Raw genomic sequence first — 114,258 nt, 5'->3', positions numbered from 1 at the left:
GAATAAGAATTTCAGATTCTGAAGAATAGAACATCTCTATTTATTACCTAATTTCGGGCCATCAAGTGAACTCATGGAGATGACCAATGATACAGCAGCCCATTCTTGTACTTGGCGCAACAGGCAAAACCGGATCGCGGATCGCGACACGTCTGGAAGAAAAAGGGCAGGCAGTCCGGCGCGCATCGCGGAACAGTGAAACGCCATTTGACTGGGACCAACCACAGAGCTGGCCCGCAATCCTAGAAGGCGTCTCGTCTGCTTATATTTCTTACTTTCCTGACATCGCTTTTCCAGGCGCGGTTGAGCAGGTCGAAGCGTTCACAGCATTGGCTCGTGAAAAGGGACTACGGCGTCTTGTGCTGCTAACCGGGCGTGGTGAGTTTCATGCGGAACGAGCGGAAGCAGTCGTACGCAATTCCGGAGTTCCGTTCACTATCGTTCGTGCTGCATGGTTTGCGCAAAACTTCTCTGAAGGGGCATTGCTTGGTCCGGTCATGGCAGGTGTCTTGCCGATGCCCGCCGGCGATGTACGCGAACCAATCATCGACGTGAACGACATCGCCGATGTTGCCGTAGCTGCTTTGACAGAAGAAGGACACGATGGCGAACTGTACGAGGTCACGGGACCACGTCTCATGACGTTTGCCGACATGGCCGCAGAGATTTCGCGCGCCATGGGCAGCACTGTGCAATACCTGCCAATTTCATTCGAAGACTTCCACGCGGAAATCGCGCATGCGAATGGCGAGATGATTGCTGATGTGATTACGGACATCGCGCGTGAAACGCTGGACGGGCGCAATGCGAACCTCGCGGACGGGGTCCAGCGTGCGCTTGGACGCGCGCCACGCGACTTCGCCGACTTCGCAAACAAAGCTGAATTGTCTGGCGCGTGGACCAAAGCCGCATAAGCCAGGCCAAGGGATATTGGAGACAAACATGAAACTTGAAATTAGAGGCAGACTTATCTTGGGCATGTCCGGATTAACTGCATTCGCCATAGGTCTGGCCATCACTCTGGACCCACAGTCTTTCTACGCCAACTACGGCATCGTACTCTCGCCGCAGCCAAACCTGATGAGTGAGTTGCGTGCACCTGCTGCCAACCTCTCGGTACTTGGCCTGATCATTTTGTGCGGAGCATTTTACCAAAAGTTGGTCCAGGCCTCAGCCTTGCTTGGGGCTACGGTTTTCTCAGCTTTCGCCGTGGGCAGAACAATCAGTTTCCTCCTCGATGGTTGGCCATCCGATAACATTCTTGCCGCATTTGCGATAGAGGTTTTGCTTGCGGTGTTGTGTTTGTGGGTTGTCGGTGGAAATGCGAAATCTGCAGCGCCAGCCTAAGACGGCTTTGTCCGCAAAGCAGACATTGAGTGAAACTCACTGAACGTCAACATCGAGCCCACAGCAGAAAGGCTTGAAGGGTAGCGCGCCAACGGTCTGCTTTTCAGTTCACTTGCAGATCGGCAATTCCAGTGGTGGCTGTTTAGGCAAGGATGCTCTCCAACTATTTATGATCGGTTGGAGGCTGCTTTTGGGCCAAAACTTTGGTGCGCCAATCGCTTTTAGGCAAGCTGCGTTCCAATAAACTCCAGCTCGAGAAAGTGATTTTCCCTTTTTTAACGCTTTGGCGACAGCGTTTATGTCTTTGGATTCTGGGTAGATGTAGAGGGTCGTCGGGTTCCCTTCTACAATTGCCAATATCTCTTTTGAGGCGGATTGTGACCAGGTTGTGCAACCATTGCTACGACCACCAGTGTAGTTCACAAGTTTTCCGTAGGGGACATAACCGTCGTTGTCTGCATGAGTGCTTCTAGGTTTTTTGAACCTACACTGCCACTTCAGGAAGACAGCTGGATGGCCTCCGATGGCGCGCTCGCGAGCATTGCTCGTTTCTCCTTCACCATCAAACAAAAGAAACGTGCGGTAGAACGGCTGAGTTTTGCCGGAATGACTGTGGTAACCTTTGAAGGACGTGCGGGTTTCAGCCGTCACATAGGCACCTCCGGTGGTTAGTTTAGAGCCCTCTGCATTGCTGAAGTTCTTCGCACATTGTCGGCCATTCGAAAAATTGGCGCGCAGGAGTTTTCTGCCGTTGCCATAGCCGGACGAAACCGCTCGGAAGGACTTTTGTGACTCGCAGATGACAAAAAAACGCTTGCCCGGATTGCCGTTACTTGCAGTGCTGGGGCGGGTCGCATCCTTGGCAAGGTAGCAAGGGTTCCTGACTTCGCCTCGGCGTAGTTTCTTGATGTAAAGCGCTCGTGCCCTTTCCAAAACGATTGGCGCGATTTGCCCTTCACCTGTACCGACGTGCTTTTGTAGCCACGCTGGAACATCTTGCGTTATCGCATTGGCGCGGTCCGGTAGGGTGCCCACCGACATGGCGATTGTTATGACCGAGAGTGCGAGACGGAGTGAATTCGTTAGCAACGGGAGATCTCCTGCTAGAATGTCCTCGGGGTCAGTCTAACACAATTCGTAAACGCAAGGATGCTGGTCAATTGTACGAACGAAGCCTTCCGTTGCCTCAAATCCCATTTTTTGTTTGCGGAGGCTTTCTTACATCTTGGACAATAAATCTTGGGATGTTGCGTAGGTGTCTGGACATTCCGAGATTTGCTTCCAAATGAAGGCCATGATCACACGTCGAAAGCTCCTGTTGGTTACCGCAACCGCAATTTGTGCTCCGTATATTGCGCGGGGACGAACGGTGGCGCTGAATGATGCAATCAGCGGTCTTCCGCAGTTGCATTCACTTCAAATTCAACGCGGCGACGATGTCATTTTCGCGCAGGCCTATCAGGGTGCAGGCCTGGATAGGCCGGCCAATATTAAGTCTTGTTCGAAAAGCATCGTGGCTTTGTTGTTGGGGACAGCGATTGACCGGCAGGAAATTCCATCTGTAGAATCCACCTTGCAGGAGGTCGCTCCACGGCTTTTGCCCGCTAATACGACAGCCGGTTCCGAAAGCATTACGATGGAGGATCTGGTGACGCTGCGCGCAGGGCTCGAAAGAACTTCGGGCAGCAACTACGGAGAATGGATCAACTCTCCCAACTGGATCGCAGACGCGTTGACACGACCGATGGTTGCTGAGCCCGGACAGCAGATGCTCTATTCTACCGGATCGACCCATGTGCTTGGTGCAGCATTGACCGTTGCAACCGGACAAAGTCTATTGAGACTGACGCGTGAAAGGCTGGGTGCACCGCTTGGTATCGAGATACCTGCTTGGACGAGGGATCCACAGGGCTACTACTTGGGTGGAAATGAGATGGCGATTACGCCAAGATCGATGTTGAAAATCGCGGTCCTGCTTCGGGACCGCGGGGCTTTTGCCAATAGGCAAATCATTCCTGAGCGTTGGGTCTTGGAATCGACCAAGCCACACGGCCGTTCGCCTTTCTCCGGTTTGGATTACGGCTATGGCTGGTTTCTGTCCCCTTCAGGCTATGAGTTGGCACGTGGATATGGGGGCCAAATCATAGCGGCGCATCCTGATCGAAACCTTGCTGTCGCAATTACATCTGATCCTACGCGTCCGGCGCGTTCTGGAGGCTATTTTGGAGAATTGGTCAGATTGTTAGATGGTCCGATTTTGAATGCTACCTAGACGTTTCATAAACACTGCTTAGAGTTGGTCACGCTTGGCCTGGACAGCGCTGAACTATCAAACAGCCTTCGTCTTCCGTGGGCGGTGGAGCAACAGGAGCGCCGATTAAATTGCTATTTTGAAAGGTGAAAGAGGCGGTGGCCAGCTTTACTATGTTTCCAAAATCTCGCTTTGCCGGTCCAGTCATGTCGGTCAAAGATCCCGTTCAGATTTGGCTTGCTTGAGTGGCGCGATCCGTGCGCGGCATTGAGGACACTCCCAACTGGCGCAACTGAGACCGCTTCGAATCTGTCTTAGAGCAACACTCATTTGTTTCAAACGAGTTTGTAGGCAGCCTAGTTTGGCGGCATAGGCTCTCAACTCAGAGCTCACGAAGCTTGGTATTTAAGGTGTGTCTCGAATCGCGACCTGCCACCGGCACGAGTTGCCTAAAACAACGACGTTGAGCCCACAGACGCTTGATGAATACTGCTTTGTTTTCCTGTATTGTTCGGTTGCCAAATTTGGCCAAACGCCTTTTGGTTTTCTCGATCAGTTTTGAAAATGAAGCGAAGAAATACCTCAAGAGTTCGGCTTAGCTAATTGATTAAATAAGGATACAGGCCCGTGACCAGTCTGAAAGCAATCCACCATGCTGCAGTCATTTGTTCGGACTATGAACGGTCCAAGGCGTTTTATTCAGAGACGCTTGGTTTGAGGATTGTTGCTGAGAATTTCAGGGCTGAGCGGCAATCTTGGAAGCTGGATTTGGCGTTGCCGGACGGTTCTCAGATTGAACTGTTTTCTTTTCCCAACCCGCCCAAACGCACGTCTCGCCCCGAAGCGCGAGGTCTGCGGCATCTTGCGTTTGTTGTGGATGATATCGAGGCGCTGAAAGACAGTCTGGAACAGAAAGGTGTCCTCGTCGAAGACATCCGTGTCGATGAATATACCGGCCATCGGTTCACTTTCTTCAGCGATCCGGACAATCTTCCATTGGAGTTGTATGAAGCCAAGCCGATTGCATTGAAGTGATATGTCTCGTCTTCTAGGCTGAGCGAAGCAGGGAGGAGGGCGCATGGAAGTAAAACCTCTCACAGGTGGATTGGGTGCGGAAATCGTCGGGGCGGACATCCGGTGTGAAGATCAATTCGACGCAATTAAGTCAGCCTTCGCAGAGTATTCCGTTATCGCACTGAGGGGCCAAAGCGTTAGTCCACAAGAGCATCTGACCTTTGCGAGAAAGTTCGGCCCAATCAACGTGAACCGATTTTTCAAACCGGTTGACGGCCACCCAGAGATTGCCATGGTATTGAAAGAGAAGGATCAGAAAGAAGCTGTGGGAGAGGGGTGGCATACTGACCACTCTTATGATCAGGAGCCTGCTATGGGCTCGATCCTGCACGCCCTAGAGGTTCCGCCCCAGGGTGGCGACACGCTGTTTGTGTCGATGGCTGCTGCCTACGAAGCTTTGTCGCCCACGATGCGTGGTTTCTTAGATGGTTTGTGGGCGGTGCATTCCTCTCGCCATGTCTTTGGCGCCAGCATCATGGAAACAGAAGCCGCAAAAAGCGGCCGTTTGGGTAACGCCGAAGCTGCCACGCAAGACGCTTTGCACCCCGTTGTCATCACGCACCCTCTCAGCGGTAGGCGAGGGTTGTTCGTCAATCCCGTGTTCACGACCGAAATCAGAGGCTTGAGCGCGGATGAGTCTGCCGCGGTGCTGGGTATGATTTACGATCACTGCAAGCAGCCTGAATTCCAATGTCGTCTGCGTTGGCAGGAAGGGGATATCGCCATTTGGGATAACAGAGCGACGTGGCACAAGGCGATCAACGACTACCATGGGTTTCGACGTCTTATGCACAGGGTGACCGTGGAAGGGGTCGCTCTGACGCATTGATGCAAGTGGCGCTCGGCGAATTGCTGCGACTCAGTCAGAGTGTCGGCACGCCGTGAATCTCTTCGGTTCCCTATGATCGTTTTGGATGAGGCATCTAACGTCTCGTTTTTAGACATGTTTTCTGAACTTTAAGGCGCGCATAGAGTTTTTTCTTGCCAAATTTGGAACGTTCCACTAATTTTTTTGGAACGTTCCAATTTTTGGGGAGGTCAGATGAATTGGGTATTTGTCGGAGCGAGCACTATAGCTTCGCAATATATGTTGGACGCGGTGCGTCAGCAGGCAAGCAACGACGTGACCTGGGTCGTCAGCAATTCCCCTGACCGGGTGCAAACATGGGCTAAGGAGCACGGAATTCCCAATGCAACCACAGACCTGAACGCGGCGCTGTCTGACGACGGCGTGAAAGCCGTCTACATTTCCTCCACAAATGAGAAGCACCATGGTCAGGCGATGGCTGCCATCGCGGTTGGTAAGCATGTTCTATGTGAAAAGCCGCTCGGGATGACGCAAGCGGAAGCTGTCGAAATGGTGCGCGCAGCCGAAGCGGCTGGCGTGACTTTTGGTACAAATCACCACCTGCGATGCTCTGGCAGCCATCGTGCCATTCGTGATCTCATTGCAGACGGTCGCGTCGGCGACGTTCTTTCGCTGCGTATACATCACGCGGTACATTTGCCCGGGGACCTACAGGGGTGGCGCATTAACTCAGCAGGTGCCGGCGGCGGCGTGATCCCCGACATCGTCGTTCATGATGCGGATGTCACGCGGTTCCTGCTCAATGAGGACCCGATTTCCGTCGTCGCGCAAATGGCCAGCTCTGGGATGGGGCAGGGGGTCGAAGACTCGTGCATGTCCGTGTGGACGATGCCATCGGGGGCGATGGTCACGACGCACGAAAGCTTTACGCACCCCTTTGCCGGGTCGGGCCTGCAAGTGCACGGGACCAAGGGCTCGATTTTTGCGGATGGCGTCATGACGCAGCGCCCTGTTGGGGCAATAAAACTGGTGACTGAAGCCGGAAGCGAAGAGATTCCGTTTTCGGACCACTCTCTCTATGTTCAAGGCGTTTCGGAATTTGTCTCCGCAGCGGCGGGACAAGGCCGTCCTGCTGCCGACGGACCTGACGGAGTGAAATCGCTGTCAATCGCGCTGAGCGTTCGTGAGGCCGCAGCGTCGGGTGAACGTATCAACATAGATTATGGCGGTTTCTGATGACCAAGCTTGTTTCCGTTTCCGAGGCCGTTTCTCGTATCCCAGACAATGCGGTTGTCACCGTGTCGTCGTCCTCTGCGCTCGGGTGCCCTGACCTCGTGCTGAAGGCACTTGGAGAACGGTTTCGCTCTGAAGGGCATCCGCGCAACATTACAGCGCTGCACCCTATAGCCGCCGGTGATATGTATGGCGTGAAGGGCATGGATTATCTGGCGCAGGATGGATTGCTAAGCCGCGTTCTTGCCGGATCGTACCCGTCGGGCCCTTCCAGCCTTGAGATGCCGGAAATCTGGAAAATGATCGTCGAGGATCGGGTCGCCGCATATAACGTGCCGTCGGGAATTCTGTTCGACATGCATCGCGAGGCCGCAGCGCATCGGCCTGGTGTTCTGACGCAAGTCGGGCTTGAAACCTTCGTGGACCCTGTCCGCGAAGGATGCGCGATGAACGAGCGTGGTGCGGCGGCTCCAATCGTTAATCGAAAGGAATTCGACGGTCAGACTTGGTTGCACTTTCCAAATATCAACCCGAACGTTTGCGTTTTGCGCGCAACCACGGCGGATGAGTTTGGCAACCTGACTTATGAACATGAAGGTGCTTATCTGGGCGGATTGGAGCAAGCGATTTGCGTACGCAACCACGGTGGGCTCGTGATCGCACAGGTTCAACGTGTGACTGCTGCAGGTAGCTTGCGCCCCCATGACGTGCGCGTGCCGGGGCATCTGGTCGATCTGATCGTTGAAGACCCAGAGCAGATGCAAACGACAGAGACGACCTATGACCCGGCGATCTCTGGCCAGATTATGCGCCCTTGGGACAGTTTTTCGCGGGCCGAGCACGGTGTCGAGAAGGTCATCGCGCGACGGGCCGCCCAAGAACTGCGCAGCGGCATGAGCGCCAACTTGGGCTTTGGCATCAGCGCAATGGTTCCGCGTGTCTTGTTGGAGGAGGGCCATCCTCAGGCGGTGACATGGGCGATTGAACAGGGGGCCGTCGGTGGTGTCCCACTAACCGGCTTTGCCTTTGGGTGCGCATCCAACGCGCATGCCTATGTGCCGTCACCACAGCAATTCATCTATTTCCAGGGCGGCGGGTTCGATATGTCGTTCCTCTCGTTCCTCGAGGTCGATGTCGAAGGCAATGTGAACGTCTCCAAACTTGGGAAGAAGCCCTACCTGACTGCAGGGTGCGGCGGTTTTGTCGATATCACCGCGCGGGCCAAAAAGATCGTGTTCTCGGGCTGGTTCGAAGCTGGCGCAAAGATTGATCTGGCGGATGATGGTATCCGTGTGAATGCCCCCGGAAAATTCACCAAGATGGTGGATCAGGTCGAACATGTCACATTCTCGGGCCGCCGTGCCCGGGAAACCGGTCAGGATGTGCTCTATGTAACCGAGCGTTGTGTTATTCGCCTGACGGATCAGGGGCTAGTCGCGACAGAAATCATGCCCGGCATCGAGGCGCAGCGCGACATTGTCGAAGCTTCGGGCGGTCGCGTCAAAGTCGCGGAAAATGCGGCTCAGATGCCCAAGTCACTGTTCGCAGTCGGCCCGATGGGGATGATCCTGTGAGCAAGCTTGGGTTTCATATCGAGGGTGCAACCGCCGTCCTCACTTTGGACAACGTGTCCAAGCTCAATGCTCTGACCGTAGACATGCTGGACGCGCTGGAGGCTCGCTTGCAAGAGGTCGGGCGTGACGCGTCCATTCGTGCGCTTGTTCTGACCGGCGCAGGAGAAAAAGCGTTCTGTTGCGGAGCCGATATTGGAGCATGGGGTGGTCTGAGCCCCGCCGAGTTTGCACGTCACTGGGTCCGGGACGGGCATCGCATCTTTGACCGTCTGGCGCGGATCGGCAAACCAACGATTGCAGCGATCAACGGTCACGCCTTCGGCGGCGGGCTGGAGTTGGCCAGTTGCTGCGATTTGCGCCTGATGACCCCGCGGTCCACGCTGGCTTTGCCGGAAGCTCGGGTTGGGATCGTGCCGGGTTGGTCCGGGACGCAACGGTTAACCCGGCTGATCCCCGAGGCTGCGGTGAAGGAGATGGCACTCTTCGGGCGCCGTATTGGTGCCGACCGCGCGCTGGCTTTAGGCTATGCGACCGAGGTGACTGAAGATGTTCTGGCGCGCGCGCTTGAGATCACCACCGAACTTAGCGACCTTTCGCCTCGCGCCACCGAAATCTCAAAAAACATGATCCATGCAGCGGTTGGTGAAGACGCCCATGCCGCTGTCGAAGCCCTCGGCAGCGCAGCAATCGCCGCCTCGGCGGACCGCGAAGAAGGCGTTGCTGCGTTCATGGAAAAACGAAACCCCACATTTTCGGGCCTTTGACGATATGAAAGACATCACCATCAACCCAGCTATCCCGTTCGAGCTGCCGCCTCTGTTTGAAGGTCGGCACCTTATTGATGGCACGTGGCAGGACAGCACCTCGGGCGAGACGTTCGAGCGCTGCTCACCGTCGCACGGCCACATCGTTAGCCGGTCGGCCATGGGGGGAGAGGCTGAGACCGAGGCTGCGATCCAGGCGGCGCGCAAGGCGTTCGACAGCGGTGTCTGGAATCGCGCATCGGGCAAGGAACGCGCGGCGGTCCTGCTGAAAGTCGCGGACCTGATTGAACAGAATGTCGACCGGATCGCCCTGATCGAAACGCTGGAAAGCGGGAAGCCGATCAGCCAATCCAAGGGCGAGGTTGGCGGTGCTGCGGATCTGTGGCGCTACGCGGCATCATTGGCGCGCAGTACCCATGGCGACAGCCACAACACGCTTGGCGCTGACATGATGGGCGTCGTGCTGAAGGAACCCATCGGTGTCGTGTCCATCATTACGCCGTGGAACTTCCCCTTCTGGATTCTCAGTCAGAAGTTGCCCTTCGCGTTGGCGGCTGGTTGCACCGTTGTTGTGAAGCCGTCTGAGATGACACCGTCGACAACCTTGATGCTGGGCGAGTTGCTGGTCGAAGCTGGATTGCCCGCCGGTGTATGCAATATCGTTCTGGGCTACGGAGTTCCCGTTGGCAGTGTGATGTCGAGCCATGACAGCGTGGACATGATCAGCTTTACGGGCTCAACGGCTGTGGGCAAGACGATCAGCGCAGTAGCATCGGATACACTCAAGAAAGTCGCGCTTGAGCTAGGGGGCAAAAATCCGCAGGTCATTTTTCCCGATGCCGATCTGGATGCGGCGGCGGATGCCGTTGTGTTCGGCGTTTATTTCAATGTTGGTCAGTGCTGCAATTCAAGCAGTCGCATCATCGTGTATGAGGACATTGCCGATGAATTCCGCGAACGTGTCATCGCCCTTTCGCGCAAAGTCAAATTCGGCGATCCTCTGGACCCGACGACGCAGGTTGGGGCTATCGTAACGTCCGCGCACAACTCAAAAATCGACGCGTATGTTAAACAGGCGCAAGCTTCCGGTGCGACTATTGATCTGGGTGGTGAGCCGCTGGAAGTTGAAGGCCTCGGCGCTCAGTTCTATCAGCCGACGGTGATTTCCGACGTCTCGCCCGATATGCCCATTGCCCGCGATGAAGTATTCGGGCCTGTTCTGTCTGTTTTGACTTTCAAAACACTAGACGAAGCCATCGCGCTCACCAATGATAGCGCTTACGGTCTGTCGGCAGGGGTCTGGAGCGAAAACGTTCACACCTGCCTAGAGTTTGCCCGCCGAGCAGAAGCGGGAACGGTCTGGACCAATACCTGGATGGACGGGTTCCCCGAGGTCGCTTTCGGTGGGGTCAAACAATCCGGGCAGGGGCGGGAAATCGGACGATATGGGTTCGAGGAATTCTTCGAAGTGAAATCAGTGGTCATGCGCGTCGGCAACAGCCGGGCGCAATGGGTTCCGCACGACTAAGACCGGGCACCAGATTGGTCCCGAGTGAGAATAACGCATTAAGGGAGGAAACAAGAATGCGTAAATTTTTGAAGACAAAATCGCTGTTTGTGGCAGGTCTACTGTGCACGACCAGCCTTGCGCACGCTGAAGACGTGGAAGTTCTGCACTGGTGGACTTCTGGCGGTGAGGCTGCAGCATTGAACGTTCTCAAGGACGACCTGTCCGGACAGGGCATCGGCTGGACCGACATGCCTGTTGCAGGTGGCGGTGGTGAGCAGGCGATGACCGTTCTGCGCGCACGCGTCACCGCAGGAAACGCTCCAACAGCCGTTCAGGCTCTGGGCTTTGACATTCTGGACTGGGCCGATCAGGGCGCGCTGGCCGATCTGAACGAAGTGGCAGCCCAGGAAGGTTGGGATGACGTCGTCCCAGATGCGCTGAAAGCCTTCGCCAAGCATGACGGCAAATGGGTCTCGGCCCCTGTGAACGTGCATTCGACCAACTGGGTCTGGGCGAACAAGGCGGTGCTGGACGCCAACGGCATTGCACAGCCCACCAACTGGGACGAATTCGTCGCCGCAGTTGAGGCGTTGAAAGCTGCTGGTGTCACTCCGATCGCGCATGGTGGTCAGGCATGGCAGGACGCGACCGTGTTCGATGCTATCGCGATGTCGACGCTGGGGCCTGACGGCTACAAAGCGGCCTTCATCGACTTGGACGAGGAAACGCTGGGTGGCGACGCGATGAAAGAAGCATTCGACCGTATGGCCTTTATCCGCGACAACGTGGATGAGAACTTCTCGGGTCGAGACTGGAACCTGGCGACAGCGATGGTCATCAACGGCGAAGCGGGCTTCCAGATGATGGGTGATTGGGCCAAAGGCGAATTCCTGAACGCGGGCAAAGTGCCGGGCGAAGACTTTTTGTGCTTCCGCTTCCCGGGTACTCAGGATCAGGTCACCTTCAACGCTGACCAGTTCATGATGTTTGATCAGGGCGGTTCGGTATCGGCCGAGCAAGCCGCGCTGGCCAGCGCGATCCTGTCGCCATCCTTCCAGATTGCCTTTAACAAGGTGAAGGGCTCTGTCCCGGCTCGTACTGACGTGGATGGCAGCGATCTGGATGCGTGTGGTCAGCAGGGCATGAAAGATTTGGCCGCCGCGGCTTCGTCAGGCAACCTGTTCGGCTCGATGGCACACGGACATGCCGCGCCCGCGTCAGTCAAGAACGCCGTCTATGACGTGGTGACCGCCCACTTTAACGGCGAGTACGGCAGCGAAGATGCCGTGACCGAACTGGTTGACGCCGTTTCGATCGCCAAGTGATCCACAAGTGATCCTCCTGATGGGGCGGCGGTCTGGCCGCCCTGTCGCCAAACGGGCGCAAAAGCTCCGATCTAACACGACTCGAACGAGGAGGGCGCGCCATGGCTGCTTCAGCCGACGCGGATTTTAAGACACGCCTTCAGAACTGGATACCCAAGCTGGTCCTGTCACCGTCGCTGGCGATGATGCTGGTCTTTGTCTACGGGTTCATTCTGTTTTCGGTCTACCTGTCATTCACCGACAGTCGCATCCTGCCGTCCTTTGGATGGGTCGGATGGGAAAACTACGACAAACTGTGGCGGCTGAGCCATTGGGAAACCTCGTTGATCAATATGGGGATTTTCGCGAGCCTATACATCGTGATCTGCACCTGTATCGGCCTGGGTCTGGCGATCTTCCTTGATCAGAAAATCCGGGGGGAAGGGCTGCTGCGTCCCATCTACCTCTATCCGATGGCTCTGAGCTTCATTGTCACCGGTACAGCCTGGAAGTGGTTCCTTGACCCTGGCATCGGGTTGGAAAACGTTATGCACACATGGGGCTGGACCAGCTTCGAGTTCGACTGGATAAAAAACCGTGATTACGCCATCTACACAGTTGTTCTAGCAGCCGTCTGGCAGACGAGCGGCTTCGTGATGGCAATGTTTCTGGCTGGCCTGCGTGGGATCGACAATGAAATTCTGCGGGCTGCGCAGATGGACGGCGCGTCGAACTGGAACCTCTATCGCCGGATCATTATCCCGCAACTACGACCAGCCTTCTTGTCGGCCTTCGTGATCCTCAGCCATCTGGCGATCAAGACCTTTGACCTTGTCATCGCCCTGACCGGGGGTGGCCCCGGTCGCGCCACAGAACTACCCGCGACCTTCATGTATTCTTACACGTTCACGCGAAACCAGATGGGGATCGGTGCGGCCTCGGCCACGATCATGCTGATGACCATTGCCGCGATCATGATCCCGTATCTTTACGCCGAATTGCGGGAGAAACGCTGATGTCTCAAGCTACTCAGGATACCGCAATCCGAACGGGCCGCGTTACGCGCACGTTGATATATCTGGTGCTGCTTCTGTTCGGTCTGTTCTACCTGCTGCCGCTTTATGTCATGCTGGTGAACTCGGTGAAGCCATTGGAAGAGATCACCGGCGGCGGCATGATGAACCTGCCGCAGGTATTCACGATTGAGCCGTGGCTCAAGGCGTGGTCTTCGGCGCAGATCGGCGTCGATCCGACAGGGCTGAAGCCCTACTTCTGGAACTCGATCAAGATGGTGGTTCCGGCGGTGATCGTCTCGACCATTCTTGGGGCGTTGAACGGCTATGTGCTGACCAAATGGCGCTTCAAGTACGACACCATCTTATTCGGTCTGATGCTGTTCGCCTGCTTCATCCCGTTCCAGATTGTTCTTATCCCGATGGCACGGATGTTGGGCATAATCGGGCTGGCAGGCACCACCTGGGGTCTTGCACTTGTCCACGTTGTCTACGGGATTGGCTTTACCACGCTGTACTTCCGCAACTACTACGCTGTGTTCCCGACCGAGCTGATCCGCGCGGCGCAGATTGATGGCGCCGGGTTCTTCCAGATTTTCTGGCGCATTCTTCTGCCCAGTTCCGGGCCGATCGCCGTGGTTTCGATCATCTGGCAGTTCACTAACATCTGGAATGACTTTCTGTTCGGCGCGTCCTTTGCCGATGCCAACAGCCAACCGATGACGGTGGCACTGAACAATCTGGTGCAGTCATCAACCGGTGTGAAGGAATACAACGTTCATTTTGCAGGCGCCATTCTGGCGGCCATGCCAACTCTGCTCGTCTACATCGTGGCCGGTCGATACTTCGTCCGCGGCCTGATGGCGGGTTCGGTGAAAGGATAAGACCTCATGGGTTTTCTAGACATAGACAACGCGACCAAATCCTACGGGGCGGTCGAGGTTCTGCACAAAGTCGACATCTCGGTGCAGGAAGGAGAGTTCCTGGTTCTGGTCGGCCCCTCGGGCTGTGGCAAATCCACTCTGCTGAACATGATCGCGGGGCTGGAAGAGATCACCAGCGGCGAAATCCGCATCAAGGATCAGGTGATGAACGGGGTGCACCCGTCCAACCGCAACATTGCCATGGTTTTCCAAAGCTATGCTTTGTATCCTAATATGACGGTCGGGCAGAACATCACTTTCGGTCTTGAGATGCATGGTGTGCCCAAGCCTGAACGCGACAAAGCGATGCAAGAAGTTGCCAAGCTCTTACAAATCGAGCAGTTGCTGGATCGTAAGCCCGGTCAGTTGTCGGGCGGTCAGCGCCAGCGGGTTGCAATGGGTCGCGCGCTAGTACGTAACCCTGATGTCTTTCTGTTCGATGAACCGCTCTCGAACCTCGATGCCAAGCTTCGCGTCGACATGCGAACCGAGATCAAGAAGCTGCATCAAAACCTCGGGACCACCATCGTCTATGTGACGCATGACCAGATCGAGGCGATGACGCTTTCAAGCCGGATCGCCGTGATGAACGGCGGTTATGTCCAACAGCTGGGTACGCCGCAGGAAATCTATGACACGCCTGCGAATATCTTCGTTGCAACATTCATGGGTTCGCCTGCGATGAACGTGGTACCGGCCAAGGTTACGGTTTTGAATGGCCACCCTCATGCAGAGGTCGCCGTTCATGACGGATCTATGGCGCAACTTCCGTTCAGCCAGGACAACTTGGCCGCATGGGATGGGCGCGAGATCTTGTTGGGAATCCGCCCAGAGACTATCACCGATATGGATGGCGCGGATCGAAAGTCGTCGAACATCGCGCAGATGGCCAACCGTATCGTGGTGACGGAGCCCGCTGGATCGGACACCTTCGTCTCGATGCAATTGGGCGGACGAGATGTGATCGCGCGTATGCGTTCGGATGCCGAAGTGGCACCGGGTCAGGATTTCAACTTTGCAGTGAACATGGAAAAGGCCGTGGCTTTTGATCCCGAAAGCGAGATGCGGATTCTTCCATGAATCGAGCTGACGTCATAATCATTGGGACGGGTATCGGGGGGGCAACGCTGGCTGCGGCGTTGGCTCCGTCCGGTCGTCGCATTCTGATCCTTGAACGAGGAAAGCGGTTGCAGCCCTCACCGCAAGATCGAGACCCAAAAGCGATCTTTGCCAATGGGCACTTTCGCCCCGATGAAACATGGCTAGATGGAGCAGGCAAACCTTTTAACCCCGGAAACTACTACTGCGTTGGTGGAAATTCTAAGTTCTACGGCGCAGCTTTGATACGCTATCGGAAAGAGGATTTTGAGCCGCGTCAGCATATTGGTGGCTACTCGCACGGCTGGCCCATGCCCTATGAAGAGCTGGAGGCGGATTACACCACCGCGGAACAGCTTTACGACGCACGTGGGACCACCAAAGAGGACCCCACCGAACCGCCGCACAGTAGGGGTTACCCGCACCCACCTGTGCCGGATGAGGTTGATATTGCAGACCTGAGGAACCGGCTAAGCCACGCAGGCCTGACGCCATCCTCAGTGCCTTTGGGTGTGGATATCGAAACCTGGTTGCGGGCTGGGCAAACAACTTGGGATGCGTTTCCCAATACATGCGGCGGCAAAATGGACGCCGAAACCTGTGCCCTCGCCGAGGCATTGAAGCATGGGAATGTCGAGCTGTTAACTGACGCGCGTGTCCGAAAATTGAAGGCTGATGCCGTTGGTCGTGTCACAAGTGTCGAAGTTGATGGCCACGGTACCCTGCGTGCGCCGGTCATCGTGCTTGCAGCAGGTGCGGTACAGTCCTCGGTACTATTGCTGCAGTCCGCGGACGACAATTGTCCAACCGGTCTTGCCAATCGGTCCGATCAGGTCGGACGAAACTTCATGAACCACAATTGTTCGGCGGTGTTGGCCCTTCATCCGCTGCGCCGAAACAGGGCGGTCTATCAAAAGACATTGATGTTCAACGACTATTACAACAGCGACGGACAGGGTGGCTTGCCTTTGGGCAACATTCAGATGTTGGGAAAGATCACTGGGCCGATCCTTGCGTCGCAAACCCATCTACCGGGTCCAATCGCAGCACTGATCGCAAATCGCAGTTTTGATTTCTATGTTATGTCCGAGGATCTGCCGAACCCAGAAAGCCGGGTGACGGTCGAAGGTGACCAGATCAAGCTGGATTGGAAACGCTCGAATTGGGCTGCGCACGAGGCCCTGGTTGCACGGCTAAAGGCGCATCTGAAGCAGGCCGGGTTTCCTGTTGTATTGTCGCGACCATTTGATCGGCGCACTCCGTCGCATCAATGCGGCACGGCGCGGATGGGTAATGACCCGGCAAGCAGTGTCGTCGACACGTTCTGCCGCAGCCACGACCACAAGAACCTGTTCATCGCCGACGCGTCAGTTCTTCCGACATCTGCGGCAGTGAATCCGGCTCTTACTATAGCCGCACTCGCACTCCGGGCAGGTCGTCACATTATTGAAACGGAGTTTGCCGCATGACCGGAACAGCATTGGTGACCGGAGGACAACAGGGCATTGGACTCGGGGTGGCGCGCGCCTTGATCGCCGCAGGGTACAAGGTCGCAATAGCCTCTCGCTCGGCGCCCTACAAACCGGTCGTTGAGGCGACTTTGGCAGAGCTTGGCCCAAGCGCAATTTATGTGCAGCACGACGTGTCCGACATTGATCACATTCCGGCGCTACTGGATCAAATCGAAGCCGATTTGGGCCCGATCACCGCGTTTATAAACAACGCAGGCGTAGGGGCGCCAGTGCGTGGTGACATGCTGGACCTGAAGCCCGAGAATTGGGATTTCGTGCAGAACATCAACCTGCGTGGCGCGTTTTTTCTGGCGCAAGAGGTGGCCCGGCGCATGTTGGAGCAGCCGCAAGATACCTATCGTTCGATCACCTTTGTCACCTCTGTCAGCGCGACAATGGTATCGATCGAACGCGCCGAGTACTGCGTGTCCAAGGCGGCCGCAGCTATGATGGCTCAGTTGTTCGCAGTACGCTTGGCCCCCGAAGGCATCGGTGTCTTTGAGCTGCGACCGGGCATCATCGCGACCGAGATGACGGCGGGCGTGCGCGACAAGTATACCGACCGTATCGAGGGCGGTCTTGTTCCCGCGGCACGCTGGGGTGAGCCCGAGGATATTGGGTCCGTTGTCGTCCCACTGGTTCAGGGGCACATGCACTTTGCGAACGGCGCCGCCATCCCGGTGGATGGCGGCTTGTCGATTTCACGTCTGTAAGTCAGGGCACACGAGAATGTCTGAAGGATATGATTTCATTATCATTGGTGGCGGCTCGGCAGGCTCGGTGATCGCTGCGCGTCTTTCCGAGGAACCGTCGACGCGTGTGCTATTGCTAGAGGCTGGCTCCACCGACCGTCACCCGTTCTTTCACCTGCCAGCCGGGTTCGCGAAGATGACCAAGGGTATCGGCAGCTGGGGCTGGTCCACGGTTCCGCAAAAGCACATGCAGAACAAGGTCTTCAACTACACCCAGGCCAAGGTGATTGGCGGGGGCTCTGCTATCAACGCGCAGATCTATACCCGTGGCGCGGCGCAGGATTACGACGCTTGGCGGCAGATGGGTTGCGAGGGGTGGAGCTATGCCGACGTGCTGCCCTATTTCAAAAAGTCCGAGGACAACGATACTTATGAAGATGAATTCCACGGCAAGGGCGGGCCCATGGGGGTGTCCATGCCCACAGCGCCTTTGCCAATCTGCGATGCCTATATCAAGGCTGCCGGGCAGGTGGGCATTCCCGAAACGCGCGATGTGAATGGCGCGAAACAGGACGGCGCGGGGTATTATCAACTGACCCAACGCAACGCGCGGCGCTCATCCGCAGCCATGGCGTTTATCGCGCCGAACCGTAGCCGCCCGAACCTGACGGTGCGCACCGGCGCACAGGTTCGCCGCATCATGGTGGACAAGGGCAGGGCGACTGGAGTTGAGATGATGAACGGGGACAAGATCTCCGCCGCGAAAGAAGTCATTCTTTCCTCAGGTGCCATCGGTTCACCGCGTTTGTTGCAACTGTCTGGTATAGGTCCGGCGGATCAATTGGACAGTGTCGGCATCGATGCGGTTTATCACCAGCCTCAGGTGGGCGCAAATCTGCAAGACCATCTGGACTTGTACTCGATCTGCGAAGTGACAGGTCCGCACACCTACGACCGTTTCGCCAAGCTGCACCTTTCTGCCTTCGCAGGCCTACAGTACCTTTTCACCCGCAAGGGACCGGTCGCGTCCAGCCTCTTCGAAACGGGTGGGTTCTGGTACGCTGATCCGGATGCGCGCTCGCCTGACATTCAAATGCATCTGGGGCTTGGTACCGGTATCGAGGCAGGGGTCGAGGCGATGCCCAATGGTGGTGTCACCCTGAACGCCTGCTTCCTACGGCCAAGGTCGCGCGGGACCGTTCGGTTGCAAAGCTCAGACCCTGCGGTCATGCCACTGATCGATCCCAACTATCTGGCGGATCCCTACGATCGCGAGATGTCCATTCGAGGGCTGAAGCTGGTGCAGAACATCCTCGCGCAGGATGCACTGAAGCCGTACGTCCTTGCCGAACGATTGCCCGGCCCGGACGTGCGGACCGAGCAGGAGTATTTCGATTATATCTGTGTACACTCCAAAACATCGCACCACTGCGCTGGTACCTGTCGGATGGGCAGCGATGCCGAAGCCGTTCTGGACCCGCGCCTGCGGTTCAATGGGATCGAAGGGCTTCGCGTCGCGGATGCGTCGATTATGCCAACAGTGAATTCATCGAACACCAATGCACCTACAATCATGATCGGGGAAAAAGCTTCCGACATGATCAAACAAGATCAGGGTTTCTAAAAATGATCCGCCATATCGTACTGACCAAATTCCGCGCCGACGTGACCGAGGAGACAATCGGAGCCATCTACAAAGGTCTCGAGGACGTGTCCAAGGCCCTTCCCGGGGCCAGCGGGTTTACCGGGGGCCGCAGTGAGAGCCCCGAGCAGATCGAACGCGGATACATGCATGGGTTCGTGATCGACTTCAACGATTGGGGCGTGCTGGAGGCCTATCAGAACAACGAAACGCACAAGGCGCTGGGCGCGCAACTGGTCGAGAACGCCTTGGGTGGCATCGACGGCATTCTGGTTCTGGATTTGGAGGTTTGAGACAATGAAATTGATTTTGCCAAATCCTGAGGGGCAGCTGGAACCCTATGCGCTGACCGGAACGCCGTTAGTGCCACGCAAGCCGCAGGTGCCTCTGACGCGCACGGCCTTTGCGGCGGCTCATGTGGTTTCAGACCCGCTGGCGGAACGTAATCCCTGGGATGGGCGTCCCGCAGTTGATTGGGAAGCGACCCTGCGATTTCGTCAGGGACTCTGGGATCAGGGGCTGGGTCTGGCCGAAGCCATGGATACCGCACAACGGGGTATGGGCGTCGATTGGGAGACCGCGCTGGAGCTGATCCAGCGCACAATGAAGGCTGCGCAGGCGCATCCGTTGTCGCCTCGGGTGGCTTGTGGGGCAGGGACTGATCACCTGCCTCTAAGCGCGTTGAACACAGCAGGTGAAATCCTGTCAGCCTACGAGCATCAGGCCGAGGCGATCGAAGCCGCCGGAGGGCAATTGATCCTCATGGCGTCACGCGCCTTCCCATCGATCAAGGCAGGTCCGGACACCTACCATGATGTATACCGCGCGCTGATCGATGGGGCTGCGGAGCCTGTAATCCTGCACTGGCTGGGCGATATGTTCGATCCTGCATTGACGGGCTATTGGGGTAGCACGGATATCGACGCGGCCAGCGACTTTGTACTGTCCCTGATCAACGAATATCCCGCCAAGGTTGATGGGATAAAAATATCCTTGCTGGATCAGCCACATGAAGAATACTTCCGCGCGCGGTTGCCGGACGGCGTGCGCCTCTACACTGGTGACGATTTCAACTATGCCGATCTTATTGCCGGGGATGGAGCGCATTTTTCCCACGCTCTGCTCGGCATTTTCGCTGCTATCGCCCCCGCCGCCAGCCAGGCGCTTGAGGCGTTGGCTATGGGCGACATGGATCGCTACAACGCGCTGTTCGCACCGACTATTCCCCTCAGTCGAGAGATTTTTAAGGCTCCGACGCGGTTCTACAAAGCCGGGATTGCCTATCTGGCATGGCTGAACGGAGCCCAGTCCCATTTCATCATGCCGAGTGGGTTCCAATCCAGCCGTGACATCTGCCACTACGCGCAAGTATTCAGATTGGCGGATCAGGCCGGTTTACTCTCAGACCCTGAACTGGCTAAAGCACGGATGACCACGCTTCTCAGCTTGCATGGAGTTGAACAATAGCCTGAATGCGAAGACCCACGATCATAGATGTCGCCAACTCGGCAGGCGTTTCCAAGTCGACGGTAAGCCTTGTGTTGCAGGGCAGTCCGCAGGTGAAGCCGGAGACACGCAAGCTCGTCCATACCGCGATGAAAGAGATCGGGTATGTCTATAACCGATCGGCGGCAAATCTGCGATCCACGGGAACGGCGCTAATAGGTTTGGTGATAAACGACCTGACCAACCCGTTTTTCACCGAGTTTGCGACTTCGTTGCAGATGGCGCTGGCGTCCCGAGGCTATGCGGTCGTATTGGCGAACACAAACGAAGACCCCGAACTTCAGGATCAAGTGGTGGGCGCGATGCTTGAGCACGGTGTTTCTGCTTTGATCCTATCGCCTGCTTATGGCGATGTCACAAACACCCTCTCCGCGGTAGAGCGAGCTGGCATTCCGTTGATGCAAGTCTTGCGACAGGTTGAAAGCGAAACAGGCAGATTTCCCTTTATCGCCCCTGATTACGCAGAGGGCGGACGCGCGGCAACGCAGTATCTGATCGAAACGGGCGCGCGGAACATCGCCTTTGTCGGTGGTCTGGATGGTGCCGAAGTCACTCAGGAAAGACTGTCCGGCTATATCAGTACGATGAAAGACAACCACTTGCAGCCTATTGTAAAAACAGGGGAATCCAGCCGATCATTTGGACATGAAACAACGGTCAACCTCTTCAAAGAGCATCCTGCGTGCGATGCCGCAGTCTGTTTCAATGATCTTGTTGCTTTTGGGATGATTAATGCCTGCCATGAAACTCAGGTAAAGATTGGCACGGAGTTTCAGATTGTCGGTTTCGACGACATCAAGGAAGCATCAGAATGTTGGCCAGCTTTGTCTACCGTACATTGCGGCGTCTCTGAGTTTGGAGAACAAGTTGCGGACACTGTTTTGCAGTGGTTGCAGGATGGTGCCACGCCAGCACAACCCACGCGGACTTCAACGCGCTTGGTATTGAGGCAAACTACAAAAGACACGGTGTAGCAAAAGACTATACCAGCCTTTGTCGAGAGGTCTTGTCAGAAGAGCTTTTGTTGAGCGGGACATAGCGGTCGCGTGCTTTTGCCATGACCAGACCTGCCTCTTTCAAAATCTTTGAAATTAGTCCCGTGATCATCCGCATTGCGGTGACGCTATACAATCGATTGCCGCTCTCGCTTCGAAATCTCGAAGATCTGCTGCAAAAGTTTGGCATCGAAGTGAGTTCCGAAACTTTCCACCAATGTGCTTATTGGTCTTGTCAGAAGAACTTTGATTGAGCGGGGTAGGGTTGTTGTGTAGCTTTTGCCCATGACCAGGCCTGCCTCATTCAAATACTTTAAAACCAGCCCCGAGATCATCCGCCTTGCGATGATGCTGAACATCCGTTTCCCGCTCTCGCTTCGGAATGTCGAAGACTTGTTGCACGAGCGAAGCATCGACGTGAGCCACGAAACCGTCCGATACTGGTGGAACAAGTTCGGCCCGATGTATGCATCAGAGATCCGAATATAACGGGTTCAGCAACTCCGTGCCTTTTCAAGATGGAAGTGGCACGTAGACGAAGTATTCGTGAAAGTGAACGGCAAACGCCACTACTTCTGGCGTGCCGTCGATCACTAAGGTGAAGTGCTTGAGGCCGTCGTCACCAAACGCCGAATCAAAGCTGCAGCACTGAAATTTCTCAAGAAATTGATGAAGCGGCACGGTTGCGCCGAAGAGATCGTCACAGATCGCTTCGCTTTCTACAAGGCTGCGCTCAAAGAAATGGGCGCGCTCAAAAAACAGCAGACGGGCAGGTGGCTCAATAAGCGCGTCGAGAATTCGCACCTGCCGTTTCGACGACGCGAACGCGCGATGCAGCGTTTCAGGCGCATGAGAAGTTTGCAGAAATTCGCCTCCATCCATTCCTACGTCTACAACCACTTCAACCAGGAAAGATCGCTTGCCAGCAGAGACACCTTCAAGCTGACACGCAGCGCTGCTCTCGCCGAGTGGCGTCGACTTTGTTCCGGATAGGTTCGCGGTTTCCGCGGCAAACTGAGACTGGTTCGAATTCGTCTGACAGCACCTCCAGAACTGGAAACCCTGATATAGGAGATCAGAAATGCTGAATTGTCAGTCCTCGATGCTTCGCGCGGCAGGCGCAGTAGCCCCTTAAAGCGGTCTGACAGATTACCGATCTAAAGGCCGCCTCGTGAGCGGCCTTTTTTGTGTTTTCTTCACGTGGCGGCTTTCCATCATTAATAGAGAGAACAATGCCAACCTTATCACTATACATCCCCTTCAAACGGTCGCGTGGCCTCTTGCTGCGGCTGGATGCTGTACTTGCCTTGCAATCCAGCAAAGAACGGCCTCTTCTGCGCAAGCTAGCTGAACTGCCGGATTACCATAGGGAGGACGTCGGCCTCCCGCCACAGATTGAACGCCCACCGCCTTCACACCATCGGGTTCCTTTCTGAACAGCAAATCAAGCAAGGGCAGCTTGCTGCCCTTGCGCTCAACTATGTCACAATGCCCGGTTTGCGAAATGAGGCTGTCTTTCCTATCGTGCAAGCTCGTCCGCACGCGAACCAAACCGTCCCTTCGCACCAACGATAACCAGTTGCCAATCGTTCTACACAGGCCAACGGCAAGTAAGTGCTTCGCGAATAGGGCTTGCGCCGGTGTCCAGAAGCCCGCGAAGCTGTTCAACTTTGAGTTTTTGTCTAGGAGGCAGCTCGCCGGTTAGGATCATTTCGCGTAACTTGACACCGCAGGTCATTCACTACTAAATTTGACAAAAGTTATCGCGCGATAGGTTGTAATTTGGTGTGAGGTAAAATTTGCAACGTAAAATCCGAAATATGGAAGAGTTTGCAGCTATCAGTGGGATTTCTCGACCTACCGTCTCGAAGTATTTCAACGATCCTGAAAGCGTGCGTGCTTCCACAAGAAAAAAGATCGAAGCAGCGCTGGAAGAGTATGATTATCATCCGAATGTTTTCGCGATGAACCAAAACAGACGCACCACCAAGAACATTGGCGTTATAGTACCTAACTTAGCTGACCCGTTCTTTTCCGAGATCGGCAGACGTGTGGAGCTTGCATGCATTGAGGCCGGTTACAGCCCGATTTTACTCAGTTCACACGGTAATCCCGAAATGGAGCGAGATAACCTTAACTCGCTTAAATCCTTGAAACCAGCGGGTGTATTATTGGCACCATTCGGCAGGCTGTCTGATACAGACGCCGTAAAGGCATTTGATGCGGATATTCCGGTCGTCTTGTTTGACGCCAATATGCATAATGTCGGACGGGCATTTGTTGGTACCGATCATTTTCAAAGTGTTGACTTGATGGTTGAGTACCTCTGCCGCAGTGGCGAGCCGCCTTGCTTTTTCGAAATGAAGAAACCTCTGAACCCGAACGCCAACAAACACCGACAAGCCTATATCGAAAGCATGGAGCGGCACGGTAAAACGCCGAGCATTTTTCGAGTAAACGGAGAAGGCTGGGACTTCGAGGAAATTGGAAAAGTTGAAGGGGGTCGGCTTTTATCCGAGGGAGCATTCAGCACTAACACGATCCTGTGCAGCAATGATCGCTTTGCAATTGGTCTTTTGTCAGCCGCCTATGGCCTTGGCTTTAAGGTTGGTCATGGTCACGAATGTAACCTCAGGATTGCAGGCCACGATGATCACCCTTTTTCCAGATTTACTTGCCCCCCTCTGACGACAATCGCGCAAGATTACGAAGCTATCGCGAATTGGTCGGTGTCCACCCTGTTTGCATTGTTCGAGACGGGAGAAGCCCCGACCGAAAGGCAGGAAAAACTGTTTGAGGGCCGTTTGATCATGCGGGAGTCGGCCTGAGGCATTATTGGTCGCGCAACCATCCAAAATTTTACGCGCGTAAATTTCTAATTGACTTCGCGTTGTGGTTTTGACTAAAGTCAAAGTCATCATCCAACGAGGAGGAGAATTAGGATGTCATTCAAACAAGCTCTATATGCGGCGACGGCAATGACACTCGTCACTGCAAGTGGCGCACTAGCAGAGAATCTTGTCATCGCCACCGTGAACAATGGCGACATGATTCGCATGCAGGGGTTGACTCAGGACTTCACTGATAAGACCGGCCACACGGTCGAGTGGGTCACATTGGAAGAAAACGTATTGCGCCAGCGTGTCACAACGGACATCGCCGCAAAGGGCGGTTCTTTCGACATCATGACCATTGGCATGTACGAAACACCGATTTGGGGCGCCAATGGATGGTTGGTATCGCTTGACGATCTTTCTGCTGAGTACGATGCGGATGATATTCTGCCAGCCATGCGAGCCGGTCTGAGCCACGACGGTACTCTCTATGCCGCGCCATTTTACGGCGAAAGCTCGATGATCATGTACCGGACTGACCTTATGGAGAAGGCCGGTCTGGAAATGCCTGAGGCGCCAACCTGGCAATTCATCCGCGAAGCTGCTGCAGCGATGACAGACCGTGACAATGACATCAACGGAATCTGCCTGCGCGGAAAAGCAGGCTGGGGTGAAGGCGGTGCCTTTATCACCGTAACCGGCAATTCCTTCGGTGCGCGCTGGTTTGACGAAGACTGGAATGCCCAGTTCGATCAGCCAGAGTGGAAAGAGGCGCTGACCTTCTTTGTCGACATGATGCAGGAATCCGGCCCAACCGGCTACGCGACCAACGGATTCAATGAAAACCTGAACCTGTTCCAGCAGGGCAAGTGTGGCATGTGGATTGACGCCACCGTCGCGGCTTCGTTTGTGACCAATCCTGATGACTCAACTGTTGCCGACAAGGTTGGTTTCGCGCTAGCACCGAACAGTGAAGGTGTCGACAAGAAAGCAAACTGGCTTTGGGCATGGGCGCTGGCAGTTCCCGCCGGAACGCAAAAGGAAACTGCAGCAAAAGCGTTCATCGAATGGGCAACGTCAAAAGACTATATTGAACTTGTCGCCGAAAACGAAGGTTGGGCGAACGTACCTCCGGGTGCGCGTACATCGCTTTATGAAAACCCCAACTATCAGGCGGTTCCCTTTGCCCAGAAGACGCTGGATTCAATTCTAGCTGCGGACCCGACAAACCCGACTGTGAAGCCGGTTCCGTATGTTGGCGTCCAGTTCGTGGCAATCCCGGAATTTGCGGGCATCGCGACGGAAGTGAGCCAGGAATTCTCTGCTGTCTATGCAGGTCAGCAGACCGTTGATGAGGCGCTTGCCAAAGCTCAGGCGCTGACAAACGACGCCATGGAAGCCGCTGGCTACCGCTAAGCGCTCCACCGGTCTCGGGCAACACTCTTCTCCCAAGTGTTTCCCGAGGCACCATAAATTTTCAATAACTATGCACTGTTTAAGATAGCCTCATGGCAATCAACAGAGGAGGTATGCCCGATGGCTACTAAACACTCCCGATCAGCGGCGCGGCTTATGATGGCCCCAGCAGTCATCTTGCTCCTCGGCTGGATGCTCGTGCCTCTGATCATGACGCTCATTTTCTCATTCAAGCAATACCTTCCACTGCGTGGCGGAGATCTTGGGTGGGTAGGCTTCGACAACTACGTTCGCTTTGTCAGCTCCAGCGCCTTCTGGCCGTCGGTGATCGCCACATTGACCATCGTTGGCGGTGTCCTTTTGATCACGGTAATCTTTGGCGTATTGCTGGCAATATTGCTGAACCAGCCGATGTGGGGCCAAGGTGTCGTCCGTATTCTGGTCATCGCTCCGTTCTTTGTAATGCCGACGGTTTCAGCCCTGGTATGGAAGAATATGTTCATGGATCCTGTGAACGGCCTGTTCGCGCATCTGTGGCGCTTTTTCGGAGCCGAACCAATCGCTTGGTTGTCAGAGGCTTCGCTACCTTCGATCGTCATGATCGTTTCCTGGCAATGGTTGCCGTTTGCCACATTGATCCTTTTGACAGCAATCCAATCTCTGGACGGAGAACAATTGGAAGCGGCCGAAATGGATGGTGCCCCGCCGCTTAAGCGGTTTGGCTACATCACTCTGCCGCATCTTAGCCGGGCAATTACGATCGTGGTTCTCATTCAGACGATTTTCCTGCTGGCAATCTTCGCAGAAATATTTGTCACGACCGGAGGTGCCTTTGGTACCCGCACACTGACCTACCTGATTTTCCAACGTGTTCTTGAAAGTCAGAATGTTGGCCTCGGTTCTGCTGGTGGTGTCTATGCAATCATTCTCGCCAATATCGTTGCGATCTTCCTGATGCGCATCGTTGGCAAGAACCTGGACGCGTGAGGAGGACAAAATGGCCCGCGCAGTAACTCAACAACGTAAGATCATCAACACAGCCGCCGCTTGGGGTGTTGGACTGCTGATCTTTTTCCCGATCCTCTGGACTGTCCTGACCAGCTTCAAAACCGAAGCCACCGCAATCGCAGACCCTCCGGTGTTCCTGGCATTTGACTGGACGCTTGAAAACTACTCTGCGGTGATGGAGCGGTCCAACTACGCCCGGTTCCTTTGGAACTCGATCATCATCGCTGGTGGCTCGACAATATTGGGTATCATCGTGGCAGTCCCCGCGGCGTGGTCGATGGCTTTTGTTCCATCCAATCGCACCAAGGACATCCTCCTCTGGATGCTGTCCACTAAAATGCTACCGGCGGTAGGTGTTCTGTACCCGATCTACCTGATCTGCATCAAACTTGGCATCCTCGACAGCCGAGGCGCGCTGGTCATCATCCTCATGCTGATGAACCTGCCGATCATCGTCTGGATGCTGTACACATACTTCAAGGAAATCCCTGGTGAGATCCTTGAAGCGGCCCGAATGGACGGTGCGACGTTGAAAGAGGAAATCCTTCACGTTCTCACGCCAATGGCAATTCCCGGCATAGCTTCAACCTTACTGCTGAACTTCATTCTGGCCTGGAACGAGGCGTTTTGGACACTGAACCTTACAGCAGCCAATGCGGCTCCGCTAACGGCCTTCATTGCTAGCTACTCCAGCCCCGAAGGCCTGTTCTTTGCCAAGCTTAGTGCAGCATCAACCATGGCCATTGCGCCAATCCTCATCCTTGGCTGGTTCAGCCAGAAACAACTTGTCAGCGGCCTGACCTTCGGCGCCGTCAAATAAGGAACTTGACCAATGGGACAAATAAAACTCAACCAAGTGACCAAAAGCTTCGGCGACGTTCAAGTCATTCCGCCTCTGGATCTGACAATTGGAGACGGCGAGTTCACGGTTTTTGTCGGGCCATCGGGCTGCGGTAAATCCACACTGTTGCGCCTGATCGCGGGACTCGAAGACATCACTACGGGCCACATAGAAATCGACGGCTCGGATGCGACTGACGTGCCCCCCGCAAAGCGCGGTTTGGCAATGGTCTTTCAGTCCTACGCCCTCTACCCGCATATGTCGGTGCGCAAAAACATCGCGTTCCCGATGAAAATGGCAGGGATCGATGAGGACGAGCAAAATCGCCGGATCGAAGGAGCCGCAAAGGCGCTGAATCTTACCGATTATCTGGATCGGCGTCCGGGGCAATTGTCAGGCGGGCAGCGTCAGCGTGTTGCAATCGGTCGCGCAATTGTACGGGAACCTGCAGCGTTTCTCTTCGATGAACCGCTGTCTAACCTCGACGCGGCCCTGCGGGTCGGAATGCGGCTTGAAATCAGTGAACTTCACGAACGGCTCAAAACGACGATGATCTACGTGACCCACGATCAGGTCGAAGCCATGACCATGGCGGACAAGATCGTTGTCCTGCGCGCCGGTGTGATCGAACAGGTGGGTTCACCGCTGGAGCTCTATCACAGCCCACGCAATGAATTTGTTGCAGGCTTCATCGGGTCTCCGAAAATGAATCTGATCAAGGGTGCTGAGGCCGAGAAGAGCGGCGCAGCCACAATTGGCATTCGCCCAGAGCACACCGATGTCAGCACAACCGACGGAATGTGGAAAGGCGTCGTTGGTGTGGCGGAGCACCTGGGATCGGACACCTTCATTCACGTCCATGACACGGGTCTTGCTGACATGGTCACCGTGCGGATTACAGGTGACATTCAGGCCAAGCATGGCGACACGATCTACCTGACACCGCAAATGGACAAGTTGCACAAGTTCGACGCTCAAGGTCTAAGGATCGAATAATGCAATTGGCTGGAAAAACAGCCCTGATCACAGGTGCCGCCCGAGGAATCGGGCGGGCCTTTGCCGAAGCTTATGTCAGTGAAGGCGCCCGAGTCGCCATCGCCGACATCAATATTGATGGCGCTCGCCAAAGCGCTGCCGCACTTGGAGAAAATGCAATCGCGGTGGCTATGGATGTGACCGACCAGGCCAGCATCGACAACGCTGTGGGCAATACAATAGCGGAGTTCGGGCATATAGACATTCTGGTCAACAACGCAGCACTTTTCACAGCAGCCCCGATTGTTGAAATCGAACGCGCCGACTATCAGCGCGCTTTTGACATCAATGTAGCGGGTACTCTCTTTACGACGCAGGCCGTAGCGCGGTGCATGATTGAGCGCGGGAAAGGTGGCAAGATCATCAACATGGCAAGTCAAGCCGGACGGCGCGGTGAGCCGTTGGTTGCAGTCTATTGCGCGACAAAAGCGGCGGTCATCAGCCTGACTCAGTCGGCGGGGCTGAACCTGATCAAGCACGGCATAAACGTGAACGCGATTTCTCCGGGTGTCGTCGACGGCGAGCACTGGGACGGCGTGGATGCGTTCTTTGCCAAGTATGAAGACAAGGCACCCGGACAAAAGAAACAGGAAGTTGATGCCGCCGTGCCCTACGGACGCATGGGCACACCGGACGATTTGACCGGAATGGCTGTTTTTCTGGCAGGTGATGCGGCGAACTACATCGTCGCACAAACTTATAACGTGGATGGTGGGCAATGGATGAGCTGATCTCCCTTTCGAATGCGACACTCGACCAGCTCACCGTCGAGCGCCCAAGATATGACCGTACCACCCTGAAACCAGGTATTATTCATGTGGGCGTCGGCAATTTCCACCGCGCGCATCAAGCATGGTACTTGCACCGATTAATGCAGCAAGGAAAAGCTGAAGATTGGGCCATCATCGGCGCGGGCGTACGACCCTATGATGCGACTATGCGGGAGAAACTGCTTGCACAGGATTGCCTCACGACCCTGATCGAGCTCGATCCTGAAAAAATCTCAGCTGAAGTCATAGGCTCGATGATCAACTACCTGCCTATTGAAGACGGCAACGGAGCGCTAATTCGCACGATGTCGAATCCGGCCATTCGCATCGTTTCTATGACTGTAACCGAAAGTGGCTACTACGTTGATCCAGTCACGAACGGGTTTGACGCCAACCACCCTGACGTTCAGCACGACGCCAAAAATCCTTTGGCGCCCCGAACAGTCTTTGGTGCCATAGTGGCCGCCCTTCGCGTGAGACGAGACGCAGGGCATGCGCCCTTCACCGGGCTAAGTTGCGACAATCTGCAAAGCAACGGTGACGTCCTTAGGCAAACCGTTGTTTCGATGGCTCGCATGTCCGACCCTGAACTGGCCGATTGGATTGACACCAACGCCACATTTCCGAATTCGATGGTGGATTGCATCGCCCCTTCGACCGGTCCAAGCGAACTTGCACTTGCCATAGATTTTGGCATTGACGATGCTGCTGTGGTCACGCACGAAGCGTATCGCCAATGGGTGATTGAAGACAATTTCTGCGCTGGGCGTCCGGACTGGGGTGAGGTTGGCGCAATCTTCACTGACGACGTTCATGCGTTTGAAGCTATGAAAATTCGAGTCCTCAATGCCGGGCATCAGGTGCTCGCAAATGTGGGTGAGATATTAGGGCTCCAGACGATTTCCGAATGCATGAGACACCCGGTTGTTTCGCAGTTTTTTGGTAAAGTTCAGAGAATAGAGATTGCGCCAACGGTTTCATCGGTTTCCGGAAAAAGTCCGGAAGAGTATGTAGGCCTCGTTGAAAGCAGGTTTTCAAATCCAAGGATTGTGGACACGACCAGACGCGTGGCTTTCGACGGTTCAGCGCGCCATACAGGTTTCGTTTTGCCGATATTGCGAGACCAGTTGAAGGCTGGGCGTTCCGTTACCGGTTTAGCGCTCGTCGAGGCGCTATGGGCACGTATGTGCGCAGGCACACGCGAAGATGGTAGTGTGATCGAGGCGAATGATCCGATTTGGGATAGACTGAGTGAGGCAGCCCTTGCCGCCAAGTCAAACCCGGCGGTCTGGCTTGAACAAAGTCGGATTTACGGTGACTTGAAGGACGCCAAACCGTTTTCCAGTTCGTTTTCCAAGTGGCTCGACATAGTTTGGCAGAATGGTTGCGAAGCTGCTCTTATCGCGTACGTTGATGAGGCTTGAGGCAAATCTGTGGGTGATGTCACTCGTGCTTTTGGTAGGAAACACTGGTTGACCGATCAGGAGTGTAAATCGCGTAGATCGCGGATGTGTTGGACCCGTTATGAAGAAAGTCAGATAGGGCAGGCTTGCTCATCTGTGATCCCCCAAAGATTCTGGAGAAAAACGTGAAACCAGAACAGCTTAGAATGGCCCGCAACGCGCCTGGATTGTCTATGAAGGGATTTGCCGATTTGTCGCGGGTTTCTCATATGACCGTACACCGGTTTGAAGCCGGAAAAAGCGGCGTGAAGCACGCTATTATCGAAGCGATGCGCACAACTCTTGAAGCCGAAGGTGTTCAATTCCTCAATTATGGAAGTGTGTCTGACGGCATAGGCGTCGCAATCAAACCAACCCGACCAAAACTATTGGCCCTGTTTAATCATGCACTCACAAATCCTCAGACATCTCAACTATTCGCTCGGCAAAGACGCAGTACATGCGTCGACCTATGATTGGCGAATGGCGGTTTCGCTAACGTTGCGCGACCGCATAGTTGACCCTAGGTTCGAAAGCACACGCGAGACGTATCAGTCAGGTGCAAAACGTGTTTACTACCTTTCAATGGAGTTTTTGATTGGCCGACTTGTCGAAGACATGACCGCGAATCTGGGGCTGGTGGAAGAGGTTATGGAAGCTCTCGCGTAACTCGGCCAAGATGCGTCGGTCGTATTCAACGACGAACCTGATGCCGCCTTGGGGAATGGCGGCCTCGGACGGCTGGCGGCCTGTTTCATGGGCTCACTCGCTACTCTTGGCTTCCGGCTTATGGTTACGACATCCGCTATGAGCATGGCTTTTTTCGAGCAGAGTTTTGTCGAAGGTCAGCAGGTCGAAAAAGCGGAAACCTGGTTAAACCAGCGCTTCGCCTGAGAGTTTGAGCGTCCCGAAGTCCGATACCGGATCGCCTTTGGCGGCTATGTTTCCCATCACGATGGGAAGGCGGAATGGCATCCCGCCGATACGGTTCTGGCCCAAGCATTTGATACGCCGGTCGTTGGTTGGAAGGGCGCGTGGGGTGACACTCTGCGCCTATGGTCAGCCCGGTCTTGTCAGAAGAACTTGTCTTGAGGCGGGCAGGGGTGTTGCATAGCTTTTGCCCATGACCAGACCTGCCTCTTTCAAATACTTCAAAACCAGTCCCGATATCATCCGTCTTGCGGTAGTGCTGTACATCCGTTTCCCGCTCTCGCTTCGGAATGTCGAAGACTTGTTGCACGAGCGAGGCATCGACGTGAGGCACGAAACTGTCCGATATTGGTGGAACAGGTTTGGCCCGATGTTTGCTGCTGAGATCCAAAGAAAGCGTGCTCAGCAATTGAGAGCATACTCCAAATGGAAGTGGCACGCGGACGAGGTTTTCGTGAAGGTGAATGGTAAGCGGCTTTGTCTTTGGCGGGCCGTCGATCATGAGGGCGAAGTGCTGGAAGCAATCGTTACCAAACGTCGAAACAAGCAAGCAGCATTGAAATTCCTCAGGAAATCGATGAGGCGGCGCGGTAAAGCTGAAGAAGTAGTCACCGATCGCTTCGCGTCGTATCGAGCTGCTCTCAGAGAGCTCGGCGCTACCGAAAAACAGCAGACGGGCAGGTGGCTCAATAACCGTGTCGAGAATTCGCACCTTCCTTTCCGACGGCGTGAACGCGCCATGCAACGTTTCAGGCGCATGCGAAGTTTGCAGAAATTCGCCTCCGTCCATTCCTCTGTCTACAACCACTTCAACCAGGAAAGATCGCTGACCAGCCGAGACACCTTCAAGTTGGCACGAAGCGCCGCTCTTAGCGAGTGGCGTCAACTTGGTGCTGGATAAAGGACAGCGTCACTGGCCTAATAGAGACTGGTTCGAATTCGTCTGACAGCACCCTTTTCATGGCGCTGGTCGCGAAAAGCTTTACGACATTGCCGACAGAAACCGATCCGAAAAGGATCAGGGATTGTACGCATGATCGACGCGTGCTGGTGTTCCTCGACATCGCAAAAAGCGGACGTCGCCGTTGATGCAGCATGGAAACCTGTGGCAATTGCAGCAAGGCTGCCGCATTCCGAGCAGACTTACACGAGTAAGGTTTTAGCGTAGGAACTGCTCAATCACGGCTGCTTGTTGCTTTTTTCCATCCGGGTCTGCTTCGGTTTTCAGGCGAGTAAACGCCTCACCCCAGTTTGAAGTGCGAACGCGGATCGGCGGGTCAGAGGCTTCAACCACGCCCATGACAACTGATGCCACTTGTTCCGAAGTTTGATAGATATCGCTGCCATCCATTCGCGCCTGAGCGCCGCCGATATACTTCTGGAGAATAGGTAGATACTCATCCTCAAGCATCCCGCCCGTGGCCTCGACATGTTTAAGCACATTGGTCGCAAACTCGGATTGAATACCGCCCGGTTCGACTGTCGAGAAATGGATACCGAAATTGGGCGTGACATAGCTGGCCAGAGCCTCAGTGTATCCCTCAACGGCGAACTTTGCGGCGCAGTAGATCTCGTTGAACGGCTGACCCACAAGGCCGCCTACGGATGAGATTGTGATGACGTGGCCCGAGCGTGCTGCGCGCATGTGTGGCATCACCGCTTTTGTGCAGCGCACGACTCCCATGAAATTCACATCCATGACCCAGGCGACGTCTTCTTCGCTGGCTTGTTCGGTTGTGCGAACAAATCCAGCACCCGCATTGTTGATCAGCTTATCGATCCGCCCCTCTTTCGCGATGATCTGATCGACTGCGGCGTTTACGCTGGCGCTGTCTTGCACGTCCAGCTCAAGCACGTTGAAATTGACGCCAGCGTCAGAGGCGGCCGCATCCAAGATGCCGCGCTTGGCGAGGTTTCGCATAGTAGCGTAGACAGTATGGCCCGCATGGGCCGCTTGTACGGCGATTTGAACACCAAGGCCGGTTGACGTGCCGGTGATCAGAATGACTTTGGGCATAATGGAAGCTCCGAATATCAAATGAATTGCTTGCGGCAACGATCCGATGTGTCGGGGCGAAGGTCAACAGCGGGACTTTAAAACGCCCAAAGCCTCATCGAAGGTATTCACATTCTCTTCTGCGCGCGCGGTCAGATGCGCGCCTTCCAAAAGGGCCAGTATCGCGCGGGACTCCGAGATCGGATCGGTGATACCGGTGATTGATTTGTCCTCTTGGCCAAGCTTCAGGATCTCTTCGATTTGGGTAACCATCATGGCGCGGAATTTTCTGATCTTTTGGATCACGTCATCCGAAAGGCTTTCACGGCTGCTGATGAGCGACACGCAGAGACACAAGGTTTTCCCGTCATTGAGTGCATCCCGGTAGAGGTCGATCAGGGCCAGCATTTGCTCGGCCCCGGTTTTGTGTCCTACCCGGATGCGGTTGCACTCTGCCTGCAGGGTCTCATGATAGCGATCCATGAGTGCCGCCGACAGCGCTGCTTTGGTCGGGAAATGATAGTGGATTGACGCCTTGCGAATACCCACCGCCTCTGCCAGATCGGCATAGCTGAACCCGTCAAACCCCCTCGCGCGCGCAGCGTGTTCGGCAACATCCAGAAGGGCAGTCTTGGTATCACTCGTCATACGTGCTCAAACCTTTTCCGTCATGATCAGGGCCAGCGCGTTTTCCGCAGACTCCAGGGCGCCTTCGATATAGCCCCCGAACTGTGGTGCAACTTCGGTCCCGCCAAAGATTAGTCGGCCATCCCACAGACGGGTCATCGCATGGGGCAGCCCGTATTGCGGATGAGCGTATAACGGCTGTTGATCCGCTTCGATAGAGGTGAACGGGTCAAAGGCCCAATCTTTAACATAGAGTGTCTTTGGCTCCGCAGCTTCGGTGCCGAAAAGCCGGGCCAATTGCTCTTTAAGCACCTGCCGCAGCCGTTCTTCGTTGCTGCGGGCGCCCGGGGGTAAACCAATAAAGCCGAACAACGCGTAAGGTCCGCCCTCGGCAGGGGATGCGTCGTGTATTTCCACCATCGGCCCCCTGCGGCTCATCGCGTCACCGGACAGCCCGGCCGTGCGCCAGAACGGGGTATCATAGACAGCGATGGCTTTGGCCTGTCCGGCCATCCAAGTCGCGATCCCGGTCATTGCCGCTAAAGCTTCATCTGGTAAAGCAGGTGAGAACGCGATCTTGCTCGCCACGCGAGGAGGGAGGGCCAGTACGACTTCCTGAGCATGGATGACTTGCCCAGTTTGAGCGGTCGTGGTGATCCCAGACGCAGACTTCTCTAACCCGACGATTGGCGCGGATAAGATGAGCCGCTTCGACGGTATCTCAGCGGCAAGCGCATCAGTGAGGGCGCCCAGACCACCTTTCAAGCGATAAGATCCTTGCATCGAGGCAAACCCGCGATCGCGCTCGACCTGGCCGATCTCGTTTTCAAAGCTGAGAGCGCCTGTTGAATATTGCTCGAACCACTCCAGTCCGAGCCGCTTTATTAACGCTGCAATACGCGGCTGCCCGGGCCAGAACCAGGCGGGACCCATGTCGAAGTACCCACCCTCCAGCCTTTCCGTCAAGATACGTCCGCCCGGACGACCCCGCGCTTCGACCAGCAGGTAGTCATGGTTTCGTGCCTGTAGCTGTCGCGCAAGGCAGAGGCCAGAAAGGCCTGCGCCAATGATCAGAGTTTGCGTCTGCATCGCTCAGAACCCCTCAGATGCCGGGCGCAGGTCCAGCTCATGGGTCCAGGTGGATTGCGGTTGGTGAGCCAACTGCCAGTAGGCCTCGGCAATCTCGTCCGGTTTCATCATCTTCGACGGATCCAGCGAGTGCAAATCCCGCGAGCGGGGTGTATCGATGATCCCGTCCAGAACGACGTGCGAGATATGTACGCCAGCCGGTTGATATTCACGTGCCAGCGATTGTGTCAACCCGCGCACGGCGAACTTAGCCGACGCAAAAGCGGAAAACCGTGGGCCGCCGCGCCGCGACGCTGTGGCCCCCGAAACGATCAGCGCGCCACCACCGCCGCGCACCATCGGTTGCAGAACACATTGCCCCAGCAGGACCAAAGATTGCACCATTGAAGTCCACGTTCTCTTATAGTCTTCCAATGCGGTTTCGGGGAATGGCGCGATCACCAGCTCAGCCGTATTGTGTACCACGATCTTCGGCGGGCCATGCGTAGCGATCAATTCAGAAATCACTGGCGCAACCGCACTCGGATCGGACAGATCGACCTGATGAAACGGCGCGATCGTTTCCTGCGGCTGCGTCCGTCCAAGACCAATGGCCGTCATGCCACCTGCCTGAAACCGCGCGAGAAGGGACTGGCCAAGGCCAGCCCCCGCACCGGCGACAATCGCCAGAGGTTTCTTGCTACTCATGAATTAAACCACCGGTGGCTGTGCAAAGGGCAGGTGGCCAGTCTTCATCCAGACCTTCGCCCCGTCTGGGCCAGCCATAGCCGACAGCGCTTCACCCTCAGGCAGGCGTAGCCAGTCGTTCTTTTTCAGAACGTCACCGCCTGAGGTCAGCGATCCGCCAATCATTAACAGCTCGATACCACCCGGCGCATTCGAAGTAATCTCGGTGCCTGCATCAACATGGCTGTAAGTGACAACCTCGCGGTCATCCTTGTGCAGGGTCGCAGTGGCGACCCCGTTCACGGGTGCGGCCAGTTCGTCGGCCATGGTTTTGCGGAACTGATTGCGATCATCCATGTCAAACTGCCAGAGTTTGACGAAGATCGTGCAGCCGGGTTCTGAGCCGGGCGTATGCTCGGTCGTTGGGGGATTGCGCACATAAGTGCCTTCGGGAAAATCGCCATGCTCATCCTGAAAGACGCCGTCCAAAACTATGAACTCTTCACCACCCGTATGGGTGTGGGCCGAGAATTTGCTGCCTGGTGCATAGCGCACAATGGTGGTGGCGCGGGCGACTTCGCCACCAATTCGGTCCAGCATGCGCCGGTCCACACCCTTCATGGGCGAGGCCTGCCACTCAAGCTGATCAGAGTGAACAACGACACGCGAAGAGAAGTCCGAGTTGAGTTCCATGGGAGGGGTCCTTTCAACTTAAATGGCAGTTCTCGCTTAGCCGGCGATAGATGGACGGGCCGCCATCTTAGCACGCCAAGCTTGCAGGTTGGTCAGGGTTTCAGGAATTTCAACTTTAGCAAAATCGGCGAACGCCAATCCTGCAAAGGCGGTGATATCAGCCACCGAGAATGTGTCTCCAGCCAAGTATTCGTTTTCGGCCAATACCGCATCCAGATAGGCCATGGTGTTTCCGGCAACCTCTTTCTGTTTGTTGCCCCATTCGGCGCATTGATAGGTTTCCAGGTCCGGGCCGAGGCCAGGTGTGGCATGGTGGAAGTAGGTGCCGACCGCATTCAACAGACCGTTTTCCGCGCGCAGATTCATCATCGAGATTCGGGCGCGCTCTTGCGCAGTCACGCCGGTCAATGATGGGCCATCGAAGGTTGCGTCGATATATTCAGTGATCGCGTTGCATTGAGCGATGTGCGATCCATCTTCCAGTTCCAAACAAGGCACCGCGGCATCGGGGTTTTTGGCTTTGAACTCAGGCGTACGATGTTCGCCGCCCATCACATCCACAGGGATGAATTCAACTTTGTCTGACGCGCCTTTTTCAGCCAGCGCAATACGAACACGGGCAGGGTTCGGGAACCCTTCGACATCATAAATCTTCATCTGAGTACCTCCGTCGGGGTTTGTGCTTCATGTAATCTACCTATCAATAGGTAGATAATATTACAAGCCTTTTTTACGTCTTGTCAGATTGAATTGCTCTGATGGTCTTTTAAGAAGAACTTTGCTTGAGCGGGGTAGGGGTGTTGCGTAGCTTTTGCGCATGACCAGACCTGCCTCTTTCAAATACTTTAAAACCAGTCCCGAGATCATCTGCCTTTCGGTCATGCTGTACAACCGTTTCTCGCTCTCGCTTCGGAATGTCGAAGATCTGCTGCACGAGCGAGGTATCGATGTCAGCCGCGAAACTGTCCGATATTGGTGGAACAGGTTTGGCCCGATGTTTGTTGCTGAGATAAGGCAGAAGCGTGTTCAGCAACTCCGAGCCTTTTCAAAATGGAAGTGGCACGTTGACGAGATTTTCGTGAATGTGAATGGCAAGCGGCATTACCTCTGGCGGGCCGTAGATCATGAGGGCGAAGTACTGGAGGCCGTTGTCACCAAACGCCGAAACAAAGCTGCAGCGCTGAAATTCCTCTAGAAATTGATGAAGCGATATGGTTGCGCCGATGAGATCGTGACCGACTGTTTTGCATTCTATAAGGCTGCACTCAGACACTAGGGCGTGTTAAAAAACAAAGGACGGGCAGGTGGCTCAATAACCCCGTCGAGAACTCGCACCTTCCTTTCCGACGGCATGAACGCGCCATGCAGCGTTTCAGGCGCATGCGAAGTCTACAGAAATTCGCCTCCGTCCGTTCCTCCGTTTACGACCACTTCAACAAGGAAAGATCGCTAGCCAGTCGAGACACCTTGAAGCTAACCCGCGCCGCCACACTTAGCGAGTGGCGTCAACTTTGTTCCGGATAGGTTCGCGGTTTCTGCGGTAAACTGAGACTGATTCGAATTCGCCTGACTGCACCGTTGCAGTTAAAAAACTGTTCCCCGGGTCGGGCGGTCGTTTTCGATATTGAACTTCATTCCGTCTAGCAATTCTTCAAGATCCGGGCGCGCGGCAGGGCCATTCGAAATGTCGACCAACATCAAACTGCCATCTGGCCGAATTCCGAATGCGCCGGGCTCTGCAAACAGTGTCGTTGTCTCAGCCTCTGAAAGAGGGGCCGACACGTAGAGGCCAAGTGATCGCATCTGCGTTTCGGTCAATCCAAAGCCCAAATTAAATGTCCAACCGAACTCTTCCTTGTCGGCCAAAGCCTTTTCTTTAGAGTCGGCAGAAACGACCACCACATCCATGACGCTGCTCCAATCAGCCAGCATGGCGTTCAATTTACTGAGAAATCGCTTGCATCTGGGACAGTGACGCCCGCGATAGACGAAAAGCATCGTCCATCGATCTTTGGGCCGACCAATCTCTATTTCGCCACCGCAGACATCAAAAACACTGATGTGCTCGACGGGAGCATTCACTTTGGGTTTTTGCGACATGTCAGCTTCCTTTTTCATTAAGAGCGAAACTCGAACACAAGCTTAGCTTCAAGTGTCTGCCTTTTAACTTGAATGTACTTTATTCACCCAACCAAGCTTGGCAGTGTTAGTGAAATCGCGGGTACAAAAGTGATAAGCATTAATGCGAAGAGAATTGCCAAGTAGAAGGGCCATATTGTTCGCACGGCTTTCTCCATTGGCAATTTACCCACGGCGCAACCGACAAACAGGCACGATCCGACCGGTGGTGTGCACAATCCTAATCCCAAATTCACGAGCAAGATCATCCCGAATTGCAGCGGATCAATCCCAAGGCTGTTGGCAACGGGTAGAAAAATGGGTGTGCAGATCAGAATAAGCGCTGCCATATCCATAATCATTCCAAGCAACAACAAAACCGCATTTACCATCAGCAAGATGAGTATCGGATTTTCTGTCAACCCAGTAAGCAGATCTACGGTTCTGTCCGGAACTCTGTAAAAGGTCAGCATGTAGGCAAACGCACCAGCGCATGCGATTAATATCATTACCATCGCCGTCGTGCGCACAGCAGAAGAGACGGCAATACAAAAGTTTTCCCACGTTATGCTTCTGTAGACGATCAGAGTGACCACAAATGCGTAAATGGCCCCAAAAGCTCCGGACTCCGTAACGGTGAAAATACCCGACAACACACCGCCGACGATAATCACAGCCGTCAAAAGTCCTGGAATTGCACTGAAGAAGCTCACTACGAGCGCTGGCCAACCCGGGAAAGTCTCAGCTTGATAACCTCTGCGCACCGCTACAAGGTACGCCGCCACAGCAAGGCAAAGGCACATTAAAACTCCTGGAACAACGCCTGCAAGAAACAGCTTCGAGATCGATATTCCACCCCCGGCTGCGATCGCGAAAATGATCATATTGTGACTGGGTGGAATAATTATACCGGCAATCGAGGACGTGACGGTCACGTTTACGGCGTAATCTGCATCGTAACCTTTCTCTTTCATCACAGGAACCAAGATAGACCCTAGTGCGGAAATGTCTGCGATGGCCGATCCTGAAATCCCCCCAAAAAGCATCGAAGAAAACACGTTCACAATTCCCAAGCCGCCGCGCACGGCCCCGACAGCGGCTGAAGCAAACCTGACGAGACGCATGGCTATCCCGCCGTGGAACATCAGTTCACCCGCAAAAATGAAGAACGGGATCGCCATCAACGAGAATACATTGATCCCGGAGACGATCCGCTGAAATCCGATCATCAAGGGTAAGCCTTCGAACCAAAATGCCGAAATGGCCGCTATTCCAAGCGCGAATGCTACAGGCGTTCCGATCAGAACGCAGAGGGCGAACACGCCAAGCAACAGAAGTATTCCCATCATTCGCCTCTATTCGATGCTGTCATTGCGCTCGTCAAAACCGACATAGAGGCGGATTAGATGACCAACGGAAAAGAGTAATATGAGTCCTCCGCCAATTGTGAGAGGCAATGAACGCAAGCCTTCGGGGACTTGAATCAATGGGATTAGCGATCCCCACTTAAAGATCGTAAGTCGAGCTCCGAACCACAGCATCAAAGCGCCGAACCCTGCCATAAGCACGTCTGTGCAGATAACCAAAATGGTCCTCACACGTGGAGGAACCGCAGAACGCACGAGAGACACGGACAAGTGCGTGTTATCGTGTACACCTACTGCCGCACCGAGAAACGCAATTGTCATGACGAGAAGCAAGGCGACTTGCTCGACCCAGGTCGGCGTCGCATTCAGAACATAGCGACCAAATACTAGCCATCCGAATATGACCGTGATGACAACCAGTGCGACACCGGTCAAAACCCGGCACACGTCGGCGATCCAATCCAGGATCTGGATCATCTTGCGCACAGATGTCGGGGGCAGGGAAGTATAACTCATTGGCTCACAACTCTTGATCAGGCGTCCGGACCCGCATGTGCGGGACCGGACAATATCAGACCCAATGTAGCTAAATCAGTCCGTCGCCTGGATAGTCTCGACAAGCGGGCGTAAATCGGGGTTCGTAGCAAAGTAGGCTTCGTAAACCGGGCCCATAGCCGCTTGGAACGGGGCTTTGTCTGCCACTTCATTCACGACCACACCAGCTTCTTCGACGGCTATACGGCTGGCTGCTTCGCGCTCGGCCCACAATTGCCGCTGAAGTTCTGCAGATTCCTGAGCTGCCTCTCGAACCGCGGCCTGCATCTCAGGTGACAGTGCGTTGAACGTGTCGGTATTAATGCAGATACATTCGGGTATGATCAGGTGCTGAGACAGCGAATAGAAACCGGCAACTTCGAAGTGGCCAGTTGACTCGTACGATGGCCAGTTGTTTTCGGCACCATCGACGACACCGGTTTTCAGCGCCTGATAAACTTCGGCAAACGCCATTGGCGATGGGTTGCCACCAAGCTCAGAAATCATGCCTGTAAACAGGTCATTATTCATGACCCGAACTTTCATTCCCTCAACATCGGCAGGTGCGTTGATTGCCTTTGTTCCGTTGTAGAAGGAGCGAGCGCCAGCGTCATACCACGCAAGAGGTGTCAAGCCTTTGGCTGCCATGCCCGCCGCAATTGCCTCGCCACCCTCACTGTCCAAGACGCGGAACATGTGCGGGACGTCTTTGAATATAAAGGGCAACGATACAACATTGGCCTCGGCGACAATCGGGCCAATTGGGCCCAGGTTAAAGTTGCCGACTTCCAATGCGCCTGCGCGGACCTGTTCAACAGCGTCGGGCTGACTGCCCAGCGTGCCCCCATGGAACATTTGAAGGCTGATTTCACCGCCAGTTTTTTCCGTAATGAGTTCTGCGAATTTGTCCATCGCGATGGTGTTTGGGTAACCATCCACGTGGATATTCCACCCGCGCCAATCCTCTGCGAAGGATGCGCTCCCGGTAATTGCGACCACGGTCGCGGCGCTCATCAGCGTTTTAGTCAGTTTGATATTCATATTTTCCTCCCTAGAAAACAGACAGTTGACTCGATGCCCGGCGAAGGCCGGTTATGAAAAGAGCAGGCCTCCGTTGATGTCGATGTTCGCGCCCGTAATGAAAGCAGCGGCGTCTGAGGCCAGAAAGGCGACCAGATTGGCGACATCCTCAGATGTGCCTTCGCGTTTAAGCGGCGTGGCGCCGGCCACGTTGGTCCGCACTTCGCTTTTTGTGAAGACATTGTGAAAATCGGTGTCGATCATGCCCGGGCAAACCGAATTTACCCGGATGTCCGGCCCCAGTTCTTTGGCCAATCCACGCGTCATCGTCATGACCGCACCCTTCGAGGCCGCATAGGCGACCGCGCCTGGGCCACCCCCGTCACGCCCCGCCTGACTCGCAAACCCGACGATCGCGCCGCCTTTTTTCATATGCGGCAACACGGCCTGAACAGCGCGGGCAAAAGAAGTGGTGTTCAGGTCCATGACATGGCACCAATGCTCCATATCCATCTCAGACAGGGTCTTCCGGGCCAGCAATCCGCCGGTCACGTGGGCAAGAATGTCGATCCGAGGTCCGAATGTCGCAATAGTCTCCGAGATCAGCCTTTCCACATCCGCACCGGAGGTCATGTCGCCCTGTATGGCAATCGCCTTACCTCCGGCAGCCGTTATTTCCTGAACCGCCGATTCCGCACCCGAAGATGAGCTGTGATAGTTGATCGCGATCGACGCTCCAGCCTTGGCCAGTTTCATGACGCAGGCACGGCCAATGTCCCGTCCGCCGCCGGTTACGACCGCAACCTTCCCTGCCAGTTCCAAGTTCGGGCCAATCTGTTCAGCGTTCAATTCGGTCATTTTCTTGTCCCCTTGGGTCCCCGGTCATCCAGTCAGTGCGCCCGTTTTGGTCTTTGTGCCTTAACGAGCATTCAGCAGTGTTGCCCATTGTAGTCGACTAGGATACTAGTATTGTCAACAAGTTTGTTTGGGAGCCACAAAAGGCTTCGCACGGCCCGTGCTAAATGGATTGGCTGGAGATACATTGAGGAGTATCGGAGGGAGAGGCCTATTGGCCCAGAATGCCGCCGGTGTTGGTCACGCGCAGAAAAAGGCAGGAAATGCAAAGTATTACGGATAAAATCGAGCGGCGCACAACCACTGACATCGTATATGAGAGTTTGTACGAGGCGATCGTTTCACTGGAAATTCTGCCGGGAACAAAACTGTCCGAAGCAGATATTGCAAAAAAGTTCGAAGTGTCGAGGCAGCCGGTCCGCGATGCTTTCAACAGGCTTGAGGCGCAGGATTTGCTGCTGATCCGACCACAGAAAGCCACGCGGGTACGTAGTTTTTCCATGGAACGGATCGGTCATGCGCGCTTTGTTCGCCTCTCGGTCGAGTTGGAAGTGGTGCGCGCTGCATGTCGGAACTGGAAGCCCGAATATTCGAAGCTGCTGGAGGACAATCTCAAGCAGCAGAAAGACGTCGTTTCAAGGAACGAAGCCGAGAAGTTCCATCAGCTCGACTATGACTTTCACCGGCTGATTTGTGAGTTGAGCGGCAACCCGCTGGCCTTCAACACGATTCAGGAATGCAAAAGAAAGATCGACCGCCTTTGCGTTCTAAGCCTTGGGCGCGAAAGCGAGGCCGACATTCTGGTTCGGGATCATGTTGAGCTGGCAAAAGCGCTGGCAGACCGCGACGAGGCGACTGCGACCGAGATGATACGCCGCCATCTGGGCCGCATCGACAAGACCATCGAGGAGGTTCACTCGAAACATGCCGAGTATTTCGAATAAATTGAACGCCGCCAACTGACTAAGGACCTCGCATTATGACCAAGAGCTATCCGATTGTATCACCTGCCTCAGGTGTCACGCGCCAGGTTTTGGCGGATAATGAAGACCTCATGATGGTTTCATTCCGGTTTGAAGAAGGTGCCGAAGGCGTGTTGCACGACCATCCGCATGTGCAGTCGACATTTGTGCGGTCCGGGCGGTTCAACTTTGTCATCGGAGATCAGGAGCGAGCGTTGGAACCCGGTGACAGCCTGATTATTCCGTCCGGTGTAAGCCATGGTTGTGTTTGCCTGGCTGCCGGAGAGTTGATCGACTGCTTCACGCCCAGGCGGGACGATTTTCTGTAAGGCGTTTTCCGTCCGCGCCATGACCTTTGGCCACGTTCTGCGCATTTAGGCAGGGTAGTCTATTTTCGGTGGGTCGGACAGGGCGACGCCATATTCTGCGTTAGAAGTCGGATCAATGACGGGCGACGCCGCAGCTCAGGTTAGGAATTGCGTATCTCGCGGGCTGATCCGAGGCCGAGGATCAGGTCGGCGCATCGTTCGCCCAGCATCATGGCAGGTGCGTTTGTGTTGCCGGCGTTGATGTCGGGCACGGCTGACATGTCGCACACCCGCAAGCTCTCGATTCCGCGCACGCGCATCCTGGCGTCCAGCACGGCCATTCCGTCGCCGTCCCGGCCCATTTTGGCAGTGCCCGCCGGGTGATAGTTGGTTTTTACGAATCGCTTGCAATGTGCTCGTAGCGTCTGGTCGTCGTCCGCTGTGGGAATGACGATTTCGCGAACCCTTTGAGCAAGCGGGCCCGACGTGAATGCCCGGCGAAAGAACCGCTGCCCCCGGATCATCTCCTGCATGTCGTCTTCATGCTTCAGAAGGTTGGGCGAGACCACTGGCATGGTGTGAGGATCGGCCGAGCGAAGCCGGACCTCTCCGCGTGATTTCGGTTTGACCACGACGGTCGTAACGGTCAGGCCAAAGTCATCCTGCACCTCGTCCAGAGCGTCGCGATCCAGATAAACAATTGGCACGCAAAAAGCTTGAATGGTTGGTTCTCCATCAGGAATCGACGGATTGACAAACGCGCCGGCTTCGACTCCGGCGGAAGTCACCGGTCCGCTGCCGAACAGTTTGAACTGGATGCCGTTGCGAAGCATCCGCCAGCCCTCACCTTGTTTGAAGTATCCGTAGGGACCGTTGGCAAAGGCGGTAATTGGAACTTCGGGGTGGTCGATCAGGTTCTGGCCTACCCCAGGCAATGGGCAGATCACGGGAATACCGTGATCGGCAAGATGTGCATCTGGTCCGATGCCTGATAGCATTAGGATTTTTGGCGTCACCAGAGCGCCCGCCGCAACGACAACTTCACCATCGCACCGGACCGTGTGGGCTCCGCGTTTGTCTCGATACTGCACGCCGACGGCCTTATCGTTTTCGATGATGACTTTGTTGACCGTTGCGCCAAGCTGGATGGTCAAGTTCGGGTTCGTCTCGAGAGGGGCGAGAAAAGCATAGGCCGACGAACTGCGCTTACCGGCGCGATTGGTGAACTGATAGAACCCGACACCGCGCTGCGTTGCGCCGTTGAAATCCGTGTTGAATGGTTCGCCAAGGGCCTGGACCGACTGAACGAACCAACGTGACATGTCGTCGATATGCCCCGGATCCGAGACCTGCACCGGACCGTTGCTGCCATGCAGGTCATTGTGAAGCCTGTTATTGTCTTCCATTCTACGGAAGTAGGGCAGCACATCATCCCATCCCCAGCCGACCCCGTCGTTGGTCTGTCGTAGCAGGTCGTCCCACGCGTCATAATCAGAAGGGCGGCCGCGCATATAGACCTGGGCATTCACAGACGACCCGCCACCCAGCACGTTGGCCTGCGGAATGTCGTGCACGCGACCGTCCAGGTGGTCCTGCGGTTCGGTCTGGTGGTAGGTCATGAACTTGGACCCGTTGATCATCTTGAAGATACCCGGCGGCATGTCCAGCAACGGATGGCGGTGCGAATGCCCGGCCTCCAGCACCAGAACCCTGCACTTGCCCTGGTTGACCAGTCGCGCTGCAGCGGCTGCGCCGGCAGAGCCGCCGCCGATGACGATATGATCGAAGGTTTCCGTCATGAGTTCGCCTTCAGGCCCGGCGTTTGGGTTCGCTGATCGAGTCGCGCTCCACCAGTTCGCATTCAAGCTTCACGAGAGGGTGTCGCTGACCATCCGTCGGACCGTGGAACAACTGTTCGATGACCCAGCGTCCCATCGCCCTAGTTGGAAGGATCATCGAGGTCAGGGGGGGCGACAGGTGTCGCGCGGTTTCGTCATCGTCAAATCCGATGACCGAGATGTCTTCGGGGATGGATAGGCCAAGTTCCTTGAGCGCCTCATAGCAGCCGATCGCCATTCGGTCATTCTGACAGAAAATGGCGGTTGGCGGAGAGGGCAGGTCCATCAATTCGCGCGTGGCAGCATAGCCTGCGCTGGGCAGCCAGTTGCCCTCGATGACCAAATCCTCGTCAAATGGGATGTCGGCGGAAGCAAGGGCGTTTCTGTACCCGGTCGTTCGCCCTGCGGCGCATTCCATGAACGGCTCACCGGTGATGGTGGCGATTCGTTTGTGCCCCGCCTTGATCAGGGCGTTGGTCGCCGTATGTCCAGCAGCGACTTCGCCGGGGATCACCGCAGGAAAAGAGAGGTCGTCGCAAAAGCAGTTCAGCAGCAGAACCGGGGTTGCGGTCTGCCTGAGTATTTCCGGAACGACCACCCGCCGGGTGAAAACGGTTGCGTAAATGATGCCCGCAACCTGTTGGTCGAGGAAATACCTAAGCGTTCTGGGTTCGACCTCGGGGTCGTTTTGGGTTTCTGCCAGCAATACAAGATTTCCCGTGTCCCGAACGGCCTGTTTCACGCCATTAAACGCGTTTACCATTTCGGGGCTCGACGCCAGATCGTCCACGACAAAAGCGATGGTGCCGTCTAACGCCGAGGGTCGAGGCGCGCTGTCCTGGGGTTTCCTGAGTTGAGAGGGCATGGCGTATCCAAGCGTGTTGGCGGCATCCAGGACTCTTTGCTTTGTGTCCTCGGAGATTTTGACGGAATCGTTCTTGTTTAGAACCAGCGATACTGTCGTCTGTGAGCACCCGGCGACGCGTGCAATATCATGCATCGTTATGCGCTGCCGGCCCGCGACTCGTCCCACGCCCCTGTGCTGCCCGGTCTTGTTCGCTTGATCGTTCATCGCTCAACCTTTTTGTTCGCTTCCTTTTTATCGACTATGCGGAGGACACGCAACTAATATTAGTGAATAGTAATTAATATTAGTGTTGACGAAATAATATTATTAGTGTTTTGATCGGCAGTGCGGTCGCCAATGTGGTCTGACCGAAGCAAACGCGGGAGGCGAAATTGCGGTCTGTGGTGGGGGAGTTGGGTCAGGTGGTTCGGCATTCGATGTTCATCGATGGCCGCTTTACCGACTCTGACGCGGACACGGTTGGTGTCGAGAACCCTGCAAATGAAGAGATCGTTGCGCAAGTTCCAGATGGCGGTGCCGCTCATGCGGATGCGGCCGTCGAGGCGGCCCATCGTGCTTTTAGCTCGTGGTCCTCGCGTCCGGCGATCGAGCGGGCGCGACTGGTTCAGCGGTTGGCCGAAGCCATCCGGATTGACGCCGGGCGTCTGGCAGCCTTGATCACGGTCGAGCAGGGCAAGCCGATCACGCAGGCCCGAAGTGAAGTTGATGCCGCTGTTACCTTTCTTTGCCATGCGGCTGAAGAGGCCCGGAGGATTTCGGGTGACATAGTGGCATCGGACAACAAGTCCGAGGAAATCCAGATCCGGCGTCATCCTTATGGCGTTGTTGTTGCGTTGACGGCCTGGAACTATCCGTTGGCATTGGCCGCCAGGAAAGTCGGGCCTGCGCTGGTCGCGGGCAACACTGTTGTTCTGTTGGGGCACGAAATCACGCCGCTGTCCGGTCTCGCGATCGCCGAGCTTGCCGAAAAGGTCGGGTTTCCGCCCGGTGTTCTAAATGTTCTGACAGGCAAGGGGCCGGTGGTAGGGCAGCGGTTGGTCGAACACCCCGATACCTCACTGATCACAATGACCGGCAGCACACGAGCCGGTAAAGAGATTTTTCGCGCCGCGGCCGACCGGATCAAGGTTGTCCGGCTCGAGCTTGGCGGTAAGGCTCCGTTCATCGTGATGGAGGATGCGGATATTGACGCTGCTGTTTCGGCCGCCATTGCCGCCCGGTTTGCCAATTGCGGCCAGATTTGCACCTGCAACGAGCGTATGTATCTGCATAGCGGTATTGCGGATCAGTTCTTGGAAAAATTCGTGACAGCAGCCCGCGCATTGTCGATCGGAGATCCGATGGAGGACTGCGACCTGGGGCCCAAAGTCAGCAAGGTCGAAGTGACCAAGGTCGCCGAAATCATCAAGCGCAGCATCACGGAAGGTGCCACGGTCCATTTGGAAGGCGGGCCCCTGTTGGACAGCGCGCACCGCAAAGGACACTGGATGTCCCCGACGGTTCTTGAGGTCTCCGACAACGGCAATGCCGCGATGCAAGAGGAGGTCTTTGGACCCGTGGCGACAGCCATGCGAGTCGATGATTTTGATCAGGCGATAGACGTAGCGAATGACACATCATTCGGGCTGTCTGCCTATCTCTTTACGGCATCGCACCGGCGATTGATGGAGGCCCCGAGCCGTTTGAAGTTCGGCGAATTGTACCTGAACCGCTCCAATGGTGAGGCCGTACAGGGATTTCACACCGGTTGGGGTTTGTCCGGGGTTGGGGGCGAAGACGGCGCGTATGGCTTCGATGGCTATCTGAGGAAACAGACGACTTACATGAATTGGGCATGACCTGAGAACTCGCGGTCAAAACGGAGGCGACCGCACCAATGGAGGAGGAATAACCATGAAACGCAGAACTCTTTTGATCTCGACGGTTGTCGCGGGTGCGCTGTTGGGCACCACGGTGATCGCGCAGGATCTGCCACCGCTTGAGCAGAAGGATCGCTACAAGGTCGGCTTTGCGCAGATGGAATCGAACAACCCGTGGCGCATTGCCGAAACGAAATCTTTCCATGACACAGCCGAGGCCTGTGGCTGGGATCTGATCGCGACGGATGCGGCCGGATCTGCGGCCAAGCAGGTTGCGGATGTGGACAGCATGATCGCCCAAGGCATCGACGTTCTGTTCCTGCCCCCGCGGGAAGAAAAGCCGTTGATCCCAGCCGTTATGAAGGCCCGTGCAGCGGGAATCCCGACCTTTTTGGTGGACCGCTCGGTTGATCCGGCCGTTGCCAAGCCGGGCGAGCATTTTGTGGCGTTCCTTGGGTCGGATTTTATTGATCAGGGCAACCGGGCCGCACAGTGGCTGATGGAGAATTTCGACGGCGACAATGGCGTCATCGTCCAGTTGGAGGGCACGACTGGTTCTTCACCTGCAAATGACCGCAAAAAAGGTTTCGACGACGCGATTGCAGCGGATGACCGCTTTGAGATCGTGGCTTCTCAGACCGGTGACTTTGCGCGCGACCTGGGTCGTCAGGTGATGGAAACCCTGCTGCAGGCGCACCCCGATGTGAACGTGGTCTACGCCCACAATGACGAGATGGCGATCGGTGCGATCCAGGCTCTGGAACTGGCCGGCCGCAAGCCCGGCGAGGACGTGACCATCGTTTCGATCGACGGGACACGCGATGCACTTCAGGCTATTATCGATGGCAAGATGGGGGTGACGGTGGAAAGCTCACCCTTCTTCGGCCCTCTGGCTTGTGAAGTCATGAAAAAATACGCAGCTGGCGAGGCGATCCCGGAATGGGTGAAAGTCGAAGATCGCATCTTTACCAAGGACAATGCGGCCGATCACATCGACGAAGCCTATTGATTCTCCCTGGTGGGTGGTGCTGGCCTGTGGTCGGCGCCGCCTGCAAGCAATCGGAGGAAGACATCTCATGAATGCGCTCGTCTCGATGTCGGGAATCGAAAAGTCCTTTGCCGGCGTGCCGGCACTGAGCCAGGCCAACCTGGAAATCGCGCCGGGCGAGGTTCATGCGCTGATCGGCCAGAACGGTGCCGGAAAATCGACGATGATCAAGGTTCTGACCGGAGTTTACGATCGGGATGCCGGCGACGTCCATCTGGCGGGTGTGCCAAGCCGCATCTCCACTCCGCGCGAAGCGCAGGAATCCGGAATTGCCACCATCTATCAAGAGCTCAACCTGGTACCGCTGCGGTCAGTGACTGAAAACATCATCATGGGGTACGAGCCCAAACGTCTCGGCTTTCTGGTCGACTGGCGCGAGGGCAACAGGCGCGCACGCGAGGTTCTTACGCGCTTTGGCATAGATATCGACGTGACTGAGCCGCTAGGAAATTTCTCGACAGCGATCCAGCAGTTGGTTGCAATTGCGCGGGCTGTTTCGCTGGATGCGAAACTTGTCATCATGGACGAACCTACGTCGTCACTGGATGCCAGCGAAGTCGAGGTGCTGTTCGGTGTTGTGCGCGAGTTGAAGAAACAGGGCGTGTCTGTTCTTTATGTTTCGCATTTCCTCGATGAGCTGTTCCAAATATGCGATCGAGTCACAACGATGCGAGATGGGCGCACCGTCAGCACGCGTAACGTCCAGGACACGACCAAACTGGAAATGATCGCGGACATGCTGGGCCGCAACAAGGATGAGATCGCGGCAGATGGTTTGACGGACTTCGCCGGTGCCAAGGCCAAGAAAGGCGATATCGTTTTGCGGGCGGACTCTGTTTCAACAGGCCCGCGGCTGACGCATTTCGACCTCACTCTCCACCGCGGGGAAATCGTCGGGTTGGGCGGATTGCTGGGCTCTGGCCGGACCGAGGCGGCGCGCGCTTTGTTCGGAGTGGACGGGAAACGCAGCGGCGCAATCGAGTTGCATGGCACGGTCGGTCAACCGTCCGGACCGGGTGACGCGATCGCAAACGGCGTCGGCTTTCTGACCGAAGATCGCAAGGCCGAAGGGATCGTTCCAGACATGTCCGTGCGCGAGAACATGACGCTGGCCCTGCTGCCGAAACTGGCCAGCCGTGGTCAAATCGACTTTGCCCGTGAGCGCGAGATCGTTCAGGCCTTTATCGACGATCTGGGCATCAAGGCGGCGCATATGGACCAGCCCATTCGCGAGTTGTCCGGCGGCAACCAGCAAAAGGTGTTGCTTGCCCGCTGGCTGGCGACGCAGCCCGACATCCTGATACTCGACGAGCCGACCCGAGGCGTGGATGTTGGCGCCAAGCGAGAGATCCAATCGTTCATTCGGTCTTATGTCGAGAAGGGGTTTGGCGTCGTTCTCATCAGTTCGGAATTCGAAGAGCTGGTGGAAGGCGCCGATCGCATCGTGGTCATGCACGAGGGACGCTCGGTCAAGGAATTGACCAACCCCGGAGTCACCGAGAACATACTGGTGCGCGCGCTTGCGCATCATGAAGAAGGAACTGGTTCATGGACCGCGCAATGAAGTTGCCGCAACGGGTCGCATCAATGCCCTTCCGCTTTCACGGCGGCATCGCCGCGTTGGTCGCCCTATTAGTGTTCAACGCGTTTTTCACACCTAATTTCCTGCAACTGCAAACCCTGTTCGTAAATATCAGCCAAGTCGCTACGATCGCCATCGTGGCCATGGGGATGACGCTGGTAATCGCCACGGGTGGGATCGATCTGTCGGTTGGGGCGGTCATGGCGCTGGCGGGGGCGCTTGCTCCGCTGATCTTTCTGTCGGATCTGGGCGCTGCCAATCCGATGCTAGGCGTCACTTTGGCCATTGTCCTGCCGCTTTTCATTGCGGGGCTATGCGGGGTATTCAACGGCGTGATGGTTGCCGTGTTGAACGTGCAGCCCATCGTTGCGACGCTCATTCTCTTCATCTCTGGTCGCGGTATTGCCCAAGTCTTGACGAACGGGAACCTGCAGACGTTTTCAAACCCTTCATTCAGTTATCTTGGAACTGGTAAAGTGCTTGGTTTGCCGTTCCAGGGCTGGCTGGCGCTGGCCATTGCCTGTGTGCTGTTTTGGGTGATCACCAGAACCACATGGGGCCGTTACCTGCTGGCCATAGGGGGCAATGAACGCGCGGCCTATCTGTCGGGTGGTCCCGTCCGACGGGTCAAGATCGGGGCCTATGTCATCTGCGCGGTGCTTGCGGGCCTAGCCGGTTTGATCGTGGTTGCAATCAACTCGGCCTCGGACGCCGCGCGCAACGGCAATCTGATGGAGCTTGATGCCATCGCGGCCGCGGTTGTTGGCGGGGCTCTTTTGCAAGGCGGGCGAGCGCCGATCTTTGGTGCCATACTGGGTGCCGTCATCATCCAGTTGGTCAAATATACATTGTTGGCCAACGGGGTAGAGGACGAAGTTGCACTGATCGCCAAGGCCGTCATCATTATCCTGGCCGTTTGGGTCCAGCAGTTTCGGAGGACTTAATCGATGTTGGATGAAACGGCTTTTGACCTGCGAAAATACCTTCGACGTAATTCGGCCTCGGTGACGGTGTGGATCGCACTGCTGGCTTTGATTCTGTTCGGGCTGATGCGCTATGACAACTTTGGCAGCGCCTACAATTTCTCGTCTTTCCTGAATTACAACGCGATGTTCATCGCGATTGCGCTGGGCATGTGTTTTGTGATCATGACCGGCGGGATTGATCTGTCGGTCGGATCCGTGGCGGCCTTTACCTCGGTTGTTGCGGCCTATCTCAGCCCGTATGGGATTCAGGTTGCGTTGCCGGGGGCCGTTCTTGCCGGGGTTGGTTTCGGGGCGATCAACGCCTTTTGCATAATCATCCTTCGGATCCCGCCCTTCATCGCCACGCTGGCCACCATGCTGGCCGCAAAAGGCGGCGCATTGGTGATTTCGGGCGCCCAGACAATTTCGGTCGATTGGGGGTCGAACTTCACCAAGCTTGGCATGGGGCAGGCGTTTGGCCTGTTTCCATGGGCAATCGTCATCGTGGCCGGACTGACTCTGGCACTTTGGCTGGTGCTGGAAAGAACAACCATCGGGCGGACCGTCTTGGCGATCGGTGGCAGCGAGGATGCCTCGAACCTCATGGGCCTGAAGGTCAATCGCGCCAAGGCTTTTGTCTACCTGCTGTCGGGTGGCTGTGCAGGGCTGGCCGGAGTCTTTCTGGCCTCGGGTTTTGGAGCTGGGCAACCCCTTGAAGGCGTCGGATGGGAATTGTCAGCCATCGCTTCCGTGGTTGTAGGCGGTACTTTGTTGACGGGTGGGATGGGATCGATCCCTGCGACGGTCGCCGGAGCGCTGTTGCTGGGGCTGGTCTTCAACGTTCTAAACTTTGAAAACGGTCAGGGCACCATCAGTTTCAGTGCCTATTGGCAAATGGTCATACGTGGAGGCTTTCTATTTGCGGTCATCCTTTTACAGTCTCGGGTTATTGCCAGGCAGCAGAAGGTCTTAGGTTAATGAATCGCATAGAAAGTGTATCAGCGCGGCTGTTCAACGTTCCGCTCGCCGAAGTCCTGGTCGATGCCAAACATGGGGATCACACGTTTTTTCAATTGATCACTGTCACCATTCAAACCTCTGATGGGGTCGAGGGGGTCGGGTATACCTATACCGGGGGCAAGGGTGGTCATGCCATCTTAGCGATGATCCAGCATGACCTGGCACCGTTCCTTGTTGGACAAGACGCCGAACAGATCGAAAGCCTGTACGATGCCATGCAGTGGCACGTGCACTACGTCGCACGGGGTGGGATCGCCTCGTTTGCCATCTCGGCCGTAGATATTGCACTGTGGGATATTCGCGGCAGAACGCAGAATGCGCCATTGTGGCAGATGGCCGGTGGAGCGTCCAAACGGTGCAAGGCCTATGCCGGCGGGATCGACCTGAATTTCTCGTTGGAGAAACTGCTGCGTCAGACCGAAGGGTACCTTGCGCGTGGGTTCAACGCAGTCAAGATCAAGGTCGGTCAACCAGACCTGGCCGACGATTTTGCACGTGCCCAGGCGGTGCGCGAGATGCTGGGGCCGGACCGGTTCTTCATGGTCGATGCGAATTACTCTATGAGTGTCGAACAGGCCATCGTCGCTGCCAGAGGGTTCGCCGACTGCAATATCCTGTGGTTCGAGGAACCGACAATTCCAGACGACTACAAAGGTTATAGCCGAATTGTCGAAGCGACGGGCGTTCCCCTTGCCATGGGTGAAAACCTGCACACCATACACGAATTTGAATACGCCTTTGATGACGCGAAACTGAGTTTTATCCAGCCCGATGCCTCAAACTGCGGTGGAATCACCGGCTGGCTGCGCGTGGCCGCGCTAAGCGCACAGCACGGCATTCCGGTTTGCAGTCATGGGATGCAGGAACTGCACGTCAGCCTTGTCTCTGCGCAACCCAACGCAGGCTGGCTAGAAGTACACTCATTCCCGATAGACCAGTACACGACCCGTCCACTAGTTGTCGAAGACTGTCTGGCCGTGGCCCCGGATACCCCGGGAACCGGAGTGGAATTCGACTGGGACAAATTGAATGCGGAACACAAGGAGATGCATAGATGACGACCCAGACGATCACTGCCGCATACTACAGGGGCGATAAGAGTTTTGCAGTAGAGCAAGCCCAAGCGACAGATCCGGGTCCCGGCGAGGCTGCCATTCGTGTTGCCTATTGTGGGATTTGCGGGACGGATATGCACGTCTACCACGGCAACATGGATGCCCGCGTCGGCCTGAACCGGGTGATCGGGCATGAGATGTCAGGTGTCGTCGAAGCGGTGGGCGAGGGCGTCGATACGGTCGAACCCGGCCAGAAGGTCGTTGTCCGACCGCTTGATCATTGCGGAGAATGCCCATCTTGCAAGCGGGGGCATCAGCATATCTGTCAGAATCTCAAGTTTCTCGGCCTCGACACCGATGGCGCGATGCAAGAGATCTGGAGTGTTCCGGCCCACACGTTGCACGTTCTGCCGGATGACTTGCGCATGGATCACGCGGCGCTAATCGAGCCGGTTGCCGTTGCCTGCCACGATGTGCGGCTGTCTGACCTGCAACCTGGAGAGGACGTTGTCGTTATCGGCGGCGGCCCGATTGGCATCCTGGTTGCCATGGTTGCGCGGGACGCGGGTGGAAATGTCGTAATTTCCGAAGTGAATCCGAACCGTCTTGCGATTGCTGAAAAACTTGGCTTTGACACGATCAACCCAATCGAAACCGATCTGGTGTCCACAATCAACGCGCGCACGGGCGACAAAGGGGCAGATGTGGTTTTCGAGGTGTCAGGAACGCAGCCCGGTGTCGATGCAATGACCGCCGTTGCCGCGACTCGGGCCCGGATCGTAATGGTCGCGATCCATGCTCAAAAGCCCCAGATCGACCTGTTCCAGTTCTTCTGGCGAGAGCTGCGACTGATCGGTGCTCGGGTCTATGAGCCAGAGGATTACGAGAAAGCCATTGCAGTTGTCGCCTCGGGCGGAGTGGACGCGGATGTTGTGATCACGGACGTCAGCCCTCTGGCAGACATCCAGGCCGCGTTCGAAGCACTGGATCGCAGCCCAACCGCAATGAAAAGCCTGATCGAAGTAGGACCGCGTTCATGAGTGTTTTGCAAAGTTTCGACCTGACGGGAAAGACGGCCCTTGTGACCGGGTGCAAACGCGGTATCGGGCGCGGTATGGCCGAAGCATTGGCATCGGCCGGAGCCAATATCATCGGAGTGTCCGCCTCGCTCGAGCTGTCTGGCTCGGATGTCGAAAAAGCCGTGACGGCGATGGGACGCAATTTCCGGGCCTACCAATGCGACTTCTCGGATCGCGCCGCGCTGCATGGGTTCATTGATCAGTTGAGGGCCGACGGACAAGCCCCTGATATACTTGTCAACAATGCCGGCACGATCAAACGCAAACCCGCCGCCGAACACCCGGACGACTGGTGGGACGAAGTGATGGAGGTGAACCTGTCCTCGCAGTTCGTTCTGTCACGCGAGATCGGCAAGGACATGCTGGCGCGCGGCTCGGGGAAGATCATCTTCACTGCATCGCTGCTGACATTTCAGGGTGGCATCACCGTTCCGGGCTATGCGGCCTCGAAAGGCGGGATTGGACAGCTGACCAAAGCCTTGGCCAACGAATGGGCCGGGCAGGGCGTAAACGTGAATGCGATCGCGCCTGGCTACATCGCGACCGACAACACCCAAGCCCTGCGGGATGATCCGGTCCGGTCGAAGTCGATCCTGGAACGAACACCCCAAGGCCGTTGGGGTACGCCTGTTGATTTTGCGGGACCGGTGGTCTTTCTGGCCTCGGCTGCGTCGGACTTCGTCAACGGTGAAATCCTTGTAGTCGACGGGGGCTGGATGGGGCGTTAGCACTGCCAACGCTCCATGTGATCCAAGGCATCACGTCCCGATGTAGTGCACCTTCAATCGGCGTGCCTTGGGTGCTTCCCGATGTTCGAACAGGTACAGGCTTTGTACGCGACCCAGCGGAAGCTGCCCTTGTTCGACCGGGATCGATACCTGAGTTTGCGTCAACAGCGCCCGCAGATGCGATGGAGCGTTGTCGTCCTCGGTCGGGCGGTGGTGATACTTGCCTGGTGACTTGGGTACGAGTTTCTCGAAGAACGTCTCGATATCCTTGAGCACATCGGGATCGGCATTGGCCTGCACCAATAGCGCGGCACCGGTGTGGACGCACCAAAGGGTCAGCAGGCCCGAGACAAATTCGTGTTCGGACACCGCACGCTGAACGATCCCGCTGATGTCGATGAGGGATTTGCCCGGCGTTTCAATGGACAGGTCAAAAAACTGTTGTTTCATCCAGCAGGCCCTTTCCTTGATTTCACGCGAGCGCGCCCAGCTTTCTACATCTCACTTGGCATTCAGTAATGGGGGTCAAGATTTTGATTTTGAACGCATATTGACTACATTTTTATGCAAACAGGCTTTTGAACTGGTCCACACACAGACGAAAACCATCTTCGAAATTCCCGTTGTCGGGGTGATAAACGCTTTCGAAAGAAATGACGCCATCATAGCCGTCGGATCTAAGCGCGTCCGCGATGGGTTGGAACAAAGGCGCAAGCTGACCTTCCCCCATGCGGCGCACTTCCAGCGTTGCCCGTGGCGTGTCGACCTTCACGTCCTTGATGTGAATGTGACCCAGATAGCCGCCGCGCAGTTCTTCATAACCGTCCGGATATGCCAGTTCATGGCACCAGCAGTTGTTTCCGGGGTCCCACAGCACTTTCAAAGAGTCTTTTGCGTCCAACTCGTCAATCAGCTTGCGGGCTGTATAGTTGGAATTGACCAGCGTGCCGTTTCCGGTTTCCACGACAAGCGTCACGCCCTCAGCTCTTGCCAGTTCAACCGCCGGCGCGATCAGCGGCGGCATCGAGTCCCATACCCCATGCGCTACGTTCCACTTCTCGGCGCCGTTTTTTCCCCACAGTATCTGCTCTTTTCGTTGGGTCATGATCCGAACCAGCGGAGACCCAACAACATGCGCCATGTCGATTACGCGTTTCAAGGCGTCCATATGCCGAGTGTGGAGGTCGTCGCCGGGCCTATTGGCAGCTGTCATCCCCGCAAAGATATGGCGCGACAGACATGACACAGGCTTGCCCCGGTCGCGCAAAAGCGCGTCGATCTCGGCAATTTGCTGCGGGGAATGATCCCCGACCTCCGCATCGCCAACAAATTGAAGCTCTGCATAGTCCAGGCTGAACTCGTCCATCACGTCCACGGCATGCCGCAGATCGCGGGAAATGCCGTCGCAAATTACACCCAATTTCATGTCCGGTCCCCTCAGCGATGCAATTCTGCGCCAACGATCTCTTCGATGACGCGAGTACACACCCAGTTGTCGCCATTCGGGTATTTAGTTTTTCCTGCGTGAAAGATCTGCATTGCGGATGACGCTGTGTGCATGGGAACGCCCAATGCACCGGCGAGTGCCAGCGAGATCGTCAGGTCCTTATGCATGGTTGCGATATGGCTGCCGGTGGCCTCGAACTTGCGATCAATGATGTTTTCAAGGGCGGAATTCACGACGCCGCACCCCGCGCTGGATGAGGAGAACACATCAAGCAATGCCTGACCGCTGACACCGGCTTTGGCCGCCAGGGCCGCAGCCTCGAATGTGGCGGAAAAGATCGATCCGATCAGGGATTGCAGGCAGGCTTTCACGGTTTGCCCGTCGCCAGCGTTTTCTCCGACTCGATGAATTGTTGCAGACACTGCCTGCATGACTTCGGCGTTTCGGTCCAGCACATCCGCAGCACCGGCAGCCATCATCGTCAATGTGCCGTTCTGCGCGCCGGGAAACCCACCTGAGACCGGCGTGTCGATCAGATGTATGCCTGAGCCTTCCATATCCTGCCCGATGGCGCGGGCTTCGGCCGGGGTAATGGTCGCCGACAGGATGACCGTCCCGCCTTTGGCCATGTTCGCAACCAGCCCGTTTTCACCCAGAATGACATCGCGGGCCTGATCTCCGTTCATTACCATGACAAACACACTGGCGGCGTGTCGACCAACCTGTCCCACGCTGTCCTTGGGCTGGCCGCCCATGTCAGCAAATGCCGTCATGCGCGTCTCGCTCAGGTCGAAACCTGATGTTTCAAAGCCATTCTTGATCAGGTTCTTGGCAAGGCCGCTGCCCATGTCGCCAAGACCTATTACGCCTGCAGTTTTCATTTGGACTCCTCCCGATATTTCGCCATTGCCGTATGGCAGACGTTTCGAAAAATGATGCCCAATCGCATCGGTTTTCGCGGGAGTTTCACGCGTCTTTTACAGACGTCGGGCGAGTCCGGAAGACACCCCGCTGCCCGTTTACGTATAGCAATTAAACGAAGAATGCGGCGCTCAGGCAAGCATAGAAGTGTTGCGGGCGAAAAGAAACCGCCTGATCCGACGCGTTACGAGAACGCCGCCATGATGCCGCGCAGTTCCGCAAGCCCACGCATACGCCCGATCAACGGATAGCCGGGAGTACTGTGTCCGCCCAGATCGCTCAGCAGTTCTTGTCCGTGGTCGGGCCGCATCGGAATTTGCCAGTCGCAACGCCCTTGGGATTTGCGGCGGCGCTGTTCGTTCATCAGTTCGCGAATTGTGCCGACCATGTCGGTGTCGCCCTCCAGATGCGAGGCCTCAAAGAAGTCCGGTTTCTGGCTGTCTGATCCGGCGATGCGTTTGGTATTCCGCAGATGGACAAAGTGAATTCGGTCGCCATGCCTGCGCACGAAGTCCGGCCCATCAAATTCGGGGGAAACTCCCAGCGATCCGGTACACAACGTTGCGCCGTTCGCCAACAAATCAACCGCATCCAGAACGGCGCCGTAGTCATCGGTGCTGGACATGATCCGCGGCAGACCAAGCAACGAGAACGGCGGATCATCTGGATGACAGCACAAGCGTAGTTCCAGTTCTTGGGCGACTGGTGCGACTTCTGACAGGAAGTCGATCAGGTTTGCGCGAAGCTGGTCACGGTCTATATGAGCATAGTTTCGCAACAAAGCGCGCACGTCCTGCACGCTCCACTGATCGTTGGCGCCGGGCAACCCCGCAGTGACATTGTGTTGCAACTGGGCCTTGGATTCATCCGACATGCGCAAGAAGCGATCCTTGGCCGTTTGCTGGACGACGCTGGAATAGTCTTCGGACGCGCCCGGACGTTCAAGAATATGTATGTCGAAAGCAGCAAAATCGGTCAGGTCGAACAGCATGGCCGTTCCGCCGTGCGGCTGCGGTGCGCGAAGGGCGGTGCGCGTCCAATCCAGGATTGGCATGAAGTTGTAGCAAACGATTTTGATGCCACGGGCGGACAGGGACCTGAGGCTGGACTTATACGCCTGCAGATGTTCAGCCATGTCTGCGGACTGTGTTTTGATCGCCTCGGAAACGGGCAGGCTTTCGACAACGTCCCAACTGTACCCGGCAGTAGCCAGAACTGCTTGCCGATCGGCGATGCTTGGTTCGTCCCAGGGCTGTCCCGGCGGGATGTGATGCAGCGCGGTGACGATGCCCTGAACCCCGACTTGATGGAGAGCGGCAAGGGCGATCGGATCATCGGGTCCGAACCAACGCCAGCATTGTTTCATGGCAGCCATCCTTCATACAGCGGGTGATCGGAACTGATGGGAAGAGCAACGCGCTGCCCGGTGCGCGCCGCGTGATAAATCGCTGTCACAAGGCCGATGGATGCAGCGCCATCCTTCAGCGTAACGGCCGAATTTGCCTCGGACCGCAGCGCCCTGCCGACTTCGGTAAAGAACCCTTCGAAACCTGTTGGCTCGTCAGTGGCGGCTGCAAGGGCCTCGTCGATAGCGGCTTGATACACAGGGTCCCGCGCGACGAATGTCCAGGGCGTTTGACCTGGGGCATAGGGTTCGTTGCCAGAGGTGGCGGTCACCTTTTCAAAGACGAGCCGCAGGCGGGTTTCGTCCGTGGCGGCGCCCAGGGTGATATTGCTTGTGCACAAAGCTCCGGAAGTCATGCCAAAGCAGATCGCGGCACAGTCTTCGGTCTCGATCGGGTTTACCCGCGTTGTGGCCATTGCAGACACCCAGGCGATATCACCCGCGATATGAGTCAGCAGATCATGGTTGTGGATGGCATGGCCCAGCACTGCGCCGCCGCGTTCACCGGCCCATGTTCCCCGCCACGGCACCGCGTAATAGTCTGCCCCGCGGGACCAATGGGTCTCAAGCGCGGCAGTTTGGACCGCTCCGGTCAGGCCTGCGCGTTGCAGGTGGCGCAGTTGGGCCAGTGACGGCCCCCACCGGTATTGAAACACCGGAAACACCTGCTTGCCCGCGCTGCGTGTGGCTGCCGTGATCCGATCCACATCTTGCATCGAGGTCGCAAGAGGCTTTTCGCAGACAACGTGTTTTCCTGCGGCCAGTGCCGCAAGCGTGGTTGGTACATGCAGATGCGGCGGTAGGCAGATGTCGATGACATCAATCGCCGGATCATCCAGAGCGTCCTGAATGTTGGTTAGTGCTCGAAAATCCGAGTTCTGCCGTATCTGTTCGATCCGGTCCGTATTCTGGTCGACCACGGCGGCTACGCGGAAGGTGCGGTCAAGCCGTTCCAGAGCGTCCAGATGTTGCGCACCGATACCTGCGCCAAGGATCGCAACGTTGATCATCTGCGTTCCGCCACTTCCTGCGCGTGCAGTGCCAGTTCCATGACCGTAAAGCAGTGGGTCTGTGTCATCGCGGTTTCGGTCCGGTTGCGGATGTCATCGGCCAGGCGCGCGAAGTAGGGAAGGCTGGCGTCGGCTGCGTCGATCTTTTGGCAGGTTTCACCATTGACGAGGATCAGATGGTCTGTCCCTGAGGCCCCACCCACATCGACGTACTTCCGCAACTCGATATATCCTTCGGTTCCGAGGATCGTCAGACGACCATCCCCCCAGTTTGGCAAGGCATCCGGCGTGAACCAGTCAACCCGGATGTACCCGGTGCCATTCTCGCTTCTTAGATTGAGTTCTCCGAAATCCTGCAATCCGGGATCTTTGGGGTTTGCGTAGTTCGCCACATAAGCGTTCGTGATTTCTGCGGTTTTCGAACCTGTGTAATGCAAGAACTGATCGATTTGATGCGAGGCGATGTCGGTCAGAATGCCGCCATAGCGGTCACGCTGAAAAAACCAATCCGGCCGGGTTGTCCGGTTCAATCGGTGCGGGCCAAGCCCAACCGTCTGGATCACGCGCCCGATGGCACCGGACTCGACCAACTCGGTCGCCCGGGTGCTGACGGGCGTTTCAAATCGTTCGGAAAAATTCACCGACCAGATTCGACCGGTGTCGGCGACCGCTCGCTTGATCTGGTCGAGTTGCTCGAACGTCGTGCAGCCCGGCTTGTCGCTCATGACATCCATGCCGTTTTGCATGGCGCGGATCGTCAACGCGGCCCTATCTGCCGGTATCGCCGAAATCAGCGCCAGATCCGCCCCACTGGTTAGGGCGTCTTCCAGTCGGGCCAGCCGCGGAATATCGGGAAACCTTTTGACGTAGCCCGGAAGCGTTTCCGGATCGCCTTGTGTCCAGTAGCCAACGCAGTCCACGCCGATTTTACGCATGTTTTCCGTCATGCCATAGATATGGCGGTGGTCCAGGCCAAGGGCGACGCAGGTCAGGCTCATGAGATGACTCGTGTTTTCTGGCCTGTTCGATTGGCGATCTGCATCGCGTCTATGACGGCGTGGGTCAAAAGGGCACTGCGTCCGGTGGCCATGGGCAGCGTGCCATCGGCAACAGCCTTGGCGAAATCCTCGATGACCGCCTGATGCCAAGCATGGGTGAACGCCATGGGATCGGCCCCTCCGCCTGTGGCGGACGTTTCGCCAACCGTGGATTTATGACCATCGAAAGTCGTTAAGGTCAGGACACCTGACTCCAAATGCGCTTTGGCGCGTGTGCCTTGGATGGTAATGGACTCAGCGGCCCCGGGATATTCGGCAGTAGTCGCCATCATAATGCCCACGGCGCCTCTATCCGTTTCAAAGACTGCACCTGCCCAATCCTCAGCTTCGAGATCGTGTAACGGAGTTTTTCTCATCATGGCTTGAATGTCCGAGATCGGCCCCAGCAGCCACATCGCAAGATCAAGCGTGTGGATTGCCTGCGAGATCATGACACCGCCTCCGTCGCGCGCATAAGTGCCGCGACCCGGCTCGTCATAGTAGCTCTGATCGCGCCACCAGGGGACACGGATCTCCACCGTGGCGATCGCGCCCAGCTCACCCTGTTCAATGGCTGATTTCAGCGCCTGCGAGGCGGCGCGGGCGCGGTGCTGAAAGACGATGCCCAGCGGCACACCGGATACCTCGCACTGCTCGACGATGGCTGTCGCGGCGCCCAGCGTTCTCTCGATGGGCTTTTCCATTAGGATCGGTTTCGAAGCGCTCGAAAGAACCCGAACCAACTCTGAGCGCTGATCGGGCGGTGTTGCGATGATCGCAAAGTCGACGTTTGGGTCGTTTGCGATTTCCTCGATCGAGCCGAATGCGCGGGTGCCGTTTCGCTGCGCGAACTCAGCTGCTTTTTCAGAGTTGCGCCCGAGGACGCCGGCAAGACTGAGGCCTTGATCCGATGCTTGAATGGCAGCGACATGCGTGCCCGAAACCATCCCCAAACCAATCAGCGCAATATTCATTCATTCCCCCGGATCACTCGGTCAGTCTGCGGGTTCGAACGGGAAAGATGCAACCATTAAAAACTGTGTTAACAATTGCGGGCAGCAGTATCGGAGGCAGAATTGACTGGCAATTTGAATGGCATGGCAGAAAACCTGTACTTGGGCATCAAGGACCTGCCAATCGTGTCTCCGCATGGTCACTGCGATCCGGGGTGGTTTGCAACCGATGAGCCGTTTCCCAACCCGGCAGAGCTGCTTGTGGTTCCCGACCATTACGTGTTCCGTATGCTCTATTCGCAGGGCGTTCCTTTGTCCGAACTTGGCGTTGGGGAAGAGGGGCGAAAGAAGGATCCCCGCGCCGTTTTTCGCACCTTTGCCGAACACTGGCATCTGTTTCTGGGAACGCCATCCCGGATCTGGATGAGCTACGTGCTGCACGAAACGCTGGGCGTGTCTGAGGCGTTGTCTTCTCGCACGGCTGACCTGATTTATGATGAGATCTCAGAAAAGCTGACGCGTCCCGAATTTCGCCCGAGGGCTTTGTTCGACAGGTTTGGGATCGAGGTTCTGGCCACCACAGATTCGGCTCTCGACGGCCTGGCTGAGCATCGGGAGATTCGAACAAGCGGTTGGGGCGGGCGGGTTGTTCCGACGTTCCGCCCAGACGGGGTTTTGGATGGGTCGGACCCGGAGTTCGTACAGAACCTGAACAAGTTGGCCGAGCTGACAGACTGCGATCTGGGCAGCTATGATGGCTACCTCAACGCGCTGCGAATGCGGCGGGCTTACTTCATCCAGCTGGGATGTACTGCCACCGACCACGGTATCGAACGTGTGCAGACCGAGTGGCTGGACGACCCGGAAGCGCTGTACCAGCGGCTGAGACGGCGGGAAGGTAGCGAACAGGATGCTCGCCGGTTCTATGGGCATATGCTGATCGAAATGGCGCAGATGTCTGTCGATGATGGTCTGACAATGCAGATACATGCTGGCAGCAAGCGCAACACGAACCACGCGGTACTGCGGGACTTCGGACGGGACAAGGGGGCCGACATTCCAATCGCGATGGATTGGGTCACGGGCCTTGAGGCGCTGTTGAACCGGGTCGGTAACTCGGCGGAACTGCGCATCATTCTGTTCACACTGGACGAAAGCACCTATGCCCGCGAACTGGCCCCGATGGCGGGACATTGGCCGTGCCTTCGGATCGGGCCGCCTTGGTGGTTCCACGACAGCCCAGCCGGGATTGCGCGGTATTTCGATCAGGTCGTTGAAACGGCCGGATATTACAATCTGGCCGGATTCAATGACGACACGCGGGCTTTCCTGTCCATTCCTGCACGTCACGACCTGTGGCGACAGGGTGTGGCGATTCATCTGGCGGAGCAGGTTGCGCGCGGCTATTTCGATCGGGACAGTGCCGAGCATCTGGCGCGATTGCTGGCGGTCGATCTGGCGAAACAGGTTTACAGGTTGCAAAGCTAGATGGGTACAGTTCTTCATTTCGGCCTTGGAAACTTTGCCCGGGCGCATTTGCTGGATTACACGGATCAGGCGGGCGGATGGGACGTTGTCGGCGTCAGCCTGCGTTCATCCTCGGTTCGGGATGGATTGGCCCGACAGGGTTTTGAGTACGATTTGTGCGTACAGGGGCAGGGTGTCCGGCGCATCAAAGCTCTGCGAGACGTTCTGGTCGCGCCCAAGGATCGCGCAGAGATATTCGATGTGATGGCGGATGCCGAGATCATTTCGGCAACCGTAACCGAGAAAGGTTATCACTTGGACGCCGCGGGCAAGCTGAACCTTCAGGACCCGGCGATTGCCGCCGATCTGGCAGGGCAAGGGCCTGCGACGCTGATCGGGTTTTTAGCTTATGGCCTTGCGGAACGGCGCAAGCCAGTAACGGTACTAAGTTGTGACAATCGCATGGAAAACGGCAAGACGCTCGAAACGGCAGTTGCCGATTTTGCGGAAGCAGCCGGTCTGGACGTGAATTGGGACTCTGTTCGCTTTCCCAACGCGATGGTCGACCGGATCACCCCGGCTACCACGGACGCCGTTCGCGCAATCAGCGGCGATCCTATGGCTGTTCCGACCGAGGCGTTCTCGGAGTGGGTGATCGAAGACAGTTTCGCCGGTCCACACCCGGATTGGCCGGGAGTGCAACTGGTCGATGACGTAGCCCCGCACGAGATGCGAAAGCTGCGCATGCTGAACGGTGCCCATTCCCTGTTGGCTTATGCCGGGTTGGAGCGGGGCCTGACCTACGTCCACGAAGCGGTTCAAGACCCGGTTTTGCGCCCGCTGGTTTCTGAGTTGATGAAGGATGCGGGCGCAACGCTGCCCGCTGCACTGCAAGCACAGGTTCCGGATTATGCCGAGGCTTTGTTACGCCGCTTTGAAAACCCCGAGCTGGCGCACCGTCTGGACCAAATCGCAATGGATGGCAGCCAGAAGCTGCCGTATCGGTTTGTTCCCACACTCCGTGAGACCGGCTCTCAGGCGGTGATTGCAGGGATGCGGGCCTGGATCTCTTTTTGCATGTCCGAGATCGCAAAGGGCAGGGCGCTGAACGATCCTTGCGCGTCGGAAATTGCCACGGCCGTCAAGCAGCCGGACCCGGTAGCGCTGCTTTTGGGTCTCGTTGGCGCTGAGGATCTCGCGCCACTTATCCGGGAATGATCGCGCCGCGGAATTGAACAACGGTGGAAGCCAAATTGTGCCCAGCCATCAGGGCGTCGGCCTGTGATTTCCCCATCAGCAAGGCCGCGAGGTACCCACCGTTGAAACTGTCGCCCGCCGCTGTCGTATCCAGCACGTTTTTGGCAGGTTCATAGGTTTGGTCAGTGTTCTGACCGATGGACAAAGGGCCATTCTCTCCGCGTTTCAACGCACCAACACCGTGATGATCGGCAAAGCGTGCAGCCACCTGGTCCGCGCTTTCCCCGAACAATGCCATCTCGTCGTCAATGGACGGCAGGGCAATGTCTGCACGTTGCCAAAGCCGTTGGTTAATCTGCCGAGCGTGTTGGACGCTGTCCCAAAGACGCGGACGAAAGTTGCTGTCATATACCAACCGAACGGAAGAGCCTTCGAGCCAGTCCAGAAGCGCAAGCCTGACTGCATGCGGAAGAATGGCCACGGAAATCCCTGACAAGTACAGCACGTCGTAACCGTTCAGCGGGCTGAAGTCGTGATCGGCAAAAAGCTGGCGGGCGGCCGCCTCGCTGCGCCAATAGGTAAAGCTGCGTTCACCGTCCGCAGATGTCGTGATCGCGTATAGTCCCGGAGAGGCGTTCGGAATGATGCGGATGCCGGATGTTCCGATGTCATGACTGGCGATGAAGTCCACGATACGTCTTGAGAACGGATCGTCGCCTAGACATGTCACATACTCCACCTGCAGGTCAGGCGCGGCACGGTGCATGTAGATGGCCGTGTTCAGCGTATCCCCCGCGACGCCCACCTTCGCGCCGGTTTCCAGCATGGACAATTCGATCATTGCTTCGCCGATGCAGGCAATTCGCGTCATTTCTTTTCTCTTTTCCAGATGATGAGACCGGCAGCCATGATCAGCGCAGCCCCCGCCAACGTGAATGCGTCCGGTACTGTGTCAAAGAACAGATAACCCCAGATTGCCACGTAGATTAGGAACGAATAGGTGAATGGCATCAACTGGTTCGCCGTTCCAAACCGATGCGCGTTCGTCAGCAGCTGATGCCCGCACCAGCCAAACACACCAAGGCCGATCAGTACAATCAGGCTCCACGTGTTTTCTGGCTGGACCCAAAACCAGATGGCGAACGGCAACAGGACCACCGTACCGGTAAGCCCGAGGTAGAATTGCATAGTGTCCACGGCAACGACCCCGGACAGCCTGCGCGTCATAATCGAGTACAAAGCCAAAGCGGTGGCATTATATACGATCAGCAGCATGGTCGGATGAAAGGCCGAACCAAACGGCCGTACGACAACCAACACCCCCAGAAAGCCCAGGATTATAGCCGCCCAACGCCATGGGCCCACGCTTTCTTTCAATACAAAGACGGACAGAAAGCACACGATGACCGGGCTGGCGAACATGATTGCCGACACAACGGTCAGTGGCAAAAACCGTAGGGCATAAAAATTGAAAACGGTCGCCGAGATCAGCAGCAAGGCCCGGCTTATCACCTGCCATGGATGGGCAGTCTTGAACCGACCGGCCTCTATCCCGCCCTTGGCGATCACGCCCACTGAGATCACGAAGTGCCCCGCATAGCGCATGAACGCCAACTGAAATGCTGGCACTCCGGCCAACGCCAACCACTTGGCCCCAAGGTCAACCAACGAAAAGAACAGCCACGCCATCAGCATCAGCACAATGCCAAGGCGCGGCAGGTCAGCGGTGGGGTTGGCGGAGACGGCCATCGATCAGGTGTTGAAGCGCTTGACGTAGTAGTCAACCATCTGGCTTACCATGTCATCCGCCTGACCGTGGTCGCGGGCGTCATTCAGCGCCGAAAGCGCGCCCTGCGACATCACGCTGGTAACGCCTGCCTCGCGCGCCATTCGGTCATAATACCCGAGGTCTTTTGCCGCGTTCTTGATGGCAAAGGCCAGCTGATTTGGGTCGCTCTCAACGCCATAGGCTTTGACGAAATCCATCATTCCGGAATGCAGCGGCCCTGCGGCCATCACATCATAAAGCTGCTTGCGGTCAACACCGGTGATGTCAGCCATGGCAAAGGCTTCGGCCATCGCGTTCGCAACGGTCATTCCGAAGAAGTTGTTGATTAGCTTGATCGTGTGTCCGGACCCAACGGGGCCAAGGTAAAAAACGTTTTCGCCCAAATCTTTCAGTGTCGGCTCGGCCTTGTCAAAGGCAGCCTTGTCGCCAGACGTCATAATGTTGAGCTTGCCTTCCAGCGCGTGTGAAGGTGTCCGGCCAAGCGGTGCATCAAGATAGCTTCCGTCGGCTGCGGCAACCTCCTCGGCCAAGGCGCGTGTACTGCCAGGAAGCGAGGTGCCAAAGTCGATGACAATCGCGCCGGACTTCAATCCCGCAATCACTCCATCTGCACCGTGCATTCGGCTCTCGACCTGTTCGGAGGTGCCCATGCACAGCATCACGATGTCGCTGGCCTGAGCCAGTTCTTGGGCGTTTCGCATCTCGCGGGCGCCTCCTTCAATCGCGGCGTCCAGGTACGTGCGGTCGCGGTTTCCCAATACAGCGACCGAATATCCTTGGTCCAACAGTCGGCTAACCATGGCTCCGCCCATTAGTCCCAAGCCGATAAACCCGATTGATGGTTTGCTCATTGGTTTCCCTTTCCGTGAATGTGTCTGGTTTTTATTCTTGTGTTTGTTGCGGGCGGCTTTGCTTTTTTAATGCTCATATTGCCCGGTGGATAATCATTGGTTTTTGGGTGGTCCGGCATTTGGCCGGGCCGCATGTCCATCAGGCCGGCGCCCGCGCTCGGGTCGTTCGCGCCTTTAGCCCCTGTTCAATCCGTGATGTGACCTCGAGCGTTCGGGCTGCATCCTCGACGTCGATCAGTGGGGAAGCGCCATCGATCACGTCAAGGAAGTGATCCAGTTGCACCTCCAGCGGTGCGCGTTGTTGTTCCGGTCGTGTAAGTTGGTCTTTTTGGGCCGCAGTGCCCCAATCCTGTCCGCGCCACAGGGTCATGGAGGGAAAACTCACAGCGCCACTGGTTCCCGTGATCCAGATCATGTCCTGATGGGTCGTGCCGATGTTCGGGTTTTCGCCGGTTCCGGCCTCAAACCCCCAGGGGCTGGGTGCGGTATCGGCAAAGCTGATAGTGCCCGTCGCGCCGTTTTCGAATGCGATCGCGACAGCCCCGCTTTCTATCCTATCCGCTCCGCGGATGGGCGCTCCGGGCAGGGCGACGACATCCGAGATTTCTCCGATCACAAAGCGCAGGACATCGATATCATGCACCAGATTGATCATGACTGGGCTGCCATCGGAAGTCCGCCAGTTCTGTTCAAAATAGCTGTCGGGTTTACGCATGGCCCACAGCAACGAGATATTGATGACTTGTCCGATCGTACCTTGCGCGATCACCTCCTTCAGGTATTGCAAGATTGTATGATACCGCCGATGGTGGCCTACAAGACTGCGGACATTGGCCTGGCGAACGGCCGTCTTCAGGCGCAGGGCGTCATCGACCGATGCTGCAACCGGCTTTTCGATCAGCATGTGCCAACCGCGAGATGCGGCCAGAATGCCATGTTCGGCATGCAGTCGGGTTGGCGTCGCGATTATGACGCCATCTACCGGGTCCTGCACCTCGTCCATACTAGCAAAACGCGGCGCGTCGGTCTGGATCGAGCCATCTGGATCGGCCAACCCGACCAACTGGCAACCGGGATGCTCAATCACGGCGCGGACGTGGCGGATACCGATTAATCCGCCGCCGGCTACAAGGATCCGTTTCACATCACCGCTCCGATTTGCCAGGGAACAAATTCGTAGTCACCCAAGCCCTGCGCCTCGGACTTGGTCCGCGCGCCAGAGGCGACTTGGAGCAGCCGTCGGTATATTTCCTGTCCTTTTTCTTCGACGCTGGCGCCTTTGCTCAGAATGTCGCCCGCATCCACGTCCATGTCCTCGGGCATGCGTGCTGCCAATTCAGAGTTGGTAGCGATTTTCAGCGTGGGTGCCGGTTTGGACCCAAATGCAGAGCCGCGTCCCGTGGTGAAGCACACAAGGTTGCACCCAGCCGCGATCTGACCGGTCACCGAGGCCGGGTCATATCCGGGGCTGTCCATGAAGGTGAAGCCTTTGGCGGTGATGGGTTCGGCGTATTTGAATACACCGGTCAAAGGGGTGGTGCCGCCCTTCGCCGCTGCCCCCAGCGACTTCTCTAGGATGGTCGTCAGACCCCCTTGCTTGTTGCCGGGGCTTGGGTTGTTGTCCATCGAACCGTGATTGCGAGCGGTATAGTCCTGCCACCAATCGATCAGTCCGATCAGTTTTTCCCCAGTTGTGCGACTAAGGGCGCGGCGGGTCAAAAGGTGTTCGGCTCCGTAAATTTCGGGTGTTTCCGCAAGGACACCTGTGCCGCCTTGCGCAACCAACAGGTCGCAGGCATGTCCGAGCGCCGGGTTCGCGGTCACGCCGGACCAAGCGTCCGAGCCACCGCATTGCAGCGCAACCATCAGTTCGGACGCCGGGGCTTCGCTGCGCCTCGCCTCATTGGCAATGGGAAGCATCTGGTTGATCTTGTTGATGCCCATTTCCACGGTCCGACGCAATCCGGCGACGTTCTGGATGTTCATCGTCTGGAAGGTGGGACTTTGCTTCAGCCCATACGCGTCCAGCAGCCAGTCGATCTGGTTCATCTCGCAGCCTAGACCGACCATCAGAACGGCAGCGTGGTTGGGGTGTTTTGCAAACCCCCACATGACCCGTTGAAGGGCTTCAAAACCGTCGCCGGAATCGGCCATTCCGCAGCCCGTTCCGTGGACAAAGGCCACCACGCCGTCGACGTTCGGAAACTCGGCCAGCTTGTCCGGCGTGAAGTGATTGGCGATCATGCGGGCCGCAGTTGCCGAACAGTTCACGGTGGTCAGAACCGCGATGTAGTTGCGCGTGCCGACCCGACCGCTGTCCCGGTGGTAGCCCATAAACGTATCGACCGAGTTGGCGGGTTTCGTGGGCCTGTGATCCGTCGCAAACTCGTAGTCCACACTGGTGTTCCGGAACTCGACATTGTGGGTGTGTACATGGTCACCGGGTTCGATCGGTTGGGTGGCGTAACCGATGATCTGGGCGTATTTTCTAACCGGATCGCCGAGCGCAAGATTCCGCGTGGCGACCTTGTGCCCCGAGGGGATGCGCGCATTGGTCGTGACATCCTCGACCATACTGCCGGCCTCCAGGTGCCGAGTTGCAACCACCACGCTATCCGTTCGATCTAAACGTACAAAAGTCATAATCAGCTTTCCTGGCGGCAGCAGCTAGGCGCAGAACGGTGAGTCCGATGTCCACCGGTGAATATCTATATGCGGCTTGCCGGACAGTCTTGCTCGCGCCGCCTCCCAATTGGACTTGCAGACGCGCCAATCTCGCAGCTCGGTTTCGGGGCGCGATCTGGACCTCGCGATGAAGCTGGGGAAATGATCTCGACCGGTCGGCTGGCCTGCCGCGCTAAAGCGGATGTCGAACGACCAGCGGAACCGGTCCGTTTTATTGATCAGCGAAGCGTGTGGCGTCAAAGGGTGAAACAGGATGATCCCGCCGGCCTTGACAGGAAGGGGCACGGCGCGGCCTTCATCAATGAACCCGTCGGCAATGCCTGTCTGCGTCCGGGCACAATGTGGCAGGATAGATTGGTCTTGTGCCATTGGCAGCACTTGCAGGCAGCCGTTTTCAACCGTTGCATCGTTGACGGCAATCCAAACCGTGACCATGTCGGTCTGATCAGCATCCTCCAGCGCAACCGCTCGGTCCTGATGCCAGTCCGTTGCGGTGATGTGCGCGCGCACCTCGTCCTTGGACAGCTTCAGGGCAGGTGGCTTCAGCCGAACGTGCTGGATTGGATTGCTCACCAACTCTGGCCCGATCAGCTGCTCGACGATGTCAAGCATGGGACGGGCCGTCAGCAAGTCGAACACTGCGGGCCCAATATGGAACGGTGTGTCCGCCATGATCCGATCGCCGGGCAGCGAGATGTCCAGCGGCTGGAAATAGTCGCATCCGGCCTGATAGGCGGACAGAAGTTTGTCCCAGAAGGTCATTCCGGACGGCTCATCCTTGACCAGTCCTTTTTTGTACCAACAGTCATAGAGCCGGTTCAGGACATCCGAGTATTCCGCTTGCACCCGACCCAGGACATCGCGGGGAATTACATCCTCAACCACGAGGTATCCATCGGTCTGGAACTTGCCAATCTGATCTTGTGTCAGCATGGGTGCAACCTCACAACAGCAGCGCGATGATGCCCGGCCAAATCAGAAGAACGGAAAGCGCCAGCAACTGGATCCCGATGAATGGCAGGAAGCCGCGGAAGATATCCGTTAGGCTAATATGCGGCGGGGCCACTGACTTCAGGTAGAACGCGGCCGGGCCGAAAGGGGGCGAGAGGAAGCTGACCTGCATGTTCATACAGAACACGACGCCGAACCAGATGGCGACATGACTCGGCTCCAACTGGCCAAAGACTCCGATTTCCTCGATAGGAAGGCGCAGGACGATCGGCAGAAAGACCGGAATGATCAACAGTACGATGCCGACCCAATCCATGAATGCGCCCATGAACAGCAAGATCAGCATCATTACCAGAATGACCAACATGGTCGGCAGCTCCTGGCCGACGATCAGGTCGGCCACGTATTGGGGCCCACCAGCAATGGTATAGGCACCCGCCAGCGCGGCGGCCCCGATCGTAACCCAGATGATGGTGCCTGTGGATTTTAGTGTCCGCATCAAGCTGTCCCAAACCAGCTCGAACGATCCTTCGCCCCTTAGGATGGCGATGATCAGGACTGCGAAGGCGCCCATGCCTGCAGCCTCAGTGATACCTGTGATCCCGCCATAGATCGAGCCGAGCACGACGCCGATTACAACCAGCGGCGCGACGAGACCCTTGCCCATTTCCCAACCGATTTTTGCGCGCTGTCTGCCAAAGACGAAGAAAATCAGCAGAACGGCGACGATCGTGATGCCGGCAAACCAGGGCAGGTAGTCAGCTGTCCCCAATCGCGCTGGTTCGCCCTGGCTGGCAGCGTTGGAGCCTGACAGCTCGAAAAACGCGGCTCGGATAAACAGAACGGTGGAAAATCCGGCGACGACGATGCTCATGAAGGCACCAAACAGTTTGCGTTTCTCGGCTGGTTCGGGGTCGTTCGGGTCCGGTTCCGGCAGCGGAGCGTGATGAGGATTCAACCGAGTGCGGATGATGATGTACAGGATGATCATCGAGGCCAGCATGAAGCCGGGAATGAAAGACGCGGTGAACAGTGACTTGATCGAGGTTTCGGTGATCAGCCCGTAGATGATCAGAACGATCGAAGGAGGGATCATGGTGCCCAGCGACCCAGAGGCGCAGATGACGCCGATCGCGAGATTCTGATCGTAGCCCAGGCGCAGCATCTGGGGCAGGGCGATAAGGCCCAGCAGGACAACCTCACCGCCGATGATGCCGGACATGGCAGCCATGATCACCGCCATGATCGAGGTCACGATCGCGATGCCGCCGCGTGTTCTGGACAGCCAGACATTCAGCGACGAATACATGTCGCGCGCGATCCCGGACCGCTCTAGCAGCGACGCCATGAAAATAAACAATGGCACGGATATGAGCACGTAGTCCGTTAAGAGCCCGTATATCTTCTGCGCCAGGATATAGAGCGGCCCAGTCCCTGGCCGACCGGTGAGAATCCCGTCGCCGAATGAAAACGGGTTTAAAAGCAGTGTCGGTTCGAACTTGAGCACAAGAACCAGAACCGCAAGCGAAGCCGAGGCCAGACCCAAGGGCATCCCGATCGCCAGAAGCACAATCAGGGCGACCATCAGGATGAGTGAGATTGTTCCAATGTCCATCAGTCTTGTCCCACCGCCCGTTTGATCATTTCAATTTCGTCTTCGTCCGGTTCATCTGTGTGGATTTCCGGTTCTTTGTTCCAATCCGCGACCAAGTTCAAAATTGCTTGCATTGCGACGAGCGTAATCACGATCAGCACCATCGGCTGCAACGTCGCCGGGATCGGAGGATTGAAGGCAGAGCCATAAAGCTCCCATTTGTAGAGCTTGTTGACGAACACCTGTTTGTAGCTGCCGTAGACAAGAAAGAAGGCAAATAGCACGATCAGTATAGTCGAAACCGTATCAAAAACGCGCTGAAGCCAACGTGGAACTGCGTCGTACATCAGGAATATTCGAATGTGACTGCGTTGCTGCATGGCGTAGTAGCCAGACATTAAAAACACAAAGCTGGCGAACCAGAGTGTCATTTCGTTCGCCCACTCGGTCGGCTTCTCCAGGATATAACGCATGAAGACTTCGTAGAGCATGACGACAGTCATGATTGCGATCATCATCATCGTCACTCGACCTATGAACAGGGCGAAACGGTCCATAACCGTCGAGCCTTCGAACTCCATCGTCGCCGGGCGCACGGTCTTGGTACCAATCACTGCAAGAAACGGTAGAAGGACGAGCGCGGCCATGTCGATGATGTCGACATACCCCCCGAATACGCCAGACAATTCGGGCGTAACGTCGCTGCGAAGATATATTTCAGTTACCTGACTTTTGAGGGATTCAGAGGTGTAAGGCAGCCAGTCCAATAGGAATGCGGGAAGATGCCAAACAAGCCAGCTGGCTGTTGCGACGAAGGCCAACGGTATGAGCCATTCAATTAGTCCGCCTGAGTTCTTGTGCATCGCGTAACCCTCGTCCCTATCCTTCGATCCTGTAGTGATCGATAAAGTCTCGGTCCGGCTCGACACCCAATCCGGGGCCAGTCGGGATCGTGACACGGCCGTTGTTGGCCTTGACCTGATTTTGAATTTCCAGCGGTTCGGTCAGCAGATCGTCCCGAAACTTGTTGTCCGTTGTGTCGAACTCCAGCATCGGCTCCCATGGATGCAAGCCGCCTGGAATCGCGGGCATGGCCGCTAGTAAATGCAGATTAGTTGCGACGGCGATGGCGCTACCCCAGACGTGATTTACGACCGGAGTGAAATGTGCGTGGCATAGAGACAGTACCCTGAGATACTCTGAAACACCGCCCAAAGCACAAACCTCTGGCTGCGCGATATCGATGCCACGGTTTTCAAGAAGATTGCGCCATGCCCAGCGATTGAATACCGCCTCTCCGCCCGAGATGTTTACTTTAAGCGAAGTGCGCAGTTCGCGGTATCCGTCAATGTCTTCTGGCGCGACCGGTTCTTCGAACCAATATGCGTCCAGTTCTTCCAGCGCCCGACCGACAAAGAACGCGTCTGAAGTCGTATAGGCATGGTTTGCATCGACCATAAAAGGAAAGTCGTCACCAACTCCGCGTCTAACTGCTTCGCACAGTTTCACATCAGGCTTCGGGCCAAAGCCCGTTTTCATTTTGGTGGCGGTAAATCCCATTGACTTGATCTTAGCGGCTTCATCCTCAAAACGGCTTGCAAGACTAGAAATCGGTTCATCCCGGAGCATCATGCCGTAGCCGTAGCAAGGAACGCTTGCGCGATGAGCCCCGCCGACAAGCTTATGGAGGGGGAGGCCAGAAATTTTGCCGGTGATGTCCCAAAGTGCGATGTCCACCCCGGACAAAGCCTGTATTGGCATTCCGCTTTGGCCATGGTCTCGCAAAAGATTGTACACCTTGTGCCAGATCACGTCTTTGTCCAAAGGGTCCATGCCAAGGACCATTGGTTGGATTACTTTTTCCACGATGGATTTGTTCGCAATGGCTACGTTTCCGGGACCAAAGCACTCCCCCCAACCGGTTACCCCTTCATCTGTCTGAATCTCGACCAGATGGGTTGTACGCTTGTCATAATACTGTTGCGAGTAGCCCAGAACTTCCGGCATGTCGTACTGCAGTACATGACTTATTATTCTGGTGATTTTCATGAAGTTCTGGATCCCGGCGCCGATCCGGAGAGGCCGCAAGTGCGGCCTTTCCGTGTGTCGTAGTTCGATCGAAGCCTGATTACTGCATTGCGCCCAGGTCACGCAGGAAGTTGATGTGGCTTTCCAAAAGCGCCTGTGCTTCAGGTGTCGTTGCGAACTCCGTCCAACCGACCTGAACGGCCGCGCGATACGCTGCCAGGTCTTCAGGCGACCATTCGTACAACTGAACGCCTTTTGCCTTCAGGTCTTTTGCAGTCTGAGCGTTCTGCACTTCATTGATTGTGGCATTGTGCAATGCCAGGCTATCCATTGCGACTTCCATGATCTTCTTGTGATGCGCGGGCATCGCTTCCCAGACGTCTTTGCGACAAGCTAGGTGATCTGCAGGCATCGAGTGGAAACCGGGATAGTTTGTGTGGCCTGCGATCTCGTACAGACCGAGGCCCACATTGTTCGTCAGGTTCGCAGCATCCGCACCATCAATGATACCGGTTTCCAAAGCCGTGAAGATTTCGTTGAAGTCCATCACGATCGGAGAAGCACCAAGTTCCGCGAACACCTTGGTAGCAAGGCCTGGAGGCGAGCGGAACTTCCAATCTTTGAAGTCTTCCACTTTTGCAATCGGCTTGGTCGAAGACAGCGACTCTGGCCCGGGAATCCACCATCCGATGAATTCCATGTCGTAGCCGTTGTATAGATCATTTACAGCTTCTCTTCCGCCGCCATGAAGAAGCCAAGCCATTTGCTGATATGGGTTCTGATATCCGCCGAGCAGGTCGCCCGCAAACTGGAAGGCCGGGTTTTTACCGGTCTGATAGCCGCCGCCCGTCATGTCGCAATCCAGAATTCCTGTAGCTGCGGCATCGAAGGTTTCAACTGATTTGACCACCGAAGAGGAATAGAACATTTCAACTTCGATTTCGCCGTTCGACATTTCCTGAATGTCTTCAACGAATTTTGCAGCCATCTGGCCTGACAGAGTTTCGGGCGAAAAATGGGTTTGAATTCTAAGCTTCGTTGTTTCAGCCATCGCGAAACCGGCTGCCATTGTCGTGGCTACGGCCGCCAGGGCCGCTGTCTTGACTATTTTCATATTGTCCTCCCAGACGTTGAGCGTGCGCGGTGTGGAAGATCTTGCCGCCTCCTTTGCTGTCGCGCAGGTAAACGTTAAGCCGACGAATCGAATGCAACAAGAAAAAATTGAAATTTCTAAAAATTTCGAGATTCTTGCGATAATTCGAAAATAAGGTTAGGACGCTACTTGGACAAAACTTGAAGGTGCATACTGGAATGAACGACGAAATAGATATTTATCAAGATCTTAAGATGCGCCTGATCTCTAATGGATTCGAGCATGGAGCGAAGGTGCGGGCTGAAGAACTTCGTAAAGTGTATGGCTGTTCTGCGAGCGCCGTTCGTGAAGTCCTTTTTCGTTTGGCCGCTGTTGGTTTGGTGGACTTTCAGGAACAAAAAGGTTTCCGCGTGCCAATGCGATCGCCGCAGAAGCTTATCGAATTGACGCACGTCCGTGTTCTGTTGGAGGCCGAAGGCACCGCAATGTCGATCCGTAATGGCGGGGTGGATTGGGAAGCAAGATTGACGGCCGCACATCACAAACTCAGCCATATCGAAAAACGCATTCACGCCACAGACGACCCGAGCGGCCTTATCGAGATATGGTTTGCCTCGGAAAAGGAATTTCACCAAACACTTATTTCTGCCTGTGGCTCGGAAACTTTAAAACAAATGCATAGCCGAGTTTACGCGCAATTCAGACAGCAGTTGATGGTGGCAGACCGGAACTTTGAATTCATTTCTCAGAACATAAGACACCATGCCGATATACTTGAAGCAGCATTGTCAGGGGATGAGCAGTTAACACGAGAGAAAATTCACGATCATCTGGAACGCCACCTAACTGGAAAGACGATGGGCGACTAAAGCCGAAAATCGTCTTCTAAATACACGCGAATGATTTCGTCGAAGCTTGATTCCGCCTCGAACCCCAACTCCAGAGCGCGATCTGTTTGAAAGTCTCGCGGCCAATTCTTGACTATTCGTTCGATTGTCTCGTCGGTTTCTTGCCTGATTAGGCCAACCGCTTCTTGGCCGGCCACTTTGCGCAGAGCTTCGATTTGTTCGGCGACGGTGCAACTTACGCCAGGCATGTTCAATGCGCGTCTGTCATTCAAAAGCTGCGTGTCCATTGTTGCTGCGTGGGTCAAAAAAGTCGCAGCGGCGCGGGGGCTGGCGTGCCAATGGCGAACGGTTTCGGCAACTGGCAAGACAGCCTCATCCCCATTCAATGGCTCTCGGATTATACCCGAAAAGAAGGACGAAGCGGCAGCGTTGGCTTTGCCCGGGCGCACACACAAAGTGGGCAAGCGCAAGGAAATACCGTCGATATATCCTTTCCTGCTGAAATCCGTGATCATCAATTCAGCGGCCGCTTTCTGCGCTCCGTAACTTGTCAAAGGTGCCGAAAGGAACTCATCGCTTATCTTTTCGGGGAATGGTGACCCGAAAACTGCTATGGACGAGGCAAAAACCAGACGAGGTGTGTACTCGTTTCCTGTTGCCTCGTGTTCATCCTTAAGTTCGTTCAGCAGTGCCCACGTTGCCATAAGGTTTACATCCCAACCCAACGCAAAGTCTGTTTCAGCTTGGCCTGAAACGATAGCTGCAAGATGGAAAATGACGTCTGGTCGCTGCTTAGCAAAAGACTTAGCTATGCCTGACGCAGTCAAGTCCCCCACAATTTGACTACCTGCCGCACTGTCGGGCGGGAACGAGAGATCGAACAGTGAGACTTGGGCATCGGCTCCAAAGGTTTCTTGGGTCGACACGCGATGGGCCAGTTTCTGGCCCAGCATTCCTCCGCCGCCTATAATCAGGATCCGCGTCACAGCATTCCGTTCCGTTTTTTGAGTTCTAGATACAAAGCCGAATGATCCAGTTCGGCCCCATCCATTTCATCTATCAGATATTCGAAACGGTCGCGCACAGATCGGGTACTAGGTAGCTCAACGCCAAGGCTTCGTGCTTCCTCCAGCGTGTTGTCCAAATCCTTTAGTTGAAACTTAGACAAACCTCCGGGTGCAAAATTTCCATCAGACATGCGTTCGCCATGTTGTTGCAAGATAATACTATCCGCAAAGCCCCCCTTCAGTGCGGCCCTCAACGCGGAGGGGTCCGCACCACCTTGCTGAGCCAGTAGAGTCGCTTCGGCGACAGCCGATATTGTTACAGCGACAATTGTTTGATTGGCCAATTTGCACAATTGACCAGAACCACTTGGGCCAACGTGTACAGGCCGGCCCATTGCTGTCAGAACTGGTCGCACGCGCTCCATAACGTCCTGATCGCCACCGACCATGATCGCAAGGGTGCCAGCTTCGGCACCTTTGGTGCCACCAGAAACCGGGGCGTCCAGATACAGCACCCCCATCGAGAAAAGCTGCGCGGATTGCTCTCTTGCGTGTTCGGGTTTGGCGCTCGACATATCAATCCAGATCATCCCCGGTCTGAGTTGCTCGCGGAAAGCCTCGTCAGCAAGTAGCGCGCCGGTCGCGTATCCATCCGAGAGCATGGTTATTATTACGTCTGCACCCGAAACTGCCAGCGGGGCAGTTTCCACCAATGTCGCGCCTTCTGCTGTCAACGGTTTGGCCTTGTTCAAGCTGCGGTTCCATACAGTGAGCGGAAACTCGGCGCGCAAAATATTCCGCGCCATAGGAGCTCCCATCAGGCCGGTTCCCAACAGAGCCACTTTGAACTGCTTGCTCATCATCTACTGTCCTTCCGAAGGTGCGCCACGCATGGTTATGGCCAAACCAAAATCTCTGTCATACGCTAACGGCTCTGTGCCCACATGCCAGAAGTCGTTGCAAATCCGCCAAGGTTTCTTTGCTTCTCGGTTGATCTGTGGGACGAAGTAACACTTGTCCAGTAGCCACTTTTGAGGTCGGAATATTTATATGTCAGAAAGACTTAAGGGAAAAAGCGTCCTGGTCACAGCCGCCGCACAGGGGATCGGACTTGCAAGCGCAATTGCAATGGCAAGAGAGGGTGCAAAAGTCTATGCGACGGATATTAACCCTGAACAACTAAATTTGATTCGCGGTCAGAATCTCGAAAATCTCGAAATATTCGAGATGGATGTGACTAATAATGACAGCATTCATCATGGGGTCGCGCGAGCGAAGCCGGACGTTTTGTTCAACTGCGCAGGGTTCGTGCATCACGGAACTATTCTGGATGCAACCGATGAAGAGTGGGATTTCGCCATGGACCTTAATGTGCGCTCAATGGTGCGCACGACAAAGGCTGTATTGCCGGGAATGCTAGAGCGCGGAGGAGGCTCGATAATCAATATGTCTTCCGCGCTGGGTTCCATAATCGGTGCGCCAAATCGTTTTGTATATGGAACGACAAAAGCCGCTGTTGTTGGGCTGACGAAATCGGTAGCCGTGGACTTCATAACAAAAGGAATCCGGTGCAATTGCATTTGTCCGGGAACAGTCGACAGTCCCAGTTGGCGTGACCGCGTAGATGCGTTGGGCGAGCAACTGGGCAGCAGAGAAGAGGCCCTTGCACAATTTGTGGCGCGACAGCCTATGGGGCGTGTAGCGAAAGCAGAAGAGATTGCTGCATTGGTCGTCTATCTGGCGAGCGATGAAAGTGCATTCACCACAGGACACACGCACATAATTGACGGGGGTTGGTCAGGCCAATGACAAAAGTATCAAAAAACGATTTGCGATCTCGCAAGTGGTTCATGAATTCTGAGAACCTTGAGATGACTGCATTGTATCTGGAAAGATACCTGAATTACGGATTGACCCGTGAGGAACTGCAATCAGGCAAACCGATCATTGGCATTGCTCAGACCGGCAGTGATTTGAGCCCCTGTAATCGGCATCATATCGAATTGTCCAAACGTGTTCGCGATGGAATCATCGCCGCCGGGGGAACGTGCATCGAAATACCGGTCCATCCGATACAAGAGACCGGTAAACGGCCAACGGCGTCACTCGACCGCAACCTGGCTTATCTGTCCTTGGTTGAGAGTCTATTCGGGTATCCGATTGATGGCGTTGTTCTGAACATTGGTTGCGACAAGACCACGCCCGCGCTTCTTATGGCCGCTGCGACTGTCAACATCCCGGCGATCGCCCTGTCGGTCGGCCCCATGCTCAACGGCTGGTGGAAAGGTGAGCGCGCCGGATCGGGAACGGTTATTTGGAAAGCGCGCGAAGACCTTGCGGCTGACGAAATCGACACCGATGAGTTCATGGAGATCGCGGCCGCCGCAGCACCTTCGGTGGGTTATTGCAATACGATGGGAACAGCAACGACCATGAATTCGCTTGCTGAGGCCTTGGGTATGCAATTGCCCGGATCAGCAGCCATTCCAGCCCCGTACAGAGAGCGCGGTCAAATCAGTTATGAAACGGGTAAACGCATTGTGGACATGGTCTGGGAGGATCTACGCCCCAGCGATGTGATGACACGTCAGGCTTTTGAGAATGCGATTGTTATCAACTCTGCGATTGGTGGATCGACGAATGCGCCGATCCACCTGAATGCAATCGCTCGGCATCTTGGTGTTCCGTTGACCAACGATGACTGGCAGAAACATGGCCACGACGTTCCACTGTTGGTTAACATGCAGCCTGCGGGTGAGTATCTGGGCGAAGATTACCAACAGGCCGGAGGTGTACCCGCCGTTGTCGGAGAGCTTCTTGATGCTGGATTGCTGCCGCATCCCGATGCGATAACGGTGAACGGTAAGACGATGGGCGATAACTGCTCGACGCGCCGGTCTCAGAATAGCGACGTAATCAAGCCTGTCAGTAGCCCGGTTAAGCAACAGGCGGGGTTCATCAATCTCTCGGGCAACCTGTTCGAGAGTGCGATTATGAAGACGTCTGTGATCTCACAGGCATTTCGAGAGACCTACCTGTCGAACCCGGATGATCCTGATGCATTTGAGGGCAGGGCGGTTGTGTTTGATGGGCCTGAGGACTTTCACCATCGGATCGATGATCCTGCAGAAAACATCGACGCAAACTGTATACTGATTATGCGCGGAGCGGGACCAAAAGGATACCCTGGTGCTGCAGAGGTCGTGAACATGCGGCCGCCCGCATATTTGTTGAAACAGGGCATCGAAGCCCTTCCTTGCATCGGTGATGGACGGCAATCCGGTACATCAGGAAGTCCGTCTATCCTGAATGCCTCACCCGAAGCTGCAGAGGGTGGTGGGTTGGCCTTGGTGCGAAATGGCGACCGACTGCGCATCGATCTTGGAAAAGGCACAGCGGATATGCTGGTTTCGCTTGAAGAGCTGCATGAACGCGCCCGCGATCTGGAGGCAAAGGGTGGTTATTCAACCCCGCCCAACCAATCCCCCTGGCAGGAATTATTCCGCGAAAAAGTAGATCGGTTGGATCGCGGGATGACGCTCAAGGGTGCAGAAAACTACCGCGATATCGCGCGAGGCTTCATGCCACGCGATAACCACTAAAAGGAACAGAAATGAAACTTGTTCGTTACGGCGCCAAGGGCTCGGAAAAGCCAGCCTTGGTCGACTCTGAGGGTCAATTGCGGGATCTGTCCGCTCATATCAATGATATCACGGGGGATATGTTGGATGACGGAATGCTTGATAACCTGCGGTCATTGGATCCGAACAACCTGCCAATTGTAGAGGGTGACCCTCGTATCGCGCCGTGTGTCGGTGACATCGGTAAATTTCTTTGCATCGGTTTGAACTACTCGGACCATGCTGCAGAAACCGGCGCAGATATTCCCGAGCATCCGATACTTTTTTTCAAGGCGAACTCGGCTGTCATAGGTGCCTATGATGATGTTGTTATGCCGCGGGGGTCTACACATACCGACTGGGAATGCGAACTGGGGGTCGTCATTGGTAAGACGGCCAAATACGTTTCCAAGGCCGACGCACTCGAATATGTTGCGGGCTATTGCATCGTAAACGACGTGTCGGAAAGGCATTTTCAAACGCAACTGACCGGTCAATGGACCAAAGGAAAATCCTGCGACACATATGGCCCTACCGGCCCGTGGTTAGTGACCCGGGATGAGGTGCCGGATCCCCAGAATCTTGGTATGTCACTGGATGTAAACGGTCAGCGCATGCAAACCGGGAATACCGCCACGATGATCTTTTCCATTGCCGAGATCATTGAGCATCTAAGCCAACTTTTTACGCTGCACCCCGGTGACGTCATTTCAACCGGAACACCGCCCGGTGTTGGAATGGGGATCAAACCGGAACCAGTTTATCTGAAAAAAGGCGACGTCATGGAGCTTCGTATCGATGGGCTTGGTGTTCAGCGGCAAAAGGTCGGCCAAGATGACTGACTTGTTGCAAATCGGAGGGATCACTGAACGGATGCGAGAACGCCTGTCTTCAGTGTTCAATATTCATCAATTGGACGATTTCAACGCGGAAAGTATTACCCATATCGTAACGAACGGGCATGATGGCGTTCCGCATGACCTAATGATTTCACTCAGTAATCTTAAGATGATCAGCGTCTATGGAGTTGGTTACGACGCCGTCGACGCAAGTGCTGCGGCTGAGCGAGGGATTGTTGTGACTCACACGCCCAATGTGTTGAACAAAGAAGTCGCAACCACCGCCGTTCTGCTGTTGCTGTCATGTTATCGAGAGCTCATACGTGACGATAATTACGTTCGGTCCGGACGGTGGGAAGTTGAAGGTAATGCCCCTTTGACGCGATCAGCGGACAATCAAAAAATAGGCATTCTTGGTCTTGGTCGCATTGGTCAGGCGATTGTTGATAAGTTGGAGCCGTGGGCACCCGAAATCTCATATCACACCCGCAAACAAAAGGATGTCCCGTACCGATATTTCGACAATTTGGTTGAAATGGCAGAGCATGTGGACGTCCTCATATGCATCACGCCCGGCGGCCCGTCGACCAATAGGCTGGTCAACGCTGAGGTGTTGCGCGCGTTGGGGGCAGACGGCACTCTGATAAACGTTAGTCGAGGTTCGGTTGTCGACGAAACTGCTTTAATTACTGCATTGCAAAATGGTGAGCTCGGGTGGGCAGGGCTTGATGTTTTTGAAGACGAACCGCGCGTTCCAGAAGCATTGCGCGAGTTGTCCAATGTCGTTCTGCTCCCTCACGCTGGTAGCGCGACTTTTGAGACGCGTGCAGCAATGGGTGACCTGACTGTCGACAATCTGCTGCAACACCATAAGGACGGATCGGTGATCACAGCTGTGCCGGAATGCAGAGATCTGTAATAGGCCAATCTGAAAAGTGTTTGAGTTTGCTGTCGCGGTTTTCTTTCTGCTGATTACGCCGGGCCCGGGTGTTCTAACAACCGCGGGTATTGGATCAGCATTTGGTTTTCGAGCTGGACTCGCCTTTGTGGCTGGTCTGATGCTGGGCGGGTTCATCAACATGATGTTAGTTGTCTCTGGAGTCGCTGCGGTTGCTTTGGCTGTACCGGTGCTTAGAACTTTGTTGCTATTCGCCTCTGTCGGGTATTTGGTATTTCTCGCCTGGCGTATTGCCAGCGCCGGCTCAAAGGTCGGATTTTCCCCTGCGGTTTCGCCGCTTGGTTTTGCGAACGGTCTGACACTTCAGTTCATTAATCCCAAGGCTTACGTGGTCGGCACAGCATTGTTTTCAGGGTTTGCCTTTTTGCCCGATGCGCCCGTTTGGGAGGTCGTCATAAAAATCGTAGTATTCAATATGATTTGGGTGCCAGTGCACATGATCTGGCTAGGTGCTGGCGCAAAGCTGGGTAGCCTTGATTTAAGCGAGAGATCGCATCAAAGGATCAATATTGCGATGGCCGCTTCATTAATGGTGGTTGTGGTGATTGCATTGGCGTCGGCGCTATGAACGATATCTAAGTCGGTCTTACTTAGCAGGTGATTGGAAACTGCAGATCAAAGTGACGCCGTTATTCCACCATCGACATAGAGAGTATGACCATTGACGAAACTGGATGCAGGGGACGCAAGGAAAATGGCGGCGCCTACAAGTTCTTCTACATTGCCCCAGCGGCCGGCCGGGGTACGTTTCTCAAGCCATGAGCTAAACTCTGGGTCGGCAACCAAGGCGGCGTTCAAAGGTGTATCGAAATATCCAGGTGCAATGGCATTACAGTTTAGACCATACTTAGCCCAATCAGTTGCCATTCCTTTTGTAAGATTGGTCACGGCGCCTTTTGTCGCCGTGTAAGGCGCAATACCCGGTCTTGCTAATGCGGATTGAACCGACGCAATGTTAATGATCTTACCAGACTTTCTTTCAATCATGTGCCGTGCCACAGCCTGACCGACGTGAAAGACGGACGCTACATTTGTCTGTAGCAGGCGCTCGAAGGCATCAGCGGGGAAATCCTGTAACTCCGTCCTATGTTGCATTCCGGCGTTGTTTATCAGGATGTCTATTGGGCCGACTTTTTCTTCAAAGTCGTCCACAGCAGATCGGACACCTTCATGATCGGTTGCATCGAACGAAAGTTCGCGTACCGAGGCACCTGTTTCGCTCAGCTCGGATGCTGCTGACGCTAGTTTAGTGGCATCGCGCCCGTTCAAAACGACCTGCGCACCGGCGGCAGCCAAACCACGAGCCAACGCAAATCCGATGCCTTGGCTAGAGCCTGTTACGAGCGCGCGTGTTCCCTCTAGGCTAAACATTTCAAGCGTCATGCAAAAATCCCTTGGTTGTCAGCACCGACTATCCGTATCTTTTGGCAATCTGTATAGGGAGTCCGTGCAATGTCTTCGGCCAGTGTTGCTGTTGTTATCCATGCCGCAAAAGATCTGAGGTTGGAAAACCGGGATGTGCACGACGTGGGGCCAGACGAAGTCTTGATTGCCATGCGCGCGGGAGGGATTTGCGGCTCTGACCTGCATTATTACAACCACGGTGGTTTTGGTGCGATCAAGTTGCGTCAGCCGATGGTGCTTGGACACGAAATCGCCGGGGAAATAGTGAAAGTTGGATCAAGTGTGCGGGGGCTACACCTAGGTCAGCTGGTTGCAGTTTCTCCATCCCGACCTTGCCAATCCTGCAGTTATTGTCTGAACGGGCAGCAAAACCACTGTGATGATATGAAGTTCTATGGCAGCGCGATGCCGTTCCCGCATATCCAAGGCGCTTTTCAAAGCAAACTCGTAGCGAAAGCCAGTCAATGCGTTCCAGCAGATGGGTTAAGTCCTGCGCAGGCCGCTATGGCCGAACCTTTGGCGGTCTGTTTGCACGCGATTAAACAAGCTGGGAGCCTCTTAGGTAAAACGGTTCTTATCACGGGATGCGGTCCAATCGGCTGCCTCACGATCTTGGCGGCGCGTCGTTCTGGGGCGGCCAGAATAGTGGCGACGGATATCTCGGACCAGACCCTCGCTCTGGCGCGTGGATGCGGGGCAGACGATGTCATCAACACCTACACCGATCCACAAAAACTGGAGCAGTTTGAAAACGACAAGGGTCAGGTTGATGTACAACTGGAGTGTTCCGGGGCTCAATCGGCTCTGGCTTCTGGCGTCGCATGCTTGCGACCGGGTGGAACATTGGTTCAGCTTGGTCTGGGTGGAGATATGACTGTGCCGATGCAGGCGTTGACTGCAAAAGAGATAGTGCTTCGCGGGTCTTTCCGTTTCCATTCCGAGTTCTCAGTCGCGGTCGAGATGATGCGAAGCGGACTAATTAACGTCGACCAGTTGGTGACGCATTCCTTCGAGGTTGGCGAGGCCATCACTGCTTTCGAGGTCGCGTCTGATCGAACCCAATCAATGAAGGTGCAGTTAACTTTTCCGGATAATGACAATGGATAAACGAACGCGTGATATTGCAAAGACTTATGAAAGAGACGGTTTCGTAGCTCCGCTGGATATCCTGACAGCTTCTGAGGTCCAAACGCTGCGCGATGATTTTGAGAAAGCTGAGCACATTCTCAGAGACGACCCAGATAAACTCAAGCTTCTATATTCTTATCCGGACAGGCTGATACCATCATTCGATGCACTACTTCGCCATCCGAAGCTGATTGAGGCTGCTTCAACGGTGTTAGGGCCGGACCTCATGGTTTGGAGCGGTGCACTTTTCGTAAAAGAAGCGCGATCATCGAAGATAGTCTCGTGGCACCAAGACTTGACCTATTGGGGATTGGATGATGCTGAAGAGGTTACCTGTTGGGTTGCGATTTCAGAAGCGTCTGAGCAAAGCGGGTGTATGAAGTTTGTTCCTGGCAGCCACAAAAGCCGTATCCTGCCTCACGTGGACACTTTCAGCGAAAACAATCTGTTATCACGTGGGCAGGAAATCGCAGTCGATGTGAACGAAAAAGATGCAGTTGCTGCCGAATTGCGTGCGGGGCAGGCATCCATGCATCACGGGCATCTCTTTCACGCATCCGGGCCCAATAACACAGACGATAGACGCATTGGTGCGGCGTTGCGTTTCATAAAGCCTTCAATGAAACAGCAGAATGGCGTGAAAACTTTGGTTGCGCTAGTCGCAGGGCGAGATGATTTTGGGCATTTCTTACTTGCGTCCTCCCCTCAGGGCTTTTTGCATGAGAACGATTTCGTTTTGTGTCAAAGGGATGCAGACCGCAAGAAAAAAATACTCTTCGCCGGAGTGTAATGGTTCCCTTCGCAAGTTCAGAACCATTGTTATTTCGACCCGATAGCCGACCTGAAGCGCGAAAACTGGTGGACTTACAAGGGTTATCATCGTCGCTCAGCTTTTCTTCCATCGGGCAAAAAGCTGAAGAGGTAGTCTACGGCAAGCTCGAAATTAGACTGTTCATCGCTAGCTCATAAGGCATTCTGTTTGGTCTTGTCAGAAGAAGTTTGATTAAGCGGGGTAGGGGTGTTGCGTAGCTTTTGCGCATGACCAGACCTGCCTCTTCAAGTACTTCAAAACCAGCCCAGAGATCATCCGCCTTGCGGTGATGCTATACATCCGTTTCCCGCTCTCGCTTCGGAATGTCGAAGATCTGCTGCACGAGCGAGGCATCGACGTGAGCCACGAAACTGTCCGATATGGGTGGAACAGGTTCGGTCCGATCTTCGCCTCTGAGATCAGACAAAAGCGGGTGCAACAACTGCGTGAATTCTCGAATTGGAGGTGGCAGGTGGACGAGGTTTTCGTGAAGGTGATTGGCAAGAAACATTACCTCTGGCGAGCCGTAGATCATGAGGGCGAAGTGCTGGAAGCCGTTGTCACCAAACGTCGAAACAAAGCTGCAGCATTGAAATTTCTAAAGAAATTGATGAATCGACACGGCCAAGCGGAAGCCGTCGTCACGGATCGCTTCGCCGGATACAGAGCCGCGGTCAGAGAGCTGGGCACGCTCGAAAAACAACCGACGGGTAGATGGCTCAACAACCGGGTCGAGAACTCGCACCTGCCGTATCAACAATGCGAGCGCGCGATGCAGGGTTTAAGGCGCATTCGAAGTTTACAGAATTTCGCTTCCGACCATTCCTCCGTATACAACCACTTTAACCAGGAAAGATCCCTCACCAGCCGAGACTCCTTCAAGCTGACGCGAACCGCTGCTCTTGACGAGTGGCGTCAACTTTGTTCCGGATAGGTTCACGATTTTGCGTCAAATTGAGACTGGTTAAAATTCGTCTGACAGCTCCTGCATCCAAATCAATGGGTCCAGAGCCTAGCTGAGATTGGTTCATATTTGTTCTACTGCGTTATCTTTCCATGTTGGCCCACGTTTAGGGTTCCCTTCTCCTGCACCTCTGCGTACACGCCCATATCCATGTGGCCCAAGTGTTTTCGAATAAGGAACGGGATTTTCAGGTCTCGTTCGGCTGTTTGAGGGTTAACTTCGGTAGCGGCACATCTTTTTGTTCGCGAAATTATCCTTAGCTTCACATCGCCAAAGGCCAAGGTTGAGCCGACAGAGTCTAACTCGGAAAATGGAGGTGGTCCGTCCAATTCAATATTTGCACGAAACCTTGCCGGGTGTATTTCCACATTGAGCTCTCTACTAAGTGCATCAACAGACGCTAGGTTGAGAACGGAAATTGCGTTCATCATTTTTGGCGACACGACCGAAACGTCTGTGAATCGATGCGGATGGGAAGAGACAAACACTGGCGGTTCGGGGTCTCTTAAGTCGAGTGTGGTATTGAGGAAACTCGCCGCGTCCAATTGCCCGTTTGGCTCACTCATATCGAAGTGGAGAGTTTTCCTTCCGTGCTTAATTTCCAGCAATTGAGTTTGAGCGTCGAATTTGGTCTGCAGTCCAGCCAGTCTTGCTTCGTTCAAAAGCACAACAAAGCGGTCTTTTCTCAATGGTTTTGGATCTCGAGGGTCGAAACCGGAGTTGTAGCGGGCAAAGCCGAATAGGCGGTCACCAGGAATGCCTTCACCCGCTCGCAGGTTTATGGTGCTTAGTGGTTCCGGGCTCAAACCTTTGATCGGGTAGCGGTTCATCCGGACAATGGTGAGTTTACTCATAATTGGGGTCCTGGCTTGTCGAGATATCCGGGTGGTGGGGCTAGCAAGCGCCCTCCTAGCGATCCTACATTGGAATCTTGGTCGAACGGCAAGAATTGGGCTTCAGCACAATCATGGATAGACTCGGGTTGGCAATGCAATACCGTCGGTGCCTTGATTTGAAGAATTGGCGCGTTTGATTTCGAATTCCTTCTTCCTTTGCGCTTGATGGTCCTGAGTGATCGAGAGGAAGAAAAATATAGTAAAAGCATATAATTACTGGGATACGTTGATGTGTTGGCGGTGATTTTGAGGTACGAACCTCAAAATTTTCTGGACTTGAGGTGCGTACCTCAAATAGCCTTATAGACATGCCGCGATTCGCACATCCTCGAATGACGGCGCAAAAAAGGGAGGAATGGATGACTTACTCAAAACTGGCCTCGGCCAGCGCAATAGTCCTTGCCGCTACTACTCTTTCTACAAGGGCATATGCCGAAGACCTGACACTGTGTTGGGCAGCATGGGACCCGGCCAACGCTCTAGTTGAGCTTTCAAAAGAATTCGAAGCTGAGTCCGGCCATACTATGAACTTCGAGTTTGTGCCGTGGCCAAATTTTGCGGACCGGATGCTGAATGAGCTGAACTCTGGGGGTAAGCTCTGTGACCTGTTGATCGGAGATAGTCAGTGGATCGGCGGGGGCGCTGAAAACGGCCATTATGTAAAACTGAATGATTTCTTCGATGCCGAGAGCATCAGCATGGACGATTTCGCGCCAGCAACGGTTTACGCCTATTCGACATGGCCTAAAGGTACTCCGAACTACTACGCATTGCCCGCAATGGGGGATGCAAACGGCTGGTTCTATCGCAAGGACTGGTTCGAGAATCCGGACATCCAAGCTGCGTACAAGGAAGCAACAGGGCAAGATTTGCGTGAACCTCAGTCTCAGAAAGAATTGCTGCAAATCGCGCAGTTTTTCCAGGGTCGTGAGATCGATGGAAAGACGGTTTACGGTGCGGCGATCTTTACTGAGCGTGGTTCCGAAGGGATCACCATGGGTGTGACCGGAGCACTCTATCCGTGGGGCTTCAAATATGAAAACACACCAGGATCCTACGATATGGAGGGTGCCGTAAACTCGCCCGAAGCAGTCGAAGCGCTAGAGTTTTACAAAGAATTCTACAAAACAGCGACACCCCCAGGATACACAAACTCCTACATGGGCGAGAGCTTGGACGCCTTTAAGTCCGGTCAGGTCGCCATGGCTATGAACTGGTTCGCGTTCTTCCCGGGTCTCTATGCCGATCCCAATACCGGTGGTGACAAGATCGACTTCTTCGTCAACCCACCACAAAATCAGGCAGGCTCGACACTGGGCGGACAAGGTATCTCTGTTGTCAGCTACTCTGACAAACAGGACGCCGCGCTTGAGTACATTAAGTGGTTCGCGCAGCCAGAAGTTCAGGCCAAATGGTGGGAACTAGGCGGCTACTCGGCACATAATTCGGTGCTGGAAGATCCTGGTTTCGTAGACAGCCAACCGTTCGCCGGTGACTTCCTGGAAGCAATGGCTGGGGTGCAGGATTTCTGGCAAGAGCCTGCCTACGCGGAACTGCTGCTGGCAATGCAGAAGCGCATCCACGACTACGTGGTTGCCGACCAAGGCACAGCTCAAGAAGCGCTTGATCTTCTGATCGAAGATTGGACGGAAGTCTTCGAAGACGAAGGCAAGCTTTAGTCCGGACACAGGCAGGAGCGGGTGCAAACCCGCTCCACCTTCACCCGTGAGTCCTATACCAACAAGAACTGGCAAAGAGATGTCTGACAGGACCGTAGATCGCGTTGCGCAGGCAACGCCCGAGCGAGTTGCGCGAAAAATTCGGGGGTTATCCGACCGCGCGATCGCCTGGGTATTCATCTCCCCAACGATATTTCTACTGCTGGCGATCAATATCTTCCCTTTGATCTGGACCATCCAACTGAGCTTTACCAACTACAAGGCCAACCGGATCGGCCGTGAAGTCAAAGATGTCGGGCTCAGGAATTACGAGCGTATCCTGACAGACTCGGACACATGGCTGAATATGCAGGCGACGGCGCATTTCCTGTTCTGGACGATCTTTTTCCAGGTCCTTATCGGATTTACTCTGGCGTGGTTGATCAACAAGAAATTCAAGGGCAACGATCTTTGGACCACGATCATCGTGCTGCCGATGATGCTGTCCCCGGCCGTTGTCGGAAACTTCTGGAAGTTTCTCTATCAGCCTCAGATCGGCCTGTTTAACTACATCGTATCGTGGTTTACCGGCAAAGACCCGTCGAGCTTTGAGATGCTCGGGTCCGTAACGCTGGCGCCCTGGTCCATCGTGATTGTCGACACCTGGATGTGGACCCCCTTCGTGATGCTCATCTGTCTGGCCGGGCTGCGCAGTATTCCCGATTACATCTACGAGGCAGCTGAGATCGACAGGGCCAGCAAGCTGCGCCAGTTCTTTACGATTACCATCCCGATGGTCCTGCCATTCCTCATGTTGGCGGTGCTGTTTAGAGGGATCGAGAACTTCAAGATGTTCGATCTGGTGGTGCAACTGACGGGCGGCGGGCCAGGGTCTGTTACGGAGCTGACCTCCATCAATTTGAAGCGCGAAGCCTTTGAGAAATGGCGCACGGGTTATGCCTCGGCCTATGCGATCATCCTTTTCGTCACCGTGTTCGGCCTCGCGTCGATCTACGTCAAAGCCCTGAACAAGGTGAAACAGAGATGAGCAGTTTTTCCGTCACCGAACCTTCGAACCGTTCAAAGTGGATCGCCGGGTTTCTGGTTATCACCTATGCGCTGATCACGATGATCCCGCTGGTTTGGATTTTGCTAACTGGCTTCAAGTCTCCAGCCGATGCGATCAGCTACCCACCCAAGGTTGTCTTTGATCCAACGCTTGAAGGCTATGTCAATCTCTTCACCACTCGCACACGGCAGACGCAGGAGTTCCTGGAAGCCAACCCGCCACAGAACTGGGCCGATGAGATCGTCCGGCAATATGACATGGTTATTGTCGGGCCATCCAAGTTTGGCGAGCGTTTTATGAATTCGGTGATCATCGGGTTTGGATCGACGTTTCTAAGCATCTTCCTTGGCACCTTGGCTGCTTATGCATTCAGCCGTTTCAAGGTGCCGCTCAAGGACGACCTTCTGTTCTTCATCCTCAGTACGAGAATGATGCCCCCGGTTGCCGTTGCGATCCCAATCTTCCTGATGTTCAGAAACCTCGGTCTAAGCGACACGCATTTGGGGATGATCCTTCTCTATACGGGTGTGAACATCTCGTTGGCTGTTTGGCTGCTGAAAGGGTTCATCGACGAAATCCCGCGAGAGTATGAGGAAGCGGCACTAATAGACGGCTACACCCGGTTTCAGGCGTTTTACAAAGTTGTACTGCCGCAGGCTGCGACGGGTATCGCTTCGACAGCGATCTTCTGCCTTATCTTTGCATGGAACGAGTATGCGTTTGCCGTGTTGCTGACATCCGCGAATGCGCAGACCGCGCCGCCCTTTATTCCCACCATCATCGGGATCGGTGGGCTGGATTGGCCTGCAGTTGCGGCTGGTGCCACGATATTCCTGATTCCGGTCATGATTTTCACCATCCTGATGCGCAAACACCTGCTGCGCGGGATCACATTCGGAGCGGTGCGCAAATGAGCGAGTTTCTATCAGGATTAATGCGTTTTCGCCGAGGCCCATGGGAGATGGTCGCGACCATCCTCATCGCGGTCGGCGTATTTATGCTGATGCAACCGTTCGTCCTTTGGGCGTTCACTTATTCCTTCATCGTTACGCTGATCGGAACTGTCATGTTCATCATCGTCAGCCATTTTCCGGAGTAGAAATGGCCCAGATCGTTGTCAAAAACGTAAAGAAGATGTTCGGCGATTTCACCGCTGTGCGGGAAAGCTCGTTCACGATTGAAGATGGTGAATTCTTCATGCTGCTTGGTCCATCGGGCTGCGGCAAAACAACGACGCTGAGGATGATCGCAGGCTTGGAGCTTCCAACATCGGGTGAGATCTATCTCGACGGCGAAGAAATCAGCCAGCGACCCCCATCAGAGCGAGACATTGCATTCGTGTTCCAGATGTTTGCGCTGTATCCCCACATGAACGTGCGCAAAAATATCAGCTATCCGTTGATATCGCAGGGGATGCCGCGCTCGGCTGTTAAAGCCAAAGTGGAAGAAGTTTCCGAAATTCTGGGGATAACAGACATTCTGGACAACCCTGTCGGCGGGCTTTCTGGTGGGGACAGACAGCGCGTCGCGCTTGGACGCGCGATTGTGCGTGAACCCAAAGCATTCATGATGGACGAGCCTCTAGGCGCATTGGATGCTGAGTTTCGCGAGCATATGGCTGAGGAACTGCGTGCACTTCATGATCGCATGGGTGCGACCACGGTGTATGTCACGCACGATCAGCTGGAAGCCATGCAGATGGGCGACAAGATCGTCGTGATGAACAAAGCCGAAATAGAGCAATTTGGCACGCCTCAGGAAATCTACGACAAGCCCTCGACAATGTTCGTCGCAGACTTCATTGGGTCTCCGTCAATGAATTTTTTGCCGTTTCGGGGCAAGGTCGCACCCGGCTCTGAGTTGGTCCGGTTGAACGGACACGATGAGGCTGTTCCCAAACTGATGGAAGGGGCCGAGGGAGATCTGGTGTTTGGTGTTCGTCCCGAGCACGTGTTTCTGTCCGACACAAGCGACTATAGGGCCAAAGTTCTGGCGGCAGAATACCTTGGGACAACTCAAATCGTAACGCTACAGAGTCCGAATGGAGAGCTGAAAGCCCGTATTGATGCGCGCGAGACGGTAAATCCCGGCGAAACTGTGGGTCTGGAGTTTAGGTCTCCGACCATCACGCTGTTCAAAGAGTCCACGGGCAAAGCTCTCAGGTCGGTTCTGAACGATGAGGTATTGGGTCATGGCTGAAGTCGTTCTGGAAAGCATCTCAAAGTCCTTCGGCAGCCTGAAGGCAGTCGATGATATCTCGGTTACGATCCCCGACGGCGCTTTTGTCGTGCTGCTGGGCCCGACTGGCGCCGGAAAGACGACTACACTAAGGTTGATTTCCGGGCTTGAAAAACTCGATTCCGGCTCAATTCACATAGCTGGTCGGGATGTGGGGTTTGAAACGCCCGCTCAACGTGATGTTGCGATGGTTTTCCAGCAGTACTCACTTTACCCGCATATGACGGTGCGCGAAAACCTGTCTTTTCCGCTACGATCTCCGATCCTAAAGACACCAGAAGACGAAATCACAAAGAAAGTGAATGAAGTCGCAGAGATACTTCAAATCCCGCATAAGCTGGACAACAAAGCTACCGAACTGTCCGGCGGCGAAATGCAACGGGTGTCGATTGGGCGAGCGCTGGTGCGCGATCCACAGATTTTTTTGATGGACGAGCCGCTCAGTTCGTTAGATGCCAAGCTGCGTGCGGACTTGCGAGTTGAGTTGAAGAGAATTCAGGCGGATTTGGGGTCCACGCTTCTGTACGTGACCCACGACCAGGTTGAAGCGATGACCATGGCAACGCATATCGGCGTGCTGGAAGAGGGCAGATTGGTTCAGTACGGTACGCCTCGGGACATCTATGAAAACCCGCGCAGCGTCTATGTCGCCAGCCGTTTGGGATTGCCGCGGATCAATATTCTGCCATCTCACTTGTTTGGCGGGAACCATAAAGGCCCTCAGATTGGCTTACGTCCCGAGCATATCGTGGAAGGCGAGGGCAGTGATGCTCGTGTCATCCGGGCCGAACATCTGGGTGACCAAACGCGATTGCATCTAGATTTGAACGGCCACTCGGTCGTGACCTTGATCGATGTTCATCAGGATTACCCCGCTGGGCAAACGATAAAAATAAGCCCGCACAACCCATTGTATTTTGACGCCTCTGGCGCACGCGTGACTTAAGGAGCAAAAGCATGGCCCAGTTCCTCAACACCAAAGAAACCCTTGTAACAGAGGCGATTGACGGTCTTTTGGCCGCTTCTGGCGGCGCATTGACCCGATTGGACGGCTACCCGCATATCAAGGTGGTTTACCGCTCTGATTGGGACAAATCCAAGGTGGCATTGGTGTCTGGTGGCGGGTCTGGTCACGAACCTGCTCATGCTGGGTTTGTCGGGGCTGGCATGCTGACTGCGGCTGTGTGTGGAGAGGTGTTTGCATCGCCTTCAGTTGAGGCGGTTCTTGCGGGCATTCTGGCCGTGACCGGTGAGGCGGGGTGTTTGCTAATTGTGAAAAATTACACTGGTGATCGGTTGAACTTTGGGCTTGCGGCAGAACGCGCCCGCGCCTTGGGGCGCAAGGTTGAGATGGTGGTAGTCGATGATGACATCGCCTTGCCGGATCTGCCGCAGCCGCGTGGTGTGGCCGGGACCTTGTTCGTACACAAAATTGCAGGCGCGCTTGCGGAAGATGGCGCTGACCTGGACACAGTGACCAAGGCTGCAAAAAGCGTCATCGGTAAAGTGGTCAGTATCGGGATGAGCCTCGATACCTGTACCGTTCCGGGATCTCCGAAAGAGGACAGGATTGCACCGGGCAAAGCCGAGTTGGGCTTGGGAATCCATGGCGAACCGGGTGTTGAGCAGGTGGATTTTGCCAACGCGGTCACGGCTATGTCCACCGTCGTAGGAAAGTTAAAACAACGGATTAGCTCGGGGGAATGTGTTGCGTTGGTTAACAACCTCGGGTCTACAACCCCACTGGAAATGTCCGTGTTGACGCACGCGTTATCCGAAACAGGGATGGCGCGTCACATTATCGGTCCTTCGCCAATGATGACATCTCTGGACATGCACGGATTCTCTGTTTCTGTCTTGCCCGTGAGCGAAGGCGAACTGTCGGCGCTTGAAGCTCCGGTAGCTCTCGTGGCATGGCCAGGCGTCAATTCTATTGATCCAATTCAAGTCGCGCCTTTGCCTGATGGCTTGACACCGATTGATCCTATTCCATCCAACAATCCTGCGACGAAGGAAACGATCACGCGATTGTCCGAATTGATGATAAATGCTGAGAAGGACCTGAATGAGTTAGATGCCAAGTCCGGCGATGGAGATACCGGCAGCACATTGGCAACTGCGGCCAGGGCTCTGCAGGGTAGTCTGGACCGAATGCCACTTGCGGATCTGACGCAACTTTTTCCGGCTTTGGGCAACGAACTCAGCCAAACAATGGGTGGTTCTTCAGGGGTCATTCTTGCCATCTTTTTCAATGCAGCAGGAGACGCCTGCGCCAGTGGCGCATCGATCCCGAAGTCTTTGGTGGAAGGTTTGAACCGCGTCAGCCAGGTTGGGGGCGCGAAGGTCGGCGACAGGACAATGATCGACGCGTTGGCACCCGCTTTGGACGCTCTGCCTTTGGGATTGGTCCAAGCTGCACATGCAGCGCGCGAAGGCGCGGACAGCACTGCAAATATTCACCGTGCCAAGGCCGGTCGGGCCGCTTATGTTCCCGAGGAAAACCTGATGGGAAACAACGACCCTGGCGCTGAAGCCGTCGCCTTGCTGTTCGAGGGGTTGGCGCAGGAGATTAAAGGCTGAACGACACGTGAAAGAGCAAAAACACAAACTAGAATTGGTGAACAAACCAACTGTGAATGACATTGCGCGTGTTGCGGGTGTCAGTCTGGCAACCGTTGATCGTGTCCTGAACAGACGGCCGGGCGTTCGTGCAGTGACTGTACAAAAGGTTCAACAGGCAATTAATGAGCTTGGCTATGTCCGCGACACCGCTGCAGCCAACCTTGCGAGAAAGCGTGTCTATAACTTCTTGTTTGTGCTGCCCGATAGCGACAACGAGTTTGTCGAAGCGCTTAGCAAGCAAATCGTAGAACAGTCGCGCGATCAGTTCATCGAGCGGACTCGTATGAAAATCCAACGTGTCGCTCCATTTGATCCCCAGGAAATTGTCGAAATCCTAGACGCCTTGGACATTCGGGAAGTCGATGGCGTCGCTGTCTTCGGTCCGGAAACACCGTCGGTACGTGATGCAGTGAAACGGGTCCGGGACAAAGGCGTTCCAGTCGTCGCGTTGGTGTCCGACCTCCCCAGCTCGGAGCGCGACCACTTCGTCGGAGTTGACAACGTGTCGGCTGGTCGGACTGCGGCACAGTTGATGGGGCGCTTTGTGCATCGCAAGGGAAAGTTGTTGGTCTTGACAGGCTCGCGCTTGGCACGGGATCATTTGGAACGACGGCAGGGTTTCGATCTGGTGATTGCCGAAGATTTTCCGCATCTCGAAGTTGTGGCGTCGGTCGAAGGTCGCGATGACCCTGAGCTGATTTACAAGATGATGCCCGAGATTTTTGAGACCTATCCAGATCTTGTCGGTATCTATTCTTCCGCTGCTGGCAACGCCGGTTTGATCCAGTTTCTGTCCGACAGCAAAATCAGCAAAGATCTGGTGATCATAGCCCATGAACTCACGCCGCTCAGCCGTGACGCACTAAGCCGTGGAACATTTGATGCGTTAATCTCGCAGGATTCAGGTCACTTGGTCCGATCCGCGGTCCGTCTGTTGCGCGCAACATCAGACAAGGTTCCGTTCAACAAGGCACAAGAACGTATTCGCATCGATATCTATCTGAAGGAAAATTTACCGCCATAGAGGCATCGGTTTTTGGGGAGGAGACATTATGGAAACGATCAAAGGCCCGGCGTTGTTTCTGGCACAGTTCGCCGGAGATGAAGCGCCTTTCAACTCGTGGGACACCATTACCAAATGGGCGGCGGATTGTGGGTACAGAGGCGTTCAGGTGCCCAGTTGGGACGGCCGGTTGTTTGATCTTGAAACCGCTGCCTCAAGCACGGATTACTGCGATGAATTCAAGGGCAAGGCCAAAGAGAACGGCGTCGAAGTGACGGAGTTGTCCACGCATCTTCAGGGCCAACTTGTTGCCGTGCATCCCACATACGACGCAGCATTCGACGGCTTCGCCGCCGAAAGCGTCAGGGGAAACCCAAAAGCCCGGCAGGAGTGGGCCGTTGATCAGGTTAAGAAGGCGCTGTCAGCTTCCAAAAATTTAGGGATATCAGCGCACGCGACATTCTCTGGCGCGCTCGCATGGCCTTATGTTTACCCTTGGCCGCAACGTCCTGCTGGCCTTATCGAAACAGCATTTGATGAGCTTGCCAGCCGTTGGGTCCCGATCCTGGATCACGCAGAAGATTGTGGAGTCGATGTTTGTTATGAAATCCATCCAGGCGAGGATCTGCATGATGGCGTGACCTATGAGATGTTCCTCGAACGGGCGGGCAATCATGCTCGGGCTTGTATGCTATACGACCCGTCGCATTACGTTCTGCAGTGTCTCGACTACCTGGATAATATCGACATCTACAAAGACCGAATCCGGATGTTCCATGTCAAAGACGCCGAGTTCAACCCGACCGGTCGGCAGGGCGTCTATTCTGGTTATCAAAGCTGGGTTAACCGGGCAGGGCGTTTCCGCTCGCTTGGTGATGGTCAGGTCGACTTTGGGGCCGTTTTTTCGAAGATGGCTGCAAACGATTTTGACGGCTGGGCCGTGGTCGAGTGGGAGTGCTGCTTGAAACACCCAGAAGACGGAGCGCGCGAAGGTGCGCAATTCGTTTCTGACCACATTATCCGTGTCACAGAGAAAGCATTCGACGACTTTGCGGATGGCGGCAGCGATATGGCGGCCAATCGAAAAATGCTGGGGATAGACTGATGGTAACTGGACGCAGTGAAGTAAAATCAGGCCGCATTCGCCTTGGCATGGTTGGTGGCGGCACTGATGCTTTCATAGGAGGCGTGCATCGAATTGCGGCGCGCTTGGATGACAAGTTCGAGTTGGTCGCAGGTGCCTTGTCTTCAACGCCAGAAAAATCTCGAGAAAGCGGAGAAGCGTTGGGGCTCGAACGGGTCTATGACGACTTTAAGCAGATGGCGATCAGAGAAGCGCGTTTGAAATCGGGGATCGAAGCAGTCTCGATCGTCACGCCTAATCACGTTCATTACGCCGCAGCGCGAGAGTTCTTGAAGCGCGGTATTCACGTGATTTGCGACAAGCCCCTCACTTCGACCCTTGCGGATGCCAAGAAGCTCGTGAAGGCGGCGGAGAGTTCAGGCGCGCTGTTCATTCTAACCCATAACTACACCGGTTATCCAATGGTCAGGCAGGCGCGTGAGATGGTCGCCAACGGAGAGATTGGCAATATCCGCGTGGTTCAGGTTGAATATCCGCAGGACTGGTTGACCGAGCAGCAAGACTTTAAGCAAGCCGAATGGCGAACCGATCCTGAGCGTTCCGGAGCAGGGGGATCGACGGGTGACATCGGAACCCACGCCTACAATATCGCCTGCTTTGTGACAGGCTTGAAGGCGGAAAGCCTTGCGGCTGACTTGCAGGCCTTTGTGCCGGGGCGCAGGGTCGACGATAACGCACATGTCCTGCTGCGGTTCGACGGTGGCGCGCGCGGGATGCTGTGGTCGTCCCAAGTTGCCCCCGGCAACGAAAACGCACTGCGATTGCGTGTCTATGGTGAAAAAGGTGGGATCGAGTGGGCGCAGGAAGATCCAAACTATCTTTGGTTTACGCCCTATGGTGAGCCAAAACGACTGATCACCCGCAATGGGGCCGGAGCCGGGGACGCCGCCAACCGTCTGAGCAGAGTGCCTCCGGGCCATCCGGAAGGGTATCTGGAAGGTTTTGCAAATGTCTATAGTGAAGCTGCGGACGCCATAACAGCGTTTCGAAGTGGCAATTCAGCTGATCCATCGGTGATCTATCCCACTGTTCAGGATGGATTGAATGGTGTCAGGTTCGTTGCAGCTTGCGTGCAAAGTTCTGCAAGAAATGCGGCTTGGGTAAAGTTGGAGTAGCGCGACAGTCACCTTGACACTGCGTCTTCCATGATTAATTTTATCAACTAAAATAAAACTCAAAGGATGGCGCCGAATGTATCTTGGATTGGATTTGGGAACGTCGGGTCTCAGAGGCATTCTGATCGATGAATCCGGTCTCGTCGTCAGCGACGCAGAAGCTGGCATTTCTACATCGACGCCAAAACCCGGCTGGTCCGAGCAAAATCCGTCAGATTGGATTAGCGCTTGCTTAGAAGTCGTCGCGAATCTCCGTGCGGACAACGAACCGGCATTCGCAAAACTTCGCGGCATTGGTCTGAGCGGACACATGCATGGTGCCACTTTATTGGATGCCAGTGGAAGGGTTCTTAGGCCCTGCATTCTATGGAATGATACACGCTCGGCGGACGAGGCAAGTACACTCGACCAGATTCCACAGATGCGCACCATATCAGGAAACATCGTTTTTCCTGGCTTCACGGCCCCGAAACTGGAATGGGTGCGATCGCACGAGCCCGAGGTGTTCTCAAAAACAGCCAAGGTTCTATTGCCTAAAGACTATCTGCGGTTTTGGCTGACGGGTGAGTACATATCGGACATGTCAGACAGTGCCGGCACATCATGGTTGGACGTAGACAATCGTCAATGGTCGGAAACGGCTTTGGGTTTGGGTCACATGCATGCCTCGCAGATGCCGCGTCTTGTCGAAGGGAACGAACCGGCTGGTGAGTTGAAAACTGAGCTGCGGCGGGCGTGGGGGCTTTCCAATCCTGTCGTTGTGGCAGGTGGCGCAGGTGACAATGCGGCCGCCGCGTGTGGCATCGGGAGCATTCGGGACGGCGCGGGTTTTGTATCTTTGGGAACGTCCGGAGTTCTTCTTGTTGCTCGGGATGCATATGCTCCGGCACCTGAAACTGCAGTACATTGCTTTTGCCACGCTGTTCCCGAAATGTGGATACAAATGGGGGTCATACTCTCGGCAACAAACAGTATGAATTGGTTGTCTCGCAATATAAGTCAATCTGTGGAAAAACTGGCGTCGATGGTACCCGACAGTATAACCGGACCCTCCTCGATCGCGTTCCTACCGTACCTTTCAGGCGAGCGAACGCCGCATAACAACAGCCGGATCCGAGCAGCTTTCTTAGGCATAGATGTCGCGTCGGGCCCCGCTGAACTGACACAATCTGTGATGGAAGGCGTCGCCTTTGCGATGCGGGACTGTCTTGAAGCCTTAAAAAGCACCGGAACCGTACCGACCAACTTGATGGCTGTTGGAGGAGGTGCACGATCCAGGTTCTGGTTGGAAACAATGGCGACCGTATTGCAAGTGCCGTTGGGCTTGCCAAAAGGCAGTGATTTCGGAGCGGCGATGGGCGCAGCGCGCCTCGCTATCTGCGCGGCCAACAACGCAAACCTTGGGGACATTATGACACCGCCCAAAATTCAGGAAGTTATCGATCCACGTAACGATCTGGCCGAACACTATGAAAGGGAATATGGGCGATATCGACAGTATTACATGGCACTGGCGCCCTTGGCGGCAGGATGACGCCTGCAATGGAATATTCTTCTCGGGTCGAGACGGTTATGCTGACCGATGGCGATATGCGGGCATCGGTACTGAACTACGGGGCAATCACTCAAAGTTGGTGGTTCAAGGATATACCGCTAATTTTGGGGTTTGATGATCCAATCAAGTACTTACTCGATACAAGTTATGTGGGCGCAGTTGTAGGTCGTGTTGCGAACCGGATCGGCGGCGCGCGGTTCGAGTTGGCAGGCACACGTTTTGGGCTTAGCGCCAATGAGGGTAAGAATACTCTGCATGGCGGGGTTGAGGGGCTTTCCAAACAATTCTGGAACCTTAGACAGACCGCACCGAACGAAGTGGTATTGCACTACCTTTCAAACGACGGGGAAAGCGGTTTTCCTGCGAATGTCCGGTTCGAGGTCAGCGTCACGCTGCGGTACCCACGGTTGACCTATATATTAAAAGGTTATCCTGACCGTCCTACGCCGATCAGCCTAACGCAGCATAACTATTATTCGTTGGGCAGCTCAAAAGGTGTCGACGCACACAAGCTGGAACTGGCCTCTGTCCGCTACTTGGAACTAGACGAACAAGGAGTTCCGTCCGGTGCGATGTGTTCGACCAAGAACGGCGAACTTGATTTCTCTGCGCCCAGATCGATCGGGCATGTTCCAAAGGCCATCGACCACTATTTCTGCTTTGACCTGAATCGCGATCCAACTGGTCCGGTCGCGAAGTTCACCGCACCGTCTGGTCTTTCTCTGACTGCTTATTCTGACCAACCCGGAGTACAGGTCTATTCGGGTGCCCAATTGGCGAAGCCGCTAAGCGGTTCGGCTGGTTTGTGCATCGAACCCTCCGGATATCCGAATGCGCCCAACATACCCTCGTTTCCTTCGATCATATGCACCTACGAGAAACCTTACAGGCAGGTGCTCACGCTCGAGATTTCGGAAGATGGCAATGAGAGCTAGGTTATTCATTTCCACCATTGGCTTTTTGATTGCCGGCAATGGCGCCAATGCTCAGGAGCTTGGGCCACCTCCAACTTTCCCAGAACCTGATTTCGACCGCGTTGAACTAGGACAGTTGCTATTCTACGACCCGATTTTGTCCGGCAACAAGAACATCAGTTGCGCGACCTGCCATCACCCGAGGTTTGGCACTTCGGACGGCCTTTCGTTAGGAATCGGGGAAGGCGGGATTGGCCTGGCTGCTGAACGCAGGCTGGATCCCCAGAATACGCCGGAGCAACGCATCCCCCGTAATTCACCGGCGCTTTGGAATCTTGGTGCGACAGAGTTTACGACGTTTTTTCATGATGGGCGCCTTGAGGCCGATCCATCACAACCCAACGGGATTAGAACACCTTTGGGGACACATATGCGGTCCGGTTTCCAATCGGCATTAGCGGCGCAGGCGATGTTCCCGGTTCTTTCACCAGACGAAATGGCTGGTCATTACTCGGAAAATGACGTCAGCAAGGCAGTTCGACTCGGGCTTTTGACACAGCAAGGCGGCGCGTGGGATCTGATTGCAGCACGTGTTGCCGCTATCCCAGAATACAAGCAGCGGTTTGAAGCCATTACGCCGGGTGGTGAGATATCTTTTACGGCCATAGCAAATGTGATCGCAGAATTCATCGCGTTCGAATGGCGCGCAGATAACAGTCCTTTTGATCGCGCGATGCGAGGCGAGGGCACACTATCCGAAGACGCCGAACGTGGCATGAACCTGTTTTATGGAGAGGCGGGGTGTAGCGCATGCCACGTGGGATGGTTCCAAACAGATCACAAGTTTCATTCGATCGCCCTTCCGCAAATCGGGCCCGGAAAGGCCGCTCGATTTGAGAACCATGTCAGAGATGATGGTCGTCTTCGCGTCACGGGTAACCCCGAGGACGCGTTTGCCTTTCGTACGCCATCGCTCCGCAATGTGACGCTAACCGCTCCTTACGGGCACAATGGAGCATTTGCACGGCTTGAGGATATCGTACGCCACCATCTGGACTCGGTTTCTTCTTTGCGAAGCTACACTATTAAAATGGCTTATTTGCCAGATTTTCCGGGTTCTGAAGACGAAACTCCGCTGCTGGATCAGCAACATCTAGATGCCATAGCCAAAAGCAATAGGTTACCGAAGGTTGTTCTAACAGATAATGAGATCGACGCGTTATTGAGCTTTCTGGCAAGCCTTGAAGACCCTGCGCAGAGGTTGGGCGTTCCTGCCTATGTTCCAAGCGGTCTGCCGGTAGATCAATAGTCACCTATGCATTTCAACGATCTGGTTCGGCACGACCTCCTGCCACGCACCGACTTCTCCGTCCGGCCATATTACCCGTAACTGTACTTGAGTTTCAGCCCCCAAGCCGAAATGATGATAGCCAGCCGTGCCTCCTAAATGTCCGCCGCCAATGGTTATTTCGCGGGTCTGTAATCCCCGCCTGGTTCGAACCTCGACAAATCCGCCTACCGCTGCCCAATTGAATTTGTCCTGAGTAACTTCTACCAACAGCCAATTGCCACCTGCTGATATATTCTGGTTGACCTCAAGTTTTGATCCACGGTTTACGACCACCAGATCGAGCCGCCCATCGTTGTTCAGATCCGCAAGCGCTGCGCCGCGAGACTTCGCTATCGACGCAACACCAGCCTCTGCCGAAGCTTCGATAAACTGACCTTCCGAATCCTGAACCAAAAGGTTGTTCGGGTCGTTCTGTGCTGCATCGGGCATTTGCTCGACATTGCCTTTGGCGACGAAGATGTCGTCTCTGCCGTCATTGTTGACGTCTCCAAACTGCGCGTGCCAACCGGTCGACGGCCTTCCGTCGTTGCCGACATGCGGCCTGTGGGCAGTCGTGCCTTTTTCATAAGTTGCATCGCGCCACGTCGGGCCGCCGGTATCGGGGTCAAAAATTTGGAGTTTTTGGTCACCCATCGAAGTCAAGTAAACCTCAGGAAAGCCGTCTCCGGTCAGATCGCGAGAGGCTATTCCCATGCCCCAGATCGAATAGGGCAGCCATCCGTCTTCGGGCGAATACAATCGGGGCTCTGGCTCCATGGCCCATAGTTGCTCTTGCCCACCACGAACATAATAGTGGCGGTCGTTGCTGATACGGAGGTCAGCACGTCCGGTTCGCGCCCAGTCTGAAAACAAAGTGGAAAGCGAGCAATATCCCGGTTTCAGATGCTGGGGTTGGCCATAACTGTTCCCGTTCGGGCGATAGAGCAGGGTTGGCCCGCAGGATTCAAACGGACCTTCTGGATCGAAGCGATCCACGTAAGTTCCAAACGCCAGAGTCGGCATAGACTGGCCTTCTTCCCAAGTGGCTGAAAACCCTGTGGTCCAGTGATCTTCGGATTGGAACTCGATGTTATCGAAGGGACGGAACTGACAATCCGACTGCCCTTGAAGCAGCACATCTTCGCCAACGCGCAAAATGGCCAGGTCAGTCAAGCCATCGCCGTTAATGTCTAATGGGTAAGCACCGGTTACTCCCGTCAAGAACAGTGGATCCGGCGTTTCAATCCGAAAAGAAATCTCGCCCTGAGAGGTGTTTTTGAACAGCTGAGATCGATTGGATCCGCCCGCGACGAACAATTCGGGAAACGTGTCGCCGTCACAGTCGAAAACTGCTACGCCACCACCCACAAAATGCTCCCAACCGCCGTCGTAGATATGTGCAGGTACATCTATTACTTTGAATTGCGGTTGAGTGCCCGCTTCGGCAGCCGTGGCAAGAAAGAGTAATGCCGCAAGTTCAGGACGCATTCGCCGCAAGCTCCTTCACCTTCAGGATCGAGACTTGTTCGATCCCATAGGCGGCCGCACCTTTGGCCCACATCAGATCACCCCAGTGATGCACTTTGATTTCAGGCAAGGGTGCGTCGACATTCACAACACCATTTCGAATGCGCGTCATAACATCGGCTGAGCAAAGGTGTTCAAAACTCATTTGCGCGCCCGATACAATAATGCACTGGGGATCGAACAGATTAATCAGATTGGATACTCCAAGCCCGAACATCTGTCCTGCACGCGCTAGAACCGAGGCGGCTCTATCATCACCGGAATTGGCGCGAGCGTGGATATCCGAGACCGTTTGCATATTATCGGCGTGACCTGTGACAGTCATTTCCCGGATCAGGGCGTAGTCCCCCACATAGGCTTCCAGACACCCCCGTTGTCCACATTGGCATAATGCGCCATCGAGTTGCACCTTGGTATGCCCAAATTCGGCCCCGCACCCTCTTTCCCCGCGATAAAGTCGGCCGTCAAGAACGATGCCAAGCCCAACACCATGTTCAATCGTGACGACAAGGAAATTCTTCAACCCGTTGCCTAGCCCAGAAAGCTGTTCAGCCTTTGCGACAAGGTTCGCGTCGTTTTCCACGAATGCAGGGCAGGGTAGTTCTTTCGCAAGTAAAGGGCTGAAGTCAATGTTTCTTTCAGTTACCGAGGATGACCAGTGGACAAAGTTCTTTGCCGCATCAATCTGCCCGGCCAATCCGATTGAAACGCCAGCCAAGTGTCCGATTGAAAGACCGACCCGTTGGCACGTATCTTCAAGGGCTTCGCGAATAGTCGATATAAGCTTCGTCGGCGACATTCGGGCGTCTTCAAGCGGGACGTTGTGCGACGTCACCTCGTTGCCTTCAAAATCCACTAAAATGACCGAGATCACCTGACGAGCAATCTTCAGGCCCGCAACAAGGATGGATTGGCCATCCAATTGCAGCAAAACTCTGGGCCGCCCTCTTTTTCCAGACTTTGACTGAGCTTCGCCTTCGGTTTCCTTGATCAGCCCTGCCGAGATCAGATCAGCCGTCGCTGAAGTGATCGTGGCAGGACTGGTCTCCAAGGCGGATGCGATATCAATCCGCGATACGGATCCATTGCTTCTGATCTGTTCCAACACCCGCAGGCGGGTCGCGTTTCGTTGGTCCAAAGAAACTACAGACGCTTTGCTTTTCAGCATCTTGCCCTCGCGAATCTTACCTTTGGTTCAATCTATTTGAATTTTGGTGTGTCTTATAGACTAAATATTTTACCGACTGAAATAAATGTGTTATTTAAAACTGTAAGAGCCGCGAATCGAGTTGAGATGGCTCTGCTTATGGGAGGAAATCATGAAAAAAATTCTCAGCTTTTCAGCTGTAGCCACGCTGCTGGCCTCGACTGCGTTCGCAGAGCCGGTAGTCGGCGTAAGCTGGTCCAACTTTCAGGAAGAGCGCTGGAAGACAGACGAAGCGGCCATCAAGTCGGCACTTGAAGCAGGCGGTGCCGAGTACATTTCGGCAGACGCGCAATCGTCCTCCGCAAAGCAGCTATCGGACATCGAAAGCCTGATCGCCCAGGGTGTGGACGCGCTTATCATCCTAGCGCAGGACGCGCAGGCCATTGGTCCCGCGGTTCAGGCCGCGGCGGACGAAGGTATTCCTGTGATAGCCTATGACCGTCTGATCGAGGACGACCGAGCATTTTATCTGACCTTCGACAACGTGGAAGTCGGCAGAATGCAGGCTCGGGCTGTCTTTGAGGCCATGCCCAAAGGCAACTACGTGATGATCAAAGGCTCTCCTACTGATCCGAACGCAGATTTCCTGCGCGGGGGTCAGCAAGAGATCATCGGAGCAGCCATCGACAGCGGTGACATCGTGATCGTTGGTGAAGCCTACACAGATGGTTGGTTGCCCGCGAACGCGCAGCGGAACATGGAACAAATCCTGACCGCGAACGAGAACAACGTGGATGCAGTCGTTGCGTCGAATGACGGTACTGCAGGCGGTGTTGTTGCGGCCCTAACAGCACAGGGTATGGAAGGCATTCCGGTGTCAGGTCAGGATGGCGACCACGCAGCGTTGAACCGCGTTGCGCTGGGCACTCAAACCGTTTCGGTATGGAAGGACGCTCGTGAACTCGGAAAGGCCGCTGGCGAAATCGCAGTCGCACTGAGCGGAGGGACAAGCCCTGCTGACGTCGAAGGCGCAGTGAGCTGGACATCCCCTGGTGGCACCGAGATGAACTCGGTCTTCCTCGCGCCCGTTCCGATCACCAAGGACAACCTATCCGTTGTTGTGGACGCTGGATGGATCCCATTGGAAGATCTGTGTCAGGGCGTTGAAAACGGACCTGCTCCCTGCAACTAAACTTCAAAGTCCCTGGCCCCGTCTGGGCCGGGGACTATTGCTGAATATGAAAGATCGGAAATGACCGAAACTTCGTCTCAGCCGGTACCTGAAAAAGCGAAACCCAGCCTGTTCCAGCAACTGGAACTGGATATGCGGCTTTTGGGAATGATCGGCGCGTTTGTCATCCTGTGCATCGGGTTCAACATCTTCACAGATGGAAGGTTCCTGACGCCGCGCAATCTATTCAACCTGTCCATTCAGACGGTTTCGGTCGCCATTATGGCATGCGGGATGGTATTTATTATCGTCACGCGGCACATCGACTTGTCGGTTGGTGCACTGCTGGCAACAACCTCGGCCGTGATGGCGATGACGCAAACCGAGCTTTTGCCGCAAGTACTTGGTATGGGTCTGAACAATCCTGCGACCTGGGCGATCACCATTGTCGTCGGGTTGTTTGTCGGCACGCTGATTGGTGCGTTTCATGGCTGGATGGTCGGATACCTGACGATACCAGCCTTCATCGTCACGCTTGGTGGATTTCTGGTTTGGAGAAACGTGGCGTGGTATTTGACCAGCGGTCAGACGATTGGTCCTCTGGATAGTACATTCCTGATGTTTGGCGGGACCAACGGGACATTGGGAACGACGACAAGCTGGCTGTTCGGCTTGTTTGCTACCGCAATCGCGATCTGGGCTTTGTGGAGCAGTCGTCGCGCAAAGGCGGCACATGGATTCCCCGTCAAACCTGTCTGGGCCGAAGCCACTTTGGCCGGGATAATCGCAATCGCCATCCTTGGGTACGTTTACATCGTAAACAGCTACGCCATACCGACGCGCCGACTGCAACGTATGTTCGAAGCACGCGGAGAGACAATGCCAGAGGGGCTAGTTGTAGGATACGGCATACCGATTTCTGTACTCATCCTAATCATCGTGGCTGTCACGCTGACAATTGTGGCGCGAAAAACCCGGTTTGGTCGGTACATCTTTGCCACTGGCGGCAACCCGGATGCGGCAGAGCTTTCGGGTATCAACACTCGGCTGCTGACCGTGAAAATCTTTGCTTTGATAGGTTTCTTGTGCGCGGTGTCCGCGGTGGTCGCCTCGGCTCGCTTGGCGAACCATTCGAACGACATTGGTACGCTCGACGAACTTCGGGTCATAGCAGCTGCAGTGATCGGAGGAACCGCATTGTCGGGCGGCATCGGCACCATCTATGGCGCGATCCTGGGTGCATTGATCATGCAGGCGCTGCAATCGGGCATGGCAATGGTTGGCGTTGACGCGCCGTTTCAGAACATCGTCGTCGGCAGCGTCCTCGTGTTGGCCGTCTATATCGACATCGTTTACCGCAAGCGACTGGGGGCAAAGTGATGCAAGCTCAGGATACGCAGAAAAAACCTTCTGGCACTGGGCGCGGTTCAGGCGCGCCGCCATTGGTCGAGATGCGCGACATCTCGATTTCCTTCGGTGGGATCAAGGCCGTCGACCATGTGTCGGTCGATCTCTATCCGGGTGAAGTCGTTGGCCTGCTTGGCCACAACGGGGCCGGAAAGTCCACGTTGATCAAGGTATTGTCCGGCGCCTATCAGATGGACCACGGCGAGATTCTGATCGATGGCAAGCCGGTCGAGATTGGCAATCCCCGTGACGCCCGGGCGAACAATATCGAAACGATATATCAGACGCTCGCCTTGGCCGACAATCTGGACGCGACATCAAACCTGTTTCTGGGGCGCGAGATGACGACGCCTTTTGGCTTGGTCAACGACGCAGCCATGGAGGCCGAGTGCCGAAAGATCATGGCGCAGCTCAACCCGAACTTTCAGAAGTTCAATGACCCGGTCTCCGCCTTGTCGGGTGGGCAAAGACAATCAGTGGCGATTGCTCGGGCCGTCTATTTCAATGCCCGTATCCTGATCATGGATGAACCCACAGCAGCGCTTGGGCCGCATGAAACTCAGATGGTGGCGGATCTGATCCACCAGCTGAAGGCGCAAGGCATCGGGATATTTCTGATCGATCACGACGTGCATGCCGTCATGGAACTGTGCGACCGCGCATCGGTCATGAAGAACGGAAAACTGGTTGGGACGGTCGATATCTCAGACGTAACTGATGACGATCTTTTGTCGATGATCATTCTCGGCAAACAGCCAGCACAAAAAGCAGAGTAGGGGGCAGAAATGCCAAGTGGATTTTTTGAAGGGATCGAGAAGGTCCAGTTTGAAGGCGTGGACAGCAAGAACCCGTTGGCCTTTCGTCACTACGACCCGGATGAAATAATCATGGGCAAGCGTATGGAGGACCATCTGCGGTTTGCAGTGGCCTGGTGGCATTCATTCGCGTGGGAGGGCGGAGACCCCTTTGGTGGACCTACGTTCGAACGCCCATGGTATCCTCAGGACGATATGGGCCGGGCCCGACAGAAGGCAGATATTGCATTCGAATTGTTTGAGCTTTTGGGGCAGCCATTCTTTTGCTGGCACGACGCTGACATCCGGCCCGAACAGGGAAATTTTGCCGATAACCTGCGCACATTAGAAGATATCACCGATTATATCGGTGAAAAGATGCAGGTGTCTGGCACCAAGCTGCTTTGGGGCACGGCCAATATGTTCAGCCATCGTCGCTGGATGTCTGGTGCCAGTACCAATCCTGATCCCGACGTTTTTGCGTTTGCAGCTGCGACAGTGAAATCCTGCATGGATGCGACCCACAAGCTCGGCGGAGAAAACTACGTTCTATGGGGTGGCCGAGAAGGCTATGAAACCCTGTTGAACACGGATCTGAAAACCGAGTTGGACCACATGGGCCGTTTCTTGAACATGGTCGTTGAATACAAACACAAGATTGGGTTCAAAGGAACTATTCTCGTGGAGCCCAAGCCTCAGGAGCCGTCCAAACACCAATACGACTACGACGCCGCGACTTGTATTGGGTTTCTCAGGAAGTACGGGTTGGAGGACGAGGTCAAGTTGAACCTCGAGCAGGGGCATGCGATCCTGGCCGGACACAGTTTCGAGCATGAAATTGCGGTCGCCGCTGCCGAAGGGATGCTTGGCTCGATCGACATGAACCGAAACGATTACCAATCCGGATGGGATACGGACCAGTTCCCGAATAACACGCCAGAGGTTGCTTTGGCATATTACTACATCCTGAAAGCTGGTGGCTTTACAACTGGGGGCACAAATTTTGACGCCAAAATTCGTCGGCAATCGCTTGATGCAAAAGATCTTGTTGCAGCCCATGTCGGCGGAATGGACATTTGTGCACGGGGCTTGAAAGCTGCGGCTGCTATGGTTGAAGACGGTGGCTTGGAGGACGCGCTGACGGAACGGTATTCCGGTTGGAACACTCCGGAAGCAGTTTCTATGTTGGGTAGCAGTCTGGAAGAGATTTCTGCCCGGGTTCTGCAGGAAAATACCAACCCGAAACCACAATCTGGGCGTCAGGAGATTCTGGAGAATTATGTGAACAGGTTTGTGTGACCAAGGAAAACTGCAATCGGGGAACTGTCAAAAGAATCTTGTCAGAAGAACTTTGCTTGGGCGGGGTAGGGGTGTTGCGTAGCTTTTGCCCATGACCAGACCTGCATCTTTCAAATACTATAACAACCGGTTCTGAGATCATCCGCTTGACCGAGATGCTGTACATCCGATTCCCGCTCTCGCTTCGGAATGCCGTAGATCTGTTGCACGAGCGAGGCATCGACCTGAGTCAAGAAACCGACTGCTACTGTTGGGACAGGTTCGGTCCGATGTTTGCCTCTGAGATCCGAAGAATGCGGATGCAACAACTGCGCGCACTCTCGATATGGAAGTGGCACGCCGACGAGATTTTGTGGAGGTGAATGGCAAGAGACATTGCCTCTGGCGGGTTGTTGATCACGAAGGCGAGGTGCTGGAATCCGTTGTCACCAAACGCCCAAACGAGTAGCCGCTTATTTCGGGATCAAGATCAGTGGTTTTGGGACTGGGTAAACAGCCTACTGTATTCGCTGCAGTGATCAGTCACCATTTAGTGCGAACAAAGGATTACAGCGGGCATTGACGCTTAGCTATCGTCGGACAAGCGCCAGATGTCTTGCTCTCCAAACCCACGGATTGTTCGCGCGCCGACATTCTCAAGGTCAAACTGATCTTTGAGGACCTGCGCGACTTCGTCCTGGACTGAAATCTGCATCGGGTCAGAGAATTCCTGAAGTCTGGAGGCCAGATTCACAGCCGGACCAAAGATATCGTACACATACTTCTGGATGCCAACGACCGACCCGACTACCGATCCCGTGGCCAGTCCAATTCTGCACCGCCACTGATGCGGATGGCTCAGGTTTCGGCGGGTCAAATAGCGTACGAAACGAATGGCTGTGTTTGCGATTGCCTTGGCGTGATCCGGAGTCGGATCGGGCAGACCAGCAACGGTGATATATGCGTCTCCGATCGTCTTGATCCGTTCGCAACCGAATTGCTCACCAATGCGATCAAACGCGCTGTAAATATCGTTCAGTTCAGTGACGGTGACGCTTGGGTCCTGCGAGGCGACCATATCCGTGAACCCAACGAAATCGAGCATCAGGACGGAGACGGGATCATAGAGTTGTGGCGTAACCACGCCGAAAGTCTTGTACTCTTCGTAGACCGACCGGGGCATCAGATTTAGCAGTAGTTTTTCAACCTGCTCCTTTTCCCGCTTCAACTCGCGCGTGTTCCGTTCCACCATCATCGAATAGGAGTCGATCATGGACTCCAGCTCTTTGATACGGGTGATGTTCTGACATACCAGAACCAGCACATCGTCGTGCGCGACCGTGAAATCGAGTGCGATCACCAGTGTGCGGCGTTTCTTTTTGAAGGTGATTTCTGATGTATGTCGCCCGGTGCCGGACAGGCTTGTTTGCACTGTGTCGATATCCAGATCAGGAAAGAGCTGCTGCAATTGGTCTGAAGGGCCATCGGCACTGAACCACTCGTCAAACGTATCATTGCGGAACCCAAACTTCAGCGATTGACGGTCCAGTAGGGCAACGCCCACACCAATCGCGCGAAGGAGCTGTTCATTGATGGCTTCGATGGTCATGATTTATCCAACAATCAAGGGACGACGTTTACTGAATTCCGCGACAACGATATCGATGTCCTCGGCATCCACGCCGTGTCTTTGCAAAGCGTCACGGAGCACGACCTCCAATTCGTCGAAATGGTCATCGGTAATTTCGAGATGAGAGTGTAACTGGCGCAGTTGATTGTCGGTGTAGGAGGCCGGACCACCAAGGAGCGATGCTATGAACTTGGTCTGATGGTCGACCATGCGGCTCATATCCACGTTGTCGAAGAAGGGGCCAACCTCGTCGTTGTCCAGCAGGATGTCATAGAACGAGAACACGATCTTGCTGATCTGTGAAAACCCACCGTATTTTTCATAAAGTGTGCGCTCGGCCATAACAAAATCCCCCTTAAACAAACTAATACCAAGAAAATGGTGGATCGACTACACCGGGTGATCTTCATCGTTCTTTGACGGTTGGGTCAAAGAACGATGAGCCAGTGATTCACGATCTCAGCTGCGCTGCATGACAATTTCAGCGTACTCGGATGAGATGCAAAGTGTGTCATTGCCTGAGATATCGAACTTCTCGATCAGGGCCATGATATCGCGCTGCAGCGCCTCTTGTCCCGATGCGTCCAGTGCATCGAAGGCCTTTTGCATCGGGCCATAGAAAGTCCGAAAGTACTCTAGGAAGTGTTCGGCTGAACGGTAGCGGAACATGAAGTTCTTGCGTCGGAACGAAACGATGGTGCTGTGCGATCCGAAGGCTTCTTCAATCCAGTCCCGGCTGCCCCACATAGCCGGAGAGCTTACGCCAGCAGGTGGAGGCACATGTTTACCGATCGTTTTGAACAGAAGGCCGATGAAGCTGTCAGGCGTCCAGTTGGCCAGACCAATCTTGCCGCCGCTTTTGACGACCCGTTGCAGCTCTGCTGCTGATTGTTGTTGGTTCGGTGTGAACATCACGCCGAACGTCGAAACCACCGCGTCGCAGGATTGATCATCGAAAGGCAGGTTTTCGGCGTCGGCAACCTTGTAGGTCACGAACAGACCTTCCGCTTTGGCGCGCTGGCTGCTGGCGTCCAGCAGGGCTTCTACATAGTCGGTCGATGTAACATCACAAAAGCGCCGGGCGAAGGCCAGGGTGGCATTACCATTCCCGGCGGCAACATCCAGTACCTTGGAACCGGGCATCAGATCCATGCTTTCAGCCAGTTCCTCGCCCGTGATTTGCAGCGTGACACCCACTTTGCTGTAGTCGCCGGAGCCCCAGGCGACGTTTTGCTTTGCTTTGATTGCCGCAAAGTCTGTGGTGGCGTTGATCGATGTTTGAATACCCATGATATTGCTCCTTTTGATGTAGCAGTGGTTTGATGAAGGCCGCATTGCTAAATGCGGCCCCGGTCAGGCAGCTTGACGTTCTGGCCAGCTGACAGTTTCAACGGGCCGCTCCACATTGGCCACGTGTTCGAAAATCCTTGCGTTGATCCATTCGGGCTGGAAGACCGGCGCCATATGGCCCAGCTCGGGCAGCAACGCGATCCGCGCATTGGGCAAAGCCTTCGCGATCTCGACCGAGACGTGCTGCGCAATCTCAGGTGACTCCAAACCAGTCATTACCAACGTCGGTATTTCAAGCTTGGACAGGTCCTTCAGTTGCCAGGTTTCAGCAAAACCATTTGCAAAATCAGACATGACTGATGGGATCATCCCAATGAACCGGTCCTGGGCCTGCGCGGGCAGCGAGTTCCAAAACCCCTTCTCGTTCCAGAAATCCAAAAAGTGATGCATACCAGCAGCGGCATCGCCATCCGCTGCTGCGGCGCTCACCACACCCGCGAGAAGCTGGATTTGCCCGAACAGTTTCTTGCTGGCATCATTGCCAGCCTGCAGAAAATGAAAGGCTGCAGGCTCATATACCGTCAGGCTTTTGACAAGATCAGGACGCATCAACGCGACCTTGATGGCGACGCCTCCGCCGTTGGAATGCCCAACCAGATGCACGG

General features: G+C 55.2%; 108 protein-coding genes and 5 pseudogenes (1 of these 113 only partly in view). 71 read left to right on the top strand and 42 right to left on the bottom strand.

Annotated features, from left to right (window positions below):
• The first annotated feature begins 86 nt into the window (after positions 1 to 86).
• Positions 87 to 914, top strand: a complete 828-nt coding sequence (locus ACR0I1_RS05660; protein WP_480705359.1) for a Rossmann-fold NAD(P)-binding domain-containing protein — start codon at positions 87 to 89, stop codon at positions 912 to 914.
• Positions 915 to 942: 28 nt separating this feature from the next.
• Complete coding sequence (locus tag ACR0I1_RS05655) at positions 943 to 1,347, top strand: DUF4345 domain-containing protein (protein ID WP_480705357.1); 405 nt, start codon at positions 943 to 945, stop codon at positions 1,345 to 1,347.
• A 108-nt stretch (positions 1,348 to 1,455) separates the two neighbouring features.
• On the opposite strand, the gene ACR0I1_RS05650 is transcribed toward ACR0I1_RS05655, so the two are convergent.
• On the bottom strand, positions 1,456 to 2,436 hold the full coding sequence (locus ACR0I1_RS05650; protein WP_480705355.1) for a hypothetical protein: 981 nt from the start codon (positions 2,434 to 2,436) through the stop codon (positions 1,456 to 1,458).
• 205 nt (positions 2,437 to 2,641) lie between these two features.
• Between ACR0I1_RS05650 and ACR0I1_RS05645 the strand changes: the two genes are divergently transcribed.
• The 18 genes and pseudogenes from ACR0I1_RS05645 (at position 2,642) to ACR0I1_RS05560 (ending at position 22,238) form a co-directional block, all read left to right on the top strand.
• Positions 2,642 to 3,619, top strand: a complete 978-nt coding sequence (locus ACR0I1_RS05645; RefSeq protein ID WP_480705353.1) for a serine hydrolase domain-containing protein — start codon at positions 2,642 to 2,644, stop codon at positions 3,617 to 3,619.
• A 606-nt stretch (positions 3,620 to 4,225) separates the two neighbouring features.
• Entirely contained in the window at positions 4,226 to 4,633 is a 408-nt protein-coding gene (gene gloA2 / locus ACR0I1_RS05640) for an SMU1112c/YaeR family gloxylase I-like metalloprotein (protein ID WP_480705351.1), read from the top strand.
• Positions 4,634 to 4,676: 43 nt separating this feature from the next.
• A complete protein-coding gene (locus ACR0I1_RS05635) occupies positions 4,677 to 5,501 on the top strand; it encodes a TauD/TfdA dioxygenase family protein (protein WP_480705349.1) in 825 nt (274 codons plus the stop codon).
• A gap of 213 nt (positions 5,502 to 5,714) precedes the next feature.
• Positions 5,715 to 6,716, top strand: coding sequence for a Gfo/Idh/MocA family protein (locus ACR0I1_RS05630; RefSeq protein ID WP_480705347.1), 1,002 nt, complete (start codon positions 5,715 to 5,717; stop codon positions 6,714 to 6,716).
• Positions 6,716 to 8,287: an acyl CoA:acetate/3-ketoacid CoA transferase gene (locus ACR0I1_RS05625; RefSeq protein WP_480705345.1), complete on the top strand. Its 1,572-nt coding sequence runs from the start codon at positions 6,716 to 6,718 to the stop codon at positions 8,285 to 8,287. Before ACR0I1_RS05630 ends, ACR0I1_RS05625 begins: the two co-directional genes overlap by 1 nt.
• The gene (locus ACR0I1_RS05620) at positions 8,284 to 9,051 is read left to right on the top strand and encodes an enoyl-CoA hydratase/isomerase family protein (protein WP_480705343.1); all 768 of its coding nucleotides are present in this window, start codon (positions 8,284 to 8,286) and stop codon (positions 9,049 to 9,051) included. The genes ACR0I1_RS05625 and ACR0I1_RS05620 overlap by 4 nt, the downstream gene beginning before the upstream one ends.
• A gap of 4 nt (positions 9,052 to 9,055) precedes the next feature.
• Positions 9,056 to 10,579 carry an aldehyde dehydrogenase family protein gene (locus ACR0I1_RS05615; protein WP_480705341.1) on the top strand — a complete coding sequence of 508 codons (1,524 nt, stop codon included), beginning with the start codon at positions 9,056 to 9,058 and terminating at the stop codon, positions 10,577 to 10,579.
• A 56-nt stretch (positions 10,580 to 10,635) separates the two neighbouring features.
• Positions 10,636 to 11,886, top strand: coding sequence for an ABC transporter substrate-binding protein (locus ACR0I1_RS05610; protein WP_480705339.1), 1,251 nt, complete (start codon positions 10,636 to 10,638; stop codon positions 11,884 to 11,886).
• 101 nt (positions 11,887 to 11,987) lie between these two features.
• Positions 11,988 to 12,881, top strand: coding sequence for a carbohydrate ABC transporter permease (locus ACR0I1_RS05605; protein ID WP_170376146.1), 894 nt, complete (start codon positions 11,988 to 11,990; stop codon positions 12,879 to 12,881).
• The gene (locus ACR0I1_RS05600; protein ID WP_068340098.1) at positions 12,881 to 13,762 is read left to right on the top strand and encodes a carbohydrate ABC transporter permease; all 882 of its coding nucleotides are present in this window, start codon (positions 12,881 to 12,883) and stop codon (positions 13,760 to 13,762) included. Before ACR0I1_RS05605 ends, ACR0I1_RS05600 begins: the two co-directional genes overlap by 1 nt.
• A gap of 6 nt (positions 13,763 to 13,768) precedes the next feature.
• Positions 13,769 to 14,881: a sn-glycerol-3-phosphate ABC transporter ATP-binding protein UgpC gene (locus ACR0I1_RS05595; RefSeq protein WP_170626379.1), complete on the top strand. Its 1,113-nt coding sequence runs from the start codon at positions 13,769 to 13,771 to the stop codon at positions 14,879 to 14,881.
• Positions 14,878 to 16,368 carry a GMC oxidoreductase gene (locus tag ACR0I1_RS05590; RefSeq protein ID WP_480705337.1) on the top strand — a complete coding sequence of 497 codons (1,491 nt, stop codon included), beginning with the start codon at positions 14,878 to 14,880 and terminating at the stop codon, positions 16,366 to 16,368. Before ACR0I1_RS05595 ends, ACR0I1_RS05590 begins: the two co-directional genes overlap by 4 nt.
• Positions 16,365 to 17,123 carry a 3-ketoacyl-ACP reductase gene (locus ACR0I1_RS05585; RefSeq protein ID WP_480705335.1) on the top strand — a complete coding sequence of 253 codons (759 nt, stop codon included), beginning with the start codon at positions 16,365 to 16,367 and terminating at the stop codon, positions 17,121 to 17,123. The genes ACR0I1_RS05590 and ACR0I1_RS05585 overlap by 4 nt, the downstream gene beginning before the upstream one ends.
• 16 nt (positions 17,124 to 17,139) lie before the next feature.
• Complete coding sequence (locus tag ACR0I1_RS05580) at positions 17,140 to 18,726, top strand: GMC family oxidoreductase (protein ID WP_480705333.1); 1,587 nt, start codon at positions 17,140 to 17,142, stop codon at positions 18,724 to 18,726.
• A gap of 2 nt (positions 18,727 to 18,728) precedes the next feature.
• A complete protein-coding gene (locus tag ACR0I1_RS05575; RefSeq protein ID WP_480705332.1) occupies positions 18,729 to 19,037 on the top strand; it encodes a Dabb family protein in 309 nt (102 codons plus the stop codon).
• A gap of 4 nt (positions 19,038 to 19,041) precedes the next feature.
• Complete coding sequence (locus ACR0I1_RS05570; protein WP_480705330.1) at positions 19,042 to 20,211, top strand: dihydrodipicolinate synthase family protein; 1,170 nt, start codon at positions 19,042 to 19,044, stop codon at positions 20,209 to 20,211.
• 5 nt (positions 20,212 to 20,216) lie between these two features.
• Positions 20,217 to 21,224, top strand: a complete 1,008-nt coding sequence (locus ACR0I1_RS05565) for a LacI family DNA-binding transcriptional regulator (RefSeq protein WP_480705329.1) — start codon at positions 20,217 to 20,219, stop codon at positions 21,222 to 21,224.
• Positions 21,225 to 21,530: 306 nt separating this feature from the next.
• Positions 21,531 to 22,238, top strand: a pseudogene (locus ACR0I1_RS05560) (IS6 family transposase).
• Between the two features lie 598 nt (positions 22,239 to 22,836).
• On the opposite strand, the gene ACR0I1_RS05555 reads toward ACR0I1_RS05560, so the two are convergent.
• Positions 22,837 to 22,956, bottom strand: a complete 120-nt coding sequence (locus ACR0I1_RS05555; protein WP_480705752.1) for a GntR family transcriptional regulator — start codon at positions 22,954 to 22,956, stop codon at positions 22,837 to 22,839.
• A 109-nt stretch (positions 22,957 to 23,065) separates the two neighbouring features.
• On the opposite strand from ACR0I1_RS05555, the gene ACR0I1_RS05550 reads away from it, so the two are divergent.
• The 11 genes and pseudogenes from ACR0I1_RS05550 (at position 23,066) to ACR0I1_RS05500 (ending at position 32,422) form a co-directional block, all read left to right on the top strand.
• Positions 23,066 to 24,073, top strand: a complete 1,008-nt coding sequence (locus tag ACR0I1_RS05550; RefSeq protein ID WP_170733481.1) for a LacI family DNA-binding transcriptional regulator — start codon at positions 23,066 to 23,068, stop codon at positions 24,071 to 24,073.
• A 114-nt stretch (positions 24,074 to 24,187) separates the two neighbouring features.
• Positions 24,188 to 25,495, top strand: coding sequence for an ABC transporter substrate-binding protein (locus ACR0I1_RS05545; protein ID WP_480705326.1), 1,308 nt, complete (start codon positions 24,188 to 24,190; stop codon positions 25,493 to 25,495).
• Between the two features lie 120 nt (positions 25,496 to 25,615).
• Positions 25,616 to 26,482, top strand: a complete 867-nt coding sequence (locus ACR0I1_RS05540) for a carbohydrate ABC transporter permease (protein WP_170719459.1) — start codon at positions 25,616 to 25,618, stop codon at positions 26,480 to 26,482.
• Positions 26,483 to 26,492: 10 nt separating this feature from the next.
• Positions 26,493 to 27,323 carry a carbohydrate ABC transporter permease gene (locus tag ACR0I1_RS05535; protein ID WP_170585545.1) on the top strand — a complete coding sequence of 277 codons (831 nt, stop codon included), beginning with the start codon at positions 26,493 to 26,495 and terminating at the stop codon, positions 27,321 to 27,323.
• A 12-nt stretch (positions 27,324 to 27,335) separates the two neighbouring features.
• Positions 27,336 to 28,340 (top strand): ABC transporter ATP-binding protein, encoded by a 1,005-nt coding sequence (locus ACR0I1_RS05530; RefSeq protein ID WP_170719457.1) that lies wholly within the window; start codon positions 27,336 to 27,338, stop codon positions 28,338 to 28,340.
• Positions 28,337 to 29,110: an L-iditol 2-dehydrogenase gene (locus tag ACR0I1_RS05525; RefSeq protein WP_480705750.1), complete on the top strand. Its 774-nt coding sequence runs from the start codon at positions 28,337 to 28,339 to the stop codon at positions 29,108 to 29,110. The genes ACR0I1_RS05530 and ACR0I1_RS05525 overlap by 4 nt, the downstream gene beginning before the upstream one ends.
• On the top strand, positions 29,098 to 30,573 hold the full coding sequence (locus ACR0I1_RS05520) for a mannitol dehydrogenase family protein (RefSeq protein WP_480705324.1): 1,476 nt from the start codon (positions 29,098 to 29,100) through the stop codon (positions 30,571 to 30,573). Before ACR0I1_RS05525 ends, ACR0I1_RS05520 begins: the two co-directional genes overlap by 13 nt.
• 185 nt (positions 30,574 to 30,758) lie before the next feature.
• Positions 30,759 to 31,067, top strand: coding sequence for a helix-turn-helix domain-containing protein (locus ACR0I1_RS05515; protein ID WP_480705748.1), 309 nt, complete (start codon positions 30,759 to 30,761; stop codon positions 31,065 to 31,067).
• Positions 30,997 to 31,260: a hypothetical protein gene (locus ACR0I1_RS05510; RefSeq protein ID WP_480705764.1), complete on the top strand. Its 264-nt coding sequence runs from the start codon at positions 30,997 to 30,999 to the stop codon at positions 31,258 to 31,260. Before ACR0I1_RS05515 ends, ACR0I1_RS05510 begins: the two co-directional genes overlap by 71 nt.
• A gap of 48 nt (positions 31,261 to 31,308) precedes the next feature.
• Positions 31,309 to 31,683 (top strand): annotated as a pseudogene (locus ACR0I1_RS05505) (glycogen/starch/alpha-glucan phosphorylase).
• 31 nt (positions 31,684 to 31,714) lie between these two features.
• Positions 31,715 to 32,422, top strand: coding sequence for an IS6 family transposase (locus tag ACR0I1_RS05500; RefSeq protein WP_480705322.1), 708 nt, complete (start codon positions 31,715 to 31,717; stop codon positions 32,420 to 32,422).
• Positions 32,423 to 32,680: 258 nt separating this feature from the next.
• Here ACR0I1_RS05500 and ACR0I1_RS05495 read toward each other — a convergent pair whose 3' ends face one another.
• From ACR0I1_RS05495 to ACR0I1_RS05470, 6 genes are all read right to left on the bottom strand, one after another.
• Positions 32,681 to 33,538 carry an SDR family oxidoreductase gene (locus ACR0I1_RS05495; protein ID WP_480705321.1) on the bottom strand — a complete coding sequence of 286 codons (858 nt, stop codon included), beginning with the start codon at positions 33,536 to 33,538 and terminating at the stop codon, positions 32,681 to 32,683.
• 63 nt (positions 33,539 to 33,601) lie between these two features.
• Entirely contained in the window at positions 33,602 to 34,165 is a 564-nt protein-coding gene (locus tag ACR0I1_RS05490; RefSeq protein WP_480705320.1) for a TetR/AcrR family transcriptional regulator, read from the bottom strand.
• Between the two features lie 6 nt (positions 34,166 to 34,171).
• The gene (locus tag ACR0I1_RS05485) at positions 34,172 to 35,233 is read right to left on the bottom strand and encodes a flavin monoamine oxidase family protein (RefSeq protein ID WP_480705319.1); all 1,062 of its coding nucleotides are present in this window, start codon (positions 35,231 to 35,233) and stop codon (positions 34,172 to 34,174) included.
• Positions 35,234 to 35,236: 3 nt separating this feature from the next.
• Positions 35,237 to 35,920, bottom strand: coding sequence for an SDR family NAD(P)-dependent oxidoreductase (locus ACR0I1_RS05480; RefSeq protein WP_480705317.1), 684 nt, complete (start codon positions 35,918 to 35,920; stop codon positions 35,237 to 35,239).
• Between the two features lie 3 nt (positions 35,921 to 35,923).
• Positions 35,924 to 36,592, bottom strand: coding sequence for a cupin domain-containing protein (locus ACR0I1_RS05475; RefSeq protein WP_170511673.1), 669 nt, complete (start codon positions 36,590 to 36,592; stop codon positions 35,924 to 35,926).
• Positions 36,593 to 36,628: 36 nt separating this feature from the next.
• Positions 36,629 to 37,249 carry a glutathione S-transferase family protein gene (locus ACR0I1_RS05470; RefSeq protein ID WP_170399737.1) on the bottom strand — a complete coding sequence of 207 codons (621 nt, stop codon included), beginning with the start codon at positions 37,247 to 37,249 and terminating at the stop codon, positions 36,629 to 36,631.
• A gap of 160 nt (positions 37,250 to 37,409) precedes the next feature.
• On the opposite strand from ACR0I1_RS05470, the pseudogene ACR0I1_RS05465 reads away from it, so the two are divergent.
• A pseudogene (locus tag ACR0I1_RS05465) lies at positions 37,410 to 38,116 on the top strand (IS6 family transposase).
• A gap of 60 nt (positions 38,117 to 38,176) precedes the next feature.
• On the opposite strand, the gene ACR0I1_RS05460 reads toward ACR0I1_RS05465, so the two are convergent.
• The 5 genes from ACR0I1_RS05460 to ACR0I1_RS05440 all read right to left on the bottom strand — a co-directional run bounded on the left by ACR0I1_RS05460 (position 38,177) and on the right by ACR0I1_RS05440 (position 42,489).
• Positions 38,177 to 38,692 (bottom strand): redoxin domain-containing protein, encoded by a 516-nt coding sequence (locus ACR0I1_RS05460; protein WP_480705315.1) that lies wholly within the window; start codon positions 38,690 to 38,692, stop codon positions 38,177 to 38,179.
• An 83-nt stretch (positions 38,693 to 38,775) separates the two neighbouring features.
• Positions 38,776 to 40,056 carry a TRAP transporter large permease gene (locus tag ACR0I1_RS05455; protein WP_480705746.1) on the bottom strand — a complete coding sequence of 427 codons (1,281 nt, stop codon included), beginning with the start codon at positions 40,054 to 40,056 and terminating at the stop codon, positions 38,776 to 38,778.
• Between the two features lie 9 nt (positions 40,057 to 40,065).
• Positions 40,066 to 40,593 (bottom strand): TRAP transporter small permease, encoded by a 528-nt coding sequence (locus tag ACR0I1_RS05450; protein WP_170511735.1) that lies wholly within the window; start codon positions 40,591 to 40,593, stop codon positions 40,066 to 40,068.
• Between the two features lie 75 nt (positions 40,594 to 40,668).
• The gene (locus ACR0I1_RS05445; protein WP_170626564.1) at positions 40,669 to 41,652 is read right to left on the bottom strand and encodes a TRAP transporter substrate-binding protein; all 984 of its coding nucleotides are present in this window, start codon (positions 41,650 to 41,652) and stop codon (positions 40,669 to 40,671) included.
• Positions 41,653 to 41,703: 51 nt separating this feature from the next.
• Positions 41,704 to 42,489 (bottom strand): SDR family NAD(P)-dependent oxidoreductase, encoded by a 786-nt coding sequence (locus ACR0I1_RS05440; protein ID WP_480705313.1) that lies wholly within the window; start codon positions 42,487 to 42,489, stop codon positions 41,704 to 41,706.
• A gap of 260 nt (positions 42,490 to 42,749) precedes the next feature.
• On the opposite strand from ACR0I1_RS05440, the gene ACR0I1_RS05435 reads away from it, so the two are divergent.
• Together ACR0I1_RS05435 and ACR0I1_RS05430 are read left to right on the top strand one after the other, a co-directional pair.
• The gene (locus ACR0I1_RS05435) at positions 42,750 to 43,430 is read left to right on the top strand and encodes a GntR family transcriptional regulator (RefSeq protein WP_170512688.1); all 681 of its coding nucleotides are present in this window, start codon (positions 42,750 to 42,752) and stop codon (positions 43,428 to 43,430) included.
• A 35-nt stretch (positions 43,431 to 43,465) separates the two neighbouring features.
• Positions 43,466 to 43,777 (top strand): cupin domain-containing protein, encoded by a 312-nt coding sequence (locus tag ACR0I1_RS05430; RefSeq protein ID WP_170396125.1) that lies wholly within the window; start codon positions 43,466 to 43,468, stop codon positions 43,775 to 43,777.
• A 140-nt stretch (positions 43,778 to 43,917) separates the two neighbouring features.
• On the opposite strand, the gene ACR0I1_RS05425 is transcribed toward ACR0I1_RS05430, so the two are convergent.
• Complete coding sequence (locus ACR0I1_RS05425) at positions 43,918 to 45,555, bottom strand: GMC family oxidoreductase (protein WP_480705311.1); 1,638 nt, start codon at positions 45,553 to 45,555, stop codon at positions 43,918 to 43,920.
• Between the two features lie 10 nt (positions 45,556 to 45,565).
• Positions 45,566 to 46,594, bottom strand: coding sequence for a LacI family DNA-binding transcriptional regulator (locus ACR0I1_RS05420; protein WP_170396944.1), 1,029 nt, complete (start codon positions 46,592 to 46,594; stop codon positions 45,566 to 45,568).
• Positions 46,595 to 46,842: 248 nt separating this feature from the next.
• Between ACR0I1_RS05420 and ACR0I1_RS05415 the strand changes: the two genes are divergently transcribed.
• The 8 genes from ACR0I1_RS05415 to ACR0I1_RS05380 all read left to right on the top strand — a co-directional run bounded on the left by ACR0I1_RS05415 (position 46,843) and on the right by ACR0I1_RS05380 (position 55,798).
• A complete protein-coding gene (locus ACR0I1_RS05415) occupies positions 46,843 to 48,300 on the top strand; it encodes an aldehyde dehydrogenase family protein (RefSeq protein WP_480705744.1) in 1,458 nt (485 codons plus the stop codon).
• A 55-nt stretch (positions 48,301 to 48,355) separates the two neighbouring features.
• A complete protein-coding gene (locus ACR0I1_RS05410; protein ID WP_170396129.1) occupies positions 48,356 to 49,330 on the top strand; it encodes an ABC transporter substrate-binding protein in 975 nt (324 codons plus the stop codon).
• A 67-nt stretch (positions 49,331 to 49,397) separates the two neighbouring features.
• The gene (locus tag ACR0I1_RS05405) at positions 49,398 to 50,933 is read left to right on the top strand and encodes a sugar ABC transporter ATP-binding protein (protein WP_480705308.1); all 1,536 of its coding nucleotides are present in this window, start codon (positions 49,398 to 49,400) and stop codon (positions 50,931 to 50,933) included.
• Positions 50,918 to 51,895, top strand: a complete 978-nt coding sequence (locus ACR0I1_RS05400) for an ABC transporter permease (RefSeq protein WP_170396131.1) — start codon at positions 50,918 to 50,920, stop codon at positions 51,893 to 51,895. The genes ACR0I1_RS05405 and ACR0I1_RS05400 overlap by 16 nt, the downstream gene beginning before the upstream one ends.
• 3 nt (positions 51,896 to 51,898) lie before the next feature.
• Positions 51,899 to 52,894: an ABC transporter permease gene (locus ACR0I1_RS05395; RefSeq protein ID WP_480705306.1), complete on the top strand. Its 996-nt coding sequence runs from the start codon at positions 51,899 to 51,901 to the stop codon at positions 52,892 to 52,894.
• Positions 52,894 to 53,994, top strand: a complete 1,101-nt coding sequence (locus ACR0I1_RS05390) for a mandelate racemase/muconate lactonizing enzyme family protein (RefSeq protein ID WP_480705304.1) — start codon at positions 52,894 to 52,896, stop codon at positions 53,992 to 53,994. Before ACR0I1_RS05395 ends, ACR0I1_RS05390 begins: the two co-directional genes overlap by 1 nt.
• Positions 53,991 to 55,031 carry a zinc-dependent alcohol dehydrogenase gene (locus tag ACR0I1_RS05385; RefSeq protein ID WP_480705302.1) on the top strand — a complete coding sequence of 347 codons (1,041 nt, stop codon included), beginning with the start codon at positions 53,991 to 53,993 and terminating at the stop codon, positions 55,029 to 55,031. Before ACR0I1_RS05390 ends, ACR0I1_RS05385 begins: the two co-directional genes overlap by 4 nt.
• Complete coding sequence (locus tag ACR0I1_RS05380; RefSeq protein ID WP_170733469.1) at positions 55,028 to 55,798, top strand: SDR family oxidoreductase; 771 nt, start codon at positions 55,028 to 55,030, stop codon at positions 55,796 to 55,798. The genes ACR0I1_RS05385 and ACR0I1_RS05380 overlap by 4 nt, the downstream gene beginning before the upstream one ends.
• A gap of 30 nt (positions 55,799 to 55,828) precedes the next feature.
• Here the strand turns inward: ACR0I1_RS05380 and ACR0I1_RS05375 are convergent, their stop codons facing one another.
• From ACR0I1_RS05375 to ACR0I1_RS05345, 7 genes are all read right to left on the bottom strand, one after another.
• On the bottom strand, positions 55,829 to 56,248 hold the full coding sequence (locus ACR0I1_RS05375) for a secondary thiamine-phosphate synthase enzyme YjbQ (RefSeq protein ID WP_480705300.1): 420 nt from the start codon (positions 56,246 to 56,248) through the stop codon (positions 55,829 to 55,831).
• 112 nt (positions 56,249 to 56,360) lie between these two features.
• Positions 56,361 to 57,224 (bottom strand): sugar phosphate isomerase/epimerase family protein, encoded by an 864-nt coding sequence (locus tag ACR0I1_RS05370; RefSeq protein WP_480705298.1) that lies wholly within the window; start codon positions 57,222 to 57,224, stop codon positions 56,361 to 56,363.
• An 11-nt stretch (positions 57,225 to 57,235) separates the two neighbouring features.
• A complete protein-coding gene (locus ACR0I1_RS05365) occupies positions 57,236 to 58,126 on the bottom strand; it encodes an NAD(P)-dependent oxidoreductase (protein WP_170511757.1) in 891 nt (296 codons plus the stop codon).
• Between the two features lie 224 nt (positions 58,127 to 58,350).
• Entirely contained in the window at positions 58,351 to 59,532 is a 1,182-nt protein-coding gene (uxuA, locus tag ACR0I1_RS05360; protein ID WP_480705296.1) for a mannonate dehydratase, read from the bottom strand.
• A complete protein-coding gene (locus ACR0I1_RS05355; protein ID WP_170403524.1) occupies positions 59,529 to 60,581 on the bottom strand; it encodes a Gfo/Idh/MocA family protein in 1,053 nt (350 codons plus the stop codon). Before ACR0I1_RS05355 ends, uxuA begins: the two co-directional genes overlap by 4 nt.
• Positions 60,578 to 61,579: a Gfo/Idh/MocA family protein gene (locus tag ACR0I1_RS05350; RefSeq protein WP_170403521.1), complete on the bottom strand. Its 1,002-nt coding sequence runs from the start codon at positions 61,577 to 61,579 to the stop codon at positions 60,578 to 60,580. Before ACR0I1_RS05350 ends, ACR0I1_RS05355 begins: the two co-directional genes overlap by 4 nt.
• Complete coding sequence (locus ACR0I1_RS05345; protein WP_480705293.1) at positions 61,576 to 62,592, bottom strand: Gfo/Idh/MocA family protein; 1,017 nt, start codon at positions 62,590 to 62,592, stop codon at positions 61,576 to 61,578. The genes ACR0I1_RS05350 and ACR0I1_RS05345 overlap by 4 nt, the downstream gene beginning before the upstream one ends.
• 123 nt (positions 62,593 to 62,715) lie before the next feature.
• Between ACR0I1_RS05345 and uxaC the strand changes: the two genes are divergently transcribed.
• Positions 62,716 to 64,059 carry a glucuronate isomerase gene (gene uxaC / locus ACR0I1_RS05340; RefSeq protein ID WP_170466270.1) on the top strand — a complete coding sequence of 448 codons (1,344 nt, stop codon included), beginning with the start codon at positions 62,716 to 62,718 and terminating at the stop codon, positions 64,057 to 64,059.
• The gene (locus tag ACR0I1_RS05335; protein ID WP_170466271.1) at positions 64,060 to 65,256 is read left to right on the top strand and encodes a mannitol dehydrogenase family protein; all 1,197 of its coding nucleotides are present in this window, start codon (positions 64,060 to 64,062) and stop codon (positions 65,254 to 65,256) included. It begins immediately after the preceding gene.
• On the opposite strand, the gene ACR0I1_RS05330 is transcribed toward ACR0I1_RS05335, so the two are convergent.
• The 10 genes and pseudogenes from ACR0I1_RS05330 to ACR0I1_RS05285 form a co-directional block, all read right to left on the bottom strand.
• Entirely contained in the window at positions 65,243 to 66,106 is an 864-nt protein-coding gene (locus ACR0I1_RS05330) for a sugar kinase (protein ID WP_170733460.1), read from the bottom strand. The two genes, ACR0I1_RS05335 and ACR0I1_RS05330, sit on opposite strands and share 14 nt — an antisense overlap.
• Positions 66,103 to 66,984 carry a DMT family transporter gene (locus ACR0I1_RS05325; RefSeq protein WP_480705290.1) on the bottom strand — a complete coding sequence of 294 codons (882 nt, stop codon included), beginning with the start codon at positions 66,982 to 66,984 and terminating at the stop codon, positions 66,103 to 66,105. Before ACR0I1_RS05325 ends, ACR0I1_RS05330 begins: the two co-directional genes overlap by 4 nt.
• Positions 66,985 to 66,987: 3 nt before the next feature.
• Positions 66,988 to 67,908: pseudogene (locus tag ACR0I1_RS05320) on the bottom strand (NAD(P)-dependent oxidoreductase); the annotation flags it as partial.
• Between the two features lie 106 nt (positions 67,909 to 68,014).
• Complete coding sequence (locus tag ACR0I1_RS05315; protein WP_480705288.1) at positions 68,015 to 69,019, bottom strand: Gfo/Idh/MocA family protein; 1,005 nt, start codon at positions 69,017 to 69,019, stop codon at positions 68,015 to 68,017.
• A complete protein-coding gene (locus ACR0I1_RS05310) occupies positions 69,016 to 70,518 on the bottom strand; it encodes an altronate dehydratase family protein (protein ID WP_170565684.1) in 1,503 nt (500 codons plus the stop codon). The genes ACR0I1_RS05315 and ACR0I1_RS05310 overlap by 4 nt, the downstream gene beginning before the upstream one ends.
• Positions 70,519 to 70,542: 24 nt before the next feature.
• Positions 70,543 to 71,493, bottom strand: a complete 951-nt coding sequence (locus ACR0I1_RS05305; protein WP_170423968.1) for a phytanoyl-CoA dioxygenase family protein — start codon at positions 71,491 to 71,493, stop codon at positions 70,543 to 70,545.
• A gap of 10 nt (positions 71,494 to 71,503) precedes the next feature.
• Complete coding sequence (locus ACR0I1_RS05300; RefSeq protein WP_480705285.1) at positions 71,504 to 73,126, bottom strand: TRAP transporter large permease; 1,623 nt, start codon at positions 73,124 to 73,126, stop codon at positions 71,504 to 71,506.
• Positions 73,126 to 73,968 carry a TRAP transporter small permease subunit gene (locus tag ACR0I1_RS05295; RefSeq protein WP_255612041.1) on the bottom strand — a complete coding sequence of 281 codons (843 nt, stop codon included), beginning with the start codon at positions 73,966 to 73,968 and terminating at the stop codon, positions 73,126 to 73,128. Before ACR0I1_RS05295 ends, ACR0I1_RS05300 begins: the two co-directional genes overlap by 1 nt.
• Positions 73,969 to 73,984: 16 nt before the next feature.
• The gene (locus tag ACR0I1_RS05290; protein ID WP_170396173.1) at positions 73,985 to 75,154 is read right to left on the bottom strand and encodes a mandelate racemase/muconate lactonizing enzyme family protein; all 1,170 of its coding nucleotides are present in this window, start codon (positions 75,152 to 75,154) and stop codon (positions 73,985 to 73,987) included.
• Between the two features lie 79 nt (positions 75,155 to 75,233).
• Entirely contained in the window at positions 75,234 to 76,247 is a 1,014-nt protein-coding gene (locus ACR0I1_RS05285) for a TRAP transporter substrate-binding protein (RefSeq protein ID WP_170396175.1), read from the bottom strand.
• A gap of 197 nt (positions 76,248 to 76,444) precedes the next feature.
• Here ACR0I1_RS05285 and ACR0I1_RS05280 point away from each other — a divergent pair, with 197 nt between their 5' ends.
• The gene (locus tag ACR0I1_RS05280) at positions 76,445 to 77,095 is read left to right on the top strand and encodes a GntR family transcriptional regulator (protein WP_170396177.1); all 651 of its coding nucleotides are present in this window, start codon (positions 76,445 to 76,447) and stop codon (positions 77,093 to 77,095) included.
• Here the strand turns inward: ACR0I1_RS05280 and denD are convergent.
• Positions 77,092 to 78,060, bottom strand: coding sequence for a D-erythronate dehydrogenase (denD, locus tag ACR0I1_RS05275; RefSeq protein ID WP_480705283.1), 969 nt, complete (start codon positions 78,058 to 78,060; stop codon positions 77,092 to 77,094). The two genes, ACR0I1_RS05280 and denD, sit on opposite strands and share 4 nt — an antisense overlap.
• The gene (locus tag ACR0I1_RS05270; RefSeq protein WP_480705281.1) at positions 78,057 to 78,941 is read right to left on the bottom strand and encodes an NAD(P)-dependent oxidoreductase; all 885 of its coding nucleotides are present in this window, start codon (positions 78,939 to 78,941) and stop codon (positions 78,057 to 78,059) included. Before ACR0I1_RS05270 ends, denD begins: the two co-directional genes overlap by 4 nt.
• A gap of 190 nt (positions 78,942 to 79,131) precedes the next feature.
• On the opposite strand from ACR0I1_RS05270, the gene ACR0I1_RS05265 reads away from it, so the two are divergent.
• From ACR0I1_RS05265 to ACR0I1_RS05245, 5 genes are read left to right on the top strand one after another with little or no spacing between them, the layout of a single operon-like run.
• Positions 79,132 to 79,890, top strand: a complete 759-nt coding sequence (locus ACR0I1_RS05265; protein WP_170635307.1) for an SDR family oxidoreductase — start codon at positions 79,132 to 79,134, stop codon at positions 79,888 to 79,890.
• The gene (locus ACR0I1_RS05260; protein ID WP_480705279.1) at positions 79,887 to 81,683 is read left to right on the top strand and encodes an IlvD/Edd family dehydratase; all 1,797 of its coding nucleotides are present in this window, start codon (positions 79,887 to 79,889) and stop codon (positions 81,681 to 81,683) included. Before ACR0I1_RS05265 ends, ACR0I1_RS05260 begins: the two co-directional genes overlap by 4 nt.
• A gap of 11 nt (positions 81,684 to 81,694) precedes the next feature.
• The gene (locus tag ACR0I1_RS05255) at positions 81,695 to 82,543 is read left to right on the top strand and encodes a fumarylacetoacetate hydrolase family protein (RefSeq protein ID WP_480705277.1); all 849 of its coding nucleotides are present in this window, start codon (positions 81,695 to 81,697) and stop codon (positions 82,541 to 82,543) included.
• Positions 82,544 to 82,574: 31 nt separating this feature from the next.
• The gene (locus ACR0I1_RS05250) at positions 82,575 to 83,459 is read left to right on the top strand and encodes a 2-hydroxyacid dehydrogenase (protein ID WP_480705275.1); all 885 of its coding nucleotides are present in this window, start codon (positions 82,575 to 82,577) and stop codon (positions 83,457 to 83,459) included.
• A 16-nt stretch (positions 83,460 to 83,475) separates the two neighbouring features.
• Entirely contained in the window at positions 83,476 to 84,066 is a 591-nt protein-coding gene (locus ACR0I1_RS05245; protein ID WP_170609028.1) for a LysE family transporter, read from the top strand.
• A gap of 47 nt (positions 84,067 to 84,113) precedes the next feature.
• On the opposite strand, the gene ACR0I1_RS05240 is transcribed toward ACR0I1_RS05245, so the two are convergent.
• Positions 84,114 to 84,881 (bottom strand): SDR family oxidoreductase, encoded by a 768-nt coding sequence (locus ACR0I1_RS05240; RefSeq protein WP_170565707.1) that lies wholly within the window; start codon positions 84,879 to 84,881, stop codon positions 84,114 to 84,116.
• Between the two features lie 69 nt (positions 84,882 to 84,950).
• Between ACR0I1_RS05240 and ACR0I1_RS05235 the strand changes: the two genes are divergently transcribed.
• The 3 genes from ACR0I1_RS05235 to ACR0I1_RS05225 all read left to right on the top strand — a co-directional run bounded on the left by ACR0I1_RS05235 (position 84,951) and on the right by ACR0I1_RS05225 (position 87,775).
• Complete coding sequence (locus ACR0I1_RS05235; RefSeq protein WP_480705273.1) at positions 84,951 to 86,009, top strand: L-idonate 5-dehydrogenase; 1,059 nt, start codon at positions 84,951 to 84,953, stop codon at positions 86,007 to 86,009.
• The gene (locus tag ACR0I1_RS05230) at positions 86,002 to 86,820 is read left to right on the top strand and encodes a phytanoyl-CoA dioxygenase family protein (protein WP_480705271.1); all 819 of its coding nucleotides are present in this window, start codon (positions 86,002 to 86,004) and stop codon (positions 86,818 to 86,820) included. Before ACR0I1_RS05235 ends, ACR0I1_RS05230 begins: the two co-directional genes overlap by 8 nt.
• 292 nt (positions 86,821 to 87,112) lie before the next feature.
• The gene (locus ACR0I1_RS05225; protein WP_480705742.1) at positions 87,113 to 87,775 is read left to right on the top strand and encodes an IS6 family transposase; all 663 of its coding nucleotides are present in this window, start codon (positions 87,113 to 87,115) and stop codon (positions 87,773 to 87,775) included.
• A gap of 104 nt (positions 87,776 to 87,879) precedes the next feature.
• On the opposite strand, the gene ACR0I1_RS05220 is transcribed toward ACR0I1_RS05225, so the two are convergent.
• The gene (locus ACR0I1_RS05220; protein WP_480705269.1) at positions 87,880 to 88,659 is read right to left on the bottom strand and encodes an MOSC domain-containing protein; all 780 of its coding nucleotides are present in this window, start codon (positions 88,657 to 88,659) and stop codon (positions 87,880 to 87,882) included.
• A gap of 401 nt (positions 88,660 to 89,060) precedes the next feature.
• Between ACR0I1_RS05220 and ACR0I1_RS05215 the strand changes: the two genes are divergently transcribed.
• The 13 genes from ACR0I1_RS05215 to ACR0I1_RS05155 all read left to right on the top strand — a co-directional run bounded on the left by ACR0I1_RS05215 (position 89,061) and on the right by ACR0I1_RS05155 (position 103,328).
• Complete coding sequence (locus tag ACR0I1_RS05215; RefSeq protein ID WP_170424759.1) at positions 89,061 to 90,380, top strand: extracellular solute-binding protein; 1,320 nt, start codon at positions 89,061 to 89,063, stop codon at positions 90,378 to 90,380.
• Positions 90,381 to 90,459: 79 nt separating this feature from the next.
• Positions 90,460 to 91,407: a carbohydrate ABC transporter permease gene (locus ACR0I1_RS05210; protein WP_170567725.1), complete on the top strand. Its 948-nt coding sequence runs from the start codon at positions 90,460 to 90,462 to the stop codon at positions 91,405 to 91,407.
• Entirely contained in the window at positions 91,404 to 92,342 is a 939-nt protein-coding gene (locus tag ACR0I1_RS05205) for a carbohydrate ABC transporter permease (protein ID WP_010442361.1), read from the top strand. Before ACR0I1_RS05210 ends, ACR0I1_RS05205 begins: the two co-directional genes overlap by 4 nt.
• Positions 92,339 to 92,527, top strand: coding sequence for a hypothetical protein (locus ACR0I1_RS05200; protein WP_170399676.1), 189 nt, complete (start codon positions 92,339 to 92,341; stop codon positions 92,525 to 92,527). The genes ACR0I1_RS05205 and ACR0I1_RS05200 overlap by 4 nt, the downstream gene beginning before the upstream one ends.
• Positions 92,528 to 92,529: 2 nt before the next feature.
• Positions 92,530 to 93,627, top strand: coding sequence for an ABC transporter ATP-binding protein (locus ACR0I1_RS05195; protein WP_480705267.1), 1,098 nt, complete (start codon positions 92,530 to 92,532; stop codon positions 93,625 to 93,627).
• Positions 93,620 to 94,612 (top strand): ABC transporter ATP-binding protein, encoded by a 993-nt coding sequence (locus ACR0I1_RS05190; protein ID WP_170511811.1) that lies wholly within the window; start codon positions 93,620 to 93,622, stop codon positions 94,610 to 94,612. The genes ACR0I1_RS05195 and ACR0I1_RS05190 overlap by 8 nt, the downstream gene beginning before the upstream one ends.
• Positions 94,613 to 94,623: 11 nt before the next feature.
• Positions 94,624 to 96,246: a dihydroxyacetone kinase subunit DhaK gene (locus ACR0I1_RS05185; protein WP_480570440.1), complete on the top strand. Its 1,623-nt coding sequence runs from the start codon at positions 94,624 to 94,626 to the stop codon at positions 96,244 to 96,246.
• Positions 96,247 to 96,253: 7 nt separating this feature from the next.
• Positions 96,254 to 97,312, top strand: coding sequence for a LacI family DNA-binding transcriptional regulator (locus tag ACR0I1_RS05180; RefSeq protein WP_480601990.1), 1,059 nt, complete (start codon positions 96,254 to 96,256; stop codon positions 97,310 to 97,312).
• A 28-nt stretch (positions 97,313 to 97,340) separates the two neighbouring features.
• Positions 97,341 to 98,396, top strand: a complete 1,056-nt coding sequence (locus ACR0I1_RS05175; protein WP_480705265.1) for a sugar phosphate isomerase/epimerase family protein — start codon at positions 97,341 to 97,343, stop codon at positions 98,394 to 98,396.
• Entirely contained in the window at positions 98,396 to 99,550 is a 1,155-nt protein-coding gene (locus ACR0I1_RS05170) for a Gfo/Idh/MocA family protein (RefSeq protein ID WP_170403456.1), read from the top strand. The genes ACR0I1_RS05175 and ACR0I1_RS05170 overlap by 1 nt, the downstream gene beginning before the upstream one ends.
• Positions 99,551 to 99,626: 76 nt before the next feature.
• Positions 99,627 to 101,084: a xylulokinase gene (gene xylB / locus ACR0I1_RS05165; RefSeq protein ID WP_480705263.1), complete on the top strand. Its 1,458-nt coding sequence runs from the start codon at positions 99,627 to 99,629 to the stop codon at positions 101,082 to 101,084.
• A gap of 8 nt (positions 101,085 to 101,092) precedes the next feature.
• On the top strand, positions 101,093 to 102,040 hold the full coding sequence (locus ACR0I1_RS05160) for an aldose epimerase family protein (RefSeq protein ID WP_170646461.1): 948 nt from the start codon (positions 101,093 to 101,095) through the stop codon (positions 102,038 to 102,040).
• Entirely contained in the window at positions 102,030 to 103,328 is a 1,299-nt protein-coding gene (locus ACR0I1_RS05155) for a cytochrome c peroxidase (protein ID WP_170646460.1), read from the top strand. The genes ACR0I1_RS05160 and ACR0I1_RS05155 overlap by 11 nt, the downstream gene beginning before the upstream one ends.
• Here ACR0I1_RS05155 and ACR0I1_RS05150 read toward each other — a convergent pair whose 3' ends face one another.
• Positions 103,329 to 104,837, bottom strand: a complete 1,509-nt coding sequence (locus ACR0I1_RS05150) for a CRTAC1 family protein (RefSeq protein WP_480570421.1) — start codon at positions 104,835 to 104,837, stop codon at positions 103,329 to 103,331.
• Entirely contained in the window at positions 104,827 to 106,044 is a 1,218-nt protein-coding gene (locus ACR0I1_RS05145; RefSeq protein WP_480705261.1) for an ROK family protein, read from the bottom strand. The genes ACR0I1_RS05150 and ACR0I1_RS05145 overlap by 11 nt, the downstream gene beginning before the upstream one ends.
• A gap of 151 nt (positions 106,045 to 106,195) precedes the next feature.
• Here ACR0I1_RS05145 and xylF point away from each other — a divergent pair, with 151 nt between their 5' ends.
• The 5 genes and pseudogenes from xylF to ACR0I1_RS05120 form a co-directional block, all read left to right on the top strand.
• Entirely contained in the window at positions 106,196 to 107,215 is a 1,020-nt protein-coding gene (xylF, locus tag ACR0I1_RS05140) for a D-xylose ABC transporter substrate-binding protein (protein WP_480705259.1), read from the top strand.
• Between the two features lie 60 nt (positions 107,216 to 107,275).
• Positions 107,276 to 108,574, top strand: a complete 1,299-nt coding sequence (locus tag ACR0I1_RS05135; RefSeq protein ID WP_480561306.1) for a sugar ABC transporter permease — start codon at positions 107,276 to 107,278, stop codon at positions 108,572 to 108,574.
• Positions 108,574 to 109,377 (top strand): ATP-binding cassette domain-containing protein, encoded by an 804-nt coding sequence (locus tag ACR0I1_RS05130; RefSeq protein WP_170403439.1) that lies wholly within the window; start codon positions 108,574 to 108,576, stop codon positions 109,375 to 109,377. The genes ACR0I1_RS05135 and ACR0I1_RS05130 overlap by 1 nt, the downstream gene beginning before the upstream one ends.
• A gap of 9 nt (positions 109,378 to 109,386) precedes the next feature.
• Positions 109,387 to 110,694, top strand: coding sequence for a xylose isomerase (gene xylA / locus ACR0I1_RS05125; RefSeq protein ID WP_480705257.1), 1,308 nt, complete (start codon positions 109,387 to 109,389; stop codon positions 110,692 to 110,694).
• A 91-nt stretch (positions 110,695 to 110,785) separates the two neighbouring features.
• A pseudogene (locus ACR0I1_RS05120) lies at positions 110,786 to 111,136 on the top strand (DDE-type integrase/transposase/recombinase); the annotation flags it as partial.
• A 123-nt stretch (positions 111,137 to 111,259) separates the two neighbouring features.
• Here the strand turns inward: ACR0I1_RS05120 and ACR0I1_RS05115 are convergent.
• From ACR0I1_RS05115 to ACR0I1_RS05100, 4 genes are all read right to left on the bottom strand, one after another.
• A complete protein-coding gene (locus ACR0I1_RS05115) occupies positions 111,260 to 112,282 on the bottom strand; it encodes an adenylate/guanylate cyclase domain-containing protein (protein ID WP_170396212.1) in 1,023 nt (340 codons plus the stop codon).
• Positions 112,283 to 112,285: 3 nt separating this feature from the next.
• Positions 112,286 to 112,645, bottom strand: a complete 360-nt coding sequence (locus ACR0I1_RS05110; RefSeq protein ID WP_170396214.1) for a group I truncated hemoglobin — start codon at positions 112,643 to 112,645, stop codon at positions 112,286 to 112,288.
• 117 nt (positions 112,646 to 112,762) lie between these two features.
• Entirely contained in the window at positions 112,763 to 113,593 is an 831-nt protein-coding gene (locus ACR0I1_RS05105) for a class I SAM-dependent methyltransferase (protein ID WP_480705255.1), read from the bottom strand.
• A 63-nt stretch (positions 113,594 to 113,656) separates the two neighbouring features.
• A protein-coding gene (locus ACR0I1_RS05100) for an alpha/beta fold hydrolase (RefSeq protein WP_480705253.1) crosses the window boundary here: on the bottom strand, positions 113,657 to 114,258 show its 3' portion. 211 nt of this gene lie beyond the right edge of the window; only the last 602 of its 813 coding nucleotides appear in the window; the start codon falls outside the window, past its right edge — the gene reads right to left on this strand; its stop codon occupies positions 113,657 to 113,659.

This window comes from Ruegeria sp. B11, from assembly GCF_056539785.1.
Note: the sequence above shows the minus strand (reverse complement) of the source record. Positions and strands in the feature narration are given on the sequence as shown.

Coding starts and splice junctions, on each gene's coding strand:
- ACR0I1_RS05660 (WP_480705359.1), top strand. CDS start 87: ATGATACAGCAGCCCATTCTTGTACTTGGCGCAACAGGCAAAACCGGA.
- ACR0I1_RS05655 (WP_480705357.1), top strand. CDS start 943: ATGAAACTTGAAATTAGAGGCAGACTTATCTTGGGCATGTCCGGATTA.
- ACR0I1_RS05645 (WP_480705353.1), top strand. CDS start 2,642: ATGATCACACGTCGAAAGCTCCTGTTGGTTACCGCAACCGCAATTTGT.
- ACR0I1_RS05635 (WP_480705349.1), top strand. CDS start 4,677: ATGGAAGTAAAACCTCTCACAGGTGGATTGGGTGCGGAAATCGTCGGG.
- ACR0I1_RS05630 (WP_480705347.1), top strand. CDS start 5,715: ATGAATTGGGTATTTGTCGGAGCGAGCACTATAGCTTCGCAATATATG.
- ACR0I1_RS05625 (WP_480705345.1), top strand. CDS start 6,716: ATGACCAAGCTTGTTTCCGTTTCCGAGGCCGTTTCTCGTATCCCAGAC.
- ACR0I1_RS05615 (WP_480705341.1), top strand. CDS start 9,056: ATGAAAGACATCACCATCAACCCAGCTATCCCGTTCGAGCTGCCGCCT.
- ACR0I1_RS05610 (WP_480705339.1), top strand. CDS start 10,636: ATGCGTAAATTTTTGAAGACAAAATCGCTGTTTGTGGCAGGTCTACTG.
- ACR0I1_RS05605 (WP_170376146.1), top strand. CDS start 11,988: ATGGCTGCTTCAGCCGACGCGGATTTTAAGACACGCCTTCAGAACTGG.
- ACR0I1_RS05600 (WP_068340098.1), top strand. CDS start 12,881: ATGTCTCAAGCTACTCAGGATACCGCAATCCGAACGGGCCGCGTTACG.
- ACR0I1_RS05595 (WP_170626379.1), top strand. CDS start 13,769: ATGGGTTTTCTAGACATAGACAACGCGACCAAATCCTACGGGGCGGTC.
- ACR0I1_RS05590 (WP_480705337.1), top strand. CDS start 14,878: ATGAATCGAGCTGACGTCATAATCATTGGGACGGGTATCGGGGGGGCA.
- ACR0I1_RS05585 (WP_480705335.1), top strand. CDS start 16,365: ATGACCGGAACAGCATTGGTGACCGGAGGACAACAGGGCATTGGACTC.
- ACR0I1_RS05580 (WP_480705333.1), top strand. CDS start 17,140: ATGTCTGAAGGATATGATTTCATTATCATTGGTGGCGGCTCGGCAGGC.
- ACR0I1_RS05575 (WP_480705332.1), top strand. CDS start 18,729: ATGATCCGCCATATCGTACTGACCAAATTCCGCGCCGACGTGACCGAG.
- ACR0I1_RS05570 (WP_480705330.1), top strand. CDS start 19,042: ATGAAATTGATTTTGCCAAATCCTGAGGGGCAGCTGGAACCCTATGCG.
- ACR0I1_RS05565 (WP_480705329.1), top strand. CDS start 20,217: ATGCGAAGACCCACGATCATAGATGTCGCCAACTCGGCAGGCGTTTCC.
- ACR0I1_RS05555 (WP_480705752.1), bottom strand. CDS start 22,956: ATGATCCTAACCGGCGAGCTGCCTCCTAGACAAAAACTCAAAGTTGAA.
- ACR0I1_RS05550 (WP_170733481.1), top strand. CDS start 23,066: ATGGAAGAGTTTGCAGCTATCAGTGGGATTTCTCGACCTACCGTCTCG.
- ACR0I1_RS05545 (WP_480705326.1), top strand. CDS start 24,188: ATGTCATTCAAACAAGCTCTATATGCGGCGACGGCAATGACACTCGTC.
- ACR0I1_RS05540 (WP_170719459.1), top strand. CDS start 25,616: ATGGCTACTAAACACTCCCGATCAGCGGCGCGGCTTATGATGGCCCCA.
- ACR0I1_RS05535 (WP_170585545.1), top strand. CDS start 26,493: ATGGCCCGCGCAGTAACTCAACAACGTAAGATCATCAACACAGCCGCC.
- ACR0I1_RS05530 (WP_170719457.1), top strand. CDS start 27,336: ATGGGACAAATAAAACTCAACCAAGTGACCAAAAGCTTCGGCGACGTT.
- ACR0I1_RS05520 (WP_480705324.1), top strand. CDS start 29,098: ATGGATGAGCTGATCTCCCTTTCGAATGCGACACTCGACCAGCTCACC.
- ACR0I1_RS05515 (WP_480705748.1), top strand. CDS start 30,759: ATGGCCCGCAACGCGCCTGGATTGTCTATGAAGGGATTTGCCGATTTG.
- ACR0I1_RS05510 (WP_480705764.1), top strand. CDS start 30,997: ATGCACTCACAAATCCTCAGACATCTCAACTATTCGCTCGGCAAAGAC.
- ACR0I1_RS05500 (WP_480705322.1), top strand. CDS start 31,715: ATGACCAGACCTGCCTCTTTCAAATACTTCAAAACCAGTCCCGATATC.
- ACR0I1_RS05495 (WP_480705321.1), bottom strand. CDS start 33,538: ATGCCCAAAGTCATTCTGATCACCGGCACGTCAACCGGCCTTGGTGTT.
- ACR0I1_RS05490 (WP_480705320.1), bottom strand. CDS start 34,165: ATGACGAGTGATACCAAGACTGCCCTTCTGGATGTTGCCGAACACGCT.
- ACR0I1_RS05485 (WP_480705319.1), bottom strand. CDS start 35,233: ATGCAGACGCAAACTCTGATCATTGGCGCAGGCCTTTCTGGCCTCTGC.
- ACR0I1_RS05480 (WP_480705317.1), bottom strand. CDS start 35,920: ATGAGTAGCAAGAAACCTCTGGCGATTGTCGCCGGTGCGGGGGCTGGC.
- ACR0I1_RS05475 (WP_170511673.1), bottom strand. CDS start 36,592: ATGGAACTCAACTCGGACTTCTCTTCGCGTGTCGTTGTTCACTCTGAT.
- ACR0I1_RS05470 (WP_170399737.1), bottom strand. CDS start 37,249: ATGAAGATTTATGATGTCGAAGGGTTCCCGAACCCTGCCCGTGTTCGT.
- ACR0I1_RS05460 (WP_480705315.1), bottom strand. CDS start 38,692: ATGTCGCAAAAACCCAAAGTGAATGCTCCCGTCGAGCACATCAGTGTT.
- ACR0I1_RS05455 (WP_480705746.1), bottom strand. CDS start 40,056: ATGGGAATACTTCTGTTGCTTGGCGTGTTCGCCCTCTGCGTTCTGATC.
- ACR0I1_RS05450 (WP_170511735.1), bottom strand. CDS start 40,593: ATGAGTTATACTTCCCTGCCCCCGACATCTGTGCGCAAGATGATCCAG.
- ACR0I1_RS05445 (WP_170626564.1), bottom strand. CDS start 41,652: ATGAATATCAAACTGACTAAAACGCTGATGAGCGCCGCGACCGTGGTC.
- ACR0I1_RS05440 (WP_480705313.1), bottom strand. CDS start 42,489: ATGACCGAATTGAACGCTGAACAGATTGGCCCGAACTTGGAACTGGCA.
- ACR0I1_RS05435 (WP_170512688.1), top strand. CDS start 42,750: ATGCAAAGTATTACGGATAAAATCGAGCGGCGCACAACCACTGACATC.
- ACR0I1_RS05430 (WP_170396125.1), top strand. CDS start 43,466: ATGACCAAGAGCTATCCGATTGTATCACCTGCCTCAGGTGTCACGCGC.
- ACR0I1_RS05425 (WP_480705311.1), bottom strand. CDS start 45,555: ATGACGGAAACCTTCGATCATATCGTCATCGGCGGCGGCTCTGCCGGC.
- ACR0I1_RS05420 (WP_170396944.1), bottom strand. CDS start 46,594: ATGCATGATATTGCACGCGTCGCCGGGTGCTCACAGACGACAGTATCG.
- ACR0I1_RS05410 (WP_170396129.1), top strand. CDS start 48,356: ATGAAACGCAGAACTCTTTTGATCTCGACGGTTGTCGCGGGTGCGCTG.
- ACR0I1_RS05405 (WP_480705308.1), top strand. CDS start 49,398: ATGAATGCGCTCGTCTCGATGTCGGGAATCGAAAAGTCCTTTGCCGGC.
- ACR0I1_RS05400 (WP_170396131.1), top strand. CDS start 50,918: ATGGACCGCGCAATGAAGTTGCCGCAACGGGTCGCATCAATGCCCTTC.
- ACR0I1_RS05395 (WP_480705306.1), top strand. CDS start 51,899: ATGTTGGATGAAACGGCTTTTGACCTGCGAAAATACCTTCGACGTAAT.
- ACR0I1_RS05390 (WP_480705304.1), top strand. CDS start 52,894: ATGAATCGCATAGAAAGTGTATCAGCGCGGCTGTTCAACGTTCCGCTC.
- ACR0I1_RS05385 (WP_480705302.1), top strand. CDS start 53,991: ATGACGACCCAGACGATCACTGCCGCATACTACAGGGGCGATAAGAGT.
- ACR0I1_RS05380 (WP_170733469.1), top strand. CDS start 55,028: ATGAGTGTTTTGCAAAGTTTCGACCTGACGGGAAAGACGGCCCTTGTG.
- ACR0I1_RS05375 (WP_480705300.1), bottom strand. CDS start 56,248: ATGAAACAACAGTTTTTTGACCTGTCCATTGAAACGCCGGGCAAATCC.
- ACR0I1_RS05370 (WP_480705298.1), bottom strand. CDS start 57,224: ATGAAATTGGGTGTAATTTGCGACGGCATTTCCCGCGATCTGCGGCAT.
- ACR0I1_RS05365 (WP_170511757.1), bottom strand. CDS start 58,126: ATGAAAACTGCAGGCGTAATAGGTCTTGGCGACATGGGCAGCGGCCTT.
- uxuA (WP_480705296.1), bottom strand. CDS start 59,532: ATGAAACAATGCTGGCGTTGGTTCGGACCCGATGATCCGATCGCCCTT.
- ACR0I1_RS05355 (WP_170403524.1), bottom strand. CDS start 60,581: ATGATCAACGTTGCGATCCTTGGCGCAGGTATCGGTGCGCAACATCTG.
- ACR0I1_RS05350 (WP_170403521.1), bottom strand. CDS start 61,579: ATGAGCCTGACCTGCGTCGCCCTTGGCCTGGACCACCGCCATATCTAT.
- ACR0I1_RS05345 (WP_480705293.1), bottom strand. CDS start 62,592: ATGAATATTGCGCTGATTGGTTTGGGGATGGTTTCGGGCACGCATGTC.
- uxaC (WP_170466270.1), top strand. CDS start 62,716: ATGGCAGAAAACCTGTACTTGGGCATCAAGGACCTGCCAATCGTGTCT.
- ACR0I1_RS05335 (WP_170466271.1), top strand. CDS start 64,060: ATGGGTACAGTTCTTCATTTCGGCCTTGGAAACTTTGCCCGGGCGCAT.
- ACR0I1_RS05330 (WP_170733460.1), bottom strand. CDS start 66,106: ATGACGCGAATTGCCTGCATCGGCGAAGCAATGATCGAATTGTCCATG.
- ACR0I1_RS05325 (WP_480705290.1), bottom strand. CDS start 66,984: ATGGCCGTCTCCGCCAACCCCACCGCTGACCTGCCGCGCCTTGGCATT.
- ACR0I1_RS05310 (WP_170565684.1), bottom strand. CDS start 70,518: ATGACTTTTGTACGTTTAGATCGAACGGATAGCGTGGTGGTTGCAACT.
- ACR0I1_RS05305 (WP_170423968.1), bottom strand. CDS start 71,493: ATGCTGACACAAGATCAGATTGGCAAGTTCCAGACCGATGGATACCTC.
- ACR0I1_RS05300 (WP_480705285.1), bottom strand. CDS start 73,126: ATGGACATTGGAACAATCTCACTCATCCTGATGGTCGCCCTGATTGTG.
- ACR0I1_RS05295 (WP_255612041.1), bottom strand. CDS start 73,968: ATGCACAAGAACTCAGGCGGACTAATTGAATGGCTCATACCGTTGGCC.
- ACR0I1_RS05290 (WP_170396173.1), bottom strand. CDS start 75,154: ATGAAAATCACCAGAATAATAAGTCATGTACTGCAGTACGACATGCCG.
- ACR0I1_RS05285 (WP_170396175.1), bottom strand. CDS start 76,247: ATGAAAATAGTCAAGACAGCGGCCCTGGCGGCCGTAGCCACGACAATG.
- ACR0I1_RS05280 (WP_170396177.1), top strand. CDS start 76,445: ATGAACGACGAAATAGATATTTATCAAGATCTTAAGATGCGCCTGATC.
- ACR0I1_RS05270 (WP_480705281.1), bottom strand. CDS start 78,941: ATGAGCAAGCAGTTCAAAGTGGCTCTGTTGGGAACCGGCCTGATGGGA.
- ACR0I1_RS05265 (WP_170635307.1), top strand. CDS start 79,132: ATGTCAGAAAGACTTAAGGGAAAAAGCGTCCTGGTCACAGCCGCCGCA.
- ACR0I1_RS05260 (WP_480705279.1), top strand. CDS start 79,887: ATGACAAAAGTATCAAAAAACGATTTGCGATCTCGCAAGTGGTTCATG.
- ACR0I1_RS05255 (WP_480705277.1), top strand. CDS start 81,695: ATGAAACTTGTTCGTTACGGCGCCAAGGGCTCGGAAAAGCCAGCCTTG.
- ACR0I1_RS05250 (WP_480705275.1), top strand. CDS start 82,575: ATGCGAGAACGCCTGTCTTCAGTGTTCAATATTCATCAATTGGACGAT.
- ACR0I1_RS05240 (WP_170565707.1), bottom strand. CDS start 84,881: ATGACGCTTGAAATGTTTAGCCTAGAGGGAACACGCGCGCTCGTAACA.
- ACR0I1_RS05235 (WP_480705273.1), top strand. CDS start 84,951: ATGTCTTCGGCCAGTGTTGCTGTTGTTATCCATGCCGCAAAAGATCTG.
- ACR0I1_RS05230 (WP_480705271.1), top strand. CDS start 86,002: ATGGATAAACGAACGCGTGATATTGCAAAGACTTATGAAAGAGACGGT.
- ACR0I1_RS05220 (WP_480705269.1), bottom strand. CDS start 88,659: ATGAGTAAACTCACCATTGTCCGGATGAACCGCTACCCGATCAAAGGT.
- ACR0I1_RS05215 (WP_170424759.1), top strand. CDS start 89,061: ATGACTTACTCAAAACTGGCCTCGGCCAGCGCAATAGTCCTTGCCGCT.
- ACR0I1_RS05210 (WP_170567725.1), top strand. CDS start 90,460: ATGTCTGACAGGACCGTAGATCGCGTTGCGCAGGCAACGCCCGAGCGA.
- ACR0I1_RS05205 (WP_010442361.1), top strand. CDS start 91,404: ATGAGCAGTTTTTCCGTCACCGAACCTTCGAACCGTTCAAAGTGGATC.
- ACR0I1_RS05200 (WP_170399676.1), top strand. CDS start 92,339: ATGAGCGAGTTTCTATCAGGATTAATGCGTTTTCGCCGAGGCCCATGG.
- ACR0I1_RS05195 (WP_480705267.1), top strand. CDS start 92,530: ATGGCCCAGATCGTTGTCAAAAACGTAAAGAAGATGTTCGGCGATTTC.
- ACR0I1_RS05190 (WP_170511811.1), top strand. CDS start 93,620: ATGGCTGAAGTCGTTCTGGAAAGCATCTCAAAGTCCTTCGGCAGCCTG.
- ACR0I1_RS05185 (WP_480570440.1), top strand. CDS start 94,624: ATGGCCCAGTTCCTCAACACCAAAGAAACCCTTGTAACAGAGGCGATT.
- ACR0I1_RS05175 (WP_480705265.1), top strand. CDS start 97,341: ATGGAAACGATCAAAGGCCCGGCGTTGTTTCTGGCACAGTTCGCCGGA.
- ACR0I1_RS05170 (WP_170403456.1), top strand. CDS start 98,396: ATGGTAACTGGACGCAGTGAAGTAAAATCAGGCCGCATTCGCCTTGGC.
- xylB (WP_480705263.1), top strand. CDS start 99,627: ATGTATCTTGGATTGGATTTGGGAACGTCGGGTCTCAGAGGCATTCTG.
- ACR0I1_RS05160 (WP_170646461.1), top strand. CDS start 101,093: ATGGAATATTCTTCTCGGGTCGAGACGGTTATGCTGACCGATGGCGAT.
- ACR0I1_RS05155 (WP_170646460.1), top strand. CDS start 102,030: ATGAGAGCTAGGTTATTCATTTCCACCATTGGCTTTTTGATTGCCGGC.
- ACR0I1_RS05150 (WP_480570421.1), bottom strand. CDS start 104,837: ATGCGTCCTGAACTTGCGGCATTACTCTTTCTTGCCACGGCTGCCGAA.
- ACR0I1_RS05145 (WP_480705261.1), bottom strand. CDS start 106,044: ATGCTGAAAAGCAAAGCGTCTGTAGTTTCTTTGGACCAACGAAACGCG.
- xylF (WP_480705259.1), top strand. CDS start 106,196: ATGAAAAAAATTCTCAGCTTTTCAGCTGTAGCCACGCTGCTGGCCTCG.
- ACR0I1_RS05135 (WP_480561306.1), top strand. CDS start 107,276: ATGACCGAAACTTCGTCTCAGCCGGTACCTGAAAAAGCGAAACCCAGC.
- ACR0I1_RS05130 (WP_170403439.1), top strand. CDS start 108,574: ATGCAAGCTCAGGATACGCAGAAAAAACCTTCTGGCACTGGGCGCGGT.
- xylA (WP_480705257.1), top strand. CDS start 109,387: ATGCCAAGTGGATTTTTTGAAGGGATCGAGAAGGTCCAGTTTGAAGGC.
- ACR0I1_RS05115 (WP_170396212.1), bottom strand. CDS start 112,282: ATGACCATCGAAGCCATCAATGAACAGCTCCTTCGCGCGATTGGTGTG.
- ACR0I1_RS05110 (WP_170396214.1), bottom strand. CDS start 112,645: ATGGCCGAGCGCACACTTTATGAAAAATACGGTGGGTTTTCACAGATC.
- ACR0I1_RS05105 (WP_480705255.1), bottom strand. CDS start 113,593: ATGGGTATTCAAACATCGATCAACGCCACCACAGACTTTGCGGCAATC.